This is a genomic window from candidate division KSB1 bacterium (assembly GCA_034506395.1).
Classification (GTDB): Bacteria; Zhuqueibacterota; Zhuqueibacteria; order Thermofontimicrobiales; family Thermofontimicrobiaceae; genus Thermofontimicrobium.
Genome location: JAPDPQ010000024.1, coordinates 1 through 81037 on the forward strand (window position 1 = coordinate 1; position 81037 = coordinate 81037).

At 45.2% G+C, this 81037-nt stretch carries 61 protein-coding genes, 1 tRNA gene and 1 other RNA gene; 38 read left to right on the top strand and 25 right to left on the bottom strand.

Going from position 1 to position 81037, the window contains the following annotated elements:
* From ONB37_14305 to ONB37_14345, 9 genes are all read right to left on the bottom strand, one after another.
* Window positions 1–519 (bottom strand): TRAP transporter TatT component family protein (locus tag ONB37_14305; GenBank protein ID MDZ7401331.1); only part of this gene is annotated, 519 nt, incomplete at its 3' end.
* Between the two features lie 206 nt (window positions 520–725).
* Window positions 726–1145 (bottom strand): PIN domain-containing protein, encoded by a 420-nt coding sequence (locus ONB37_14310; GenBank protein MDZ7401332.1) that lies wholly within the window; start codon window positions 1143–1145, stop codon window positions 726–728.
* Window positions 1135–1389, bottom strand: a complete 255-nt coding sequence (locus tag ONB37_14315; GenBank protein MDZ7401333.1) for a DUF104 domain-containing protein — start codon at window positions 1387–1389, stop codon at window positions 1135–1137. The genes ONB37_14310 and ONB37_14315 overlap by 11 nt, the downstream gene beginning before the upstream one ends.
* A 69-nt stretch (window positions 1390–1458) precedes the next feature.
* Window positions 1459–1692 (bottom strand): hypothetical protein, encoded by a 234-nt coding sequence (locus tag ONB37_14320; GenBank protein ID MDZ7401334.1) that lies wholly within the window; start codon window positions 1690–1692, stop codon window positions 1459–1461.
* A gap of 6 nt (window positions 1693–1698) precedes the next feature.
* Window positions 1699–3333 carry a carbon starvation protein A gene (locus tag ONB37_14325; protein ID MDZ7401335.1) on the bottom strand — a complete coding sequence of 545 codons (1635 nt, stop codon included), beginning with the start codon at window positions 3331–3333 and terminating at the stop codon, window positions 1699–1701.
* 55 nt (window positions 3334–3388) lie between these two features.
* Entirely contained in the window at window positions 3389–4021 is a 633-nt protein-coding gene (locus ONB37_14330) for a LemA family protein (GenBank protein ID MDZ7401336.1), read from the bottom strand.
* A gap of 20 nt (window positions 4022–4041) precedes the next feature.
* Window positions 4042–4761, bottom strand: coding sequence for a nucleotidyltransferase domain-containing protein (locus tag ONB37_14335; GenBank protein ID MDZ7401337.1), 720 nt, complete (start codon window positions 4759–4761; stop codon window positions 4042–4044).
* Between the two features lie 353 nt (window positions 4762–5114).
* Entirely contained in the window at window positions 5115–5897 is a 783-nt protein-coding gene (locus ONB37_14340; protein MDZ7401338.1) for a TPM domain-containing protein, read from the bottom strand.
* A 155-nt stretch (window positions 5898–6052) separates the two neighbouring features.
* The gene (locus ONB37_14345) at window positions 6053–6391 is read right to left on the bottom strand and encodes a hypothetical protein (protein MDZ7401339.1); all 339 of its coding nucleotides are present in this window, start codon (window positions 6389–6391) and stop codon (window positions 6053–6055) included.
* A gap of 316 nt (window positions 6392–6707) precedes the next feature.
* Here ONB37_14345 and gcvPB point away from each other — a divergent pair, with 316 nt between their 5' ends.
* The 9 genes from gcvPB to ftsZ all read left to right on the top strand — a co-directional run bounded on the left by gcvPB (window position 6708) and on the right by ftsZ (window position 21280).
* Window positions 6708–8153: an aminomethyl-transferring glycine dehydrogenase subunit GcvPB gene (gcvPB, locus tag ONB37_14350; protein MDZ7401340.1), complete on the top strand. Its 1446-nt coding sequence runs from the start codon at window positions 6708–6710 to the stop codon at window positions 8151–8153.
* Between the two features lie 391 nt (window positions 8154–8544).
* Complete coding sequence (locus tag ONB37_14355; protein ID MDZ7401341.1) at window positions 8545–9495, top strand: PleD family two-component system response regulator; 951 nt, start codon at window positions 8545–8547, stop codon at window positions 9493–9495.
* A gap of 42 nt (window positions 9496–9537) precedes the next feature.
* Complete coding sequence (locus ONB37_14360) at window positions 9538–11037, top strand: cell wall metabolism sensor histidine kinase WalK (protein ID MDZ7401342.1); 1500 nt, start codon at window positions 9538–9540, stop codon at window positions 11035–11037.
* Between the two features lie 307 nt (window positions 11038–11344).
* Window positions 11345–13378 (top strand): PAS domain S-box protein, encoded by a 2034-nt coding sequence (locus tag ONB37_14365; protein MDZ7401343.1) that lies wholly within the window; start codon window positions 11345–11347, stop codon window positions 13376–13378.
* Between the two features lie 6 nt (window positions 13379–13384).
* The gene (locus ONB37_14370) at window positions 13385–14752 is read left to right on the top strand and encodes a sigma-54 dependent transcriptional regulator (GenBank protein MDZ7401344.1); all 1368 of its coding nucleotides are present in this window, start codon (window positions 13385–13387) and stop codon (window positions 14750–14752) included.
* A gap of 721 nt (window positions 14753–15473) precedes the next feature.
* Window positions 15474–16160, top strand: coding sequence for a response regulator (locus tag ONB37_14375; protein MDZ7401345.1), 687 nt, complete (start codon window positions 15474–15476; stop codon window positions 16158–16160).
* A 634-nt stretch (window positions 16161–16794) separates the two neighbouring features.
* On the top strand, window positions 16795–17511 hold the full coding sequence (locus tag ONB37_14380) for a transglycosylase SLT domain-containing protein (GenBank protein MDZ7401346.1): 717 nt from the start codon (window positions 16795–16797) through the stop codon (window positions 17509–17511).
* A gap of 93 nt (window positions 17512–17604) precedes the next feature.
* Window positions 17605–19449 (top strand): hypothetical protein, encoded by a 1845-nt coding sequence (locus tag ONB37_14385; GenBank protein MDZ7401347.1) that lies wholly within the window; start codon window positions 17605–17607, stop codon window positions 19447–19449.
* 190 nt (window positions 19450–19639) lie between these two features.
* Entirely contained in the window at window positions 19640–21280 is a 1641-nt protein-coding gene (gene ftsZ, locus ONB37_14390) for a cell division protein FtsZ (protein ID MDZ7401348.1), read from the top strand.
* A 468-nt stretch (window positions 21281–21748) separates the two neighbouring features.
* Here ftsZ and ONB37_14395 read toward each other — a convergent pair whose 3' ends face one another.
* Together ONB37_14395 and ONB37_14400 are read right to left on the bottom strand one after the other, a co-directional pair.
* Window positions 21749–23044, bottom strand: coding sequence for an MFS transporter (locus ONB37_14395; protein MDZ7401349.1), 1296 nt, complete (start codon window positions 23042–23044; stop codon window positions 21749–21751).
* A gap of 226 nt (window positions 23045–23270) precedes the next feature.
* Window positions 23271–24764 (bottom strand): STAS domain-containing protein, encoded by a 1494-nt coding sequence (locus ONB37_14400; GenBank protein ID MDZ7401350.1) that lies wholly within the window; start codon window positions 24762–24764, stop codon window positions 23271–23273.
* Between the two features lie 758 nt (window positions 24765–25522).
* Between ONB37_14400 and ONB37_14405 the strand changes: the two genes are divergently transcribed.
* From ONB37_14405 to ONB37_14475, 15 genes are all read left to right on the top strand, one after another.
* Entirely contained in the window at window positions 25523–26266 is a 744-nt protein-coding gene (locus ONB37_14405) for a C4-type zinc ribbon domain-containing protein (GenBank protein ID MDZ7401351.1), read from the top strand.
* A gap of 46 nt (window positions 26267–26312) precedes the next feature.
* An RNA gene (gene rnpB, locus ONB37_14410) (RNase P RNA component class A) lies at window positions 26313–26666 on the top strand.
* Window positions 26667–26708: 42 nt separating this feature from the next.
* Window positions 26709–28406 carry a single-stranded-DNA-specific exonuclease RecJ gene (gene recJ / locus ONB37_14415; GenBank protein ID MDZ7401352.1) on the top strand — a complete coding sequence of 566 codons (1698 nt, stop codon included), beginning with the start codon at window positions 26709–26711 and terminating at the stop codon, window positions 28404–28406.
* Window positions 28407–28488: 82 nt separating this feature from the next.
* Window positions 28489–29496 carry a peptidylprolyl isomerase gene (locus ONB37_14420; GenBank protein MDZ7401353.1) on the top strand — a complete coding sequence of 336 codons (1008 nt, stop codon included), beginning with the start codon at window positions 28489–28491 and terminating at the stop codon, window positions 29494–29496.
* Window positions 29497–29896: 400 nt separating this feature from the next.
* A complete protein-coding gene (locus ONB37_14425; GenBank protein ID MDZ7401354.1) occupies window positions 29897–30823 on the top strand; it encodes a branched-chain amino acid transaminase in 927 nt (308 codons plus the stop codon).
* 323 nt (window positions 30824–31146) lie between these two features.
* The gene (nusB, locus tag ONB37_14430) at window positions 31147–31605 is read left to right on the top strand and encodes a transcription antitermination factor NusB (GenBank protein MDZ7401355.1); all 459 of its coding nucleotides are present in this window, start codon (window positions 31147–31149) and stop codon (window positions 31603–31605) included.
* Window positions 31606–31682: 77 nt separating this feature from the next.
* A complete protein-coding gene (gene secA, locus ONB37_14435; GenBank protein ID MDZ7401356.1) occupies window positions 31683–34853 on the top strand; it encodes a preprotein translocase subunit SecA in 3171 nt (1056 codons plus the stop codon).
* A gap of 527 nt (window positions 34854–35380) precedes the next feature.
* Window positions 35381–35854 (top strand): DUF494 family protein, encoded by a 474-nt coding sequence (locus tag ONB37_14440; GenBank protein MDZ7401357.1) that lies wholly within the window; start codon window positions 35381–35383, stop codon window positions 35852–35854.
* A gap of 23 nt (window positions 35855–35877) precedes the next feature.
* Window positions 35878–38154 (top strand): type I DNA topoisomerase, encoded by a 2277-nt coding sequence (gene topA / locus ONB37_14445; GenBank protein MDZ7401358.1) that lies wholly within the window; start codon window positions 35878–35880, stop codon window positions 38152–38154.
* Window positions 38129–39079, top strand: a complete 951-nt coding sequence (locus ONB37_14450; protein MDZ7401359.1) for a tyrosine recombinase XerC — start codon at window positions 38129–38131, stop codon at window positions 39077–39079. The genes topA and ONB37_14450 overlap by 26 nt, the downstream gene beginning before the upstream one ends.
* 56 nt (window positions 39080–39135) lie before the next feature.
* Window positions 39136–39447 carry a ribosome-associated translation inhibitor RaiA gene (gene raiA / locus ONB37_14455; GenBank protein MDZ7401360.1) on the top strand — a complete coding sequence of 104 codons (312 nt, stop codon included), beginning with the start codon at window positions 39136–39138 and terminating at the stop codon, window positions 39445–39447.
* A gap of 77 nt (window positions 39448–39524) precedes the next feature.
* Window positions 39525–40616: an HPr(Ser) kinase/phosphatase gene (gene hprK, locus ONB37_14460; GenBank protein MDZ7401361.1), complete on the top strand. Its 1092-nt coding sequence runs from the start codon at window positions 39525–39527 to the stop codon at window positions 40614–40616.
* 33 nt (window positions 40617–40649) lie between these two features.
* Window positions 40650–41045, top strand: a complete 396-nt coding sequence (locus ONB37_14465) for a hypothetical protein (protein ID MDZ7401362.1) — start codon at window positions 40650–40652, stop codon at window positions 41043–41045.
* Window positions 41046–41059: 14 nt separating this feature from the next.
* Window positions 41060–41569, top strand: coding sequence for a PTS sugar transporter subunit IIB (locus tag ONB37_14470; protein ID MDZ7401363.1), 510 nt, complete (start codon window positions 41060–41062; stop codon window positions 41567–41569).
* Window positions 41570–41635: 66 nt separating this feature from the next.
* A tRNA-Phe gene (locus tag ONB37_14475) sits at window positions 41636–41708 on the top strand.
* A 140-nt stretch (window positions 41709–41848) separates the two neighbouring features.
* On the opposite strand, the gene ONB37_14480 is transcribed toward ONB37_14475, so the two are convergent.
* The 13 genes from ONB37_14480 to ONB37_14540 form a co-directional block, all read right to left on the bottom strand.
* Window positions 41849–43132, bottom strand: coding sequence for a galactokinase (locus tag ONB37_14480; protein ID MDZ7401364.1), 1284 nt, complete (start codon window positions 43130–43132; stop codon window positions 41849–41851).
* Between the two features lie 253 nt (window positions 43133–43385).
* Window positions 43386–43613 carry a hypothetical protein gene (locus ONB37_14485; protein MDZ7401365.1) on the bottom strand — a complete coding sequence of 76 codons (228 nt, stop codon included), beginning with the start codon at window positions 43611–43613 and terminating at the stop codon, window positions 43386–43388.
* A gap of 114 nt (window positions 43614–43727) precedes the next feature.
* Entirely contained in the window at window positions 43728–45386 is a 1659-nt protein-coding gene (locus ONB37_14490) for a sodium:solute symporter family protein (protein ID MDZ7401366.1), read from the bottom strand.
* Window positions 45387–45524: 138 nt separating this feature from the next.
* Window positions 45525–47030, bottom strand: coding sequence for an L-arabinose isomerase (gene araA / locus ONB37_14495; protein MDZ7401367.1), 1506 nt, complete (start codon window positions 47028–47030; stop codon window positions 45525–45527).
* Window positions 47031–47115: 85 nt separating this feature from the next.
* Window positions 47116–49530 carry a glycoside hydrolase family 127 protein gene (locus tag ONB37_14500; protein ID MDZ7401368.1) on the bottom strand — a complete coding sequence of 805 codons (2415 nt, stop codon included), beginning with the start codon at window positions 49528–49530 and terminating at the stop codon, window positions 47116–47118.
* Window positions 49531–49626: 96 nt separating this feature from the next.
* Window positions 49627–50688 (bottom strand): galactose mutarotase, encoded by a 1062-nt coding sequence (locus ONB37_14505; protein MDZ7401369.1) that lies wholly within the window; start codon window positions 50686–50688, stop codon window positions 49627–49629.
* Between the two features lie 174 nt (window positions 50689–50862).
* Entirely contained in the window at window positions 50863–52620 is a 1758-nt protein-coding gene (locus tag ONB37_14510; GenBank protein MDZ7401370.1) for a sodium:solute symporter, read from the bottom strand.
* A 243-nt stretch (window positions 52621–52863) separates the two neighbouring features.
* Window positions 52864–54537 carry a ribulokinase gene (locus ONB37_14515; GenBank protein MDZ7401371.1) on the bottom strand — a complete coding sequence of 558 codons (1674 nt, stop codon included), beginning with the start codon at window positions 54535–54537 and terminating at the stop codon, window positions 52864–52866.
* A 135-nt stretch (window positions 54538–54672) separates the two neighbouring features.
* Window positions 54673–56934: a hypothetical protein gene (locus tag ONB37_14520; protein ID MDZ7401372.1), complete on the bottom strand. Its 2262-nt coding sequence runs from the start codon at window positions 56932–56934 to the stop codon at window positions 54673–54675.
* An 18-nt stretch (window positions 56935–56952) separates the two neighbouring features.
* Window positions 56953–58512, bottom strand: a complete 1560-nt coding sequence (locus ONB37_14525) for a HAMP domain-containing protein (protein ID MDZ7401373.1) — start codon at window positions 58510–58512, stop codon at window positions 56953–56955.
* A gap of 36 nt (window positions 58513–58548) precedes the next feature.
* Window positions 58549–58815 (bottom strand): hypothetical protein, encoded by a 267-nt coding sequence (locus tag ONB37_14530; GenBank protein ID MDZ7401374.1) that lies wholly within the window; start codon window positions 58813–58815, stop codon window positions 58549–58551.
* 116 nt (window positions 58816–58931) lie between these two features.
* Window positions 58932–60437, bottom strand: a complete 1506-nt coding sequence (gene dacB, locus ONB37_14535) for a D-alanyl-D-alanine carboxypeptidase/D-alanyl-D-alanine-endopeptidase (GenBank protein MDZ7401375.1) — start codon at window positions 60435–60437, stop codon at window positions 58932–58934.
* 31 nt (window positions 60438–60468) lie between these two features.
* Window positions 60469–61485, bottom strand: a complete 1017-nt coding sequence (locus ONB37_14540) for a dipeptide epimerase (GenBank protein ID MDZ7401376.1) — start codon at window positions 61483–61485, stop codon at window positions 60469–60471.
* 189 nt (window positions 61486–61674) lie between these two features.
* Here ONB37_14540 and mazG point away from each other — a divergent pair, with 189 nt between their 5' ends.
* The 12 genes from mazG to ONB37_14600 all read left to right on the top strand — a co-directional run bounded on the left by mazG (window position 61675) and on the right by ONB37_14600 (window position 77671).
* Window positions 61675–62493 (top strand): nucleoside triphosphate pyrophosphohydrolase, encoded by an 819-nt coding sequence (gene mazG / locus ONB37_14545; GenBank protein MDZ7401377.1) that lies wholly within the window; start codon window positions 61675–61677, stop codon window positions 62491–62493.
* 248 nt (window positions 62494–62741) lie between these two features.
* Complete coding sequence (glnA, locus tag ONB37_14550) at window positions 62742–64175, top strand: type I glutamate--ammonia ligase (protein MDZ7401378.1); 1434 nt, start codon at window positions 62742–62744, stop codon at window positions 64173–64175.
* 3 nt (window positions 64176–64178) lie between these two features.
* Complete coding sequence (locus tag ONB37_14555) at window positions 64179–64337, top strand: hypothetical protein (protein ID MDZ7401379.1); 159 nt, start codon at window positions 64179–64181, stop codon at window positions 64335–64337.
* Between the two features lie 58 nt (window positions 64338–64395).
* The gene (locus ONB37_14560) at window positions 64396–65724 is read left to right on the top strand and encodes a replication-associated recombination protein A (protein ID MDZ7401380.1); all 1329 of its coding nucleotides are present in this window, start codon (window positions 64396–64398) and stop codon (window positions 65722–65724) included.
* A 397-nt stretch (window positions 65725–66121) separates the two neighbouring features.
* Window positions 66122–68830 (top strand): putative LPS assembly protein LptD, encoded by a 2709-nt coding sequence (locus ONB37_14565; GenBank protein MDZ7401381.1) that lies wholly within the window; start codon window positions 66122–66124, stop codon window positions 68828–68830.
* A 219-nt stretch (window positions 68831–69049) separates the two neighbouring features.
* The gene (locus ONB37_14570) at window positions 69050–69790 is read left to right on the top strand and encodes a TerC family protein (protein ID MDZ7401382.1); all 741 of its coding nucleotides are present in this window, start codon (window positions 69050–69052) and stop codon (window positions 69788–69790) included.
* A 38-nt stretch (window positions 69791–69828) separates the two neighbouring features.
* Entirely contained in the window at window positions 69829–70362 is a 534-nt protein-coding gene (locus ONB37_14575) for a flavin reductase (protein ID MDZ7401383.1), read from the top strand.
* Between the two features lie 41 nt (window positions 70363–70403).
* The gene (locus ONB37_14580; protein ID MDZ7401384.1) at window positions 70404–71267 is read left to right on the top strand and encodes a hypothetical protein; all 864 of its coding nucleotides are present in this window, start codon (window positions 70404–70406) and stop codon (window positions 71265–71267) included.
* 242 nt (window positions 71268–71509) lie between these two features.
* On the top strand, window positions 71510–74179 hold the full coding sequence (locus ONB37_14585; GenBank protein MDZ7401385.1) for a M1 family aminopeptidase: 2670 nt from the start codon (window positions 71510–71512) through the stop codon (window positions 74177–74179).
* A 392-nt stretch (window positions 74180–74571) separates the two neighbouring features.
* Complete coding sequence (locus ONB37_14590) at window positions 74572–75354, top strand: hypothetical protein (protein MDZ7401386.1); 783 nt, start codon at window positions 74572–74574, stop codon at window positions 75352–75354.
* A 222-nt stretch (window positions 75355–75576) separates the two neighbouring features.
* Entirely contained in the window at window positions 75577–76464 is an 888-nt protein-coding gene (locus ONB37_14595; GenBank protein ID MDZ7401387.1) for a hypothetical protein, read from the top strand.
* A 115-nt stretch (window positions 76465–76579) separates the two neighbouring features.
* Window positions 76580–77671, top strand: coding sequence for a hypothetical protein (locus tag ONB37_14600; GenBank protein ID MDZ7401388.1), 1092 nt, complete (start codon window positions 76580–76582; stop codon window positions 77669–77671).
* Window positions 77672–77796: 125 nt separating this feature from the next.
* Here ONB37_14600 and ONB37_14605 read toward each other — a convergent pair whose 3' ends face one another.
* On the bottom strand, window positions 77797–78090 hold the full coding sequence (locus tag ONB37_14605; protein MDZ7401389.1) for a hypothetical protein: 294 nt from the start codon (window positions 78088–78090) through the stop codon (window positions 77797–77799).
* A gap of 268 nt (window positions 78091–78358) precedes the next feature.
* Between ONB37_14605 and ONB37_14610 the strand changes: the two genes are divergently transcribed.
* The gene (locus ONB37_14610) at window positions 78359–79252 is read left to right on the top strand and encodes an arylamine N-acetyltransferase (protein ID MDZ7401390.1); all 894 of its coding nucleotides are present in this window, start codon (window positions 78359–78361) and stop codon (window positions 79250–79252) included.
* A 61-nt stretch (window positions 79253–79313) separates the two neighbouring features.
* Window positions 79314–81037 (top strand): hypothetical protein (locus ONB37_14615; protein MDZ7401391.1); only part of this gene is annotated, 1724 nt, incomplete at its 3' end.

Consider the following 81037-nt stretch of genomic DNA (forward strand, 5'->3'; position numbering starts at 1 on the left):
CGCATCGCCGCCCAGCAGTTTGGGACGAGAAGCATAAATGGTGGCGAAAAACAGATGGGCGCCGCCGAAGAAATAACCTTCATCCAATTCGATCACCCGCTGCATCATCAGTTGTACCCGCGGCAGATCGGCCAGGGCATCGGTGTCGGTCAAATTGAGATTGATCCAATTGGCCCAGTTGTTGGCGGTCCAGAACAGAGCAGGTACATCGCTCTTATCGAATTTTTTTAGAGCCGTCGCCAAACGGTCGAGCTCGCCGCTGAGTGCTGGCTGGAACAAGGGATTTTTCTTGAGGATTTTGAAGCCATAATCTCTACCGCGCAGGTAAAGCGATTTAGCTCGCTCTGGATCCTGGTCTTCGACGAAACCCAGCGCATAAGAGGCGAATCCCTGGCAGGCCAGCAGCAAGAATTTTTCATTATTGGGATCGCTCTTGATCAGCCCTTCCAGCAACTTCAAATCCGAGGCGATGGCTTGCTCGGCCAATTGGAGATCGCTCTCCTCGAAAAGTGCAGACATGCTGTTATCCAGAATGCCCGACATGGAGCGGAGGGCAAGTTTCTGGACGCTGCAATTGCTGATCAAAAAGAGTAGGATGAATATGATCGAATATTTTTTCATTTCAGATGACTTTAATTGTTTCTCCAATCCGCTAGTTGGAAAACAACCCAAGGCATGTTAATTATTTTTGTCAGGTGGATTATTTAAACTTGTAGAACAGTTGATTATTTTTCCCGCAATAATGCGTTATAGCCCGCTTGACTGAAATGTATATCATTTGTTAGAACGTCTCTCAGCTTGTATTTGCTCATTATTTCCATCGAAATGCAGTCGGTTAAGCTCCATGATTTATCAGGACGGTCTTCAAATAATTTCCACCCCTGAGACCATAAGCTCTTATCAACAAATACTGTTTTGATCCTCAGAGAATTTTGCAGTCGCTTGTAAAATTCAATTACAGCATCACGATACATTGGCTTACAAAGCGAATTAGCAACTTCATTTAAAACTGCCGTTGAAGTTATAAACATGGTTCCAGCAAGCAACTGCTCTTTGTATATCGCGTCAGTTTTTTGATGGAGTTCATCATCTGCGTTCAATAATGCTATCCAGCCTGCGGAGTCCACAAAGCAGCTATTTCTCATTATTCAAATCCTTTTTTGGCATTCCATACAAATAATGGTCATGATTTGTAGCCAGATCTGTGATTCCAGTTTTTACAGCCAGCGAAGCTAGATCAAAAGCGGAATCTTTCTCAACGCTTTCGATCAGTTCATCTTTCTCCAAAGGCTCGATCCTCAAACGATATCGCTGGTTAATTTTTAGCTCGACCTCTTTTTCAGGGCGAAAGACTTTTCCATCGAAAATAGCATGGACTGTTTTTGTCATAAGAAAACCCCATTTTTAATTTTAGAATTTAGAATTTAGATTTCAGATTTAAAAAACAAAAGATTTCTTCTATCCGTCACGGCGGAAAACAACCCGACGAAGTTCGTTACCGAGAATTATCAGTTGTAATCTTTCAACCGTATTTAGCGAAAAAAATTGCTCGCCCGTCTCTGGATTAACCCGAGCAGGCACATTTTCGATGATACTAAATTTTCCGTTTCTTTCTAAGGTATAGGTTCCTCGTTGCTCTATTAAACTCTTTGCTCTCATATTGATCTCAACCTGCAAAGGACAAGAAACCATCTTGTCCTACTTTTTCAATTTCCGATACGCCTCCAAAACCAGAATGACCGCCACCACGAACAACAGCGTTCCAACCACGGCTAACATGTAGGTGCTAACCAGATTGAAGCTATCCAGAATTTTTACCCCTGAATAATGATCGAGCAGCGAAATAATCTTATGATAGACCAAAATCACCAATGCCGTCAGCGTTACGGCGAACATGAAATACATGGGATAGCGCAGAAAGCCGTTTTTCTGACCTTTGTTCGCCAGCCAGACACTGCCAGCCAACAACGCCAAAGCCGCTAACATTTGATTGGCCGATCCGAAAATCGGCCAGATGGCTTTGTAGCTGCCCGAAAAAGCCAGGATGCTACCAGGCAGCACGGTGAAAAAGGTCGCCACATAGCGGTTCGTCAACACCTTTTGCCAGGCAGATTGCTGTTCGGATCGAAAGAACTCCTGAAAAGCGAATCGTCCCAATCGGGTGGCGGTGTCCAGCGAGGTGAGGGCAAAGGCGGATAAGGCGAGCGCCGCGAAGGTCACTCCCACCTGGCTTGGTATGCCCAACCTGGCCACAAAGCTGCCAACTCCCTCGGCAAAGATTTTGATCGGATTGCCTCGAAAACTGCCACCGACAATGGTGGCGACGGTGATCAGTGCAATGACCGCCAAAATTCCCTCGATCAACATGCCCCCATAGCCAACTGGTTTGGCGTCGGTTTCTCGATTCAATTGCTTGGCCGTCGTGCCCGAGCCGACCAGCGAATGGAAGCCCGAAATAGCGCCGCAAGCCACTGTGACGAACAAAATCGGGAATAGCAATCCCAACTCATGGTCGTTGAAAGCGATAAACGCGGGCATGGTGATGCTTGGGTTCTTCATCAGAATGCCAATAAACGCCCCCACCAGCACCATATATAATAAAAATGAATTCAGATAATCCCGCGGCTGAAGCAACAGCCAGACTGGCAATACTGATGCCGCAAAAATGTAGACCAACAAAATCCAGGTCCAGGTTTGACTGGAGAGCAGAATGGGAAGCTGAAATCCCATCCAGATACAAAACAGCAACAATGCCACGCCGACAATTGTCGCAACCGCTAACGGGGCATTCATGCGATAAATCGATAAGCCAAAAAGGACCGCCAGCAAAATAAAGAACACCGAGGCCGTGCCGACGGGTGGTTTTTCAACGAATGTATTGGCGACCAGAATTGTAAAAGCCGCCACCACCAACACCAGCGTACACCAGGCGAAGATCAAAAACAGTTGCTTGCCCCTTCTGCCAATTTGCTGGTCGATCACCACGCCGATGGATTGCCCCTTGTGCCGAATCGATGCCACAATGGATGTCAAATCATGGACTGCGCCGATGAAAATGCTGCCGAGCACGATCCACAAGAACACTGGCACCCAACCGAAGACGGCAGCAGTGATGGGACCAACGATTGGTCCTGCGCCTGCTATGGAAGCAAAATGATGTCCCAATAGCACGGGCGCTTTGGCGGGGACATAATCCACATCATCTCGCATCGTATGGGCGGGCGTTGGTTGATTTGGATCGATTCCCAATCGTTTTGAGATATACCTTCCATAAAAAGCGTAGGCCAAGACGAAACCGATCACTGCGATTCCGAGCAATATGATTGAGCTCATGGAAACTCCTTTGCATATGATGCTGAAATGATTGTTCGCCAATGATGTATTAGATTCAATTATTGAAATCTACCTTGGGAGCTTGTCTCGCCTCTGGAGCTGTTTCAAAGTAAGCTCGCTTTTCAAATCCCATCAGACCAGCTACGATGAATACTGGGAAGCGCCGAATGGCACGATTGTATTCCAAGACCGATTCGTTATAACGACGCCGGGCAACAGAAATTCGATTTTCCGTGCCAGCCAGTTCATCTTGCAATCGGATGAAATTTTGATTTGCCTTCAGTTCAGGATATCGTTCGATAACCACAAGCAACCGCCCGAGGGCCTGGCCCAAATTTTCTTGAGCTTGGATAAATTGCTGTTGTAATGCTGGGTTATTAACCAGTTCGCTCGTGCTAATATTCGGCCTCGTCGCATTCGCCCTCGCCTGAATTACCGCCTCCAGCGTCTCACGCTCGAATTTGGCATATCCTTTCACAGTTTCGACCAAATTGGGAATGAGGTCCATGCGACGCTGGTAAAGATTTTCCACTTCAGACCAGGCACCATTCACACTCTCATCCAGATTTACTAACTTGTTATAAGAGAAAAACCCTGGCAAAAGAATAAATAAAGCCAATAAAACTATGATGACCAGACAACCGATGCCAGCCATTCCAAAAAAACCGAATCTTCTCTGTCCTTCCATTGTGCTCCTCTCCGAATATTTTATAATTGATCTACCACATTAATTAGTTTAGCTATTTGAATGATGTAGGCATCCATTAAATCACATAATTCAAATCGCCCAAATTTCCGATAGTTTTGCTCTATGAGATGTTCAAATAGTTTCGCGTCGAGATCGAAATTTTCTACAACTCTGCTAAAAAGGTCGCGCCTCGAGCTCGGCACGTCAATATTTTTTAGATAAAGAAGCCCTGTAAAAATCGATGCAAATGCTGGTAACGATTGGCTAATCAATTGCTTGATCAGCGTCGGCCGACCATTGCTATTTAGAAAGCCTTCTCGCAAATAGAGCAGTTTGCCGCGCAGCTCTCGTTCGCATTGCAATCGCAAATGCTCCAAGTTGATTTCAATCGATGCTAAAATATCTATGCCATACACTAAATGATGATGTAACTTTATTGTCAAAAATTCGATCGGGAAGGCATCCAGCGCAGAATGAATATATTCTTGGGTCAAAATTAGCGGCGTGCTTACATTTCGCTTTTTCCATCGTGCGACCAGCGGCAAAGCACGTCGAAGGTTTCGAATTCCCGATTCGCTAAGCACAATGAGAAAATTGATATCGGATCTCTTATAAACATATTCCCCTCGTGCTGCGCTGCCATACAAAATGATAGCTATCAATTGATCACCAAAAAGAGATTGATAATCGTGCACTAATTCTGAAAAGATTTGTTCTGGATTCTTTGGGATTTTAGGCATTGAATTCTGTCACTCCGTTAGCAATTTGATTCTGGTCTTTTGAAAAATAGGTAAATCACAGATATCTAAATGTCACCCAACAAATGAAAAGTCGCTTTGATTGTCATAAATAGCGCGTTAGAAGATCATCGCATTTAGGGGCCATGACATCAAAATTGTGCATTGATTCTCCAGAACTCTAAATTTGATTGAGATGTTCTGGAAGATCCAAATGATGGCAAAACATTGCAATTTTGATGGCGATCGCAATCATTGCCTCACTTGTTAGTTAATGGAACAAGGCGAATCATTTGCTCATTTGGCAGAATTTTGAATTTACTCACAATCTCATAAAATATTCGATCAAGGACGAACTAATAGCTTCGGCTTGCGCCACCGCCGCCGCTCATACCGCCACCGAAACCACCGAATCCTCCACCGAAGCCACCTCCATGCCCGCCAAAGCCTCCCCAACTATCTCGACCACCTCTACCTCCAGACATCGACCCAATAATTAACCAAGGCAAGATTCTACCTCGGGTGATGATGAGGAGAAAAATAATAAACAGAATGGGAAAAAGTCCCCCTACCCATTGTCCTGGTGCCGCATCCCCTTCATCCCCGGGACGCAGCGAGCTTATCTCGCCTGTTAGCTCAACGCCAGCCTTTGCTGCGATGGTCTGGGCAATAATGATGACAGCATTCAAGTATGCTTGGCCATAATTGCCCTTCCGTAAGTGAGGGATCATATAATCATCGATAATCTGACCGACCTTCCCATCGGGCAAAATGTCTTCTACGCCATAACCAGTTTCAATCCGCACCTTACGATCCTGAATGGCATTCAAAATAAGTACTCCATTGTCCTCGCCGCGCTTGCCAATTCCCCAAGATTCATACAGCCGATTCGCATATTCCTCTAAATTTTCACCTCCCAGCGATTCTATGGTGACAATTACTATGGCAGTGCTAGTTTTTTCCCAGACCTCATTACAAATTGCTTCGATTTGATTCTTAAATGAGGCGGGAATTACCTGAGCAAAATCATTTACGGCCTGGGCGCGCACTGGTCGCTCTGGAAGATTTTGAGCGAACAAGCTAACGATGCCCAATAGGATCCAAACGAATCCATACAAACTTATTTTGATATTTTTCATCCTTTACTCATTAAAGTTTGATCAGAATTTTTCACGATATTGATGCTGTTAAGTTCCTTAAACATTAAAACAAAAGGTTTCCAATAACCCACCCGGGGCGTTCAGAAACCTTTCGCTCAACTTGTTCCATGATTTGAAAAATTGATTCAATTGATTTAAAATTTTTTCACCTTTTTCCATTTCCAGCCAAATAGCAATGTACCGAGCCGGCGAGACCAGCGATGCTTGCTCATCGCCTTTTTCAACCCAGGGAACCTGCCCCGATCTAATTGGTTCTGAATAGAAACGAAGTTCATCCCGTGACTTTTATGATTGAGATCCTGAACGCGACCTTCCAACATAAATAATTCTTCCGCGGTACAAACCCCCTTCGCTACCAACATGTGCACAATAGTCTCCAAGGAAATTACATCGGCATTGGGGACAAATTGAGTATCCACAAAGTCATTTCCAGACCTGAACGCATGATACTTCCCAAAATTGCTTGAATCCATAATTTTAATCCTCCTGATGCTAAACCTAGTTGTAGTACCGTCTGGAGCTTATAACAGGCCAAATATAGATGGTTTTTTTTTATAATGCAAGCTAAAAATTTTGGACGATCATCTTTTTTTGTTTGTAAAATTTGAAGTAATGGAATGACTTTTGTTAATGTACTTTAATAATGTTTTTTGAAAAAATGCTTGACTATTTATAAATTAAATTGTATTTTAAGTTTCGTTTTGAAAAAATAATTGATGATTTTGAGAACGAAAAAAAATTCGTTATCGTTCGAAAATGAAAATCTGGCAAATTGATTGGAGCGAGTGAATGGCAAAATTGTTATTCGAACTGAGCGTAGAAAATAGGAAAGGCTTTTCATTAGGCTCGGCTACTGTTCCGGAACGAAAGTTAGCAGCGATGATCCCACCAAAGTTTTTGCGTCAGCAACCTGCGCGCCTACCCCAGTTGAGCGAAAACGAAGTCGTGCGACATTTCATTGCTCTCTCCACAATGAACTATCATATCGACAAAGGTTTTTATCCCCTTGGATCCTGCACAATGAAATACAATCCGAAAATCAATGAGCAGGTGGCGAGTAGTTCCTGCCTCAAGGATCTGCATCCGATGCAACATGAGAGGCTCACACAAGGCGCGCTGGCGCTGATGGATGAATTATCACAATTTCTGTGTGAGATCGCTGGCATGAAAGCAGTAACGTTACAACCAGCCGCAGGTGCCCATGGAGAGTTAACTGGTTTGATGTTGATTCGGGCGTATCATGAAAATCTAGGAGATCCCCGAGAAAATATTTTAATCCCAGATTCCGCTCATGGAACGAATCCTGCCAGTGTGACGATATCTGGATATCAGGCTGTAAAAATCAAATCGAACGAGCGCGGGCTGGTCGATTTAGAAGACCTGAAGCGTCATCTCAATGACAAGACTGCTGCATTAATGCTCACCAATCCAAATACGTTGGGCCTTTTTGAAACGCAACTTGCAAAGATTAACGAATTATTGCATGAAGTTGGTGCACTGCTGTATATGGATGGTGCCAATTTGAATGCGCTTTTAGGCATTGTTCGGCCTGGTGATGTGGGCGTTGATGTGCTTCACTTTAATTTGCACAAGACATTTTCAACTCCACATGGAGGGGGTGGTCCAGGAGCTGGCCCCGTTGGCGTCTCTGAAAAATTGGTCGATTTTCTGCCAGTCCCGCGGATTGTCAAAAATGGGAGTGAATATCACTTAAAGGATGACTTTCCTAAATCTATTGGCAGGATCCATTCCTTCTATGGCAATTTCGCTGTGATGGTTCGGGCATACACCTATATCAGGATGCTGGGTGCTGCGGGATTGAAACGCGTCAGTCAAAACGCCATTATCAATGCGAATTATTTAATGAAATTATTATCTGATCATTTTGAATTGCCCTATCCTGGACCAGCGATGCACGAGTTCGTGCTTTCAGGTTCGCGGCAAAAAGATAAGGGCGTTTCCACTGCCGATATGGCGAAACGGCTTTTGGATTTTGGTTTTCATGCGCCGACCATCTATTTTCCATTGATCGTGCGAGAGGCGATTATGATTGAGCCAACAGAAACAGAATCGAAGGAAACACTAGACCAATTTGCTGAGTGCATGATCCAGATCGCACGTGAAGCAGAAACCAATCCCGATCTTGTCCGGAACGCCCCACATACAACGCCGGTTGCGCGGCTGGATGAAGCCAGAGCCGTTAAGCAGCCAGACCTTCGTTATCAACCGCATTAACTTGTTGGAGAATGATTGGGTGCACGGGGAGCTCATTTTCGAAAGGCTTCATGACCCAAACAAGAGTTTAAAATAGCGCTGCGATGCCCAGGGGAGAAAGAATTGAGTCATAGTACTCAAGCGAGTTTTTGTGTAATCATGAAACTATTTTAATCAAAACAGCAACCACGCCCATATGATTGTATTCTTTCTTCGAAATCATATGTGATGAACCGTAGTTAACGGTCTGAGCGATCGTCGCACTAGTCAATAAGATCCCGAAAAAACAAGTGGCAATGCCAGCTCAATACTGGAACGCACACAGCGTCGAAGAGCTCTGATTTTTTAAGACGGATGAAGGGACGGGCAATTTTGCATCTATGATTAGACAACTTAGTGGAGAGTGAGAGGCATGATGAACAAAAAACCAGAGCAGTCCAAAATATTAGTGGTCGACGATATTCCGTTGAATCGAAAATTACAAAAGACCTATTTAGAGTCAGTTGGTTATCAGGTGATCTTGGCGAACGATGGAATTGAGGCATTGCAGCGCATTGATGAAGAGCGGCCTGATTTGATTTTGCTGGACGTAATGATGCCCAAAATGAATGGCTTTCAAGTGTGCCGACGATTAAAGAGCCTCGAAAGCACCCGATTTATTCCGATCATCATGGTGACCGCACTGAATGAGGTTGATGATAAAGTCAGAGGCATTGAGGCAGGAGCGGATGATTTCATCAGTAAACCGTTCAACAAATTGGAGCTATTGGCTCGGGTCAAATCTTTGCTTCGCATAAAATATTTGCATGATGAATTGGAGCTAAAAATCAAAGAACTGGAGATCGCTCAGAGTAAATTAATCCAATTGGCCATCACGGACGGTTTGACTGGATTATACAACTATAGATATTTTAAAGAACAATTGACGCAGGAAATCACCCGGGCGAAGCGTCATAATTCCCATGTATCGATTTCGATGATCGATATTGATTATTTTAAAAACTATAACGATACGCATGGGCATCCGGCGGGCGATCAAGTATTGAAGACGATTGCAGATTTGCTTCGAAATAATATTCGCAAAATTGATATTGCAGCTCGATACGGGGGGGAAGAATTTGCCCTCATCTTGGTAGAGACCGATAAACAAGCAGCCGGCGTAGTGGCCAATAAGATCAAGAACCTCATCGAGCATCAGAAGTTCCACTATGAAGAAACTCAACCTAATGGCAAGCTTACCATCAGCATGGGGGTTGCGACGTTCCCAGAAGACGCGATGACCCCAGAAGAATTGGTCAAAATTGCGGACCAGCGGCTCTATCTGGCGAAAAAAGCTGGTCGCAATCGTGTGGTGTTAGGATAATCGGTCAGTTGCGCTTTAGTGATTGGTAGAGGAATTCTAATTATGACAATGAAAATTTTAGAGAAGCATTCGTTCTCAAGAAAGATATTTTTTATTATTCTAGCTGTATCGGTGCTGCCATTGCTGATCTGTGGGATTTTCGTGGTGAAGATTAGCCTTTTGGTCAACCTGGTCGACCAAAAGACCTTATTGTTGTTCTTTTCCCTACTTTTTCTGTTGACGATCGTCCTAACTGCTTTGGGATCTATTACGATCAGTAAGCGGATTGACGAGCCAATAAAACAGTTTACTCGAAGCGCAACTGAAATTGCACGAGGTAATTTCAACCATAGGGTCCCAGTGGAGGGTGATGATGAATGGGGAAGATTGGCCAAGATCATCAATTTTATGACCACTGAGCTGCGTCGGCTCAATAATATGAACCTCAACCAGATCATCAATGAGAAAAATAAAACTAAAACTATCCTTAAAAACATTGCTGATGGGGTAATCGTGACTGGGCCGGATAACAAAGTCCTGGTCGTTAATTCTGTTGCACAGTCGTGGTTGGGGTTAAGCGAAGAGGAGATTTTGGACCAGCCAGTTGAGAAAGTCATTTATGAGCAAAACTTGCTGGCGCTTGTCAACAAGATTCGAGCTGGAGAGAATAGCAATGATAGCAAGGTGGAGCTGACGATCAAGCCTTATAATAAAAAGAAACAGATTGTCGTTCAAGCGAAAGCAGCTCGCGTCATTGATGCAGATAATAATTTAATCGGCATTGTAACAATTTTTCGAGATATCACCAAAGAAAAAGAAATCGACCGCATGAAGACAGAACTAGTGTCCATGGTGGCGCATGAGTTACGCTCACCACTCACTAGCATTGCTGGTTTTAGTGAACTTTTGCTCGATGAAGGGCTTACGCCTGAACAATCCAAAGAATACGCTGAGATTATCCTAAAAGAGTCCAACCGCCTTGGCGATCTAATCAATAAGTTTTTAGATATTTCACGAATCGAATCAGGTAAGAGTCAGATGCATAAGACTCCTGTCCAAATGGGACATGTGATTGAGAGTGTGTTGGAGATGAACATGTATCTGGCTGAACGGAAAGGGATGAAGGTCACGCTGAATATTCCTGAAGATCTTGATACCGTTTGGGTGGATCGTGAGATGATGGGTGAGGTCATTTTAAATCTGTTCAGCAATGCAGTGAAATACAGTCCTGAGGGGAGACCGATCATCATTGAGGTTCAAGACAAAGAAGACGAACAATTGGTAAGGGTGATCGATCGGGGATATGGAATCCCAGAGAAATCGCTCAATCGGATTTTCGATAAATTTTATCGCGTCACTGATGATGAGCATGTACAAGAGATCACTGGCTCAGGTTTAGGATTATCGTTGGTCAAAGAAATTATTGAGTTGCATGAGGGATCAATTTGGGTCGAGAGCAAACTTGGTGAGGGGTCGATCTTCACTTTCTCCATCCCTAAAAAAGGAAACGAAATGGTGACTCAAGAAGAGACAATGACGGCCGAGCAAAATGAGGCTGTTTAGCGGTCTGAAGAGATCTCGATTCTGTAAGCGAGGGTAGGGCAATAAGTGAATAAAGGAGCTGGCTGCTGGCGAGTTGATTGAAGTCGAACAAAGTTCGGTCTGGATTCGCAATGATTTCAGGATCTGGGGGTACACAATCCTTCACTGCTAATTCCAAATCCCTTGCCTCTTTTCCATTAACGAAGCATTTGAAATTAATAATCTAAAAATTTTGTAAATTGGTCGTAACTAAAAGGGGAAAGGTGCTGATATTTTTGCGCTTCAGTTATAGGACGATAGCTGTATCCATATGAAAGTGAGGAATGTTATGCTGGTGCCGCAAAAATCGAATCAACTGTTTAATTTAAAGGATCGAAAAAGTTTGACCGATCTGGAAAATTTCATCAGCGACCATGTATATCGCAGCAGTCAAACAATTGCCCCGATGACATTCAGCTCAAGATCCCCCAGCAAGAAGACCATTTTACTGATCGATGACGATCCTGACATGATTGAGATCGGTCGAAAGATTATTGTCTCGGCAGGGTACAATTTTATTTCCGCCTCTAATGGTCAAGAGGGATTAGATTTCATTCTAAAATATAAGCCCGATTTGATCCTTTTGGATTACATGATGCCAGTGATGAACGGAGTGGAGGTGTTTAACCGGTTGGTTACCAGTCAGCGGTACAAACACTTAGCCGACACACCAGTAATTATGATCACAGCGCAGACAGAATATGATATCGATCGTACGGCTTTATTTGAAATGGGATTGGCTGCGTTTTTAATCAAGCCGTTCGGACATCGAGAACTGATGAATGTGATCGATAACGTATTCATTCTGCACCAGGTGCGGCAGAAGAACAAAGAGTTAGAACAGAAAATTCGACGCACTGAATACAAATATCAAGACCTCATTGAGAACGCCAATGATTTAATTTATACGCTCAATTTGAAAGGAGATTTTATCTTCATCAATCGCCGCTTAAGCACCTTAGCCGGTTTCGCGCGCGAAGATTGGATCGGACGCAGCTTTTTTGATCTGGTTGCTCCAGAAGATCGAGTTGAGGCACGGAACAATTTTAATATGACCATCCAGGGCAAGGCGCGCATTTTTGAGATTCGAATGATCTGCCAGACTGGTGCTCCGCTTTATCTCTCTATGAACATCAATCCCATTTTTGAAAAAGGGGAAGTGGTGGGTGTAGTTGGGATTGCTCGAGATATTACCCAACGTAAGAAGCTGGAACAGGAGATCACCGAATTAAAAAATTTTAATGAAAGCATTATTCAAAGCATGGGCGCTGGTTTGATTACCCTGGATCTTGAGCGCCGAATTACTTCTTTTAATAATGGAGCAGAGGAAGTTTTGGGGTATAAAAGTGACGAAGTTATTGGCAAATATATCGACGAAATTTTGCCCATTGAAGAAAGCCGCAAGTTATTGCCCGATGTTATCTCCCATGAGCACTCTTTATTGAATCGCGAGATGGAATTAACGCGCAAAGACGGCAAGAAGGTATTTGTTGGATACACCGTTACACCGAGGATCGACAATCATAATTTAAAGGTTGGCACCATCATCTCCTTTCGAGATATCTCTCAGATTAAGCAGATGCAGATTGAAGTTGTACGGATGGATCGGCTGGCGTCCTTAGGGGTTTTGGCTTCAGGGATCGCCCATGAGGTTCGAAATCCGTTAGCGGGGATAAAGACGATGGCGCAAATCCTTGAAGAAGAGTTAGACAAAACCGATTCTCGTCAAGAGTATCTGGCACGGATCATTAAGCAAGTGAATCGGCTGGATAATCTGCTCCGCGCCCTATTTTCTTACGCGAAGCCACGAGAACCCCAGCGAAAAACCTATCAGCTCAACGAGATCATCAAAGAAGCTGAAATTCTCTTGCAAGATCGGTTTAAAAATGCTAATCTCACGTACCAAAAGAAATTCGATCCGAACTTAGTGCCAGTGTTTGTAGATTTTAATCAAATCCAGCAGGTGTTTATTAATTTGTACATGAATGCAATTGACGCAATGCCTCAAGGAGGCTTATTAGAAGTGACCGCCCGAACAGTCGAAACGGTCATTTATGCTCGTGATCGGAGGAAACGAAGCTTTATCCAAGCGAATAAGCCTGGTCGGTACGTTGAGGTGGCTGTCCGCGATACCGGAATTGGCATTAAGCCAGATCAGTTGAATATAATCTTTGATCCATTTTTTACGACCAAACCCCAGGGAACCGGATTGGGGTTGTCGATCGTTTATCGAATCATTGAAGAGCATGGTGGAGATATCCGAGTCGATAGTAAGGTTGGGGAAGGCACGACTTTCACGTTATTATTGCCGACGGAGGAGTGATAGTCAATGAATGAACGAATACTGATTGTTGACGATGAAGAAGTTTTAACCTTAGGCTATTCCAAATACCTCTCCAAGTTGGGGTATCAGGTTAAGACCGCATCTTCAGGGGAGGAGGCCATCGAAATTTTGAAAAAAGAGATTTTCGATTTGATGTTATTAGACATCAGACTGCCAGCCATGGACGGAATGCAAGTCCTGGCCAAAGCCCATGAGATTGATCCAGACCTACTTGTCATCATCATTACCGCGTATGGGTCAGTGCCCTCTGCGGTTGATGCCATGAAGGGTGGCGCTTACGACTACATAACGAAAGGATTTGATCACGACCAACTTGGAATGGTTGTGAAAAAAGCATTAGATGTGCATCGTCTGAAACGCGAAGTCTCCCAATTGAAACTGAATGAGCAACGTCAATATCCTGACATAGCTATTTTTGGTAATAGCCCCAAGATCAGAAGTGTCAAGGAGCTTATCAAAGTTGTTGCAAAAACTCCGAAAACTTCGGTTCTGATTCAAGGCGAAAGCGGAACCGGCAAAGAATTGGTCTCCAAAGCAATTCATAAACTGAGTTCCCGCGCTGATAAGCCACTGATCGCCATCAATTGCAGCGCAATCCCTGAAAATCTTATGGAAAGCGAGTTGTTTGGTTATGAGAAAGGCGCTTTTACTGATGCAAAGGCAATGAAAAAAGGCGTCTTCGAACTCGCTCATGGCGGGACATTGTTCCTTGATGAAATATCCAGCATGAAATTGTCCCTTCAACCTAAATTGCTCCGCGTACTGGAAACACAAAGCTTTCGTCGAATTGGCGGAACCAGTGACATTAAGATCGATGTGCGCATTATTGCTGCCACTAATCAGGATTTGAAAGAATGCGTTAAAAATGGCACGTTCCGTGAAGATTTGTACTATCGTCTGAAGGTCATGGTAATCAATTTGCCGCCATTGCGAGAGCGAGTAGAGGATATTATTCCAATGGCCAAGTTGTTTATCGAACAAAATAACAACGAATTTTCGAAAAACATCATGGGATTAACAGAAGAAGCTGAGCAACTGCTGCTAAACTATGATTGGCCTGGAAATGTTCGTGAATTGAAGAATGTGATTGAGCGGGCCGTAATATTATGTCAGAAAAATTTTATTGATGTTGAACATCTTCCCATAGAACTGCGAACCGCACCACAAAAAGAGCCTAAAGCAGCGCCGCTGCCATCGGTTCCAGATGGAGCGGTCTCATTACAGGATATGGAGCGGAAACATATCATCGAGACACTCCAAAGATTCGATGGCAATAAATCCAAAGCCGCCCGAGTACTAAATATCTCGCGTTCCACGTTGCGAGAAAAGCTGAAGCAATATGGCATCGCCTGAACCCTTTGCTCGATTTAGAGAAAGCAACACCATATTTTGGGCCTCTGAGACGATAATTTTGGGGACGCCAATAGCTTTTGCATGCTATTTTGGTGTTGATTTGAATATTATTTGGCGTCCTTTTTGTTTTTTTATCCATAATGACCATCACGTGGGAGAGCACGATTTGAAATGCTATACCTATCGCTTATTTCTAGATCAAATATTATGCACTCCGTTCTCTGATGATGTACTCATCAGCCAATTTTGAACGAGTAGGTTGTTTGTCCTTCATCAAATTTCTCTTCCGAATTTGATCTTCATTTAAATTTATTTTTGCCGTCTCCCAAGAATTTATAAAAAGTATCCAAATTTTCGATTGTTTCATCTGAAAAATGTTGCTTATCTTTTCAAACCAATTCATCCAGTCGCACGCAGATCGATCCATCGACCACCAGCTGGCTGAATTGAATTTAATCAAATTTGGTAAGAAATCGATCACAAAAATAGGATCTCTATCGCGTTGTTAAATTTTTTCCATCAGATCCCATTCGAATAAGTCCGAATTAGCCTCAGAAACAAAATTGATAATTCTATGGAAATAAGAAAAATATTGGATCATTTGTTTATGGAAATTGCGTTGCATCAAACTCGTCCATAGAGGGAACGTCGTGGCATAACATTTGCGCAAGGTAATCTGTTAATTTGAATTTGAACATTCAATTGAAAAAAGGGCAAAATTATGGCTTATGTCCCCAAAAAGATATTGATTGCTGATGATGAAGAAGATTTAACGTGGAGTATCTCGAAAAGCCTTAGAAAAGAAAATCAAGAGTACGAGATTATCTGCGTGAATTCAGGGGATGCTGCGATCAAGATGTTGGAACGGCAATCTTTTGATTTGCTGATCTCAGATATCCGAATGCCAGGAAAGGATGGCTTGGGATTATTAAGCTTTGTTCAACAGCATTACCCAAATATGAAAGTGATTGTTATGAGTGCTTGGCGACATTCGGATGTGCAAGATATCGTTAAGAATGATTCGACGATTTGTTATATCGAAAAACCATTTGAAATCCATGACCTCAAGGAAACTATCGCGCGAGCTTTAAATGGCAATTTAGAGAGTCATCAGACTCGATTGATTAATTTATCTCTCAAGGACATTGTTCAACACAATAGCCAGAAAAAATTTGATGGATCATTAAACGGTTCTAATGGACAAGATCATGGCACAAAGTATGTTAATGGAGGGGAAGTCATTCAGGTAACTGTTGATGAGGAAGAAAGCGAACATACTTTCCGAGATATATTAAATTGGAACCGCTTCGATTATGATATTGGCTTGATAGATCCTCCAAGTCGAAGGTCAATTCATGAAAAGTGGAGGGGACTTGGTGAAAAAAAAGATCCTAACATAGGTGTATAGTGAATTTTATTTTTTATGGGCAGATTAGCAATAATCCGCAAATTGAATCCTTAGATAATTTAGAAATTTCGATGCGAGCTAAAAAATTTTGTTAATTGTTTCATTGCGAAACAATTGCATCAGTGTTGAGCAAAAAAATGGCTTTGTTGATTGCGAATATCCAAAGGCCCTTTGAAACGATCTTCTCTAATGCAGGGCTTATCGCTAAAAAGGTGACATGATCTTTGACAGAGTTGAATTGCGATCTTTATATTTGAGCAGCCTCAAGGTTCTCCCCTTTTATCATGTAATAAAAATCTTGCTTATGCCACTTAATCAATGATTTACAAAAGCATCAATGGTCGGAGAAATTGGAGTTTGAGTCGCCAAGATCTCCTTTCATATTTCTATCAAGATTCCGTTTAGGCATTTCAGTAGAGCATACTTTTAAAAGAATTTGAGAACAAAATTTAAAAATAAAAGTTAAAAAGCGATTTGGCGCTAAATTTGTAGCTGAGAAGTTGCAAAAGGGATAGCTGAATGAATCATCACAATTTGATTAGATTGTGATGAATACCACACCAGGATAATTGATCCGGTTTATATTTGGGGCAGGGTTGGGAAAAAATCGATGAATGACATGGAGGTTATGAATATGAAGACTAAATATAAAACCACGCAACCGATTAAATCAATCATATTGGTTTCAACAATTTTGATTGTTTTTATCACAACAGCAAGCTTTTCCTACAAATATTTTACGGTTGAGGAGGCCAAAGAGAAAATCAATCATATCGAGAAATCGATGACCGACCTCCGATCTACAATGAATTTGGACAGCAAGCGCCAATATGAAGTGCAGCGGATCATCAAAATTATCGAGCAATACAATGATCAGATGAGTGCTGAACAGAAATATGCCATCGCTGATGAGATTTATAAGATGAGTTTGAAATATTCCAATTTGAATGTTGATTTGATTTGCGCCACAATTACCCATGAGAGTGCACTGACTTGGCGGCATGATGTCGTGTCACCGAAAGGTGCAATGGGGTTAATGCAAATTATGCCTCAAACAGGGCAACAATTAGCCAAGGAGGAAGGTATCCCCTGGACATCAGCAGAGAAGGTCTTGTTCGATCCTATTATCAATATCCGATTGGGATGCCGCTATCTGTCGAATCTAGTACATCAGTACGAGATCGACGGGGGATTGGCGGCTTATAATGGCGGCGAGAAGAGAGCAGCGCTTTGGATTAAAAATCGAAATCATAAGACCGATTGGTCGATTCTTTGGGAAGAGACCCGAACTTATGTTCCAGCGATATTGAAACTCTACGAAAAATTCCAACAGCAAACCGGGATCTTATGATAATAAAAGTTGCAAGACAATTAAGGTTGGTTATGATAGACGATTACTGATTTGATTTCAGTAATCGTCCTATCTCATTTGCAAAGGGCTGACATGAAGGATTTAACAACAACTGCAATTGAGACTGATTTCCACAATCGATTGATCAACCAATTTTTCCATCCAAATAGTTACTTTTTTCATTGTGTGAAGGGATTGCTGGCTAACCCCTCCCTCCTCAATAATAGTAATCCTCAATTAGCAATAATCCCGCTCATCGCTCGCCTGATTGATTATTTGACTGCGGCAAACGTACCACTTAATGAGCTCCGGGAGATCTCCAAGATCAAAAATTTTGAAAAATTAATCGATGGGCTCAACGAAATACTTTTGGGGTACGATTTTAAATCTATATCACAAGCGCAGATCAGAGCAACAATCGGTGAAATCGCTGCTAATTTTTTAAGGGGCGTATATCAACTTCTGATAGAGGATGAAAAAAGCCGCATCCTTTTAAGCAAATATTTAGATATTAAATCCAAGCTCGTTGAATTGATGGATGAGTCGAATGGCAGAAAAAAGGATAGTTCCACTCTGAGTCCTTTGCGTGAAATAATCAATTCAGATGTTGCGCCGGCCCATGTCAGGGACGTTCATTCAGTTGAAATACAATCGACTGATAAAACCGCGCGCGAAACTGTGACTGACGGCAAAGCGCAATATCAACGTTTTGAGCAACAATTAAACCGGCTTTTAGGACTTATCGCTGAATTGAGAATGACCATCACGTTTGATGCCGATTTTATGCTGATGCGGTCAATAGAGGCTCGGTTCCTTCAATTGCAGCGGCTGGCTGAAAATTACGGGGTGGAACCTATTCGCATCATTGCCGATCGCATGGTACAATTACTTCATGTGTCGTTAAATCAGTTGAGACCAGCAGATCAATCTCTGGTGGAAGTTATCGACATGGCATTAGCTTTGATAGGTCAGCCTGCTGGACGGATCGTAAGCCCCGAAGCACATGCAAAATTTGTTGATCGTTGTAATCAACTACTGATTGAACTAGAATGGTCTCACGGTCATAATAGCGAACTTAATGAGCGAGCCGAACTGCCTTCGGATCGAGTTCGTGACCAGTCTGAACGTTTCAAGATCAATCCCTCTTTATCTCAAAGCAGAGCTGATTCAAATAAATCAAGTTTTAGTTCAATTTTTAATGGCTTTCAAGTTAGAAAAAATCCTTCAGCGGATGTGGCGGAGCTAGATGTTCTGGATGATGACGAGGTAATCCTGCATTTGAGCCATAATATCAAATCAGATTCAACCGAATCGAATCATAGGCATCTTTCAGTTGATGATGATGTGGAATTTGTTGGAGGACAATCAACTAAATTAACCCAGCCACGATCGGAATCGCTTCTACGCGATAATCATGAAATTAATGTCTCCACTGATAAACAGACGCCCTTAGCTGCTGAGATATTGGACTCGTCGAGCCTTTCGAAATCGGAATCGCAGAATCATCGCGCGTCAAAGAGAGACAATAACGATTTGACACCACTATTTCATCAGGAGGCTGATTGGTATTTCAAAGTCTTATTTGCTGCGTTAAAACAATTGAAAAACCAGGAGAAAATTCAGGTAGCACTTGAAGATATTGAGTTGGCGAGTTCTTCGTTAAAGCGCCTGGCGCGAAAATTTGGTATTGATGAAGCGGATCGCTTGCCAGAGCTGATTGAGACGATCAGCATTATTGCGAATCAGAATCTTATTAAATTGCCTCCTTCCATTATTCAGACGATAGAAGATGGAGTCGCGTTACTAAAGGAGTTCGATCGGAATAATTTCGAACAGCATAAATTGTTTGATAAAATTGTAACAGAATTAAAGGAATTCATGGGGTCTGCCATGAGGCGCCTGCCGAAAAGCGATAATTCAATGCCCAACATCAATTGAACCTCACCCCGTACCCAGAGAAACTCCCTTATTGGCAATTGAAAAATTGGAAGCTTCGCACAAAATACTTTTCTCATTTTCTATAGATTGCCAGTAATATTATATCCGTAAATGGTGAATCGATTAATTTAATGGTGACGGGAAAATGGTATCTGAATTATCGAACCAGTTAAGCAACAAGGAGTCGACCTTGAAAGCCAAAGACGAAGAACTTGAGCAGATTTTGAGATCGCATCGCACTGTGATCCGGGTCATAGGAACTGGGGGAGCGGGAAATAATACGCTTACCCGCCTCGCTGAAGTTGGCATCAATGGAGTGGAGACCATTGCGATTAACACCGATGCTCAGTCGCTCTTGCATACTAAGGCGGACAACAAAATATTAATTGGCAAAAATATCTCCAATGGTCTTGGCTCTGGGAGCGATCCCCAAATTGGGGAAGATGCAGCCCGCGAGGACGCAGAGGAGATCAAAAAGAGCCTCGAGGGCAGCGATATGGTGTTTGTGACCTGTGGTCTTGGAGGCGGTACTGGCACGGGCTCAGCACCAGTAATTGCAGAGATCGCCAAGAGCTTAAATGCGCTGACAATATCAGTCGTGACGCTGCCTTTTAGTGAAGAAGGGAGCGCGAGGAAACAGAACGCGATTGCTGGGCTGGAACGACTGCGCGCGAATTCTGATACGGTCATTGTGGTTCAAAACGATAAACTGCTCGACATTGTTCCAGATCTGCCATTAAACGCGGCATTTAAAGTGGCTGATGAAGTGTTAGTCAATGCGGTAAAAGGGATCACTGAATTGGTGACCGAGAAGGGGCTCATTAATCTTGATTTTTCTGATGTCCGATCTGTGATGAAAGATGGTAGCACTGCCATGATCGGTATTGGCGAAAGTGATTCTGAAAACAAAGCTGAAGAAGCTGTGGCTCGGGCGGTCGAAAATCCATTGTTAGATGTAGATATTACCGGAGCGAAAAGCGCGTTAATTCATATCACTGGCGATGAGACAATGTCGATCCGAGATGCTAAAAATATCATTGTCTCCATTGCCAAGAAACTCGCTCCTGATGCCAAGCTGATTTGGGGGGCACGGATCGATGCGAACGCTAAAGGAAAAATCAAAGTGCTGTTGATCGCTACGGGGCTCCAGTCGGATCGCTCTGAACAGCGCGCCGCTTCAACTCCCATGATAGCAGAACCGAAGGCGAGTGTTCCGTCAGCAGCGCCTGCTCCAACAAAGCAGCTCTTTGATATCAAAGATACACCCAAAATTGCAGTTACCCCCGAAGAGACAATTAAAACGGAATTCGAAGAGCCGATGCCACAAGTTAAACCGCAAAAGGTGTTCGATCAGATTTTCCTTGATGAAATCAAGGGCGATTTGCATATATTGAAGGAATCAATTAAGAAGCTTGAAGAAAACAGTTACGATGAAAAGGTATTTCGCAATATCAAAAACGCCTGCATGGCACTTCAGAACTCGGCTCAAATGTTTTCCAACCAGAAATTTGAGGAATTCACGTTATTCATCGGTGAGTTTGTTGAGGAACTATTAACCAAGAAGATTAAAATTACCAATGGATTTCTCCCATATTTTCGGAAAATTCCTAAAATTCTGGACGGGATCATCGCCAATGACAGTGGGGCAATTATCGATGCTCAGCATGTGATCGAAAAATTGACATTATTGATTGATCAACAGGATAATCGTCCCATGCCAAAGCCGAAACCGGCGCGGCCGTTGGAGCGCGAATCGGCTAATATACTTAAAGATGAATTGAAGATCGAGCAAAAGGAAGTCAAAACCAGATTGCGCATGGATGTGAATTGATGGCTGAACCTTTAAGTGAAATTTTGCCAAGGAAACGAATTGCGTGGACATCGGTGCAATAGTTGAAACCTGACTAAATCGTAATTAGAAATAAAAAGGGATCGAGCGGCATTTGATGCCTCACTTGCATCATTTTCTAACGAGTGAACGAGTGAGGCATTTTTTTGCTTAATTTCAAAATGATCGCCTGCAAAAATTGAGATGATCAAGGTAGATTTGTACTTGCGAGGCACTGAATAGGTTGATAATTTGGATTCAGTCAGGCTTTTTTTGAATACGGTTTGAATAAAAACTCACTTTTTTATCTCTTCGACCTCAGGGAGAAACCTGTAAGTCTAAGGATCAAAATATGACCAGGTTCCTCACTTCGTTCGGAATGACATTTTTAATCCAATGGCTTTTTGTTCAGGCACTAAAAATAGCAAGTTCCATAGCTGAAGCCGTATACCATGATCTTTTATCCCCCATTTATTGCTCCAGTTCCTTAAACTCTCCAAGTCTTTTCGTGAAAACAAATAGGACAAGAACTCCCAAGAGAAAATTTCCAGCGAGGATAAGCCAGACGTATTCAGGATGATTCATGGTGCTGAATTGAGAATAGAGCAGAGATGTATAGAAATAGCCGCTCAGCGCACCACCGACTGCAATAGGAAGGAAATTGGAACCCATGTAAAGGCCAGCTTGCTCCTTTGGAGCGATCCAGGTGATGTATTCTTGAATTCGAGGGGAGGCTGTCATCTCACCGATCGCAAAAAGGAAGATGCCAGCGAAGATAAAATTAGGATTCACTACTCGGGCAATGCCAATCATTAACATTCCCAGGGCAGCAATCAGAAGGCCTGTGGAGAAGGTTGGCAATGCTTTGAAACGCTCGGCTATTCTTGATACGATGACTTGAAAGATCATAATGATGTAGCCGGTATGTGAGATCGTCTCGCCGAGAATCCTTCGCACGCCATGCTCATCGACCCGAGAGATGAAGTTGGCAACGGAGCTGCCAAAAATGCTTTTGACGGTTAAATACAGCTGGGCAGTGTCGATTGTGGTATCGACATAAAGAGGACACAAGTTGAAAAATGCCCATAGGGGCAGCCAAAAAAATAGACCAATGATCGCCAAGAACGTAGCGAATTTTAAGTTCGATAAGGCGATGACCAGCTCGTTTAGTTTTGTTTTCAGCGTTGCACCCTCGATTTGCCGAGGAGGCTCTTTATAGAAAAAGATGGTAATTAGCAACATGAGGATGACCCCGGACGCAGCAGCCAGGAATGCGTAGTTCCAGGAGAGCACGCGCAATTTGCCCGCGATAATGGGACCGAACGAAGCACCGATATTCACCATTGCATAAAAAATGCCGAAACCAAGGGTCTTATTGGTCTTATCGGTTACGCTTCGCACTGTTCCAGAGATCAATGGCTTAAATATCCCTGCGGCCAAAGCGATGCTTAGCATCGTGAGCAAAACACCAGAAAAGGATTTCAAGATGATAAGCAACAAAATCGATGGCAAATAGGCAAGGTAAGAAACGATTAAAATTTTCTTAAAACCGAATCGATCAGCAAAGCTGCCAGAAATAACTGGTATTACATATGAAAAGAACAAGAAGATACTCTGAACTGTACCTAAACGCGAGGCTTCAAACTTGAGAACCGTCGTCATATAGATACCGAAACCTACATAGATGCCGTAATAGGCAAACCGCTCCAGAACTTCGATAAGATTGGCGACCCAAAAAACCTTCGGAAAAGGCGTTCTTTTTTCCATCATTCCCTCTTAGCTAATTCGATACATTCTCCATTGGAGGTCGATCATAACTGAATTTTATGGCAGCACAAGTCGTTCTGTTTTAGTACAAATGGAGTTCATCAATAGTTAATTTTAACCTAGGGCAATGAGATCGATGTAATGAAACGTGAGAGCAAATGAGTTGAATTAAGAGAATTCTATAGTTGTCGCGCTAAGGAGTTCGATCAATGAAAATACTGAGGCCCTATGCATAGAACATCCGAAAATAGGCGAGGGCATCAGCAATGGTGCGAGTAATCTGAAGGATCTGGTCCAGGCGGCAGATACTGAATACCTCCTGGATTTTTTCATTTGGGTTGACGTAGATGATCGTGCCACCTTCGCGCCTGGCAGCCCGATAACAGTTGATGAAATTCGCGATCCCAGCAGAACAAATATAAACCAGTTCCGATAAATCAACAATAAAATCGATGGTTTTGGCAGCCAGAAATTTGTCGATGAGTTCCTTGAATTTTGTGACTTCGTTCTGATAAATTTTGTCTTTCAATTTGATCAGGCAAATTCGATTTTCAAGCATGGTATAGCTAATTGATGCGCTGTGCTCCTGAGTCATCACACCTGAGTCACCTAGCAACTCATTTAATTTGGGTTTAAGCTCTGGTGGTTGATCCACATCGAGCATGTGAAGTTCCTTGAGTTTGAACTCAGTGGGCAGCATGCACGAAATGGTCATTCGATCGTTGGCATGCAGCACATTGATGGTGATTCCTTTTTTGGTCAACATAGTGAGGAAATGATCTTCAGAGTATTGGGTGATGTTTCTGGTCCGAAATTCTGGGCGATCTGGCTGCTCAGTGGAGATCAAAATTCCGTTTTTGACTCGATCCAATTTGAGCAAGATAGTGTCTTCTGGCTGTAGATTTCCATGTTTGAACACATTGTCCAGCATCTCGTTGGCGATCCAATTGACCGCAATTTTGGTGTTCTGGAACAATTGCTGATTATCCAGAAACTCCTCAAGATAATCATGAAGATCATCGAAATAGTCGTGATCATACGCATTCAATTTGATACTAAGGATATTCTCTTTGACGCGACTTTTGCGGATGTCGCTCAGAGTAAGTGTGGATGGGGTAGAATCAATTCGCTCTAATGGGGTGTTGTCCAAAAAGTCGCAGCTCGGATCGATATATTGATAGATAGGGACGACCACATTGTGTTTGACAGTGAAATCGCCCAAGAAGATCATTTTGCCATCATATTTTTTATAATTATTTAAGTCCTCGAAAACGCGTTTATGCATCAGGATTTTGCCATGAGCGCCCAGGCTGGTGATGCGCTCAGCCAAATTAATCCCCCGACCGACAATATTTTTCTTGTTGTTGACATCCAACACGATGGAATCCACATTGGTATTTAACCCAATTCGAAGCTTAATCGGCCAATAAGTCGATTGATTGTATTTGGCCAAAATTTCTAGGACGGCCAGAGCGGTTTTCAGATGAATGTCAGGCTCTGGCTTAATGTAATTTAGAATCAACCCATCGCCTGTTGGCAATGCAATGACATCTTCCATCAGTCGGGCATTCAGCTTATCAAGGCAGCTTCGAATGATGCGCGTTAATTGAGCATGGCACTCGTACTGATTAATGGGCTGTAATTTCGAGTAGCCGATAATATCACAAAAAAAGATTTTATTATGAAATGGAATAGGCTCCATGTTTGAAAGATCGCTCATATCCCACACTCGATATAACTGATAAATATCGCACAGGAGTCCATGTGCTTTGCAGATCTTACATAATGATTTACGTCAACGATTTTGATGATCGCCAACGTTGCCCTCGTTTTGTGTTGATTGGATCGTAATTCAACCCCAGTTTAAGCGTGGTAACAATAACAATAAATATTGAAAAAAGCAAGAAAATTTTCAATTCAATATGAATCACAATTTACTTGTCAATCGATGGTTTATAATCATAAATGCGAATCTGAAATTGATGCAAAATCTGGTAGAAATTTTAGCTTGCATCTTTGCGGTAAGTTTTGTATATTTGAGAAACAAAATTTTCATACCAATTTAAAACAATGACGATGATTATCACATATCACTTGAGGGAGTTGTCATCGGTTAAAAGCAATCTTGTTACTGATGCGATAATAAATCTGTGGAGCCAAACCAATTGTTGGCTAATTGAGAGAATTGTGTGCTGTAAAAAGTGTACCAGAGAGCAGTTGACCTGGTACACTTTTTTTTGATATAAAATGATTGTTTGCGATCGGAAATAATGCTGATCGAATAACAGATTTTATGAAATAATCGATTATGCAGTTGAAATACGAGTTAGGGGTAGGAAGAAAACAGGGAATTGGAGGGAGGCAAAAAATCAATTAGCGGGGTTTCGAGATGGGAGGAAGGGGATTTATGTGCTTTTTCAAATGAAGGGGGTGTGAATTTTATTTCGCTGACGAATTGTTATGGAGGCATAATACAAAATGGAACTTTATAAGCTAGTGAAGCTTCAAAAAATAGACACGCGGCTAATGGAATTAGAGGCGATGAAGGGAAATCTTCCTGAGCAGGTTGAAGAGCTGAGAGAAAGACTCGCCAAGTTGCAGGCGGATTTGGTGCGCACCAGAACTGAGCTGGAAGAAACAAAAAAGCAAAGTCGCAATGCGGATTTGGAGCTTCGCACATTAACCGACAAGCTTAAAAAGCATCAAGACCAGCTTTACAGTGTAAAAACCAATAAAGAATATGATGCGATCACCGTTGAGATTGAGAATTTTGAGAAACAGATTGAGGTGACAGAGCTTAGAGGGGTTGAGTTATTAGAGAAAGTTGACCGGCTTGCTAAAGAAGTGACCGGTCTGGAGCAGCAGGTCGCTGAATTCAGTCGAGCACTGAACGAAAGGGAGCAGGAGCTTCAGCACCGGCTGGCTGAGACCAATGCTGAGCACGAACAACTGATGGCGAGGCGGGATGCGCTGGTTTCAAACCTTGATCGGAGATTATTTGCCAGTTATGAGCGGATTCGAAAAGGGCGCAACGGAACCGCGTTAGCTGAGGTTGTAAACTATACTTGTAGTGCCTGCTATGCCACGATACCAGCACAAACAGTGGTGGAAGTCCGCAAAATGGATCGGATAATTAATTGCGAAGTTTGTGGTCGAATTTTGGTGATTACCAATGAACGGCTGGAAAAACGATTGAGCATAGATGCCGAAAGCGCAGTTTGATTTATTGAGCGATAGCGGATTTGCATAGGGTTGGCTTCATCATTCCAAAGTAAGGCAGACGATCGCGTTCGTCCGCCACAGGGCGGACGGATGAGGAAAGTCCGAACTCCACAGGGCAGGACGCCTCATAACATGAGGGAGGAGTGATCCTACGGAAAGTGCCACAGAAAAGATACCGTCCGCCAGTCGGCGGATAAGGGTGAAAAGGTGGGGTAAGAGCCCACCGGTCCACTGGTAACAGGGGACGCACGGTAAACCCCGTCCGGAGCAAGACCAAATAGGAGAGGAGAAGTGGCCCGCTTCGCTTGACTCTCGGGTAGGTCGCTTGAGGTCCATCGTGAGGTGGATCCCAGATGAATGATCGTCCTCGACAGAATTCGGCTTATGACTTGCTTTGGTTTGATGAAGCCCCATTTTTATTGCTGAAGGTGAGGTTGATTAAATGAATTTAAAGTGGGTTCTGCTAAATGAATATGACAAAGAAACGGTCGATCGATTTGCACAGCAGTTACATATCCCACCTATTTTCTCAAAGATCCTATTGAGCCGCGGAATTGACACTTATGAGAAAGCGTGGTTATTTTTCCGTGGCAATTTGACTCACCTGCATGACCCATTTCTGCTCAGAGATATGAATAAAGCCGTGCAACGGATTCTCCGAGCGATCCAGCAGCAAGAACGCATTTTGATCTATGGGGATTACGATGTTGATGGGATCACTGCTGTTTCAATGCTTTATTTGCTGTTAAAACAAATCGGTGCAGATGTCCACTTTTATATTCCCCATCGGATTCGAGAGGGATATGGGATTTCTTTGGCTGGGATTGAAGAGGCAGCTCGGCTTGGTACTCGGCTGATCATTTCAGTGGATTGTGGCGTCACCGCTGTCCGAGAGATCGAATATGCCCAACAATTAAACATGGATGTTATTGTGAGCGATCATCATGAGCCTGGAAAGCGGTTGCCCCAAGCATACGCCATGTTGAACCCAAAATGCCCCGAGTCGAACTATCCGTTTCATGAATTAGCAGGGGTTGGCGTTGCTTATAAATTGGCCCAGGCGTTGGCTCAAGCTTTGGATTTAGATGCTTCGATAATCGAAGATTTCGTCGATCTGGTTGCAATTGGCAGCGCCGCCGATATTGTGCCATTGGTTGATGAAAATCGGATTTTCGTGAAAGAGGGCCTGAAACGCCTCAATCAAACAACCCGACCAGGGCTGAAAGCGCTGTTACAGGTAGCTGGATTGCTGAACAAACCAATTAGCACCGGTCAGATCGTCTTCATTATCGCGCCGCGGATCAATGCGGTAGGACGGATGGGAAACGCCGAGCGGGCCATTGAACTGTTCACCACGCAAGATCATGACCGAGCGCTCGAGATCGCCAATTTGTTCGAAACCGAAAACCGGCAACGAAAGAATATCGATGAAGAAACCTTCAAAGCGGCGCAGCAGATCATCGAGGATAATTATGATTTATCCAGCTATTACAGTTTGGTCGTCGATCAGGTAGGATGGCACCCAGGAGTGATCGGGATTGTGGCCTCGCGATTGGTAGAAAAATATTATCGTCCCACTGTGATGATCTCAGTAGATGAGAATATCGGCAAAGGTTCGGCGCGAAGCATTTCCGGTTTCGATATCTACCTGGCGCTCAAACAATGTGAAGACTTGCTCATCGGTTTTGGCGGCCATAAATACGCAGCCGGCCTGACAATTGCTCGGGACAAAATCGATGCGTTCCGTCAACGCTTTAACGAAATATCGCAGCAACAGCTTACCGAGGATTTGCTATGCCCGAAACTCAGAATCGATGGAGAGATCCGATTAAGCGATATCAATGCCACTTTTTACAAATTTCTCAAACTACTGGCACCATTTGGTCCTCAAAACATGCGCCCTGTATTTTTGTCTCAAAAGCTTCAAGTGATTGGTACGCCAACCATAGTGGGGAACAATCACTTAAGGTTTAAAGTAAGACAGGATGGCATCGTGATGGATGCGATTGGTTTCAATTTGGGCGACCTTGTTTATCGGATTGAGCCTGGAGCGAACAATCTAGACATGGCATACGTTATAGAGGAAAACACCTATTTGGGACGAACCACATTGCAATTACGGGTAAAGGACTTGAGGTAAGCTTTCGCCAAATAATTCAATTTGAATAAATCTTTATTCGATTGACACGCGACGGTTTCAATTGAATTCTTGAGAGGGGTCAATGAATCGAATCAGAACGCTTGTGATTTTTAGCTTATGTGTCCTGCTGGTGAATTGTTCAAAAAAAGATAAGGGATCTTCCACGCATGCAAAAGTTAGCTTTGCTGACTCGACGGTGGTAGCGATCGTGAATGGGGAGGCGATTCATTATGATGATGTCAAACAAGTCATCAGCCAATTTTTAAATCAATTGGGCAAAGACGTAAATCAGTTTCAACATCTTGCCTCCGATACCATGCTTTGGAATGATGCACTGGACTGGATGATTTCCCTGAAGCTATTGACGCAGGAGGCCAAACGGCTCGATATCAAAGCAGATAGCAATGAGGTGAGGCTTGCCCTGAGCAATATTAAGCGAAGATTTCCGAATGAGCAAAAGTTCTTTGAGGCGTTACAGCAGTCGAATCTCACTTTGGAGCAATTTCAAATCAATCTTGCCCAGGAGCTGACAGTTCAGAAACTATTAGAACAACAGATTGCTTCTCAGATCAAGGATGTCACGGATGACGAAGCGCTCAAATATTATCAGGACCATGGGGAGGAGCTGATGCAACCGGAACAAATCCGAGTGCATCATATTTTGTTTAAGGTGTCTGAAACTGCTGATCCTGAGAAAGTCAAGGCGGTAGAGGCCAAGGCACAACGGGTGTTGGACCGGATCAAAAAAGGGGAGGATTTCGAGACGCTAGCCCGACAATATTCGGAAGATCCAGCTTCTGCACTCCGCGGTGGGAATATTGGTTTCTTTTCACGGGGAGATATGATAAAGAATTTCGAAGACGCCGCATTTGCCCTGAAGGTAGGGCAGGTGAGCGATCTGGTTCGAACCCAATTAGGCTTTCATATTATCCGATTAGACGAGCGGAAAAGCAGCCAGAAAATGCCATTCGAAGAAGTAAAACTTGCCATTAAAGCTCGGCTCAAGCAAGAGCAGTCCAATGCACTGTTTCAGCAGTATGTCGCGGCACTCAAATCCAAGGCAGAAATCAAGCTTCGCGGCAAAGCATAAGGCGAAATCAGAACATATTGAGCGATTCAGGTTAAAAATCATTTGTGTTTGTTGCATCGAATGAAATCTGAAAAAAGAATGCGATTCCTGCGAATTCAGAAATCTGATAACTTGGGTCGCTCATTGATCTAAATTCGGTCATAGTGCTCATTTTGTCGAAGACAATTTCTATGTCTTATTTCCGTTATTTTGAAAAAAATTCCTGCTGCCGAAATGTACGGGGCTTAGTCGAATCATCTTTCCTCAAAATTTCTTGGTTATCCTCATGGCAAATCGTTCCCTTCAACGCAAATCAAATTGATCAACCTTTATTGTTTGGGCTCACCTCCAAAAGAAATCAGCAGATTTGCACCAATATACAAACTCACCCAAATTATAACTCTAACCAAAGGAGCATTTTATGAAGCCAGAAGATGAACGAGGTAAGATATGGTTTAATGGGAAGTATGTTGATTGGTGGGATGCAAAAATTCATGTGATGTCGCATTGCGTGCATTATGGAACGTCAATTTTCGAAGGCATGAGGTGTTATGAAACGCAAAAAGGTTCGGCGATTTTCCGACTGCATGATCATATCAAACGGTTTTTTGATTCAGCCAAAATTTATCGGATGGATATTCCATTTTCGATGGCGGAAATCGAGCAAGCTTGCGTTGATATTGTCAGAGTGAATCAATTGAAATCTGCTTATATTCGGCCTTTGGTGTTTCGGGGTTACAACACATTAGGGGTAGATCCTTCAGCTTGTCCAGTGGAAGTGGTCATTGCGGTATTGAACTGGGGGGCCTATCTTGGGGAGGATGCATTGACAAAAGGGGTCGATGTTCGGGTTTCCTCGTGGCATCGGATGCATCCCAATACTCATCCTGCGCTCGCCAAGACCGGGGCGAATTATATGAACTCCCAGTTGATCAAATGGGAGGCAAAAATTGACAATTATGCGGAGGGAATTGCATTATCCAGTCAAGGATTTGTGAGCGAAGGAAGCGGAGAAAATATTTTTTTGGTTCGCAACAACGAGATTTTTACCCCAACTGTGGGCTCATCAATTTTGCCGGGAATTACTCGCGATTCCGTATTTAAGATTGCGCGGGAATTGGGTTATGAAGTGAAAGAGATGTTGATTCCTCGCGAGATGCTTTACATTGCAGACGAGCTGTTCTTTACTGGAACAGCGGCTGAGGTTTCACCGATCCGATCAGTAGATAAGATTGTAATTGGGAGTGGCACAGTTGGACCGATTACAAAACAGATTCAGAATCGTTTTTTTGAAATTGTGAGAAGCGGAAACGATGGCGGCTATAATTGGCTGACCTTCATCAATTGATTTGCCAGTACTTTTTGATATCGCGTCATTGAAAGAGGGAACGAAGCGACGAGACCATCTTATCAAACTTGAAAATCTAAAATGGAAAATATTATCCAAAAATTGCCCCACGAAACTCACGAAAGGACACGAAAATTATTCTTTGCGATCGCACTTTAGCATCAATTTGTGTTTTTCGTGGGGCAAAAATTTGTTGCATGTATCGCTTGAGTTCATTTTAGAAATGCGGGTATAATTTTACAAAATGACTAGATTTTTTTGCCCGGAACAAACTTGACTATTGATTGTAGAATCCCAAAAATTATAGACGACGATCAAAGATTATGAGCTCGCGAAGACGCGCACGAGAATTAGCAGTTCAGGCGTTATATGCGCTTGAGCTATCGCAAAACCCAGTTGATGAGGTCAAACAAGATGTGATTGAGCAGCAAAATGATGCCGTAGCGGTGAAGGCTTTTGCTGAACAGCTCTTCACCGCGACGGTGGAGCATTGTAGCGAACTGGACGAAATCATCAAACACAAGGCTGTCAATTGGGATTTTGAGCGAATAGCAATATTAGATAAGCTGATCCTCAGGCTGGCGATCTGTGAATTTCTTTACTTCGAAGATATTCCGCCGAAAGTGAGCATTGATGAGGCGATCGAAATCGCTAAAAAGTTCAGCACTGCCAAAAGTGGTCAATTCGTGAATGGGATTCTGGATGCTGTGCTTTTGGAACTCCGATCCACCAATCGCCTGCACAAGACCGGTCGAGGGTTGATTGAGACCACCAGCCAATAGCTGAACTTTATGGATATTGATCAGTATAAAAGCTATACTTGATGCGAATTGTTTCGAGATTTTGGTAGGGAGAAGCAATGCTGGAAAAAATTTTGACCCTCATATTTGGCAGCAAACATGAGCGGGACATAAAGCGGATTAGACCGATTGTGGCTGAGATTAATGAATACTATCAACAATTTCATGAATTGTCGGACGATGCGCTTCGATACAAGACTATCGAGTTTAAACGTCGAATCCAGGAGCGAGTCAGCGATATTCAGGATCAGATTTATGATTTGCAGCAACAATTGCGTGAGGATGTGGACAGCGATGTCCCGATCGATACCGAGCGGATTAGAGAGGAAATAAAGGCATTAGAGAAAGAAGAGAAAGAAGCTATCGATGAAGTGCTTCTCGAGTTGATGCCCGAGGCTTTTGCTGTGGTCAAGGAAGCGTGCCGTCGCTTGGTGGGGCATTCCTGGTCAGTGAGCGATATTCCGATTACCTGGGACATGGTGCCATTTGATGTGCAATTGATCGGTGCAGTAGTATTACATGAAGGCAAGATAGCCGAGATGGCAACTGGCGAGGGCAAAACGCTGGTAGCGAGCTTGCCGTTGTATCTTAATGCCTTGGTTGGCAAGGGTGCACATCTGGTGACGGTCAACGATTATTTAGCTCGACGCGATTGCGAATGGATGGGCAAGATTTATGAGACGCTTGGCTTGGCGCCGGCATTTATTACTAACGATATGAATCCATCGCAGCGCCAAAAGGCATATAATGCGGACATCACCTATGGCACTAACAACGAGTTCGGTTTCGACTATCTGCGGGACAATATGGCCATTCGGGTGGAGGATGTGGTGCAACGGGGGCATTATTATGCCATCATCGATGAGGTGGATTCCGTCCTGATCGACGAAGCACGGACCCCATTGATCATTTCCGGTCCAGTGGAGCATTCAACGCAGCGCTTCGATGAAGTGAAGCCGCGAGTAGCCCAATTGGTCCGCAGCCAAACCAATCTGGTCAATAAATTGATCGCTGAGGCGGAACATCTGCTTGAGCAAGGGGAAGAATATGAAGCTGGGAAGAAGTTACTCCAGGCGAATCGGGGTGCCCCCAAAAACAAGCGGCTGATTAAGGTGCTTCATGAGCCTGGGGCCAAAAAACTGATCCATCGCGTTGAAATGGATTATTTGCGAGATAAGCGCCTGCACGAATTGGATGAGGAACTCTACTATTCGATCGATGAGAAGACGCATGTCATTGACCTGACCGAGAAAGGTCGGGAGGCTTTGTCTCCCAATGATCCTTCCATGTTCGTATTGCCAGATTTAGCGACAGAGCTGGAGCAAATAGACAAGGACCCAAATCTTGATGAGGCGGCAAAACAAGAGGCCAAATCGCGGGTGCAAGCTGAATACGCAGAGAAGAGCGAACGCATTCATAATATCACCCAATTGTTACGGGCATATTCGCTGTATGAGCGCGATGTCGAATATGTCGTCACCGAGGACGGGAAAGTGGTGATTGTGGACGAGTTCACTGGCCGATTGATGCCCGGACGCCGATATAGCGATGGGCTGCATCAGGCGATTGAGGCGAAAGAAGGGGTGAGGATCGAGCGCGAGACCCAAACATTAGCCACGATTACGCTGCAAAACTTTTTCCGGCTGTACCAGAAGCTGGCGGGAATGACTGGTACCGCAGAGACAGAGGCGCATGAGTTCTGGCAGATCTACAAGCTGGATGTGGTTGTAATTCCGACCAATGAGCCAGTGCGTCGGATCGACTATAACGATCAGATCTATCGCACCAAGCGAGAGAAATATAATGCAGTGATTGCAGAGATCGAAGAAATGCATCGCAAGAATCGACCAGTGCTGGTAGGGACGATTTCGGTTGAGGTCTCTGAAACATTGAGCCGAATGTTAAAGCGAAAGGGCATCAAGCATTCGGTGCTGAACGCTAAATATCATAAAGAAGAAGCCCAGATTGTGGCCAAAGCGGGGCAACCTGGGATGGTGACTATTGCTACCAATATGGCGGGTCGCGGGACCGACATCAAGTTAGGCAAAGGAGTTGTTCTCTGCGATGGGGGCTGTTATCTGGTTGATGACAATGGTCGGCCCATCCCAAAAGACCTCGATCTGAGCCAATGTGAGGCGGATGTACCGTGTGGCCTTCACATCATTGGCACAGAGCGGCATGAATCGCGCCGGATCGATCGACAACTGCGCGGCAGAAGCGGTCGGCAGGGCGACCCTGGTTCATCTCGGTTTTATCTCTCGTTAGAAGATGATCTGATGCGGCTATTTGGCTCGGAGCGCATCGCCAGCGTAATGGATCGCCTCGGGGTTCAAGATGGCGAGGTCATCCAGCATCCGATGATCAACAAATCTATCGAACGCGCGCAGAAACGCGTCGAGATGCACAACTTCGAAATTCGGAAACATCTGCTGGAATATGATGACGTGATGAACCAACAGCGCGAAGTAATCTATAAGATGCGGTCCAATGCTTTAAGAGGGGAAAATCTCAGAGATGTGATCCTCGACATGATCGACCAGATTGTTGAGGATCGTGTAGAATTGCATGTTGGTGACCAGAAATACGTCGAGGATTGGAATTGGGCCGGGCTGAACAAAGACCTGCAACGCTTCTTTTTGCTCAGCCCGATGTATCACGATGGGAGTGAAGTTCCTCCAGGGTTGACCAAAGAACTGCTGATCGAGCAAATCAAGGAGAAGGCTCGTGCCAATTACGCGCTGCGTGAACGGACGATTGGCAAAGCGAATATGCGAAAGCTGGAACGGCTGGTCATGTTGCAACAGATTGATATCGAATGGCGAGACCATTTGTATGAGATGGATCAATTGAAAGAGGGGATTGGATTACGGGCTTACGGTCAGAAGGACCCGCTAATTGAATACAAAAGTGAAGGTTTTCGCGCCTTCACTGACATGTTGGCCCGCATCAACGAAGGCGTGGTAGAACTGATTTTCAAGGCGCAGATTCGCGATCAATCTCAATTTGTCCCACGCCGTCGGCCGCGAGTGTTGAGTGAAGTCCATGATTCTAGCGCTGGGATGGGATTTCGCACCGCAGCCGCCACCGCCTCCGCTGCTGGTCAACAGACATTGCCGCAGCAGCCAGCTCCAGGCAAAAAAGTCCCAGTGGTGGTCGGTCCCAAAGTGGGACGAAATGACCCCTGTCCTTGTGGCAGCGGCAAAAAATATAAAAAATGCCATGGTCGTTGAGATTTATTCGAAAATATGAGAGCATCAATTCGAAACCACGAAGCCAGAGCTTCGCGGTAATTCCCATTGGAAAATACTCGCGTCCTATATCCAGAAATATTGGAAGGCGATTTCACCAAATTTCTAATTGGGCCGATGAATGTTCAATGCACTGTTCTGATAAATAAAATTTTCTTGTTTCGAAGAAAAAACGCTTGCATTCAGCAGCTTTGTTGTCTATATTCTCATAAGTTTTTTATATTGGTAAGCTCGAATTGATTATGATTCAAAGCACCATCACCAATTGAGCGAAAATGGATGAGTGGGATCGGTGGTTTCTGAAAATCTGAAAAAAACGGGCATTGACCTGCTGGGGATTGACAAAACGAGTGAGAGAAATTCAAGACGTAGCGCGAAGAGCTTTTTAATTGCGCTGCTCATTAAATGTTTGTAATAACGCTTGCTTTTGAAAGAAATAATGCTATATTAAAGCAAACCCCAATAGGAGATGAGAATCAGCCCGAAGAAGCAGAAGGAGTGAGGAAAAAATGAATGAGCGCATATTGGAAATCGTAGCTTACATTGTCAATGCGATGCAATCCAGCTTAGATGATGCGCTGTTTGGCCATATTGAGAATCTCTCTCAAGCATTGATGGAACAAGGCTACACGGAGAATGAGATCAATTCTGCTTTTTCCTGGCTGATTGAAAAAATGCCTTCAGAAGCTGATTCAAATCTAACCAACGAATCGAATTCTGCTGACTATGGCGTTCGCACATGGCACAGTTTCGATCCTCCCCCGCTTTCCCCGGCTGGCAGCAATGCCCCAATTCAATTGCGCGAATTAGATATTATCGGAGACGAAGAAATCGAACAGATCTTGGCTCAAACGTTGAAGCGCGGCAGGCAAGGGATTTCCATTGCGGAGATTAAGGCATTGGTATCCAGCTTGGTTTTCACCACGGATCCGCTCATTGATGGTTCGTTTTTTGTCTACAATAAAAACAATCAAGTTCACTAATTTGATAACGTGTGTTTCCATATATGGCGCAATCTCTTGTCATTGTTGAATCCGTTGCTAAGACCAAAACGATTAAAAAGTTTTTAGGGAAAGATTACGAGGTTATCCCTTCCGTCGGGCACATCAAAGATCTCCCGAAGCAACAATTAGGGGTGAATATCGAGGATGGTTTTGAGCCGAAATATATCACCATTCGGGGCAAGGGCAAAATATTAAATGAAATGAAGAAGGCGGCGGAAGTGGCGGATCAAGTTTATATTGCCACAGACCCAGATCGTGAAGGGGAGGCTATTGCCTGGCATATTTACGAAGAGCTCAAACTAAAGAACGATCGGATCAAGCGAATTCTCTTCAATGAGATTACGGAGCGGGCGGTATTAGCAGCGATCCAAAATTCACAGTCTATCGATATCAATAAAGTCGAAGCGCAAAAGGCCCGTCGGGTGATGGATCGGTTGGTCGGTTACCAAGTAAGTCCGATCCTTTGGCAGACAATCTATCGCGGCCTGAGTGCCGGCCGGGTCCAATCGGTGGCATTGCGATTAATCGTTGAGAGAGAGCGCGAAATCCTTGCTTTTGTCCCACAGGAATATTGGACGATCACGGCCAAACTTCGGGGTGAAAAAACCGAGCCATTCTTGTCCAAACTGATCAAAGTGAATGGCAAAAAAGTTGATATCAAAAACCAGGAAGCGGCTCAAAGAATAGTAGAAGACCTGCGCAACAAGGTCTTTGTTATCAAAGCGATCACCAAAAAGGAGATAAGTCGCAAGCCAGATGCTCCGTTTACTACCAGTACCCTGCAGCAAGAAGCCGCCAAGCGATTGGGTTATACATCCAAACGCATCATGCTTATTGCCCAGCAGCTTTATGAAGGGATTGAATTGGGCGAAGAGGGGAGCATCGGTCTAATTACATACATGCGAACGGACTCGACACGGATCGCTGATGAGGCGATCACCGCTGCCAGAGAATATATCGCGACCAATTACGGCCTTGAATATCTCCCTAAAGAGCCAAGAATTTACAAAACCAAAAAAGGAGCCCAAGATGCCCACGAGGCAATTCGACCTACCTCAATGAAGCGCGAGCCCCGCAAGATCAAAAAATATTTAACCGCTGAACAATACAAATTGTATGAATTGATCTGGAACCGCTTCATCGCCTGCCAGATGAGCGATGCGAAATTGGATCAGACGACAATCGACATTGATGCAGGCATCCTTGTTCAAAATGAAGTCAAAGCGGATTATCAATTCAGAACCACTGGTTCGGTAGTCAAATTCCGTGGCTTTTTACAAGCTTATGGGGATTATATTGAGAACGGGAAGGAATCGGAACCTCCAGATGAGTTGGAAGACGTTCAGCAATTTATTCCGAAACAATTGCGTGTCGGCGAAATACTAACGCTGATCGATCTATTGCCCAACCAGCATTTTACCAAACCACCCGCGCGATATACGGAGAGCAGTCTGGTGAAGGAGCTGGACAATCTGGATATCGGTCGTCCCAGTACCTATGCCCTGATTATCAGCACTTTATTGGCGCGGAAGTATGTCCAAAAAAATGGACGGCAACTTGTGCCGACCGAATTGGGGTTTACGGTGAACGATATTTTGATCCAGCATTTTCCATCGATATTCAATGTAAAATTTACAGCGCAAATGGAGGCTGAGCTGGACAAGATCGAGTCGGCAGAGAAGGACTTTCGCGCAGTCATGAACGATTTCTATCATCCATTCAGCCGCGCCCTTGAGCAGGTCAACTCCAAAAAGGAGGTCATCCGAGAGGCCTTGATGCAGGATACGGCGGAGTATTGTCCGGAATGCGGCAAGCCCCTGGTCATTCGATGGGGACGAAATGGTAAATTTATCGGATGCAGCGGCTATCCCGAATGTCGCTATACCCGACCGATCGAACAAGACCAGATGCAAACCGATCAGAAGTGTGATAAATGCGGTAAGCCTATGGTCGTTAAACAGGGACGCTTCGGTCGATTCTTGGCCTGCTCTGGCTACCCTGAATGCAAAAATATTAAACCTTTTTCCTTAGGGATTCGCTGTCCCAAGGAGAATTGTGATGGCATGATTGTCGAGCGGAGGACGCGCCAGGGCAAGGTTTTCTATGGTTGCAGCAGATACCCGGATTGCGATTTTGCTACCTGGTATCAGCCCATCGCCATTGAGTGCCAAAATTGCAAATCCCCTTATCTTGAGCAGCGCCAATCGCAAAAAGAGGGAACTTATCTCTATTGTCCAAAATGCAAGACCAAGTATGAAGAAAGTGCAGACAGTGAATAGCTCCCCCATTGCTTCCAATTGGGATCATATGATTGACCAATTTTTTCATTCAATGAGCACCGAGCGAGTTTATTCGGAAGATACGCTAACTGCTTATGGGATAGATTTGCGACAGTTTATCGGTTTTTTAGAGGAGCGTTTTGGACCAACGATTGGGCCCGAGGCGATCACGAAACAGATCCTGCGCCAATTTTTAGCGAACCTTAAAGCCCGGGGCTATCAATCCAGCAGCATTAATCGCAAAATCGCTTGCCTGAAATCGTTCTTCGGTTATCTGCATCGTCATCGTATCATATCAAAAAATCCAGCCAGCGGAATATTTTCGCTGAAGGCCATGAAGAAAATTCCTGTGACGTTAACTTATCAGCAAATCAAACAAGCCTTGACCCTGCCAGATACCAATACCCCTATCGGTTGTCGTGATGCTGCAATTATTGAGCTGTTTTATGGAACAGGCATTCGCTTACGAGAGTTAGCGAATCTGAAGCTATCCGATTTGGATTTTGCCAATGGGGTAATTCGAGTATCCGGCAAGGGGAACAAACAGCGATTAGTTCCTTTCGGAGAATTGGCTAAAATTGCACTAAAAGATTATTTGGAGGTGAGAGCAGAATTCCTAAAAAAAAGCATAACGAGAACAGTGAGCTCTTTATTCCTGAATAAGCATGGGCATCCATTATCGCGACGCGGCATCGAGCGAAGGGTAGAAAAGTACTTGCAACAGGTCGCTGCAACTGGTACCCATCCCCATGCGCTTCGGCATTCTTTTGCTACGCATTTACTGGATGGTGGCGCTGACTTAATGGCTGTGAAAGAATTGTTAGGCCATTCCAGTTTGGCCGCTACTCAAATTTATACCCATGTTTCAAAGGAACGACTCAAAGAGATTTATCGGTTAGCCCATCCACGTGCTGATCGAGATTAAAATCATCCCTTTCTTGTGCAGTTTCACTTCAATTTTAATTCATAAGGAGGCTTCCTATGAGAATCAATTTCACCGCCCGTCATTATAAGTCTTCCCCAAGACTTAAAGAATATGCTCAAAATGAAGTATCCCGATTGGAAAAATTCTACGATGGGATCGTTAGTTGTGACATCATATTGGATTATCAGAAGGAGATTCAAATTGCGGAACTAAATGTAACCGTTTACGGGCAGGTCTTAACAGTGATTGAGAAATCGGATGATATTTATAAATCGATCGATATGGCCGTGCAAAAGATGGAGCGAAAGCTAAAACGTTATAAAGAGAAAAAATTTCAGCAATACGCAAATAGCAAGCCCACAGTTTAATGGTTAGTGGTCTGGCGGTTCCTCATTTGAGGCGAAATTGTGTTGGCTTGTGACTGCGGGCGTGTAACCCGAATTCGATGGGTCGATCGCTGGCAGTGCTGCAGTGCGAAGGAAATCAATATTCGACTAAATCGGCCTGCCAGCGATCGACGCACAATATCGGCTATGATCCGCAAAAATATGGTCAAGTCGCTATGGCTATGAACGAATTAACCGTTGAAAAACTTTATGAAGACAATCGGAACCGACTTAAGTTGACAGTCTTGAATGACTGCTTCAGTTTTCATAAAAAGATCAAAGAGAAAGAAGTCCATCGCCCTGGTCTGGCGCTCAGTGGTTTTGTTGACGTTTTTACCTTCAGGCGAGTTCAGGTCATTGGCAATACGGAGCTGGCGTTTTTGGAGACACTGACTCCAACCAAGCTCGAATCCAGTCTCAGAAAAGTTTTCGAGTTCGATATCCCATGCATCATTATCACTGAAAATAATCAGCCTCCAGATCAATTTGTTGCGATTGCCAACGAGAAGAAGATCACGATTCTTCGGAGCAGTTATTCCACCACTCATGTCATTCAGATGCTTAGCAACTATCTGGAAAGGGAATTTGCTCCGACCAAGACGATCCATGGATCGTTGGTCGATGTTTATGGCGTGGGTGTGCTGATCACTGGTAGGAGCGGAATTGGCAAAAGCGAGGTGGCCTTGGACCTGGTCGAACGCGGCCATCGGCTGGTGGCTGATGATGTGGTATATTTGAAGCGGCATCCTGAAGGCATCCTGATCGGCTATTGCAGCGAAGCCCTCTTGCACCACATGGAGATTCGGGGGATCGGTATCATTGATGTTTGCAGCATATTCGGCGTCCATGCCGTTCGATTTCAGAAACGGGTTGAAGTGGAGATCCATTTAGAGGATTGGGAGGAAGGTAAAGATTATGATCGCACTGGATTAGAAGAGTACTATTCGACTTATTTGGACGTACAAATCCCTGTGGTAAATTTGCCGATTTTCCCTGGCAAGAACATAACAGTTCTGGCGGAGGTGATCGCCCAGAATCATTTGCTCAAAATTTATGGGCAGCATACGGCGAGAGAATTTAACGAGAAATTGAAAGAGCGCATCAAAGCAAGCACCACTTTGAAAGATTATCTTTTTTATGACACAGAATAATCAAAGCCATCTGGAGAACGAATTGAGACAACTATGATCGGTGGAATTATACTTACTCATGGTACCATTGGTGAGGCACTGCTGGAAGCAGCATCGTCGATTCTCGGCGAGGTAAATGATGCTTACGCCTTGTCCACGGCAACGTTGTCGATGCAGCGCTTGAACATAGAATTGAAGCAGATTCTTTCAGAACGCCAATGGTCTGGAGGGGCAATTATCATGGTGAGTCTTATGGGAGGAAGTTGCTGGAATTCAGCAGTCGCCGTTGCTCGACAATTGCCTCGGATCGAAGTGGTGTCTGGCGTGAATTTATCGATGCTGCTTTCTTTTTTTACAAAGCGAGATCGCTATGAGATTTCAGAATTAGCGGATATCATCAAAGAGGATGGCATTCGGGGAATTTGCAAATTTGTCATTGGATCAGATTAAGTGGTGGAAGTGTTATGCCTTTGGTGTTAGTTCGAATTGACGATCGCCTCATTCATGGCCAGGTGGTGGTTGGATGGGGTTTGCAGCTTAAGCCTGATCGGATTGTGCTCTGTAATGACGCCATTGCCGAATCGCCATGGGAACGAGAAATCTACATGGGAACAGAGGCCAGTGCTCCATATCCCTTGAAGGTTTCTGTCCTTAGCATTCAAGAGACGGTTCAATTAATTCAAGACGACGAGATCCAGCGTGAGCGCATCATTTTATTGGTCGAAACGCCGCAGGATGTTTTGGAGCTGGCAAAGGCTGGTCTGGAAATTAAAAAAATAAACGTTGGGGGAATGCACTATCGGCCTGGCAAACGTCGCATTGCTCCTTATATCTTCGTCGACGATGAGGATATTGCCTGCTTCAAAGCCATCAGCGCGATGAAGATCGAGCTGGAAGGCAAAGAAGTACCAGGGAGCAAAAGCATCAATATCATTCAAGCAATTGGTGCGATAGAACAAGGATCTGGAACTTAATCTCGATAAAAAAAATATTGACTTTTATTGTAAAATGTATTATCTTTAGGCCCGAAAAATAACGTTGGCGCTTTAGCTCAGTCGGTAGAGCAACGGACTGAAAATCCGTGTGTCCCCAGTTCGATTCTGGGAGGCGCCACAGAAAAAGCCGTTACATCGCGCGTGTAACGGCTTTTTTATTACAGCCCTATTCGATCCTGTTAACCAAAACCAAATGGCTTTGCGATATCGCGCCTTTTGATTCAAGCTTTCAGAAACAATGAATCGTTTCGTATCCGATTAGCTCAAAAATTGGTTAAGATACAGCGAACCGTGGGGGCGAATGCTCAGCACCAGGGCCTTACCGGTCCCGTAAATGGACTCAATTAACTGAATATAGTCGGTCACGGCACTAATTGGCAGGAATACCTGGATGGTGCCAGCAAATCCACCTCCATGAACGCGGCAGGCGCCTTCGCCAAGATCGGAGATAAATTTTTCGGTTACCGCTAATGCTAATGCCACGCCTTGTTCACGGATGTTTTTCGTCGTATAGATATTTTGCAGCCATTTGAATGACGAATTGCCCGATTCATTGACCAGCATTAAAAATCGCTTGAAATCTCCTTTTTCCAATGCCGAAACTTGCTCCAACACTCTGGTATTATCGCCTATAAAATGGATCGCCCTGAGAATTGCCCGGTCGCCGACCCGCGATCGAATTTCATTGATTTTAGCGATCAAATCGTGATAGCGAATCTGGCGACAGACTTCTGCACCTAACTCACGAGCAACTGCTTTCATTTCTTGAGGCACTGCGGCGTATTCGTCGGTCAGATCGGCATGATTCCCACCGGTATCTACTACCAGTAAGCTGTAGTTCTGCGAGGCAAAATCGAAATGAACTTTGCGCACTGTTGGCTCTTTGGGGTTCAAAAAATCAATGGTGATGATCCCTCCGACAGCACACGTGGTTTGATCCATCAGGCCGCATGGCTTGCCAAAGTACTCATTCTCAGCATATTGGCCGATGAGGGCAATGGTTTGAGCCGGGATCGAATTGTTATTGAACAAAGAGTTGAAAATCGTCCCGATCAATACTTCAATGGAAGCGGAGGAGCTCAATCCAGAGCCCGGCAAAACATCGCTGGTTACCACGGCGTTGAACCCACCGATATGAAAGCCAGACTGTTTAAATCTGGCAGCAATACCGCGAATCAGCGCCGAAGTAGTACCAACCTCCCGAGCTACTTTATCCAGTTGATCCAAGTTCACCACGAATGGTTGTGGATAGCCTTCGGAATGAACTGTCACTGTATTGGTCTGATTGATCGCCGCAACAGCGATGGAATCCAGATTTACGCTTGCAGCTAACACTCGGCCATGGTTGTGATCGGTGTGGTTTCCTCCGATCTCCGTTCGACCCGGAGTGCTGAACAGATGAAGATCGGTTTGATGGAACATCTGATTGAATTTTTCAATCAAGCTGTCGAATCGCTTGATCTTCGACTGGATCACCAAGTCATCCCGGGTACAATAAATCTCTTTAAAAACTGATCTCAAGTTTTGAAGTGTCGAAATCATAATTTTATCCCACAATTTGAAATAAAAAGGAACTAACTTATCCGCCTCACATCAAGCAAATATCATCAGCGACGAAGCAAACGGACCAAATTCAAATTTCAAAACGAGGCCGTATCGCACCAAAAAATCCTTGTGAATGATAATTTTTTGATCATGAACTTCGGATAATTATAGCAGATTAATTTGCATCAATCTTCATCCGATGACCAGCACCACTCAATAATGGACGAGTGGTGCTGGCCTCAATAACCTTTCAGTTTGAATTGGACGACCGGTACGCTTTAATTGATGGAACTAAAAAAGCGAGCCCAACGGCCAGCATAATCGCACCCCACCATAAGCTGGGATTGATATTGGATAGCACTGTTTTTTGTTGTGGGTAAAAAATATAATAGACGCCGGTCGATAGAATGATTGCTCCTAATAACGTCAGCATGACGCCGACAAAAAACCAGATGGATAACATTTTTTGTTCTGACATAAACGAAATCTCCCTCTTTGCAGTGGCTGGAATGATGCAAGGAAAAAGGCGCATAGGATTTGTGCCACAAGCGCTGCATCCATGTGATGGTTTAGCTTTTTCTTGTTAACAAAATTACCAGAAGATGATATTTAAAACGACGAATACGATGAACGAAATGACTGCAACAACTGCCGGCCGCTGGAGCAATTTCTGGCCTGTTACAGTTGGAGCCGGGGTCAGGCCTTTGACCAAGCCGACGAGCTCTTCTTTTGGTTTGGGTTTAGTGAACAAGCTGATGATTATGGTCAATACAAAACAAATCAACCAGGCCCACCAAGCGCGCCACAGATTATGACTCATATCCGAGGGATTCTGGCTGAAGGTGAGCCAAGCAGGATTGAGCCAATGAAATTTGATCCCGATGAACATGAGAAATGAGCTGCCCATACCAGCGATTAAGCCCCAGAATGCGCCTGCTGGGGTAGTTCTTGCCCAGAACATTCCCAACAACATGGTGGCGAACAAGGGTGCATTGACCCAGCTAAAAATCGCCTGGATGTAATCCATAATGGTATTAAATCGCATGGCAGCATAAGCAGTTAAGATGCTGAGAAAAATGCCGACGATCGTCGTTATTCGGCCGACCACAACCAAATGCGCATCGCTGGCATCCTTTTTAAACAGGACCCGATAAATGTCATAGGTCCAAACCGTATTGAAAGCGCTGACATTGCCTGCCTGCCCTGCCATAAACCCAGCGAGCAATGCTGTTATTCCCAATCCGATCAACCCGGCTGGGAAATAGCGGGCGATAAGCACTGGCAGCGCTGTATCATTCCATGGTTCTCCTGTGTAAGGATGAGCTAACAAGGTAATTTGCCCCATATCTTGCAATTTCCAGGCGACCAGCCCGCTACCGACGACGATAAGCGGCAACGCCATCTTAAAGAAACTGGCAAAGATGGGCGTTTTGCGAGCAGCATCCAAATCCTTGGCAGAAAAAGCTCGTTGTACCAACAAAAAATCCGTGGTCCAGTATCCGAAGCTTAAAACAAAGCCCAAACCCAGGACAATTCCCAACCAAGTAACGCCCATTTCGTTTGCAGTCGGAGAGGCAGCGGTCGACCAAAGGGCGCTTAATCGCTCTGGTAAGCCGGTAAGGACTGCTTTTAACCCTCCCAATTCGATCAGCCCCAAAATTGACACTAAGAACAGACCGAACCAAATGAGAAAAAATTGGACAATTTCTGTAAAAATTGCTGACAATAATCCACCCAAGGTAATGTACACTGCGATGACCCCCGCGCTGATCCAGATACTGACGTGCAAATCCCATTTTAGCACGACATTGAACACCAGCGCCATGAGATAAAGATTGATACCCGACATCAAAATGGTCATGATGCCGAAGCTGGCGGCGTTCAACAATCGCGTCTTTTCATCAAAACGCAACTTGAGGTAGCCGGGTATTGAATGAATTTTAGAGCTGTAATAAAAGGGCATCATGTACAGTCCCAAAAACAGCATGGCTGGAACTGCGCCAATCCAATAAAAATGGGAGACGAACATTCCGTATTTCATGGTACCCCCTGTCCAGCCCAAAATTTCTAACGAGCCAAGATTGGCGCTCAGAAAGGCTAACCCTGCCACCCAGGCACTATTTTTGCGCCCTGCCATAAAAAAATCATCGCCAGTCTTGGTAAATCGTTTGAGATAATAGCCGATCCCAATAACAAATCCAAAATAGATGATGATGATCAGCCAGTCGATCCAAGACATTTGAAATGTCATCCTGTCCTCCTTGATGATTGTTGATGGGTAATGTTATTAATTGGACCTCCTCTGTCGAAAGCTGACGGTCGCTCGATCGAGCACATGAAAATTCGAAAGCTGAGATTGATATTAAATGCCAGCATTCCCAGATAAGATTTATTTGGCCAAAGCAAAGGATAATTCATTCCATCTTAGCTCTTTCTCAAATTCTGAAATTTTCGTTTCATCATTGATGATCAGATATTCTATTCCAGCCATCCTGGCAAAATCTGCCAGATGAGCGGGTTTTACTGCCTGACTAAAACCGGTGTGATGAGCCCCACCAGCGAGAATCCACGCGCCAGCAGCGATCTTGAGGTTTGGTTTGGGAATCCACACAGCCCGAGCCACGGGTAATTTTGGCAAGGGATCATCTGGGGGAACGACCGCGACTTCGTTGACGATTAGGCGAAACCGGTGTCCAAGATCGATGAGACTTGCATTGACTGCCGGTCCTGATTTCACATTAAAGACCAATCGCGCTGGGTCAGCTTTGCCGCCGATGGAGAGTGGATGAACTTCCAATGAAGGTTGACCATCGGCCAGCGATGCGCAGACCTCGAGCATGTGAGCGCCCAATACTTTCATCTGATTCACTGATGGAGCCAAATGATAAGTGTAATCTTCCATAAATGAAGTTCCAGCGTCAATACCAGCGCCCATGACTTTCATGGCCCGGACCAACGCAGCCGTCTTCCAATCCCCTTCAGCGCCGAAACCATAGCCATCGGCCATTAGGCGTTGCACGGCAAGGCCAGGCAATTGTTCCAACCCGTGGAGGTCTTCGAAGGTGGTTGTAAAAGCTTTAAAATTGCCATCCTGGAGAAACGCGCGCAAGCCCAGTTCGATTCGCGCTGCCTCACGAATTGAATGATCGAAATTGGGGCGCTTGCGCATTGATTCTGAGACGCGATATTGATCCCAATATTCGGCACTGAGCCGATCGACTTCTTGGTCGGGCACTTGTTCAATGTATCGCACCAAATCGCCCAGGCCATATCCATTGACCGAATATCCTAAGCGCCATTGGGCTTCGACTTTGTCGCCTTCGGTGACTGCGACTTCTCTCATGTTGTCGCCGAAGCGGGCGATTTTGGCGCCTTGAGCATCATGCCAGGCTGCCGCTGCCCGCAACCAAGTGGCCAGCTCATCCTGAACATCCGCATCCTCCCAATAGCCCACGATCACTTTTCGTTCCAGTTTTAGCCTTGTGCAGATAAAACCGAACTCGCGATCGCCGTGCGCCGATTGGTGCAGGTTCATGAAATCCATGTCGATTTCAGCCCAGGGAAGGTTTCGGTTGAATTGAGTGTGTAAATGAGCCAATGGTTTCTGTAGGGCTTTCAAACCAGCGATCCACATCTTAGCCGGGGAAAAGGTATGCATCCAGGTGATCAAACCGATGCAATTTGGCGATGAATTCGCCGACTGACAGAGATGATAAATCTCATCCGCTGTAGTTACTACTGGCTTATATATGATTTTCACTGGAATTCTCGTCGAGCGGGAAAGGGCGTCGGCAATCTTCTTTGAATCCTCAGTCACTTGCCTGAGCGCCATTTCACCGTAAAGATGCTGACTCCCAGTGACAAACCAAGCTTCTAAATTATCATAATTGATCATACACGCCCCTTGTTTTGAATCGCAAGTGATTATTCTCAAAAACCTCGCGAATATAAAATCAATTGCTTAATTGTCCATTTGGCAGCTATCGAACAATCCACTCATGAATCCCCCCAGCAAAACCGGGCTGGGATTGGATCTCCAATCGCAGCGCCGTGGTTCTTACCGTCTCGAACACGACTTCATTGTATCGATCCTTTGCTACGCCATAATTGTCTTCCGTATAGACCGGTTTCCATTCATTTCCCAATTTATAGAGGATTTTCCACGATAACGGCACCCGGCATTCACCGACTCCAGTATCGTCGAACCAATAAATTCCGACAGTTGATACCTCCTCAGGCTGAGGGAAATCATATTGCACCCATTCGGTTGTGCCCTTATGATCCCACCAATGGAAAAAGGGCACTTCATGATCTCCTGAGCGCTGGGGCTCCAATTGGTCATGAATCGCCTCAGGATTGTGGCCGAACGAGACGGTCACTTTGCTTTGAGATGCCAGGGTCGGATGACCTAATGGTTTTGCGGCAGACTCTTCTCTTGCTAACCACACGGCCATTTCGCCCCTACCTCGATGTGCCCAGGCGTAATAAGGAATCGCTAAGAAACGTTGATCACTTTTTTCTAACGAAGAAGCATCTTTGCTTACTCGAAGGGCAATGGCTTTGCCGGTAATGATTTGGACGCCGTTGAGCAAATCAGCTCGAAATTCGCTGGATAATTTTGAGCTATCTGGTAGTACCAAATTTAGAACATGTCCGTCCTGTACATCAGGCCATTCAACGCAATAAACAATCGGCCCGCGCTGCAGCGCGACCCTGCCGCGATCGGCTTTCACGCTATCATGAGCCACGATTCTCCGGATTGGCATAGGGAAGTCAAGTTCTATTGTATCCCCGCGATGCCATTTTTTGTTGATCACAGCATAGCCATGCTTAATCGGTGGTGAAATGTGATTCCCATTTAGCGTGAACCAATGCTGTTGATCGGATGAATCCAAAAATCGGTACAAATGGCTAGGGACTGGCTGATTCAGTGCCCACCCGGGAACGCGGATCAAAATGGAGAATGCTCGGTTCTCGATCTCTGGATTGATGGTGATGATCACCGATCCGTCCCAGGGATAACGCGTTCGTTGTTGAATCTTAACTATTTGATCTTTTATTCGAATCGCAGCATTATTATCAATGAACAAGTTGATGTAAATTTCTTTATCGCGATGGGCATAAACATAACCTGGAATGGACGCCATAAATCGCGCAATGTTGCCAGGGCAGCATGCACATCCAAACCACGGGCTGCGGGCATGTTGTCCCACTGAGGCCAATGGATTGGGGTAGAAAAAGGATTTTCCATCCAGCGACACGCCCGATATCAAACCATTGTAAAGGGTCCGCTCCAGCACATCAATATATTTTGAATGCCCATGCAGCAAAAATAATCGATGGTTCCAGAACACATTGCCAATGGCTGCGCAGGTTTCGTTATACGCGCTCATATTGGGCAACTCATAGTTTTTCCCGAACGCCTCGCCAGCCCCAGTTGCCCCAATGCCACCAGTAATATAGAGCTTTTTGCTGACCACGTTTTCCCATAGGCGATCGATGGCCCTCGCATATTTGGGGTCGCCAGTGAGTGCAGCCACATCCGCCATGCCCGCGTACATGTAAGCCGCTCGTACTGCATGTCCAACTGCTTCATCCTGTTCGATCACAGGCTTGTGATCCTGGCAATATTCTCCCCAAAGTTGACGACCGTCTAACGGCTTACCGCGAACATCGAGAAAAAATTTCGCCAGATTCAAATACTTTGGTTCACCAGTGACCCGATAGAGTTTAACCAATCCCATTTCGATCACCTGGTGACCAGGCGGAATCTGCAATTTTCCATAGCCGAACGTTCGATTAAGTAGCTCGGCGCTTTTCAATGCCACATCGAGCAAATTGCGTTTGCCAATGGCTTGATAATGGGCGACGGCTGCTTCGTACAAATGTCCCAGATTGTACAATTCATGGCTACTCTGAAGTTTTTCCCAGCGCTTTTCACCGAACCAATTCTTGAGTCGCTCCGCTTTGTTGGTCCGGGCAGTATAAAGATATCCATCTGGTTCTTGGGCCGCAGCGATCAACGCGATGACGCTATCCAGATAAGCCTCCAATTTAGGATGAGGGCTTAGCATCAGACAATAAGACGCTCCTTCAATCGTCTTATAGACGTCGGTATCGTCAAAAGGATAGCTCCCCTGCTGTTCTCCCGATTTTAAACCCGCCGCGATGGCAAAATTGTCCAGTCGACCTGTTTCTTCACATTTCTTGAACGCATGAGGAATGGTGACTGTCCGATTGATTTCCATCCGTGGCTGCCAAAATTCATCGGTGATCTGCACGTTGGTGAAAGCAACTGGCTGTATAGGATAGTCTCTCTGTTCATTGGACAAACAAGAGAGCATCACCAATAATAATAACAAAATCGAGGAGAATTTTGGGATAATTCTGAACATGAAATATTCTTCCTCAACGAGCTGGTTGTTGAAATCGCCATTAGCGATTAGAGGTGAATTTATGAATTGCACGACATGACCGTTCGGCTTTAAGCTTTATTTTTCGACCATAAATTTATAGATGGTCGTCGTTTGATATTTCTCCCCAGGATTCAGAACCGTGGACGGAAAATTGGGATGGTTAGGAGAATCTGGGAAATGTTGCGTTTCTAAGCACAGACCATGCCGATGGTAATAAGTCGTGCCATTTTTGCCGATGATGCTACCATCGAGAAAATTGCCAGAGTAGAATTGAAGCCCTGGCTCTGTGGTCCAGATCTCCATCACGCGGCCAGTTGAGGCCTCGCGCAGCTTCCCGACCATTCTCAATTCGCCCATATTTCCGTTGAGCACGAAATTGTGGTCATAGCCCAATCCGTATTTGATCTGTTCATCATCGACATTGATCCGGGCTCCGATCGGAGTGGGGCGCCTGAAGTCAAAAGGAGTTCCGTCCACTGGCCGCAATTCGCCAGTCGGGATGAGCGTCTCGTCCACCGGGGTGAAGTAATCCGCATTTAGCATTAATTCATGATCCAAAATGGGGCTGGCGCCACCATCTTTCAGGTTGAAATAGCTATGATGTGTTAGGTTGCAAATGGTCGGCTGATCAGAACTGGCCTCATAATCGATATGAAGTGCATTTTCATTGGTCAAAGTATAGGTTACTTTCACCGATAAATTGCCGGGATAACCTTCTTCTCCATCAGGGCTCAAATAGGATAATTCCAAACCGACAGCATCCTGGCTTTTTATTGGTTTGGCCTGCCAGACCACTTTATCAAAGCCTCTCACTCCGCCATGGAGATGGTTTGGTCCATTATTGGTGGCCAAATTATAAGTTTTACCATTTAGAGTAAACTTGCCTTTGGCAATGCGATTGCCATAACGGCCGACGATGCAGCCGAAATAGGGACTGGCCTTCAAATATCCATCCAAATTGTCATAGCCTAAAACCACATCGCCAATTTTCCCATTTTTATCTGGGACCAAAAGAGAAGTAACAATCCCGCCGTAATTGGTGATTTGAACGGTCACTCCATTGCTATTGGTCAAAGTATAGAGATCCACGATCCTCCCGTCTTCCGTCTGACCAAAGAATTGCTTTTCAATTGTCATGGTTGATTTTTCCTTTTTTGAGCATTTCATGAGAAGAATTGATAAGATGATTGAAAATGCGAGTGGCACAAGTATTTTGAAATTTTTCATTGGGGCTCCTATTCGATTTGTGAAATGAGCAAAGGACCCAAATTAAATTCAGCATCATTAAAAAACTCATGATTTGGGTCGAAATTATCCAGTAAAGTACAAATAAGCCGCCAGGATCAGGGCCAATACGATCATCGAATAAACGACGTCTTTATAGTTCCAACTCTCTCGAGTTTGCCTTCGGTGCTCCTCGGTCATCGTGGAGAAAGTTAAGCCAGTTATTCGATCATACGAAGGCTCTTCGGTCAAATAGCTGACGACGATCATAATGATGATAGAAATGATAAAGATCAGCAGGCTATAATACTGAAAATAGATGTGATTTACGATCCATAGAAACGAGCCATATTCATATTGAAAATTGCCAATAAGCTTGACTGGCGTATCGACAGCCATTCGAAATAGTCCCAAAAGAAACCCAGTGATGAGAGCGGCGAGGCATCCTTTGGCATTGAGCCGCTTCATGAAAACGCCGAAGAAGAACACGACGAAGATTGGCGGTGCTAAATAGGATTGAACTCCCTGTAAATAGTCGTACAATCCTTTGCCGCCTCGGATCACTGGGATCCACAGCAAACCGATGAGCACCATCACGGCTGTGGCAAGGCGACCGACCCAAACGAGGTGTTGTTGGGTGGATTGGGGTCGGAGGCGAGAATAAAAATCCATGGTGAATAGAGTGGAGGAGGCGTTAAAGACGCCAGCCAGAGAGCTCATCAAAGCAGCCAGAAGGCCGGCCACCACGATGCCCCGGACACCGACTGGCAATACGTGAGCCACAAGAAGGGGGAAGGCTTCTTGGGCGCGATCGCGGAGTAAATTGCCCGAACCATCGAAGAATACCTGCTGGATGGCAGCGACCTTGCCGCTCTTTGCTAATGCAAAACTGATGATCCCAGGGATGATGAAAATGAACACAGGCAGGAGTTTCAAATAAGCGGCCCAAATGGAACCGCGACGCGCTTCGCGTTCATTTGGGGCTCCCAGCGCGCGTTGAACAATGTATTGATCGGTACACCAGTACCAGAGCCCGATAATGGGAGCGCAGAACAACATGCCGAGCCAAGGGTAATTGTCATTAAAATACCAGGCCATCCGAGTGGACTCTTTCACCGGTGCCCAGGTACCTGCCAACCCATCCGGAACCAATGGTTTCCAAAGGTTGAACATTTCTGATCCAGCTACAGCCCGCAGTTCGCTCCAACCACCGATGGCTTTCAAACCAAAAACGGTCACCAACATTGAGCCGATGATAAGAATGATGGTTTGTAGCGCTTCAGTATATGCGACTGCCCGCAACCCGCCGAGAATCGTATAAATGCCCGTCAGCACGATCACTAAGATGGAACCGACCCAAAAACTATCCAGTCCCATGAAATTCACATCTGGCAGGAGCACACTGAACACGACACCGCCAGCAAAAATGCCAACCGCAATTTTTGTCAGCACGTAGGCGACCAGAGAAATCACGGAGAGGACCGTTCGGGCAGTGGGTGAGAAGCGTCGTTCCAAAAATTCGGGCATGGTGAAGACTTTGGAACGCATATAGAACGGCACCATTACCCAGGCCAACACCAACAAGCACCAGGCATGAAGCTCATAATGCGCCATGGCAACGCCATCTGTGGCACCTGAGCCAGCCAAGCCGACCAAGTGTTCCGAGCCAATGTTTGAAGCAAAGATAGACGCACCGATGATAAACCAGCCCAGGTGCCGGCCAGCGAGAAAGTAGTCTGTGGTCGTATTCTGTCGCTGGCGAATGACCCACCACGCCAGCCCCAGAATGATGATAAAATAGCCCGCTACCACCGTCAGATCAATCCATCCTAAAGCTGATCCCATTCTCGTTCTCCCTCATTAACGTTCATTTTGACCATTGCAAAGGTAGTGAATTATGATGGACGCCAAGATTTTGGAAGCGATTTCATCATTTGATTTCAAATTCAGTTTCAACTTGGCAGCTTCATTTTTGATCTCATTAAAGACATGCAAGATTATTGTCTTGAAAGCGATGAATTGCCAGATTACTCCAGTTCTGATTCTCTTGTGAGACTTAAAATAGCATTGAAAAATCGGCCGTCTCAATCAGGAAGTGAACTCATGTTCGATCCAGTCGCAGAGTTTTAGATATTTCTGATAAAGCTGTTGATACTGCATTGCCTGATCTGGATTCGGCTGGTATTCGCGCTCAAATCCGCTTCCCATGGCGCGCTGGGCGGTTGGAATATCGGGATATAGTCCGCACGCAGTGGCTGCTGCCATCGCTGTGCCCAAAGCTACCGCCTGTTCGGAGGCAATGACCTTAATGGGCATATTGAGTACATTGGCGGTCACTTGCATTACAAACGGAGATTTTTTCGGGATCCCGCCAACAGCGATGACGCCTCGGATTTCCACCCCCTCTTCAATAAATCGATCGACGATCCGCTTTGCGCCAAATGCAGTAGCCTCCACCAAAGCTCGGAAAATTTGAGGGGCATTGGAACCCAAATTCAATCCAGTGATGGCACCTCTCAAAGCCTGATTGGCATCTGGAGTGCGGCGGCCGTTGAGCCAGTCCAATGCCAAGATGCCATTGCCGCTGATCGGCAGCTTTTCCGCTGCTTGGGACAGTGCAGGAATAATTGCTTCATCGATGCTCTGGATCAAAGCTCGGTGTTTGGCTCCTGGCAGATCAAAGGACAGATTTTGAAGTGGCCACATGAGAAGTTCTTTGAACCAAGCATAGACGTCACCGAAAGCGGATTGCCCTGCCTCTAACCCCAGATATCCGGGCACAATAGAGCCGTCCACCTGGCCGCAGATTCCCCGCACCAGATGTTCGCCATTTCGAGGGAGTTCAGTGATCATCATATCACACGTGGATGTGCCCATGACTTTGACGAGGAGGTGGGGCTGAATTTCAGCGCCGATCGCTCCAAAATGGGCATCGAAGGAACCAACTCCAACAATGACATTATTGGATAAGCCCAATCGTTGCGCCCATTCTGGGGTTAATTTGCCGACTGGCACATCGCCAGTAAAGCTTTCTCGGTAAAGCCGATCGCGCAAGCCTGCTAACAAAGGATCGAGCTTGGTGAGAAACTGCTCTGAGGGGAGGCCACCCCAAGAGGCGTGCCACATGGCTTTATGACCCGCGGCGGTGCGGCTGCGCTTAATTTGCAGTGGATCGGTATTGCCAGTGAGCAGTGCTGGCAGCCAATCGCAATGTTCTACCCAGGAAAACGCGGCCCGTCGGACCTGTTCATCTTCTCTGAGCACGTGCAAAATTTTGGACCAGAACCACTCAGAGGAATAAACGCCTCCAGAATATTTGGTGAAATCCTCACCGCCCCAGCTCTTCGCCAACCGGTTGATCTCCTCAGCTTCTTTCACTGCGGTATGGTCCTTCCAGAGGATGAACATGGCATTGGGGTTTTCTTCGAAGCCAGGCGTGAGCGCCAAAGGTGTGCCATTGCGATCTACTGGTGCAGGGGTCGATCCCGTGGTATCGATGGAGAGGCCACGGACTTTCTGAGCTATGCCTTTGGGCGCACGCGCCAGCGCATTGCGCACCGATGCTTCCAGACACTCAATATGGTCCAGGGGATGCTGGCGAAACTGGTTTCTGCCTGGATCGCAATATTTCCCCTGCTTCCATCTCGGATAATACTGCACATCCGTAGCGACCTCTGATCCATCCGCTGCATCTACGATTAAAGTACGAACAGAATCGGTCCCGAAATCAATCCCTATAACATAATGCTCATTGGTATTCATGACTCTCCCTCGCTCGCTTGATTACCCGTCATTCATTCTCTTGAAAAAGGCACAATGCTATTTTAGGTGTTGTTCGATTCAGAGTCATAAAAATGGTCGGCTTTCCAAAGCTACGGAACTATTTTTGTCTTCTTGCTATTCAATTTTCTTTAATGCTTCGAGCCGTTGTTCTGCTTTTTGGATGTATTCCTTGGCGCTCTTGTGTTCTGGGTCGATGACCAGAATTTTGCGCCATTCTTCAATTGCTTCTTCGTAATTGGCCTCAGTATATTTCACCATGCCGAGGTTGAACAGCTCTTCACACCGTTCACTTAATTCCGCCTCAATCCGATCCAAATAGCTGCGAGCGTCAGCATTATAGGGCTCTTTCTGAAGTATCTGCCGAAAAGTGGAGCGCGCATTGAGATAATCGCCGCGCTCGTAATATGATCGGCCGCGTTCTAAGAGTTTATCTTGGCCGATATTGGCCATGATCATCCTTTGAAGTTCTTTTGAACCACTGTGGTTCGGATTGAGAGAGAGCGCCAGTGCGCATTCCTGAAGTGCCAGATCCCATTTCTTCTGATAATAAAAGCTTTGAGCGCGACCGTAATGTTGTTCAGCGAGGTCGGAAAGTTTTTGATTCGCCATACGGAGATAATTTTTGGACGCTTGATGATCTGGATCGATCGCTAAATTTTCTTGGAGCAATCTCACTGCAGCGCTGTAGTTCATCTCATCGTAGAATCTTTTCGCGCGGGCAAACCGATCATCGAGTTCCTTTTTAATCTGAGGGCTAAGCGCCATCAAACGGTTCCGTGCATATTGATGATTTCGGTCCAACTCCAGCACCTTTCGATAAGAGATAGCCGCTTTCGAATATCGTTGGGCGTCCTCGTGGTTCTTTGCTTCAGTGAGATAATCCTGAATATGTTGATGAACGACCAGCAGTTCTCGTTCTGCTTTTTGCAGATATTCTTTGGCATCCTTATGATTTGGGCTCCAGCTCAGCGCGTTCTTGAACTCTTGATATGCTCGAACGAAATTGCGCTGGTTGAAATATCCCAATCCGCGATAATAGTAATCGTTCGCTGTTCGTGTATTGATGCTATCGATTTTCGCCAGGTAGGTTTTCGCTCCTTGATGATGGGAATCTACCAAGAGCACTTTTTCAAAGATCAATTGAGCACGTTTCAGGTTAGCTTCATTATAGTAAGCCACGCCTTGTTGAAAAATTTGTTCTAAATAAGGCTGTAGCCGAGAATTCAGCGCCTTTAAACGGCTCCGCGCCTTTCGATTGTGCGCGTCTAGTTCTAACAGCTTTCGATATGTCAGAAATGCGTTGATGTACCATCCCTTTGATTCAAAATTCGAAGCCACTTGATAGAGCGAATCAATCTTATGGGATGTCTCATTCGATTGATTTTGAATCAATGGGATCAAGAACTGGATGTCCTCATCGCCAGGATCATAGGCCAATGCTTTGGTGTAGTTTTTAATCGCTTCGGAGAGATTATTGTCCTGCAATTGCTGGTTAGCCTGTTGGCGGTATTTGAGAAACATCGATTTTTGGTCGTCACTGAGGCGCAAGATTGCAGAGCCGAAAAACTGAGCCCGCTGATGGTCGTAACTCAAATCCACTTCGAGCGAACCAAGCGAGATCGCCAAGCCGGCTGAAAAATTCTTAATCTCAAAATCACGGACCCCAGCAAACAAGGTCAGGTATTTGGAAAGGGATGTTAGGGTACCTAAATGATAAGAGCGCTGCTCTTCTTGGAAATGAGTCGCGAAATGGAGTTGCGGCCCATATTGCAATGGCTTCATCGCCGCACCCAATTGAATTTGATGCTGTCGCTGTTGATCATGTGGGGGGAAAGCCAGGTTCTGGACAGAAATGCCTAAACTAAAACGCTCGCGCATCGCTGGAGAGCGCAACCATTTCCAGAGCGTGTCATAGACTTCCCTTCTGCTGCGGTAATCAGGCTGGGTGATAAATAGCAGGCCGAATCCGAGACTGGAATAGCGATTCTGATAAAGCGTCTTGCTGAAATTCAAATTACTGCCAATCGAGAGATAGGGCAGAACACGATAAGACACTGCAAAAGTAGCCAGATCGGTGCTGCGAGATCGGAACAAGTTGAATCCCACGCCCGTTGCGGGCGGCATAAATTTGCTTGCCGCCAACTGATGCAGAAAAGATCGCTCATCCAAGCTCACCATGATCCGATTGGTGGGGAGAAATGCGATATTGGCTGGGTTCCAATAGCTGGCAGATGGATCATAGGGCAACGCCACTGTTGACCCAGCAACTCCCACGCACATCGCATTGGGCGCCACCGGGAACGACCCCCATTGCCCAAAGATCATGACTGGATTGAGTGTTAGGAGAACGGTGATGATGGCAAAAGATAATCTCATGCAGTTTGTGCTATTAATTTATTCGATAAAATCGCGCTTATAGTCAATATTGCATATTTCGACTGGTTCATCTCTCCCTTTAATGGCGATCGCGCCCAATTTCACAGTCGGATAGATAAAATTAAACATGGAAAGAAATTTGGTCGATGTGATGATTTGACCTGGTTTGGCCACGTCACAGAACCGAGAGGCAAGGTTCACTACATCGCCTACAACCGTGTAATCCATTCGATCCTTAGACCCAATGTTCCCCAATACCGCGTGCCCAATATTGATGCCAATTCCGACGGTCAAGGTCTCCAGATGAAGCTGTTCTCGCTCGCGATTCAGCTTTTCGATGGCCTTCTGGATCGAAACGGCGGCATTGAGCAGGTTGACATGTTTGTTTGCACCCTCGAACACCCCCATGATTTGATCGCCCATAAACTTATCCACAATGCCATAATTTTCCTCGATGATCCTGGCCTGCAGATCAAGATAGATGTTGATGACTTTCACAACGACTTCGGGACTGTGACGTTGGGAGAACCGGGAAAAATCGCGAACATCCGAAAACAGCACAGCAATGTCACATTGTTCGCTGGTGGCGGTGCGTTCATCGGAGTAGACGTTCTTTTTGATCATCTGCCGAGTCATTTGGGAGACGAACTTTTGCATCTGCATCTTTTCTTTGAGATGCATGGTCATGTTATTGAACTCTTTTGCCAATTGCCCCAGTTCATCGCGGCTATTCACGGCGATCTTGATATTAAGATTCCCCTGTCCAATCTGCCGAGCGCCCTCCGATAATGCTTGAATCTGTTGCACCATGCGCTGGGTCAAAAAATAAATCCCCAAGATCGATAGGACCGTCACCAATAACGCAATCGTGTAGATGATCTTCCTGGCTTCTTTGATCGGAGTCGACAGAACGGCTTTGGAGAATCCGATGCCGGTGACGCCGAGAAAATAGTTGGTCTGCTCAAAGGCAGTTTTGCGCAGGATCAGAACCGGGTAGTAATATTCGTAATGGGTCTCCTTCTCTTCGATCTTCGGTTCGCGCAAATTGAGTAATTGCTCTCGATCGATCTCTGGGATGGTCTTTTGGCCAATTTCATTGGGCTGCCAATTGCTATGAGCGACCAGCTCGCCACGACGATTGATTACCCAGGCATAGTCCAGGCCATTAATCCCCTGATTTTTGATTTTGAACACCGACTCCTTAATGCCACTGAGCTGATGAGGGTCTTTCTCTCCTAACAGCAGATTATCGCGAATGTCTGAAGCGAGATAATGAACCGACAACCGGCAGATCTCTTCGATTTTCGAGGTCAAGATGCGTTTTTCGGTGGCTTGAAAAATTAGGCTCAGGACAAGGATGACCGTAATCACGATCAATCCGATGATGATGCTGAGTTTCTGTCGGATTGGAAAAGAGACAAAGATATTTTTAGATCGCGACCAGATCGACCGAATAGCATCAAGTATGGATGTGACCAAACGAACGAAGCGGGTGATAATAGACAAAAAAAGATCTTGTGTCGCACCCAGCGAGGAGCGATGCTCAACGTTCCCCGAGTGTCGGTAATTGGGTGTCATGAGTCAGAAAATCCTCCAGCCCAGATGCTTTTGTGATTATTTGATCGTCTCGACTTTGATCTCTTCGAATTTAAAGTTCTTTGGTTTCGGTTCAGTTGCTGCGCCAATAAAAAAACGGAGCAGAAAAATAATCACCGCAATTAAAATCAGTACGACCCATACTGAACGCTGTGGCGCTGCTCGGCGTGGAATGAGGCGCCGGAATTTGATCCTCGGCCCGGCCTGGTCTTCTTCATCTGGCTCGGGTTTGTAGTACCGGGGAATGTAATTAAATTGTCTGATGCGAACTTGCTTGAAAAACATCTTTTTCTCCTCGTTGTGTAGGAATAACCAATTTAATTTTTATTTCCCCTTAAGATGAGATCCGCCACCACTGGTGGATAGGATCGGAGCACATCTGCGATGCTGTCATCAAGAGATCATCTCGATCGAGTAAAGTTTGCCAAACGCTCGCATACTAGGTCCTGAATCAGGTTAGCCATGGCGGTTGGCACGGAATAGTTATTTGCAATCATTGAAAAAGCCAGCTCTTCATTGTCGGCAGTAGTGATGTACCCAGAGAGCGCCCTTGCATAACCGACGAAACCGGTTTTTGCCCGAACATTTCCTTCCGCAGCTGTCCGCTGCATCCGATTTTTCAGCGTGCCATCGTTTCCAGCGATCGGAAGGGAATGGTAAAAATAATCCCGTTGGGGACTGTTGCGCATATAACGTAATAGCGTGACAATCTGTTGCGGTGTAACCATATTCAAACGCGACAGACCAGAACCATCGACCATTACGAATTGATTGGTATCGATACCAATATTGCCAAGAAATTCCTTAACGACTGCAATCCCATTCGAAGCGCTCCCAATTCCTCGGAAATGAGCCCCCAAGGTTCTAAGCAACATCTCAGCATATAGGTTCTGGCTGACTTTATTGATCGTTGCGACGATTTCCCTGAGCGGGGGAGATTCGAAATTAAACAAGAAATTTTCGGGACGTTTGGGGTAAGAATAGCCACTCAGATCATCAATATCGTAGGCGATTCCAGAAACATTGATGCCCTTTTGCCTCAGAACCTGCTGAAAAACCTTGACCGTAAACAGCGAAGGATTGTCGATGGAGAACCAATCCAATCGAGCAGAGGAATTTATAGCGATGGCGCCTGAAATCTCCACCAAATTTGTACCGGCTTTGCGTTTGAATTTGATCTCCTGCTCGAGTCCGTTGCGGACAGTGACGACTCGATTGATGACCGTCGCGTAATCGGTATTCGGCACCAGTTGATATTTGGCTGGTGCACCAATGGAATCGCCTGGAGAGATGTAGATGTTGATGCAATTATCATTGAAGGACAGGGCGCTGATCTGAGCGGCATACCAATCCGATTGATAATCCCAGGCCCATCCTTCCCCCATTATCTCGTCATCGAACAAGTTGTCATCGGCGATAATATTGCCGTCGATCAGTCGAATACCATGGGCTTTGATTGAATCTGCCCATATCTCCAGCGGCTTCGTAACCTCGCCAAAATAATAACGCCCAGTAATAGATGGATCGCCACTGCCTACAACGATCAAATCGCCGTGGAGTATACCTTGATTGTCAACACTTCCATTAATATAAAATTGTGTCTGATAGCGATATTCTGGTCCTAATTTAGTCAGTGCTGCTGCAGTGGTAAATAATTTCATGTTCGAAGCTGGGATGAAATTTTTGTGCGCGTTTCGAGCGTAAAGAATTTCACCGTTTTTCAGCGATTGTATCATCACACCCCAATGAGCGTTGCTGAACGCCGGATCATCGAATGCCTGGTCCAATTCGGATTTCAGTTTTGCCTCAGCAGTTTGAGGGTGCTGTAACGGTTGAAAATAACTACATCGATAAAACAGGGAAATAAAAACAAAGATCAACCAACTATTGTTCCTGCAAATCTGCAAAGCAATACCTCCACTTTGAACAGCATGAAGATTAAATAAGCACCGGAGTTGCTCCCAGTCCTGGTCCTTGGGGCAACGTAAACCAGCCGTCGACGATCTTGACCCCATCAAACGGATCGGTTTTCAATAATAGCGCACCGTCCACATCCAAGTAATCGAACAATGGAGCGATTTGAGCAGCGGCACTGATCCCCAAAGAGCTTTCGATGAAACAACCCAGCATTGTTTTGAGACCAAGCGTCCGGGCTTTGGCTACTAAATTTAAAGCTGCTGATATGCCACCGCATTTCATCAATTTAATATTGACCCCGTCGAATGCCCCAACCAGTTGTTCCAGATTGTGGCCGATGGTAAGGCTTTCATCTGCGAAGATCGGTAGTCTCACCCGCTCTCTGACCCATCGGGTGCCTTCGATATCGTTAGCTGGTAAGGGTTGCTCCACCAACTCGATATCGAATTGCTCAAGCCAATGAATTTTCGCTACGGCTTGCTCACGCGTCCATCCTTCGTTTGCGTCAATGCGTAATGGGCATTGGGTGAACTGGCGAACCGTTTTGATAATCTCCTCGTCATGGTCGCTGCCCAACTTGATCTTTAGGATTGGGTAATTGGCAGCAGCCATCACTTTGGTCCGGATCATGGATAAGCTGTCAATTCCTATTGTAAAAGAAGTGACCATCGGCCCATCGCTCTGAATCCCTAAAAGCCGATGCACTGGCAAATTGGCTTGTTTTCCCAAAATATCGTACAACGCCAGATTGATTGCCGCCTTTGCTGCATAATTACCTGGGAAGCGCTGTTCCATTTGCCCCATGATCGAATCAAGATCCACCAATGGCTGCGACAAAAGGTCGCGCTGTTGTTCCAAAAAAGCGACGACCGTGTTGGCGCTCTCATGGTAAAAATAGGAAGGCGCTGCCTCACCGTAGCCAATGATGCCATCATGTCCCAATTGGATGAAGACATTTTCTGCGTAACTTTTTTGACTATAGGCCACCACGAATTGATGCTTGAGGGGCAATTTAACTTTTTGCCAGCTTAATTTCATCCTTTTGATCGGAACCATCGAGATCGTTGAGCCAAAAATTTGAAGTTTTAAAATAATTAAATTGATTAAAATAGTCAAGAAATTTTTAAAATAATATTGGTGATTTTCAGAAAGACCCTTGATTATTTGGTGCAAAAATGTTATACTTAGTCTACCTAATGAAACTGATGAACCGAAGGAGAAGATCGCATGGAAAATATGGAGGCAATTCAAACGGAATTTGGACGATTGGTCGAAATCATGGCCCGGCTGCGTGCACCCGATGGCTGTCCATGGGATCGCGAGCAGAGTTATGAATCGCTGCGTCAATATCTGCTGGAGGAGACATATGAAGTGTTGGAATTGATCGATAGCAAGCAGTACGACGAGTTGAAAAACGAGTTAGGCGATTTGCTATTGCAGGTGGTTTTCCAGGCCCAAATTGCTGCTGAAGAAGGCCGGTTTACCATTCTCGACGTGTTGAAGAAGATCAATCAAAAACTCATTCATCGTCATTCCAATGTCTTTGGTGATGTAGTGGTCCGCAATGCCGAAGAACAAACCATCAACTGGGAAAATATGAAGAAGCAGGAGGATCGGACTCGGTCGGTGATTGATGGGGTGCCGCGCCAACTCTCAGCGCTATTGCGCGCTCATCGGATGCAGGCCAAAGCGGCAACTGTCGGGTTCGATTGGGAGAACGCTTCCCAGGTCTGGGAAAAAGTCGAAGAGGAATTGCGCGAGTTGAAAGGTTCCATCGAGCGACAGGTACCAGAAGAGATGGAGCTGGAGTTCGGCGATCTGCTGTTTGCACTGGTCAATCTGTCGCGTTTTATTCGCGTCAATCCAGAAGATGCGCTGCGCAAGGCCATCGAGAAGTTCTCGACTCGATTTCGGCAACTGGAACAGCGTGCGGCGCTGGCCAATCGTTCGCTCAACGACATGACTTTGCAGGAAATGGATCAGATTTGGGATGAAATAAAAAATGAATCGCGGCAACAAGCTTTGCTCGAACCAATCACAAAATAACAAGCCAGCTTCCCAAATAATTCGGAAAAATGAGAAAGGAATGATGGGATAACCACTCGCTCCAGTTTAAATCAATCTAATCAAAAAATTGAAAACCGAGAGCGACTGATTTTTAGCCCAGGACATCAGTTTGAGAGCATGAAAATAGCTTGCAAAGATTTCGCTGGCTTATTGGGGTTCGATTGATTAAATTACCAGGGATATATGATCTACCCTAAAAAAATCACCTATATTGAACGGAGGAGTGAATGGATCAGCGAATTCGTGAGACACTGGCGTATGCCAGTCAGAACAATATCGAGATGATTGATTTGAAGTTTTGTGATTTGTTTGGACGATGGCATCATCTAACGATTCCAGTCAGCCAATTTGATGAGACGGTATTCACCAAGGGCGTAGCATTTGACGGCTCCAGTATTCCTGGATTCAAGAAGCTCGAGGCTGGAGATATGGTTCTAGTTCCGGATATCGATACGATGTTGATTGATAAGTTCTGGGATCAGCCGACTTTGAGTTTCATCTGCTCGGCGTATGAAGCAGATAGCTTAGCATTATTTAAAAATGACCCCCGCAATGTGGCATATCGTGCGGAGCAATATCTAACATCCACTGGGATTGCCGATACGAGTCTATGGAGTCCTGAATTCGAGTTTTATATTTTCGATAGCATCACGTATATGAACGACATCAATTTGGCGTTTTATCGAATCGATTCTGAAGAAGCGGATTGGAATTCGGGCGTGGAGGAAGAGCAAAACCTGGGACATAAGATACCGCGTCAGGGGGGCTACCACGCCATTCCTCCATTGGATAATTTGTTTAACCTTCGGGCGAAAATGGTCCAATATATCGAAGAATCTGGCATTCCCGTGCGCTATCATCATCACGAGGTCGGCGGACCTGGGCAATCGGAAATCGAAATTCATCATCACCCGCTCCTCAAAACGGGTGATGTGACTATGACGGTGAAATACATTATCCGAATGGTAGCCAATCGGCACAACAAAACCGTGACGTTCATGCCAAAGCCGCTCTACAATGAAGCTGGCAGTGGGATGCACATCCATGTTCAATTGTGGAAAAACGGCCAAAATTTATTCTATGATGAACATGGCTATGCTGGATTGAGCCAGATAGCGCTGCATTTCATCGGAGGAGTGCTGAAACATGGACCCGCTTTGCTGGCGTTCACCAATCCCAGTACGATCTCCTACAAGCGATTGGTGCCTGGGTTCGAGGCCCCGGTGAAGGCGATTTTCGGACTGGCCAATCGAAGCGCGGCGATTCGAATCCCCAAATACGCCAATACTCCTGAGACCAAACGGTTCGAGTTCCGCCCTCCAGATGCCACTTGTAACATCTATCTCGCAATTGCAGCATTGCTGATGGCTGGGATCGATGGCGTGGTTCATCAAATTGATCCACTCAAAGAGGGATTCGGCCCTTACGATGTCAACATCTTCAATATGCCGAAATCGGAGCAGGATAAAATCAAATCGCTCCCTGCCTCGCTGAAGGAAGCTTTGGATGCGCTTGCTGATGATCACGATTTTCTGCTGGCTGGCGATATCTTTTCAGAACAACTGATCGAGACTTGGATCGATTATAAGCTGAATAAGGAGTTCAATGAAGTTAGGCGTCGACCCCATCCTTATGAAATTAGCTTGTATTATGATGTATAGACGATGCTCGGATATCAGCACTCGGTTGGTAATCTGTTTCCAGGCTATGGGCTAATTTCACTTGAGGCCGAAGCATTGGTCTATCGGATTGAAGCTAAGATGATGAGACTGTTGGGTTGGAAAGCAGAAATCGGTTTTGCTAATATCCACGTTACCAATTGAGTGAGCAGACGATGGAGCAATTTTGGTGACTCATTTTTTAAAAAAATCGGATGTGATTATGGAGTTATTTGCATCCACATCAGATGTGTTAGAGGAGGCCCCACCGGCACCGTTAGCCGAGCGGATGCGGCCACGGTCGTTGGACGAATTTGTTGGTCAGCAGCATCTGGTCGGACCCGGGAAAATGTTGCGCCAGGCGATCGAGCAAGATAAGCTGATCTCAATGATCTTCTGGGGACCTCCTGGCGTCGGCAAGACGACGCTAGCTCGGATTATCGCCCAAGAGACCAAATCGGAATTCTTCTCCCTGAGTGCTGTCACGGCTGGCGTGGCCGAGGTGCGTAAGATTATTGAGCGCGCAAAGACCAATCGGCAGCGAGCTGGCAAGCGAACCGTTCTATTCATCGATGAAATCCATCGCTTCAATAAAGCTCAGCAGGATGCATTGCTGCATAGCGTGGAGGATGGAACGGTGCTGCTAATCGGCGCTACGACGGAAAATCCATCGTTTGAGGTGATCGCGCCGTTGCTTTCGCGCTGCCGCGTTTATCTCCTCAATCCATTAAGTGCCGACGAAATTGGCACAATTATCGATCGAGCAATTCAACAAGATGCTATTTTGAAAGAGGCGAAGCTGCAATTGGATGATCAAACGCGGCAAGTGCTAATTCATTATGCTTCGGGAGATGCACGAATTGCGCTGAACGCTCTTGAGTTGGCTGCCCAACTGGCCTCGCCCGATAACGAGGGCAGCCGCTGGGTAACGGTGGAATTGATCGAAGAAGCGCTTCAGCAGCGGATGCTACTGTATGATAAAAAGGGCGATTACCACTACGATACCGTTTCGGCTTTTATCAAAAGCATTCGGGGCAGCGATCCTGACGCGGCGGTTTATTGGATGGCGCGGATGCTCGAGGCTGGCGAGGATCCTAAGTTCATTGCACGACGGATGATTATTTTGGCATCCGAGGATATTGGCAATGCCCATCCCCAGGCCCTGGTCGTGGCGACGGCCGCCTTTACCGCAGTCGACTCCGTCGGTATGCCTGAGGCACAGATCATCCTCGCTCAGGCTGCCACTTACCTCGCTTCAGTCCCGAAGAGCAATGCTGCGTATTTGGCCATCAATCAGGCGATGGAAGATGTTCGCAATTCAGCACCAGAGCCTGTGCCGCTCCATTTGCGAAACGCACCAACCAGCCTCATGGAACAGCAAGGCTATGCCAAAGATTATCGCTATCCGCATGATTATCCAGGACATTTTGTGGAGCAATCCTATCTACCAGAAGGGAAACGGGATAAAATCTACTATCGTCCCACGGAACAGGGCTATGAGAAAACGATCCGAGAACGGTTAGCTCAGCTTTGGAAAAAGCGAAGGGAATAACTTTAGGGCAAACACAGATTGGACGATTGTATACACTTGCAATAATTTGATCGATCGATGGTCCTCGAAGTTGAGAGGTCTCAACATCCTTCTTGAATTACTTCCTGCGTTCGTCACGCCAGGGGTGGGTTCAGAGCAGCGCCAATTGCTTCGAATTGCTCCGACGGGCGAGGCGAGCAAGTGGTCGCGGCTTGTAGACCGATTGAAATAATAAACTCAGCTTGTGCGGCTTAAGCAACTGGACGTTTCCATGCCTATAAGGAACTTTGTAATACTGCAATAGGTGAAAGCAGTTGACGCTGGGATTGAATCAACGAAAAATCATCAGCAAATAAGCTGGGGGACTTGGCTCACCAGTTTGTTCTGATGAAAATAATCTGACTAATAAACAATCATTATGCAGTATCGAATTTCATCAATAATCATCATTGCGCTGATCATTATCTTATTCCGACCGAACAGCGTTTGTTGGGGGCAAAACACTGATCCGTCAGCGCACCGCCAGCAGATAACAATCCCCGAGCCTAGTAAAATCCCAATCGATACGGTCCGCGACGCCCAGGACTCATTGAGAACGCCTAAAACTTCTTCGGTTGGATTAGATACGATCTTGAATTATCAAGCATCAATTGTGGATACACGAGTCCCGGAGAAAAAGATTTATTTGATTGGCAAAGCGGATGTAAAATATAAAACCATCCATTTGACTGCGGGGAAGATCACATTAGATTGGGATGCCCACTTGATCACGGCGGAGGGCCTTCCCGATACAGTTTATCAAAAAACCGGGAACCCCGGCGATTCGGTGATGACTGTGATATGGCGGGAATTGCCCACCCTTTCCGACGCGGGAGAGGTGATGAATGGCTTTAAGATGATTTATAATTATAAAACCGAAAAGGGACGGGTGATCCAGGGACGGACTGAATTTGAAGGCGGCTTCTATCGCGGGGAGAGCATGAAACGGGTATCCGATAAAATCATCAATATTTCGAATGGTTATTTTACCAGTTGCGATAAAGAGGATGTGCCGCATTATCATTTCCGAAGCCGAAGAATCAAAGTGATCATGGATGACAAGGTGATTGCCCAACCTGTCGTGATGTATTTTAATCGCATTCCGGTCGCGGCGCTGCCATTTGTGGTCTTTCCGAATAAGAAAGGTCGGGTATCTGGAGTGTTAGTACCAACCTATGGTGAGAGTGCCAAGGAGGGCCGCTTCATCCGCGGCCTAGGATATTATTGGGCTGCCAGCGATTATTGGGATACGGCGTTAAAGGTGGACTATTTCGACCGTGCTGGATGGGTTTTCCGCGGGGATGTGAAATACAATGTCCGATATTTGCTTAACGGTGCGGTATCGGGCTCATTTACCCACAAGGACCTGATCACCGGAAGCAGAGAGCGACGCTGGGATCTGATCGTCAATCATAGCCAAATCATTGATCCCACCATGAGTTTGGCCATTTATGGCCAATTTATCAGCGACCAAAACTTTTATCGGGATTTCAGTTCGAACTTCGATACGAGGCTGAATCGACGCATTCGCTCTGATGCAACTTTTTCGAAAAGCTGGCCAGAGAAACGCTTGAACCTCAGTGCCAATCTTTCGCAAGAGCAGGATATTCAGACCGGACAAGTATCTCGGACTCTGCCGCAACTTCGATTTACCGTGAGTCAACGTGCGATCTTCGGCAGATCAAAACAAACCATCAGTGGAGGTTTCGGCAGCAGTGCTATGCGGTCGAGAGCAGAGCCAACATGGTACGAATCAATTTATTTCTCCTACAATTCCAGCCTCCAGAATAGCACCACGCGCGGCGGCAAATCTGCCAATGGTTCACCTTTTCCTGAGCGCACCACTCGTTACATCAGCCATAACGCGAGCTTGAGCATGAACACACCACGGAAAATCTTCGGCTGGCTGACGCTGGGGCAATCGCTTAATTACGATGAGCGTTGGTACGATCGCTATCGGAAGAATACATTTAATCCTGAGACCAATACTGTAAAACAGGATACCGTGTCCGGTTTTGCTGCACTCCGGACATTTTATTATAGCATGAATGCCAGTACTAAAATCTACGGGATGTTTGCTCCCGGTATCGGAAAAATCCAGGCGCTGCGCCATGTAGTAACGCCCAACATCTCCTTCAATTATCAACCAGATTTCTCAGATCCGCGGTGGGGCTATTTCGACACGTTTGTCGATACCACTGGCAAAATCATCAAGAAAGAGAAATTTTTGGATTACGTGCCTTCCGGGGGAAGAAAAAATATATCATTCAGCTTAGGCAATTTATTTCAAATGAAAACCCAGGATGGTGACAAGGAGAAAAAGTTCGATCTATTTACGGTGAATTTTAGCTCTGCTTATAATTTCGAGGCTACCAGTTTCAAATTCTCCTATTTATCGACGTCGTTCCAGGCCTCTCCTTCAAGGAATTTCAATATTAGTATGTCCGCCACGCATGATTTCTACGAATATGATTTGAATAAAAGACAGCGCGTCAATCGGCTCTTATTTATGGATGATGATGCCTGGCGATCGGGAAAAGTCTTGCGATTGATCAATTTTCAGATTGGCGCTCAGCTGCGACTTCAGGGGGAAAAGAAAAAGTCAGTTCAAAAACCAGAAACCCCCACTCAAACATTCGAGGACGAAATCACTGGGGAACAAGTTTCCGAACAGGAATATTTGGATCGCCTCTATGAGCCCGCTGGCAATCGTTTTGAAGTGAACGACCGATTCTCTGGGTTAGATATCCCATGGCGCATGTCGCTGTCGTTCAGCTTTTCGTTACAGAAGTTCGACCCAACCAGGCCGGTCAAAAATTATTACGTCGATATCACTGGACTTGAATTTCAACTGACCCGCAATTGGAAGATCAATTATTCCGCCCATTTGGATTTGGCATCGAAACAGATCGTGAATCATTCAATCACGATCAATCGCGATCTGCATTGCTGGGAGGCGCGGCTGATCTGGCGACCCTCTGGTATCGGTGGGAATTCCTATTATTTGCGCATCAATGTGAAAGCGCCGCAGCTTCGCGATCTGAAGTATGAAAAACGCGGCGGCCGGAGCAGTGTCTGGGGATATTGATTCTGCTTGCTCATGGAATATGTGTTTTCACCTTTTCATCTGATTGGTCACTCAGATAAATTTGAAGCACCAGCCTATGCCTGATTCGTATGGAATTTTCAGAATTGGTGACAAATTAGAATCCCGCGCGTGACGCTTCGAAGAATTCGGATTAGAAATCTTTGAAGGAATGCCTGCTACTAACCGTTTTATTGGAACTGATTATGTGAGGAGATGATCATGGAATGGTTGGTTCAACCAGAAGCCTGGATTGCATTGATCACGCTGACTGCCCTGGAAATTGTGTTAGGAATCGATAACATCGTATTCATTTCAATCTTAGTATCGCGGCTGCCAGTGCAAAAGCGAAATAAGGCGCGCATCATTGGCCTGTCTTTAGCAATGATCAGCCGCATTTTATTGCTTTTGTCGATCCAATGGGTGATGCGGCTCACTCGCCCCTGGTTCTCATTATTCGATCATTTTTTCTCTGGTCGCGACCTGATCTTGATCTTTGGCGGTCTATTTTTGCTCGGCAAGAGCACGTTAGAGATCCATCACAGTCTGGAAGGATTAGAGAAAGATGCTTCGAAGCAGCCAACTGCCACCAGCTTTGGCGCGGTCTTAATCCAGATCATGGCCCTGGACATCATTTTTTCGCTCGACTCAGTAATCACTGCTGTGGGAATGGCTCGCCATTTGCCGGTGATGATCTTGGCCATTGTCATCGCAGTGATGATCATGATGCTGTCGGCTCGCTCGATCGGCAATTTTGTGGATCGGCATCCGACTGTGAAAATGCTGGCGCTCAGTTTTTTGATCTTGATCGGTGTGACTTTGGTGGCCGAGGGGTTGCATTTTCATATCCCGAAGGGCTACATTTATTTTGCGATGGCCTTTTCGGTCTTTGTTGAGATGCTTAATTTGAGAGTGCGTGCGCGCATCCAACACCCAGTCGCGCTGAGAAAACCGATCAAATGAACGGATATGCTGGGAATATCACTCAATGGGAGTTCGTCATGTCTCTCCGCCCAATTCCAATTAATCAACTGTTGTTTAATTTTTCAGATCTATGGTCCAATAAATGGTTGCTATTAACGGCTGGAGATTTTGCCACTGGAAAATTCAATCCGATGACCGTCGGTTGGGGCAGTTTCGGGGTGATGTGGAACAAACCATTCGTCCAGGTGGTAGTTCGGCCAACGCGCTATACTTATCAGTTCATGGAACATTACGAAACGTTTACCCTTTGTGCGTTCCCTGAAACCTATCGTGCCACACTAGAGTTACTTGGCTCAATCTCGGGACGCGATGAGGATAAAATTGCGGCCTCAAAATTGGTGCCGATTCCAGCAACCAGAGTAGCTGCCCCTGCTTTTGCCGAGGCTGAACTCGTTATCGAATGTCGCAAAATTTATTGGGACGATTTCAAACCCGAGCATTTTCTCGATCAGCGAATTCATAAGAATTATCCGGCGAAAGATTATCACCGATTCTATTTTGGTGAAATATTGGCTGTGGCAGGTGGAGATCAGTACCGTGCAAGACCGTAACAATGCTGACACAAAAGGATTTCAATTGAATTGGCAATAAGATGACAAGGCTGCTGGCACAATTTTGTTTGACGATGAAATTTATCAGTATTGTGCTGATCTTATTGATTGGTTGGCCCATGGGGACTGTACGATCACAAGACGAGTTAAGCCCATCGCAACGAATTATTGCCGATTCCGTTGTGACGGCTGCAGATAAAAAGGACAGTCTGATTCAGCGAGCGCTTTTTCGTGTCAAAACCGAGTATCAGGCTCAGCCGATGCATCCTTATTTTCGGGATAGATATCGAGTGATTCATGACCTGCGACGGCTGGTACGAATGTTTAATTACACAGAGGTCGAAGGTTATGAGTCCGTGGAGAAACTAGTCGAAATCTGTCGACACCTTCCAGCTCAGCAACAAAACAAGCTCATTGCCATGGCAATGGCTGGTGGCGCGGTGAATCTGGTTGCGGAACGCACCAATCGGGAGCTTAGAAAACGGAAAATTGATCTGCTCCAGTGGCAAGTGGATAAGGTCACTTTCCGAAATCGATTTAAATTCATCTCAGTCAGTCTCCATGGTGGGATAAATTCTCGCGGTTTTGTGGTATCTATCCCTGCTGCTCGCATCTATCTCTACCGTTATTTTGCGGAATATTACATCACTGAGGGAGTGATTGCAATGCCAACTCGACATCTGGGCATTAATTGTCACCGTTATGACGGCCGGTCATTCATCGCTCCATTCTATGTGACAAAATTGGGGAGCTATGAGTGGAGCTATGATTGGAAGCGCAAGATTTTGACTTCAAGGGTAGATTTAAGGAAGACGTCACGGCTGGTCGTCCGGTTGGTCCATGTGAATTTTTTAGATCATCGCTATCCCGATCGCTTCCTGGGAGAGCTGATCATCTGGCCGTAGCATAAATTGATTTATCGAAGCAACGATCTATCATCCGATCAATTCCCTGATTTTCAACTATTGAAGTTTTTCGAAAGACATTTTTCAAAGGGAAATCAGATTTCAAAAATTGCATAGAATAAATGCGCGATTGTCATTCCTGCGAATGCAGGAATCTTTTTTATCTCTCAAAAACAACGGTTTTAAATTTGTCAGAGTGATGATATTTGAGCGGTTCGGACAAAAAGCAATTAGGAGTTTGAATGAAAATCGCTTTTAAAACCATCTTGTCGATTTTGATTTTGAGTACTGCCAGCTTAGCCCAGGAAATTGGCACGCCTCAATGGGAACGAGCGCAAGAGGCAGAATCGAAAGCCAGGCAACTGGCGCGCATAATGCAACTGGATTACCAGCCCACGCCCAATCAACTTCAGTACGATGTGAAACATTATGATTTGGATCTGATCATCGATGTTTCAGCGAAGAAAATTATCGGTGCGGTGAGGATTCTCTCCCAAGTGGTCGTCGGTCCCCTTTCGACGATGGAAGTGAATCTGCTTAAAAATATGGTAGTCGATAGCGTCGTCAGCTCTGGCAAACGGCTTGCTTTTAGCCATAAAACAGATCTGATTAAAATCGAACTGGGGAATACTTATCAACTGCATGACTATTTTTCAGTGAAAATTTATTATCGCGGTCAGCCAGAACAAAGTGACTTCGGTGCATTCGGATTCAGTACCCACAGCGGTCAGCCAATGATCTGGAGCTTGAGCGAACCGTATGGTGCGCGCAATTGGTGGCCCTGTAAAGATTTTCCGATCGACAAGGCTGATTCGGTGGATATCAGAGTGACCGTGCCAATACCGTTGATCGTTGCTTCTAATGGGACATTGCGCTCCGAAACAAAACGCGGCAATTTTAAAACCTATTGGTGGCATGAGAGCTATCCCATCGTGACTTATTTAGTATCAGTGGCCATCTATCCATACCACGTTTATTCAGATTACTTTCGCTATTCGCCAAACGATTCAATGGAGGTTCGTTATTACGTTTTTCCAGATCAACTCGAGCTCATTCGCAGCGCTTATGCCAAGACCGTTCGCATGATCGATATTTTTTCAAAAATATTTGGTGAATACCCATTTATTCGAGAAAAGTATGGTCATGCCCAATTCATGGGCTTTGCAAATATGGAGCATCAAACGTTGACCAGCTTGGTGAGCCGCAGCGAAGGAACAATTGTGCATGAGCTGGCGCATCAGTGGTGGGGAGATTACATCACCTGTCAGGATTTTCATCATATCTGGCTGAATGAGGGATTTGCGACGTATTCAGAAGCGCTTTATTACGAACGAGAGTACGGCGTTGTCGAATTCAAACAAGAGATGGAGAGCAACAAGTATTTTGGCGGCGGAACGATCTATGTGTCTGATGTTTCCAAGACTTCTTTGATCTTCAATTATGATCGATCCTATCGCAAAGCCGCATGGGTTCTTCATATGCTACGTCATGTGGTTGGGGACGAAAACTTCTTTAAGATTTTAAAGGCGTATTACAATGACAACCGCTTGCGCTATGGGACCGCCACGACTGAGGATTTCAAAGCCATCTGCGAGCGGGTTTCTGGGATCAATCTGGAGAAGTTCTTTCAGCAATGGATTTTTAAAGAATATTTTCCGAAGTATCGATATTCTTGGAACTGGCAGAAGAATGGTACAAACTATGATATTCAATTGACCATCGAGCAATTGCAGACCAATCAGATTTTCTGGATGCCAATTGACGTGACAATAACCACTTTTAGTGGTGAACAGACCTTTGTGGTCTGGGATAGTTTGAAAACACAAGTTTTCAATTTAGCGGTTGCAGATGAACCGCTGCGGGTTGAATTGGATAAGGACGATTGGATTTTAAAGGAAGTTGAGCTACCTGTAATTCAACCGACATTTGACCATGGGATTCTACTGGTCAATGGTGTTTCTTGGCAGAGGTACGGCACAGAGCTCGCGAACGCTTATCAGTCTCGAGCGTTCTGGGATAATTATCCTATTTCATTTTGGGATTGTTTCGGCAGACCTTTGGAAGGATATCCGAGTTCCCTCCCAATTCCAATTGGCACCGGACGGATTCTGCCCGAGGTCCTCGGGAAGTTTTCAACCGTTATTTGGATCGGCGATTTCGCGGACGGTGATATCGACATCTGGAGGCGGGCTGGGATTTACGATTATCTGCAATCGGGAGGGAATGTGTTACTGATCAGCCGCAGGGGGAGGGACTATCTCGACGCGCTACTTCAATCCTATTTGGGGATCAGTTGGGCTGAGAATGCCCTGAACACAACTCAAAATTGTATCGCTCAATATCCCGGGCTCACCAACATGACCGTTATCGGCGAGCAGACGGACAATGCCGTTTTTAATACCAATCTGGTCAATTCTGAAAGTCGTTTGCTATTTCAGGAGACGGCCTCATTTAGCGTTCCTCGCGGCTTGGGCGTTTGGCGCAAGCCGTCAACAGGAGGAAAATTTCGGAATATTGGCGGTCAATTCGTGTTCATCAGTGGCCGTCCTTACCGCTATCAATCGGATGATTTGCGGTCCAATATTGCATTCATTTTGAAAAATATGTTCCAGGAATCCGATATCGACCAGCCTGGAAATCCAATGCCATCCAGCTATGAACTGTTCCAGAACTATCCCAATCCATTCAATTCAGGGACTGAAATCGCCTTCCAAATTCCAGAGACCGTTTTTGTGAAGCTGGAGATCTATGATCTTTTGGGGCGAAAGGTAACAACCTTATTGGACAAAAAATTGATCCCAGGCAGATACGCAGTCCGATGGCACGCCGATGGAATTTCAACTGGAATTTACTTTTATAACTTGGAAACGCCAAACTTTCGGTCAACTCGAAAAATGATTTTGGTCAAATAGCGAGCGCATCGAGCAAATTTCAGTTGGCTGGGCAATAATCGCAAAGCGTAAAATCAAATTGGCTGGTGGAAGGGTTAGATGCCTTATGAAAAGGGGCAAATTGGTTCGGATACGGATCGAATGTCGCTGGAGTGAGGAGAATCGCTTCATTCATTAGCCTCTAATCAGCGGTTGCTGTGAACTTTCCCATCATTGATAGCAAGTTGCTGGTTTCATATTTTGTTTAAAATTTTTCCCTGAAAAAAATCGCTTGACAATAAAAAGAGATTTTTGTATAATTTTCACAATCAACTTTGATCCTGCCGCAACTCAGTCGTTTTTTACTTGTTCGGAATCGTTCTCATCGTTACTATACCGCATTTGAACCATGAACCAAGCCACGGAGGTCCCGAATGACGCTGATTTGGATCGTTGCGATTGTCGCCGCCATCATGTTTTTTGGCTTTCCGATTTTAACATTGCACGTGATCAAAAAAACGAATAAAAATGCCGATGAATCTGACAAAAAGGGTGGCTATGCGGAATTGAAAGCTTCAATTCTGTTTCTGCAAATGGCCTTCCCTACAATTCTGACTGTTTTAGGCGCACTGGGGTATGGCCTCTATGAGGGAACGGTCCAAAAAGTGACTCGAAACGTTCAAGCCAAAGTGGACACGCTGATTCAAAAAAAGAAAATCATTGAATGGACCAATGATATTGAGAATTATCGGAACCAGGCTGAAAACAATGCCAATTTAATCGCTGCCCTCGCAAGGAGTGATGAGGATACTATCCTGGGAATCGCTAAGAAAGCTTTTTTGCAATTTTTGCCTAAAGGAACGATTATTCCGTTCAAAGGTCGGCAGAACGAGTTTGATACCGAATTCTGGGCTCTCTGTGACGGCAAGAACGGTACGCCGGATTTGAGGGATCGGTTTATTTATGGAGGAAGCTTCGTGCAAATAGATGGGCGTGGCGGAGCAGTGTCCCACACTCATACTGGAACTACCATTCCGCGCGGCATAGTTTCCAAAAAGGGCAAATTGAATTACCCTCACCGCGAAGGGACGATTAAGGAATTCTTTGTTGAGCAACATGAGCATACCTTTAATGGCACAGAGTCGCCTCTTCGTGTTTCAAAAAGTGATCATCTGCCGCCGTTTTATCGGCTGGCATTTTTGATGAAAATCAAATAAATTCTCAAATTTTAAAGAGCCCTCAGAATATACTCGACCATGGCACATAAAATGCTTCATCATTGGTTCATCTTGCTAAGCGACTCTCAGATCGATCTGGCGATTCAATTAGCCGATGATGCGCATTTTCTGGAAACAGTTTTTGATCAGCCGGACGAGAGACATTGATTGTGCTGATTCAATTAATTGAATTTAGCGGGAAGCAATTCCATGAGGTCAATTATGAAAAAGACAATTTTAATGCTGATGCTGATCGGATTGGTTTCAGGCTGCAATCTCTTCGATTGGACCTCGGCGCCCAAGGATGAGCCTTTTTATGAAGGATTGAAGCTTTTCAATGATGGGGATTTCACAGGAGCCAAGGCGAAATTCGCCGAGGCGATGAAAGCAGATCCACTTCGCTCGGATTTCAGATATTATCATGCCAAGGCCGTGATTTTTGAAGCCAATCTGAATTATTTCGGTCTCGCCCAGGATTTGGTGAAAATCGATACAGCATCTGTTCAGAACGTGAGGCTACCGCTTTATAACAAAGAACCGAACATGACCCTAGAAGAAGATGCAGCCTATAAAAATAGGTTCTATCAGGCTTCGCTGATCTGCCATCTGGATGTAACCCCCATCTATCAAGAGCAAACGCATGGGGATATTCAGGCCAAAGATATTTATTTCGATTACTCGATCCTCTCGCTCACTCTGGCCATTCTGCGTTTGCGCGATACGAATGGCGATGGCCAAATTACTACCGAAGATTTCTATTTCACCATCCAAAAGACAGGGGATGGCAAATACGCGTTCGATCTTTTGGGAATAAAAAATTTTCTGAGCACAGCGGAAAATCGCCAGGCTTTCAATCGCACCTTGCTGAAATCGGTCGAATTTCTGACTGATGGCATTTTCTCGCTCCTTAAAATTTTCCATCAAGATTCCAAGTTTTTCAATCCGCAAGAGCTCAATACTTTGTTAGAGAACATCCGAAGTGCTGCCAATCGCTATCAAATGATCGATGGAAAAGATAATGACGGCGATGGCCGGATCGATGAAGAAATATTGAACGGTATGGATGATGATGGCGATGGCTGGGTGGATGAAGATGTGGGGAGGATTTAGTGATTTTAGTATTTGGGCAACTATAGGATTGCGAATTTGCAAATTGATAATGACAAAAATCCTTGAACAGTTCTCTTGTCTCGCCAAGGATTTTCTTAAAGTGGAGGTCGGTGTAATGAATAGAACGATTGTTTTCTTGATGGCGCTATTGCTGTTCATTCCTGATGCTCACGCCAAAAGCTCAAGGCCAGTCTTTTTGTACAATATCCGCAGCCAGGCTATGGGTGGCGCCGGAATTACCGCACCGATAGGGAGCTTCAATTATGTTTACAACCCTGCGGTCCTTTCTGAACGAAAGTTTAATCTTTCAGTGCTCGGTATCAATGCCGATCTTTCCAAAGGCTTTTTCGATGTCGTCGATTATATTGGTGACAATTCCGAAAAGTTCAAAAAGCTGGGCAGGGATTCTGCCAGTGTCTCCGTGGAAGAGAAAAGCCAAATCATGCAGGAACTTCGAGTAGCGGCCACCCGACTGGACAACATCTGGTTCAAACCGGTGTTGACGCCGCTCGTTGGGGCGACGGTCCAAAACGTCGGCATTGGGCTCTATAATGTAGCTCGAGTGGGTGTCAAACTGGATGTGGGCATTGTTGATCCCAGCATTAAAGCGTACGCTCAGGACGACCTGGTGCTATCATTTGGCTACGGCCGACGAGTTGGAAATCGCTGGGCGATTGGAATGGGCTCCAAAATCATTCGCCGCTTCGAATCCGAAACGATTGATATCGCCATCGAGCAGACCGAGGGAATGGATGCCACTATCGACACCAGCTTCGATCAACTGAAAAAAGGCAAGTCCGGCTTCGGAATTGATGTTGGGGCAATTTATTTCTTTTCAGATCGAATCAGGCTATCGGCAGTGGCTCAAGATCTATTTTGTCGAATCGGTGATGCAAATGTTCCGCTCAATTTCAAAATCGGCATGGCCTATCGTCAATCCCATCGATTGCAATTGTTCGCCGATGCAGAGGATTTGTTCAATACACGTGGCGAACAATTCATCAACAAACTCCACCTAGGTGCTGAATATCGCCTGCCAGTATTAAGTTTTCAGGCTGGCTTCAATCGCGGCTACCCAACGGTTGGCGTCGGGATCGATTTTTGGATTCTAAGATTGAATTACGCCTTTTTCACTGATGAACTGACAAATAGTCCCGGTCAGCAGCCAGAATATTATCATTTATTAGGATTCGAAGTGGGATGGTGAGGTTTGATTGATTCGAGGACTCATTTGCCCAGCGAATAGATGAAATTGATAGATGAAAAAGCGCAGATCTACTGTTTTCCTCTATCCGTTGGGCATTTTTTGGAATAGCACTCTGAATTTTGATCTCACAACTTCTTGCTGCCCACCAAATCCATGATCTTGTTCACCAATTGCTTCATTAAATCCGCTATTTGCTGTCCAAAGACCCCCAGATATGCCAATAATAGCATCATCAAAATGGCAAAGATTATGATCATGAGGATTATTTTATAAATCAACTCAAGTTTCAAAAACCAGGAAGCGAGGTTAGATAGGAATTGCTTAGCAAATTCTTGCCAGGTTTTGGATTCTGGTTTGGGTTCAGTCGGTGGCGGAACATCCGAGGGCTCTGATGCTGGATGGTTGTCTCTCTCATTCACTTTTGTTTCCTCCAGTTCTTAAAAATTAATTGAACCAAACATTAGCGACCTGCAGTCCTTTTTCGATTCGAGCACTGATTTATATAATAATGCTTTTTTTTTAAATTGCAATAGCATTTTGGAACTTCATAAAAAATGCTGACGGCTCCGAGAGCTTGATGACAACCATCTGGATACTTTTTAAGAGCGCTTCTGAAAATTTTTCATTGCAAATTTTAAATAACTTGGTTAAATTCGTCCAAAATGAAATCGCCATATTAGATCGAAAATGATTTGTCTGATCCCTGAACAGCATGGAGACAGCGTCCGGTACTTTCGAGAGTTCTTTCAATTAAAATTAGATCGCCCAGATTTGAGGACGCTGCAAAAGATTCTTGAGAAATTCGCCACTATCCCTTACGAAAACATCAGTAAGATCATCAAGCTGAGTCGCTCGTGGGACAACGACCAGCGATTGCGTCTGCCCGAGGAAGTGATGGATGATCATGCCAAATTCCATCTCGGTGGCACGTGTTTCTCATTGACGTTCTTTCTCGAGACTATTTTATTGCATCAGGGATACCAATGCTACCCTGTCATGGCCGATATGAAGGCGGGACGAAACATTCATTGTGCCATCATTGTCTTGTTCAATCAGCAAAAATTTTTAGTAGATCCTGGTTATTTGTTGCACACCCCATTGGAGATCAACCCCCAGAAACCCAGAATCTATCGAACTCCCACGACAGGGATTGAGCTGCAGTTCAATCTTGAGTTGGGATGCTATCAGCTATTCACGTTTAACAAAGAAAAAATGACTTGGCGTTATAATTTCGTGGATCGCCCCTGTCCGCCAGAAGAATTTCTGGCGCATTGGCAGGCCTCGTTCACCAAACCTTCGATGCATGGTATTTGCTTGACCAAAATTCAGAACGATGGCTATATCTTCATCCATAAAGATTTCATGCGCGAGACAACTTTCACCTCAAAGAGAAATTACAATATCAAGCAGAATTATCATCAGATAATTCACGAAATCTTTGGAATCGATAAACAATGGATTGAGCAGGCGCAAGCAGCTCTGGAATTCAATCTGGCCAAGGAACGGCAACTGGGGATTTTCAAAGCTGACAGCGAAAAACTGAAGAGCAAAAAACGCCTGATAACAATTCAGCCCCATTAACCAATGCGGAGAGTTTTTTCATTCGCTAATTGCCCAACCCTCTGAAGAAAAGGAGAAATGCATGCCAGCTTGGATTCGTGTCCATTTTTGTGTCGCTGTTTTGATCTTCTGTCTGCCATTTTTGCTTCAGGCTCAGATATTAGATTATAACCAGATCACTTTAGCTGATATTCAGAAAGCTTCTCTCAGCAGTGGCAAGATCAATGGCAGCAACAACAGTCAAAATCAATTGCTGACGGGAACGATTCTGGTATACCAGACCAGCGAGGGACGCTATGGCAAAATGCAGATCAACCAATACGGTTATGACCTGTATTTTAAATGGCTCACCTACAATGCCAATGGGACGACTTACAGCAGCGGAAATAATCTAAAAATTCCTGGCACTCGTACCTGTGATCTGGATCTGGGACGAGAAACCGAGAGCTCCAGCGATTTCTGGTGGCAACAGGTCAATGCGGTAGAGCGCTATCTGGTGCCTGAGCGTGGCGCTCGATTTGCTGTTTTTCAGGCCAGGCGGGATACCGTTATCTTTGCCAAGCGTGACCTATCCGATACCATGATTCCGTTCATATTTCAGGGCTTCAATATCAAGCTAAATTCTGGTGCTGGTGAGGGACAGATTTTATTTGGCGATAATGCCCATGGATTGGGCATCGAGGATCTGTACATCGATGTGCCCGATTTTGTCAAGCAGGATTGGCAAACCCTGTGGATTGCAATTCACATGTATCTCAATCAGATGAACTCGAAGGATCTCAGCTATGCCTGGAGTTCGGAGAAGGGCGGCTGTTTAAAGTTGACTGTTACTTTCGAGGAAGATGGACATGAAATCCTCGGCGCCTGGCACGGCGATATCTGGGATGCCGAATTGATCATTTACATCATCCCATTTATCGACAATTACCAATGTCTGCACTGGAAAGTCGAGGCGGAATTCAATTTTTCTTGGGAAATCTACGGCATCCCTGAAAGCTGGTTCATCAGCAAAAGCGATTTGCAGGAAAAATTGGAAAAAGGCATCTGCTATTCGCTGAGCAATTCGATCGACCAGTTGATGCTCAGTCTCCTGTTCATTGGCGGACTGAAATCGAATGCCGCCGCTCGTTACTATCAAGCCACCATCATCGATGATCGGGCGATGTTCGTGCTATTGCCACTGTCCCCGCCACGTCTGGTGCGGGATTTGTTGGTGCTGTTCGATCATATCGAGGTCCACGACGACGAAGATCCTTTCGGCAGCGGTGAACTTCATTTTAAGGGCGAGGTGAATGGCATCTCTACCGAATGGAGCGATGAAATATCCGCCAGCAGTGGCTCAACTATTTATTTGACCGGTGCGCAATGGCAGCGCCGGGCTTCGCTGGTGAGCGAGCAAAATCTGACCATTCATTTCGAAGGCTATGATGGCGATGAGCCCGACGCCGATGACTCGCTGGGCAAAATTGACCTGACTTTTGGGCCACCCAACTGGGGTGTGCAATATAATATCCAGAAAATCAAATCCAGCAATGGCGATTTCACCTTGCACTATTGGATCGTTGATGCGGCGACACCCACAGGCTACAAGCGCTTGCAGGTAAAATTTGATCGCATCGATCTGAATGACGATGAAGACCCGTACGGTTCCGGGGAGCTATTTTTCAGTGGCTCAGTGAACGATCAACTGACCGGCAGAAGCGGCCAGTTCGATCGGGATAGCGGCACCAAAATTTATCTCGGCGGAAAAGGCTGCTGGGAAAAAACCGTTTATGTCCCAGAGAATGGCTCGCTGCGCATTCATTT

What these genes read in the sequence shown, in the direction of transcription:
- ONB37_14310 (MDZ7401332.1), bottom strand. Translation starts at nt 1,145, where the DNA reads ATGAGAAATAGCTGCTTTGTGGACTCCGCAGGCTGGATAGCATTATTG.
- ONB37_14315 (MDZ7401333.1), bottom strand. Translation starts at nt 1,389, where the DNA reads ATGACAAAAACAGTCCATGCTATTTTCGATGGAAAAGTCTTTCGCCCT.
- ONB37_14320 (MDZ7401334.1), bottom strand. Translation starts at nt 1,692, where the DNA reads ATGGTTTCTTGTCCTTTGCAGGTTGAGATCAATATGAGAGCAAAGAGT.
- ONB37_14325 (MDZ7401335.1), bottom strand. Translation starts at nt 3,333, where the DNA reads ATGAGCTCAATCATATTGCTCGGAATCGCAGTGATCGGTTTCGTCTTG.
- ONB37_14330 (MDZ7401336.1), bottom strand. Translation starts at nt 4,021, where the DNA reads ATGGAAGGACAGAGAAGATTCGGTTTTTTTGGAATGGCTGGCATCGGT.
- ONB37_14335 (MDZ7401337.1), bottom strand. Translation starts at nt 4,761, where the DNA reads ATGCCTAAAATCCCAAAGAATCCAGAACAAATCTTTTCAGAATTAGTG.
- ONB37_14340 (MDZ7401338.1), bottom strand. Translation starts at nt 5,897, where the DNA reads ATGAAAAATATCAAAATAAGTTTGTATGGATTCGTTTGGATCCTATTG.
- ONB37_14345 (MDZ7401339.1), bottom strand. Translation starts at nt 6,391, where the DNA reads ATGGATTCAAGCAATTTTGGGAAGTATCATGCGTTCAGGTCTGGAAAT.
- gcvPB (MDZ7401340.1), top strand. Translation starts at nt 6,708, where the DNA reads ATGGCAAAATTGTTATTCGAACTGAGCGTAGAAAATAGGAAAGGCTTT.
- ONB37_14355 (MDZ7401341.1), top strand. Translation starts at nt 8,545, where the DNA reads ATGATGAACAAAAAACCAGAGCAGTCCAAAATATTAGTGGTCGACGAT.
- ONB37_14360 (MDZ7401342.1), top strand. Translation starts at nt 9,538, where the DNA reads ATGACAATGAAAATTTTAGAGAAGCATTCGTTCTCAAGAAAGATATTT.
- ONB37_14365 (MDZ7401343.1), top strand. Translation starts at nt 11,345, where the DNA reads ATGCTGGTGCCGCAAAAATCGAATCAACTGTTTAATTTAAAGGATCGA.
- ONB37_14370 (MDZ7401344.1), top strand. Translation starts at nt 13,385, where the DNA reads ATGAATGAACGAATACTGATTGTTGACGATGAAGAAGTTTTAACCTTA.
- ONB37_14375 (MDZ7401345.1), top strand. Translation starts at nt 15,474, where the DNA reads ATGGCTTATGTCCCCAAAAAGATATTGATTGCTGATGATGAAGAAGAT.
- ONB37_14380 (MDZ7401346.1), top strand. Translation starts at nt 16,795, where the DNA reads ATGAAGACTAAATATAAAACCACGCAACCGATTAAATCAATCATATTG.
- ONB37_14385 (MDZ7401347.1), top strand. Translation starts at nt 17,605, where the DNA reads ATGAAGGATTTAACAACAACTGCAATTGAGACTGATTTCCACAATCGA.
- ONB37_14395 (MDZ7401349.1), bottom strand. Translation starts at nt 23,044, where the DNA reads ATGGAAAAAAGAACGCCTTTTCCGAAGGTTTTTTGGGTCGCCAATCTT.
- ONB37_14400 (MDZ7401350.1), bottom strand. Translation starts at nt 24,764, where the DNA reads ATGAGCGATCTTTCAAACATGGAGCCTATTCCATTTCATAATAAAATC.
- ONB37_14405 (MDZ7401351.1), top strand. Translation starts at nt 25,523, where the DNA reads ATGGAACTTTATAAGCTAGTGAAGCTTCAAAAAATAGACACGCGGCTA.
- recJ (MDZ7401352.1), top strand. Translation starts at nt 26,709, where the DNA reads ATGAATTTAAAGTGGGTTCTGCTAAATGAATATGACAAAGAAACGGTC.
- ONB37_14420 (MDZ7401353.1), top strand. Translation starts at nt 28,489, where the DNA reads ATGAATCGAATCAGAACGCTTGTGATTTTTAGCTTATGTGTCCTGCTG.
- ONB37_14425 (MDZ7401354.1), top strand. Translation starts at nt 29,897, where the DNA reads ATGAAGCCAGAAGATGAACGAGGTAAGATATGGTTTAATGGGAAGTAT.
- nusB (MDZ7401355.1), top strand. Translation starts at nt 31,147, where the DNA reads ATGAGCTCGCGAAGACGCGCACGAGAATTAGCAGTTCAGGCGTTATAT.
- secA (MDZ7401356.1), top strand. Translation starts at nt 31,683, where the DNA reads ATGCTGGAAAAAATTTTGACCCTCATATTTGGCAGCAAACATGAGCGG.
- ONB37_14440 (MDZ7401357.1), top strand. Translation starts at nt 35,381, where the DNA reads ATGAATGAGCGCATATTGGAAATCGTAGCTTACATTGTCAATGCGATG.
- topA (MDZ7401358.1), top strand. Translation starts at nt 35,878, where the DNA reads ATGGCGCAATCTCTTGTCATTGTTGAATCCGTTGCTAAGACCAAAACG.
- ONB37_14450 (MDZ7401359.1), top strand. Translation starts at nt 38,129, where the DNA reads ATGAAGAAAGTGCAGACAGTGAATAGCTCCCCCATTGCTTCCAATTGG.
- raiA (MDZ7401360.1), top strand. Translation starts at nt 39,136, where the DNA reads ATGAGAATCAATTTCACCGCCCGTCATTATAAGTCTTCCCCAAGACTT.
- hprK (MDZ7401361.1), top strand. Translation starts at nt 39,525, where the DNA reads ATGGGTCGATCGCTGGCAGTGCTGCAGTGCGAAGGAAATCAATATTCG.
- ONB37_14465 (MDZ7401362.1), top strand. Translation starts at nt 40,650, where the DNA reads ATGATCGGTGGAATTATACTTACTCATGGTACCATTGGTGAGGCACTG.
- ONB37_14470 (MDZ7401363.1), top strand. Translation starts at nt 41,060, where the DNA reads ATGCCTTTGGTGTTAGTTCGAATTGACGATCGCCTCATTCATGGCCAG.
- ONB37_14480 (MDZ7401364.1), bottom strand. Translation starts at nt 43,132, where the DNA reads ATGATTTCGACACTTCAAAACTTGAGATCAGTTTTTAAAGAGATTTAT.
- ONB37_14485 (MDZ7401365.1), bottom strand. Translation starts at nt 43,613, where the DNA reads ATGTCAGAACAAAAAATGTTATCCATCTGGTTTTTTGTCGGCGTCATG.
- ONB37_14490 (MDZ7401366.1), bottom strand. Translation starts at nt 45,386, where the DNA reads ATGACATTTCAAATGTCTTGGATCGACTGGCTGATCATCATCATCTAT.
- araA (MDZ7401367.1), bottom strand. Translation starts at nt 47,030, where the DNA reads ATGATCAATTATGATAATTTAGAAGCTTGGTTTGTCACTGGGAGTCAG.
- ONB37_14500 (MDZ7401368.1), bottom strand. Translation starts at nt 49,530, where the DNA reads ATGTTCAGAATTATCCCAAAATTCTCCTCGATTTTGTTATTATTATTG.
- ONB37_14505 (MDZ7401369.1), bottom strand. Translation starts at nt 50,688, where the DNA reads ATGACAATTGAAAAGCAATTCTTTGGTCAGACGGAAGACGGGAGGATC.
- ONB37_14510 (MDZ7401370.1), bottom strand. Translation starts at nt 52,620, where the DNA reads ATGGGATCAGCTTTAGGATGGATTGATCTGACGGTGGTAGCGGGCTAT.
- ONB37_14515 (MDZ7401371.1), bottom strand. Translation starts at nt 54,537, where the DNA reads ATGAATACCAATGAGCATTATGTTATAGGGATTGATTTCGGGACCGAT.
- ONB37_14520 (MDZ7401372.1), bottom strand. Translation starts at nt 56,934, where the DNA reads ATGAGATTATCTTTTGCCATCATCACCGTTCTCCTAACACTCAATCCA.
- ONB37_14525 (MDZ7401373.1), bottom strand. Translation starts at nt 58,512, where the DNA reads ATGACACCCAATTACCGACACTCGGGGAACGTTGAGCATCGCTCCTCG.
- ONB37_14530 (MDZ7401374.1), bottom strand. Translation starts at nt 58,815, where the DNA reads ATGTTTTTCAAGCAAGTTCGCATCAGACAATTTAATTACATTCCCCGG.
- ONB37_14540 (MDZ7401376.1), bottom strand. Translation starts at nt 61,485, where the DNA reads ATGAAATTAAGCTGGCAAAAAGTTAAATTGCCCCTCAAGCATCAATTC.
- mazG (MDZ7401377.1), top strand. Translation starts at nt 61,675, where the DNA reads ATGGAAAATATGGAGGCAATTCAAACGGAATTTGGACGATTGGTCGAA.
- glnA (MDZ7401378.1), top strand. Translation starts at nt 62,742, where the DNA reads ATGGATCAGCGAATTCGTGAGACACTGGCGTATGCCAGTCAGAACAAT.
- ONB37_14555 (MDZ7401379.1), top strand. Translation starts at nt 64,179, where the DNA reads ATGCTCGGATATCAGCACTCGGTTGGTAATCTGTTTCCAGGCTATGGG.
- ONB37_14560 (MDZ7401380.1), top strand. Translation starts at nt 64,396, where the DNA reads ATGGAGTTATTTGCATCCACATCAGATGTGTTAGAGGAGGCCCCACCG.
- ONB37_14565 (MDZ7401381.1), top strand. Translation starts at nt 66,122, where the DNA reads ATGCAGTATCGAATTTCATCAATAATCATCATTGCGCTGATCATTATC.
- ONB37_14570 (MDZ7401382.1), top strand. Translation starts at nt 69,050, where the DNA reads ATGGAATGGTTGGTTCAACCAGAAGCCTGGATTGCATTGATCACGCTG.
- ONB37_14575 (MDZ7401383.1), top strand. Translation starts at nt 69,829, where the DNA reads ATGTCTCTCCGCCCAATTCCAATTAATCAACTGTTGTTTAATTTTTCA.
- ONB37_14580 (MDZ7401384.1), top strand. Translation starts at nt 70,404, where the DNA reads ATGACAAGGCTGCTGGCACAATTTTGTTTGACGATGAAATTTATCAGT.
- ONB37_14585 (MDZ7401385.1), top strand. Translation starts at nt 71,510, where the DNA reads ATGAAAATCGCTTTTAAAACCATCTTGTCGATTTTGATTTTGAGTACT.
- ONB37_14590 (MDZ7401386.1), top strand. Translation starts at nt 74,572, where the DNA reads ATGACGCTGATTTGGATCGTTGCGATTGTCGCCGCCATCATGTTTTTT.
- ONB37_14595 (MDZ7401387.1), top strand. Translation starts at nt 75,577, where the DNA reads ATGAAAAAGACAATTTTAATGCTGATGCTGATCGGATTGGTTTCAGGC.
- ONB37_14600 (MDZ7401388.1), top strand. Translation starts at nt 76,580, where the DNA reads ATGAATAGAACGATTGTTTTCTTGATGGCGCTATTGCTGTTCATTCCT.
- ONB37_14610 (MDZ7401390.1), top strand. Translation starts at nt 78,359, where the DNA reads ATGATTTGTCTGATCCCTGAACAGCATGGAGACAGCGTCCGGTACTTT.